The sequence below is a fragment of the Roseateles sp. genome (genome assembly GCF_039595595.1).
In the GTDB taxonomy this organism is placed as follows: Bacteria; Pseudomonadota; Gammaproteobacteria; order Burkholderiales; family Burkholderiaceae_C; genus Roseateles.
Genome location: NZ_JBCNLG010000020.1, coordinates 1 through 96,529, shown reverse-complemented (window position 1 = coordinate 96,529; position 96,529 = coordinate 1). Strand labels below are relative to the sequence as shown.

The following is a 96,529-nucleotide window of genomic DNA, read 5'->3' as shown; positions in this document are numbered from 1 at the left end:
CCCGACCGCGACAGACGCTCGGATGGAACACGCCGCTTCAGGCCTTTGCGCTCACCTTGGCAAATGCGCATCAGGCTCCAGTATCAATTCAATGACAGGTGTTGCGGTTCAAACTTGAGACCGCCCTCTCTCACGGACTGGAAATGCGCTCCGCTTTCCCTGTCGAGTTCCCATCGAATCTTGATATTCGCTCACGATCGCCTCCAATCGCGTCCTTGGGATGTAGAGCACGCGCTTTCCGGTTGAAGCAGCGCTCTTAGGCAAGATGCCATCAATCGTGAGCCACCGACAGCAGTACATCTCCCAAGGGGACACGCCCGTCTGTGCGCGAGGACGCTCAGGCAACTCCGCTAAGCGGACCGGACACCACATAGGCGAATCTTCTGGCGCAATCCTCTCGACCGGACGCGAGGACAAGGCAGGCTGGCCTGCTCCGGCGGAATATCCAGCAACGCCCTCAAGCTGCAGACTCGCTCCGCCGCTTGTACAGCGCCAGCAGCGTGTCGACGAAGTCCCGTCCCAGCAGGCCCGCCACCGGCACCGCGTAGGCGTTGATGCCGGAGGTCACGCGATAGTGGGCCTGGACCTCGAGCCTCGTGTGCCCCGCATCGATCGGCGTCAGCGTGAACCGGGTCTCCCCGAGGTCGAAGTAGCGCCCACCCACGACGACGTGCTCGTCCATCGTTCCGGGCGGGAAGGAATCGGGCTTGAACTCGTAGCGCCACGCGATCGTCCGCCCTTCCTCGCGCTGCGTGACATGGCCGCGGAAGTGGACGCCGCGCTCCCAGCGCGAATTGCGGACCTCGCCTTCCGGCGTCATGTGGTTGATCCCTTCGACGGGACGCGGCACGCCGATGAGGTGGATCAGGGTCGCGGGCAGCTCCTCGCGCCGGATGTCGCGCGCATCGACGATCTCGGACCAGATGCGCTCGGGCGGCGCGTCGATGACCGTCGAGCGGTCGATGCGCTGCCATTGCTCGCTCGTCATCGGCCCCGCCAGGACGGTGAACAGCAGCGGCATCGTCGCCAGCGCGCCGACGCGGACGGTGCCGATGCGGGTCGTCTCCAGCGCCGCCTTCATCAGCAGGCCACCCAGCGACGCGAGGCCCACGAAGGCCGGTGCCATCAGGATGACGCAGATCGAGCCCTCCAGCAGCGTCACCATGCTGCCCAGCATCATCAGCAGGATGGAACGCCAGGGCATGAAGATCGCCTGCTCCCAGGTCGGCCGGATGCCGCGCATCACGTAGACGGTGAGCGCGCCCACCACCACCGGCGTCATCAGCACGAAGCCGGTGCTCATGACGTCGCCGGTGTCCCTGGACAGCCCCAGCCAGCGCGTCAGCTCGGTCAGATGACCAAAGACCAGGCGCATCACGAGCCCGTACAGAGCGCCGGAAGCCGCCGCGATCCATTTGATCCGCCGCCACGCGGGCAGGTCCTTGGGCTGCAGCGCCACGGGCGCTGCAGGCATGTTGTCGCTGTTACCGCTCACACGTCCTCCCTCTGCCTTGTCATCCGAGATCCCTCCACCGCGTCGCTCGCGCAGTGCGGCGGATGCTACCCGCGCGCGATGTACCGCGCGCCCTCCTCGCGCGCCTGGCACTCTTCGAAAAGCCCCGCCGGCAACTCCGGGAAATCAATTCGCTTGCCATTCATTCGCATGCAAATTAAATTTCACCCCATGGCACGCACCACCTCCTCCAGGCAGTCCAAGTCGCAGAAGCCGGCCGCCGCCCAGGCCTGCGTCCCGCTGGAGATCGACCAGCAGCTCTGCTTCGCGATCTACTCGACGATGCTCGGCTTGAACAAGGTCTACCGCGAGCTGCTCAAGGACCTGGACCTGACCTATCCCCAGTACCTCGTCATGCTGGTGCTGTGGGAGCGCGACGGCCTCACCGTCGGCGAGATCGGCGCGCGGGTGTTCCTGGATTCGCCCACCGTCACGCCGCTGCTCAAGCGGCTCGAGGCGGCGGGCTTCGTCAGCCGCGACCGCTCGCCGCAGGACGAGCGGCAGGTCCTGATCACGCTGACTGACGCCGGCCGCGCACTGCGCAAGCGCTCGACCCATCTGCCACAGTGCATCGTCGACGCCTCGGACACCGAGCTCGCCGAAATCATCGAGCTACGGGACCGCCTCCTCGCGCTGCGCGAACGCATGGCCCGCAAGGCCGGCTGACAACCTTCCGTCATTCATCGAACGCCCGCTCCAGCTCCTTCCGCATTTTTTTCCACCAATTAATTCGCATCCTAATTATTAGTAAACACATCAGTATCCGTTTTCCCCTGCAGTTCCCACCCACCACCCCTTGCAACCTGAAAAGGACATCGCCATGACCGCTTTCACCACCCTCGCCCGTCAGTCCCGCCGCCGCCTCCTGGCGATGTCGACGCTCGCCGTCGCCGCCGCGGCTTCGCTGGCCGCGCCCGCTCAAGCGGCCGGCTCCCGCCCTTCGGCCGGTGCAGCCGCTTCGGCCGCTGACGCCCGTCCCTCCGGCGCCTACATCACGACCCGCGACGGCGTTCAGCTCTATTACAAGGATTGGGGCCCCCGCAACGGCCAGCCGATCGTGTTCAGCCACGGCTGGCCGCTCAACTCGGACAGCTGGGAGTCGCAGATGATCTTCCTGGCCGATCAGGGCTACCGCGTGATCGCGCACGACCGCCGCGGTCACGGCCGTTCCAGCCAGCCCTGGGACGGCAATGACATGGACCACTACGCCGACGACCTGGCCACCGTGATCGAGACGCTGAACCTGAAGAACGCGGTGCTGGTCGGCTTCTCCACCGGCGGCGGCGAAGTCGCCCGCTACATCGGCCGTCATGGCACCTCGCGCGTGGCCAAGGCGGTGCTGGTTTCGGCCGTGCCGCCGATCATGGTCAAGTCCGACAAGAATCCGAACGGCGTGCCCAAGGAGGTGTTCGACGGCATCCGCGCCGCGCAGCTCGCCAACCGCTCGCAGCTCTACAAGGACATCCCCGCCGGCCCGTTCTACGGCTTCAACCGTCCGGGCGCGAAGGTCTCGCAGGGCCTGATCGACAACTGGTGGTTCCAGGGCATGCAGGGCGGCCACAAGAACACCTATGACTCGATCAAGGCCTTCTCCGAGACCGACTTCACCGAGGACCTGAAGAAGATCGACAAGCCGGCGCTGGTGATCCACGGCGACGACGACCAGATCGTCCCCATCGACATCTCCGGCCGCGCCTCGGCCCGGCTGATCCCCGGCGCGCGCCTGATCGTCTACCCCGGCGCGCCGCACGGCCTGACCGACACCCACAAGGAGCGCCTCAACGCCGACCTGCTGGCCTTCATCCGGCAGTAAGGCCTGCCAGTGCCCCCGCTTGGCGGGGGCCTTCCCCCACCTTCGGGGGAAGGGACACGCGGGGTTCCCCCCCGCGATTCGTTTGGTACGCTCGGGTGATCTTTCCGAAGGCCGGCGCCTGGGCGCGCCGGCTCCTGGACCTCCGATGCCGATGCCCCTGCCGTCCACCGCCACCCTGCCGCATGTCCGCGTGCTCGAACTCCAGGAAGGCGACGAGGCCCTGCTCCAGCGGTTCTATGAGCGCAACCCGCTCTATTTCGAGGAAGTCAACGGCGAACCGCCCCGCCCGGACGAGGCCCGCGAGGAGATCCGGGACCTCCCCCCCGAAGGCTGGAGCTTCACCGCCAAGCGGCTGCTGGGCTACGCCGACGAGAGCGGCGAGCTGGTCGCCATGGCCTCGCTGGTGTCGGACCTGATGGCGCCGCGGGTCTGGCTGGTGGGTCTGTTCATCGTCGCGACCTCGCTGCACGGCTCACCGGCCGCGCGCGAGATCTACGCCGAGCTCGAGCACTGGATGCAGCGCCGCGGCGCCGCCTGGGTGCGGCTGGGCGTGGTCGTGGGCAATCAGCGCGCGGAGCGCTTCTGGGAGCGTCAGGGATTCGCCGAGGTGCGGCGCCGCGACGGCATCACGATGGGCCAGCGGCTCAACGCGCTGCGCGTGATGGTCAAGCCGCTGGACGGCGGCCGCATCGCCGACTATCTCGAGCTCGTTCCGCGCGATCGCCCCGGGCAGGCCTGATCACCACGTCATCGCCAGTCATCGCCAGTCATCGCCACTTGAGCGCCGCTTGAGCGCCGCTTGAGCGCCGTTCGATCGCGGCGTCACCCCGCCCTCACCCGCCCTTACGCCGGGATCAGCCCCCGCCCCTTGAGCATTGGCTCGACGCGCGCGTCGCGGCCGCGGAAGGCGCGGTAGGTCGCGCCCGGCTCGCGGCTGTTGCCCACGGCCAGGATGTTCTCCAGCACCGATCGCGCCACCGCCGGGTCGAAGGGATCGCCGGCCTCGACGAAGGCCTCGAAGGCATCGCAGTCCAGCACCTCCGCCCACAGGTAGACGTAGTAGCCGGCCGCATACGAGTTGCCGGAGAACAGATGCTGGAAGTGCGTCAGCCGGTGATTCATGCCGATCGCCGGCGGCAGGCCCAGCCGCGCGAGCGTCTCGCGCTCGAAGGCCACCGGGTCCGGCGCCTGCTCCTGTTCGAGCGCGTGGATCGCCAGGTCCACCAGCGCCGACGCGCAGTAGCGCACCGTCTCGTAGCCCTGGTTGAAGGTCGCGGCCGCCTTCAGGCGCTCGAGCAGCGCATCGGGCAGCGGTTCGCCGGTCTTGTAATGACGCGCATGCCGCTTGAGCACGGCCGGCTCGGCCATCCAGTGCTCCATCAACTGCGACGGCAGCTCGACGAAGTCGCGCAGCACCTGGGTGCCGGACAGGCGCTCGAACTCCACGTCCGACAGCAGCCCGTGCAGGCCGTGGCCGAATTCGTGGAAGAGCGTGCGCACGTCGTCGAAGGACAGCAGCGTCGGCTCGCCGGGCGCGCCCTTGGCGAAGTTGTTGTTGTTCAGGATGATGGGCAGCGCGTCGATGCCGTTGCGCGCCTGCCAGCGCAGCGCGTTCATCCACGCGCCGCTGCGCTTGGTCGGGCGCGCGAAGTTGTCCTGGATGAACACGCCGCGCACCGTGCCGTCGGCGCGCTGGACCTCGTGGACCTTCACGTCCGGGTGATAGCCGGCGACCTGCGGCCGCGCGACGAAGCGCAGGCCGTAGAGCCGCTCGGCGCAGTCGAACATCGCCTGCACCATCGCGTCGAGCGGGAAGTAGGGCTTGACCTCGGCCTCGTCGAGCTGGAAGCGCTGCTGGCGGACCTTCTCGGCATACCAGCGCCAGTCCCAGTCCTCGATCGTCAGATCATGGCCGAGCTGCGCGCGCACCTCGTCGAGCATGGCCCGCTCGCGCGCCGCGGCGGCCTTGGCCGGCTCCCAGACCCGATCCAGCAGGCCCTGCACCGCCGACTGACGGCCCGCCATCGTGTCGGCCAGCGCGTAGTCGGCGTAGCTGCGCTCGCCATGCAGCGCGGCCTGCTCGCGGCGCAGCGTCAGCAGCTCGCGCACGATCTCGCGGTTGTCGGTGTCGCCGGTGGCGTCGCCGCGGCCGACCCAGGCGCGCCAGGCCTGCTCGCGCAGGTCGCGCCGGTCGCTGAAGGTCAGGAAGGGCACGATCAGCGAGCGCGACAGCGTCACCACATGCGCGCCCTCGCCGGTGAGTCCGCGATCCAGCGCCGCCTGGCGGGCTGCCGCGCGGACGAAACCGGGCAGCCCGGCCAGCTCGGCCTCGCCGCGCAGCACCAGCTGATAGCTGCTCTCGTCGGCCAGCACGTTCTGCGCGAAGCGGGTGTTGAGCTCGGCCTGACGCTCCATGTTCGCGGCGTAGCGCTCGCGCGCCTGGCCCTGCAGCCGCGCGCCGGCGCGCACGAAGTCCAGGTGCACGCGCTCCAGCAGGCGCAGCGCCTCGGGCGTCAGGCCCAGTGCTCCACGCTGCTCGTGCAGTTGCTCGACGCGCGCGAACAGCGCCGCGTTCAGGTAGATCGCGTTGGCATGCGCCGCCAGCGGCGCGGCCATGCGGCGCTGCACCGCCTGCAACTCGGGCGAGCTGGCCGACGCGCTCAGCGTCGAGAACAGGTGCTCCAGCGCGGTCAGCGCACGGCCGGAGCGATCCAGCGCGGCGATCGTGTTCTCGAAGGTCGGGGCCTGCGGCTGCGCGGCGATCGCATCGAGCTCGGCGCGATGCGCGGCGAGCGCGGCCTCGAAGGCGGGTTCGAAATGCCCAGCGCGGATCGCGTCGAACGGGGGCAGGCCGTAGGGGCCGGTCCAGGCGGACAGCAAGGGATTGGCGGCGCTCATCGTGTCTCCGAGGCCAGGTCTGTCGTGGCCATCGGCGCCGATTGTAGAAACGGCGCCGGCCCGCTCAGGGTGCCGGCGCCGTTCCCGACGCGACGACAGGGACGCTCCGCGCCCCCGCGCCATCGCTTACTTCTTGCCCTGTTCCTTCTTGATGGCGATCTCGTCGGCCTCGTCGTACGAGCGGTTGCCGCACTTGAGCTTCCACTCGTTGCGCTTCTCGTTCAGTTCCTCGACGGCTTCGTTGAAGTCGTCGGCCACCTTCTGGTGCGCCTCGACGCGGGCGTTGAAGGACTTGTTCAGTTCGACGCGGTCGTTGCGCGCCTTGTTGAAGGCGTCGATCTTGGGCTGCAGCGCGTTGGCGCGGGCCTGGTACTCCTCCTGCTTGGCCTTCAGGTCGGCCTTCTCCATCTTGGCGGCACCCGCCTCGATCTCGGCGCCGAAGGCCTTCACCGATTCGATCTCGGCCTTCAGGGCCGTGCCCTGGGCCTGCAGGTCGGACTCGGCCTTGTCGGACTCGGCCTTGGCGGCCTTGAGTTCGTCGCGCTCCTTCAGCACCGTGGCCTTCCTCTTGTCGAGTTCGGCGGAGGTGGCGTCGTTCTGATCGTTGGAGGCCATGCAGGCGCGCAGCTCGTCGCGCGTCATCAGCTTGCCCTTGCCACCCTTGGCCGGCGCGGCGGTCTGCGCCGCCGGCTTCGCGGCGGGCTTGGCGTTGCCGGTGTTGGTCTGGGCGACGGCCAGGCCGCAGGCCAGCAGCGTGGCGACGGCGAGGGAGGTGCGAAGAGTGTTCATGTCGTCTCTCAGTTCATTGCGCCGGGTGGGCGCTGTCTCGTCGGTGCGGCCCGGGCCGGGCCGCCGTGCGGGTCGGGATGATGCCACGACCGGGATAATGCGCCGCTTCAGATCGTTTCCGGCCCGGGTGCAGCCCGCACGCGGGCCGTCCACTCCGCACCGACCGCCCTCCGGCGGCACACCGACCTATGGCGCTCAAGGCCACCATCCACAAAGCCCAGCTGCAACTCTCCGACATGGACCGCCATGTCTACGGCGATCACGCCCTCACCGTGGCCCGCCATCCGTCCGAGACCGACGAACGCATGATGCTGCGCATCCTGGCCTTCGCGCTGAACGTGCCGGCCGACGACCTGCGCGGCCGTCTCGAATTCAGCAAGGGGCTGTCCGACGTCGACGAGCCGCCGCTGTGGCAACTGGACCTGACCGGCGAGGTCGTGCACTGGATCGAGCTGGGCCAGCCCGACGAGCGCCGGCTGCGCCAGGCCCATGGCCGGGCCGAGCGCGTCACCGTGATCAGCTACGCGTCCAGCACGCCGGTGTGGTGGAGCGGCATCCAGAACAAACTGCAACGCACGCCCAAGCTGTCGGTGTGGCAGATTCCGGCGGAGCAGTCCCAGGCGCTGGCCGCGCTGGCCGAACGCGGCATGCAGTGGCAGGTCAGCATCCAGGACGGAACGGCGTACGTCAGCACCGAGAAGGGCGCTGTGGAGATCACGCCGCTGTTGCTGAAGGAACGCGAGGCCTGACCCGTGCGGTAAGGTGGGCGTCCTTGATCAGGAGAGACCGCCGTGCCGCAATCCGTGTCACCCGCTTCCCCCGCGTCCAGCGCCGCCGCGGACGATCCGTTCCTGTGGCTGGAGGCGCTGGACGGCGCCGAGGGCGAACGTGCGCTGCAATGGGTGCGCGAGCGCAATGGCGAGACCCTGGCCGAACTGCAGGCCGAGCCCGAGTTCGAGCCGCTGCGCGAGGAACTGCTGCAGATCCTCAACGCGCGTGATCGCATCCCGCATGTCGCGCGGCGCGGGGACTGGTTCTACAACCTCTGGCAGGACGAGGCCCATCCGCGCGGCCTGTGGCGGCGCTGCACGCTGGAGGAATACCAGCTCGCCGAGCCGCCCTGGCGCCTGGTGCTGGATCTGGACGCGCTGGGCCGCGACGAGGGCCGCAGCTGGGTCTTCCATGGCGCGATCTCGCTGGCGCCCGAGTACCGTCGCTGCCTGGTCTCGCTGTCCGACGGCGGCGCCGACGCGCACGAGCTGCGCGAGTTCGACCTCGAGACGCTGCGCTTCATCGCGCCGGCCGACGGCGGCTTCTTCGTGCCCGAGGCCAAGAGCGACGTCGAGTGGCTGGACGCCGACACGCTGCTGGTGGGCAGCGACTTCGGACCGGACTCGCTGACCGAGTCCGGCTATCCGCGCCAGATCCGCCGCTGGGCGCGCGGCACGCCGCTCGAGGCGGCGCCGGTGATCTTCGAGGGCGAGCGCGAGGACGTCTCGGTGCAGGTGTCGGTGGACCGCACGCCGGGCCACGAGCGCGTCGTGTTCAGCCGCGAGCTGGACTTCTACAACCAGCGCCGCTTCCTGTGGAAGAACGGCGAGTTCGTCCTCATCGACCTGCCCTCGGACATGAGCGTGTACCTGCAAGGGCCGTGGATGCTGCTGCGTCCGCGCACCGACTGGCACCTCCCGCACGGGCCGACCTATCCGTCGGGCTCGCTGCTGCTGATCGAGGAGGCGGCGTTCTGGAAGGACGAGCGCCACGACAAGCACCTGCGCGTGATGTTCTCGCCGACGGCGGGCCGCTCGCTCGAGGACTACACGCTGACCCGCCACCACCTGCTGCTCAACGTCAGCGAGCATGTGGCCAGCCGGCTCGAGGAATGGGACCTGTCGCATCGCACGCCGGTGCTGCGCCAGGTCAAGGCGCCCTTCCCCGGCACGCTCAGCGTGCAGAGCCTGCACGACCCGGAGCTGCCCGGCGATGCGCTGGGCGACCACTACCTGCTGCACTACTGCGATTTCCTGACGCCGGACATCGTGTGCCTGGCGCGCGCGGGCACCGACGCGCGCGAGACGCTCAAGCAGCGCGGCGCGCAGTTCGACGCGCATGGCATGACGGTGGAGCAGCGCTTCGCCACCAGCGCGGACGGCGAGAGCATCCCCTACTTCGTCATCGGCAAGGCCGGCCGCGGCGCGGACACGCCGACGCTGCTCTACGGGTATGGCGGCTTCGAGATCTCGCTGCAGCCGTGGTACTCGGGCGGCAACGGCCGGGCGTGGCTGGCGCGCGGCGGACGGCTGGTCGTGGCCAACATCCGGGGCGGCGGCGAGTACGGCCCGCGCTGGCACCAGGCGGCGACGCTGGCGCACAAGCAGCGCAGCTTCGACGACTTCATCGCGGTGGCCGAGGACCTGATCGCGCACGGCCTGACCCGGCCCGAGCGCCTGGGCATCATGGGGGGCAGCAATGGCGGACTGCTGGTGGGCGCCTGCATGGTGCAGCGGCCGGAGCTGTTCGGCGCGGTGGTGTGCCAGGTTCCGCTGCTGGACATGAAGCGCTATCACCTGCTGCTGGCCGGCGCCTCCTGGGTGGCCGAATACGGCGACCCCGACGACGCGGACGACTGGGCCAGCATTGCCGCCTACAGTCCGTACCAGCGGCTGCAGGCGGGCGTGAACTATCCGAGGGCGCTCTTCGCCACGTCGACGCGCGATGACCGCGTGCATCCGGGCCACGCGAGGAAAATGGCGGCCCGCATGCTTGCGTTGGGGCAGGCGTGCTTCTACTTCGAAAACATCGAGGGCGGCCATGGCGGCGCGGCGGACAACCGGCAGCGCGCGCTGTTGCAAGCCCTGGAGTTCAGCTACTTGTGGCGACAACTCGGCAGGGAGGCCAAGCGTGGAGACACAGTGTGAACATCGTCATCCAGCATCATCCCGACGCGAGATGCTTTCTTGCCCAGCCGCAGCCGGGGCTGCAGTGCCGGCTGGACTATGAGCGTCACGGCGAACAGCTGATCATCACCCACACCGGCGTGCCGGCGCAGTTGCGCGGGCAAGGCCTGGCGGCCGCGCTGGTGGAGACGGCGGCGCGCTGGCTGGCGGAGTTTCCGTTGCAGCTGGTGCCGGGCTGCAGCTACGTGCGCCACTGGCTGCAGCGGCATCCGCGCTGGCAGCGGCTGCAGACGCCGGCGGCGGCGCAGCGCGTGCTCAATGAGTGGTTCGGTCTGCCGGGCGGTCCGCAGGACGGGCAGGTGCAGACGAAGTGGTTCAAGAAGGACGAGGCCTTCGATGCCGCGCTGCGCGAGCGCTTCGGCGCGGTGGTGGCGCAGGCGCTGCGCGGCGAGTTGCGCGAGTGGGACTCGACGAGCTGGGGCGCGCTGGCGCGCATCGTGGTGCTGGACCAGTTCACGCGCAACATCCATCGCGACACGCCGCAGGCCTTTGCCGGCGATGCGCTGGCGCTGGAAGCGGCGCTCGCGCTGCTGCCGCGCGCGCAGGATCTGGGCGTGCTGGAGCGCTGGTTCGCGGCGATGCCGCTGGAGCATGCGGAGGACCTGACGATGCAGGATCGCAGCGTGGCGGTCTTCGAGACGCTGGCGGCGGAGGACTCGCGCTTGGCGGACGCGCTCGACTATGCGCGGCGGCATCGCGACGTCATCGTGCGTTTCGGCCGTTTCCCGCACCGCAACGAGATTCTGAAGCGCGCGAGCACGCCCGAGGAGTTGGAGTTCCTGAAGCAGCCGGGATCGCGCTTCTAAGAACTCCCTCGCTCCGCTTTGCGGGGAGAGGGTGGGGGAGAGGGGTCTGCGCATCGCGGCAACGTCCGGACACTGCGAAGCGCCCCCTCTCCCCTGCCCTCTCCCCCTGCGGGGGCGAGGGAGTTGACTGCGCTGCGTGATGGGCCTGACGTCAGCTCGTTTCCTGTTCCTGCAGCAGCCGCCACATGACCTTCCCCGACCCGGACTTGGGCAGGCTGTCGACGAACTGAATGATTCGTGGCGCCTTGTACGCGGCCATGTGTTCATGGGCCCAGTCGATGATGTCCTTGTCGGTAGTTTTGCCCTTGGCCTCGGCGCGCAGCACGATGATGGCCTTGACGGTCTCCCCGCGATAGGCGTCCTTGGCGGCGATGATGCAGGCTTCCTGCACGGCCGGATGCCGGTACAGCAGCATCTCGACCTCTGACGGCCAGACCTTGTAGCCGCTGGCGTTGATCATGCGCTTGAGCCGGTCGGTGATGAAGAAGTAGCCTTCCTCGTCCATGCGTCCGAGGTCGCCGGTGCGGAAGAAGCGCTTGCCGTCGAGCTCGACGAAGGCGGCGTCGGTGGCTTCCGGCTGCCGCCAATAGCCCTGGAACACCATGGGCCCGTGGGTGATGATTTCGCCGACTTCGCCGACGGGCAGTTCCTCGAGCGTGGTCGGATCGACGATGCGCGCGTCCACGCCGAAGATCGGGATACCCAGGCATTGGAGTTTGGCGCGCTCGGGTGGATTGCCGTGGCTGGGCGCGGCGGTTTCGGTCAGGCCATAGCCTTCGGCGAAGGTCAGGCCGAATTCCTCCTGCAGGCGCTCGGCCACTGCCTTGGGCATGGCTGCGCCGCCGCCGCTCAGATAGCGCAGGCTGCGCAGGTCGAAGCTGCGGTAATTGGGGCTGGCGAACAGGTCGATGATCATCGTGGGGATGCAGGTCCAGTGCGTGACCTGATGACGGGAGATCAGGCGCCCGCAGAGCTCGCGATCCCAGCGCGGCATGATGACCAGCGTCATGCCGATGAACACGGGGCCGAGCACCCCGTAGAGCGTGCCGGTGATGTGGAACATCGGCACCACCGCGAGCCCGACCGCTTCCGCGCTCGCATAGCCCCACTGGCAACCGCCGCAGCTGTTGGCCATCAGCGTCGCGTTGGTGTGCATGCAGCCCTTGGGCAGGCCGGTCGTGCCGGAGGTGTAGGGCAGCATCGCCAGGTCGTCCGGTCCGGCCGTGTGCGGGCCGGGTGCGTGGCCGGCGGCGATCGCCTCGCGCCAGTCGGTCGCGCCGGGCGGCAGCTCGTGCACGGCGGTCAGCCAGGCGCGCATCGTGTCGGGCGCATCGCAGGCCGGGTCGGGGCCGGCGGGCGGCAGCATCTGCCAGTACTGGGTCACCAGCAGCGCGCCCGGCCGCTGCCCTTCGGGGAGCCTGGCCGCGGCCTTCGCGACGATGCCGGCCAGCTCGCCGCTGCAGATCACGGCCTTGGTCTCGGGGTCGGTCAGGTAATGGCCGAACTCGTCTTCGCGATTCATCGGGTTGACGGGCACCACCACCGCGTCGGCGCGGTTGATCGCATAAAAGGCGATCAGGTACTGGGGGCAGTTCTGCATGAACAGCGCCACGCGGTCGCCCTTGCCCACGCCGTGCGCCCGCAGCCAGCCGGCCAGCGCCTCGGCCTGGCGGCGCATCTCGCGGTAGGTCAGCGTGGCGCCGAGGAACTGCGTCGCCGCCTTGTCCGGATAGCGCGCGGCCGAGACCTCCAGGTTGAACCACAGCGAGGTGCGCGGAATCGCCAATTGCCGCGGCAGCCGTGCCGGCCAATGGCTGTACTGCACGCCGGCGTTCTCGGGACGGGGGGTGACCACGCGCGTCATCGGTGCTGTCTCCTGTCGCTGTTATGCGATCGATCTTCTGTCCACCCGGCCGGGCCGCCTGTCTCCACCGGGACAAGCCCCGCGCGCGCCGCGCCGGCGCGCTGTGGCGCAAACCAGACTCGTCCCCGCCATTGGGGTGGTTCCGGACATGCTGGCCCTCCCCCTCGCGCGTAGCATGCGGGCTTTCACCAATGCCCCGCCGCGGGGCCCGCGCCCTTGCAGGGGCGCGGCGCGCGGCCGGGCCGTGCCCTGCCCTTCATGTTGACCGTGCGCCGTACCGCCCTTCGGGGGCTGCTGACCTGTCTTCTGCCGATTGGACCGGCCCTGGCCATCCCCGCCTGGGCGATGCCCGCCGAGGCCGCGCTGGACGCGCCGGCCGGCCCCGTGGTGCTGACCCTGGGCGGCGCGCTGCGCAACGCCAACCGCGACGGCCGCGCCGCCTTCGACATGGCGATGCTCGAGAAGCTCCCCCAGGTCAGCTTCAGCACGCAGACGCCCTGGTACCCCGGCCCGCGCAAGTTCACCGGCCCGCTGCTGCGCGACGTGCTCGCCGCAGCCGGCGCGCAGGGCCACAGCATCGAGGCCCGCGCGCTCAACGACTACCGCGTCCTGCTGCCGGTCGAGGACAGCCGGCGCTACGACGTGATCGTGGCGCGGCTGCTCGACGACAAGCCCATGGCGGTGCGCGACAAGGGCCCGCTGTTCCTGATCTACCCGTTCGACCGGGCGCCCGAGCTGCGCAACAGCGTCTACTACGGCCGCTCCGCGTGGCAGCTGACCCATCTGGAGCTGCGTTGACCATGACGCGCGACTCGGACCGTCTCGTCGCCGCCCGGCAGCGCCGCTGGCGTGTGGCGGTGACCGCCATGGGCCTGCTGCTGGTGGTCGCGCTCGGAGGGGTCGCCTGGCTGCAGGCGCGCCAGTACGAAGCCCTCAATGGGACGCGCCGCTATCAGGACGACTACCTCGTCTGGAGCCTGTTCCAGTTCGAGACCGAATACCTGAAGCTGCGCCTGGCGCTCGAGCAGGCTGCGGGGCCGAGCGTCGCGGTCGATCCGGACCAGGTCGCGCAGCGCTACGAGATCTTCGTCAGCCGGCTCAACCTGGTCGAGAGCGAGCACGCGGCGCAGGTGCTCGCGCACCATCCGGATTACCAGCGCACGGTGGCGCGCGCGCAGGAGTTCGTGCGCTGGGCCGACGCGCTCCCGCTCAATGGGGCGCTGATTCGCGAGCATCCCGAGCGGGTGCGTCAGGTCGTCGAGCGGCTCGAGCCGCTGGCCGACCCGATCCGCGAGTTGTCGCTGACCTCCACGCACCATGTCGCCGCGGACGTCACCCAGCGCAACGAGATCATCCGGCGCCAGAGCCGCGTGAGCCTGGGCCTGACGGCGGCGCTGTCGGCGATGACGCTGCTGTTCGCGGCGGTCATCTACCGGCAGTTCCGCGGGCTCGAGCGCTATGGCGACAAGCAGAAGGCGCTGGCCGCGCGGCTCAACGACGCGCAGCGCGAGGCGGACGCGGCCAACCGCGCCAAGACGGTGTTCCTCGCCAACATGAGCCACGAGCTGCGCACGCCGCTGCAGGGCTTGCTCGGCATGCTGGGGCTCATCAGGGAGGCGCCGCTGACCACCGCGCAGCAGGAGCAGCTCAAGGCCGCCAACGACTGCGCGCGGCACCTGCTGGCGGTGCTGGGCGACATCCTGGATGTGACGCGGATGGAGGCTGGCGGTCTCTCGATCGCGCCGGAACCGCTGCAGCTGGGCGCGTTGATGAAGGAGCTCGAGGCGCTGAACCGCCCGCAGGCCTCGGCGAAACGGCTGACGCTGCAGTTCGGCATCGAGGACGACGTGCCCGGCTGGGTGATGGCCGATCCGACGCGGCTGCGCCAGATCCTGCTGAACCTGCTCAGCAACGCGCTGAAGTTCTGCGACCGCGGCCAGGTCGGCTGCCAGCTGCGGCGCGGCATCGGCGCGCTGGGCGAGGACCTGCTGCTCTTCGAGGTCAGCGACACCGGCCCCGGCATCGACGCCCAGACGCAGGCGCGGCTGTTCCAGCGCTTCAGCCAGGGCGACGCGAGCACCTCGCGGCGTCACGGCGGCGCGGGGCTGGGGTTGGAGATCTCGCGCCGGCTCGCGCGGGCGATGGGCGGCGACATCCATGTGCAGAGCGCGCCCGGACAGGGTGCCCGCTTCACGCTGGCGCTGCCGCTGCGTGCCAGCGCGGACCTGCCGGCGAGCCCGATCGGCCTGCGCGCCGGCCCGGCGCCGCATGCCGAGCCGGCGAACGCGCCGGCCGCCGGTCCGGGTCTGCGCGTGCTGGTCAGCGAGGACAACCCCACCAACCGCATCGTCATCGAGGCGATGCTGCAGCGGCTCGGGCACGAGCCGACGCTGTGCGAGAACGGCCTGCAGGCGCTGCACGCGCTGCGGCAGCAGCCCTTCGACGCCGTGCTGATGGACCTGCACACGCCGCAGATGGACGGCTTCGAGGCGACGCGGCTGATGCGCGAACTGCCGCCGCCACGCGGCCGGCTGCCGATCATCGCGCTGTCGGCGGACGCCTTCGAGGAGTCGCGCCAGAAGGCCGATGAGGCCGGCATCAGCGCCTTCCTGTCCAAGCCGGTGGAGCTGGAGACGCTGCGCCACACCTTGCAGACGCTGGCGCCCTCGCGCGCGCGGCCCGAGGCGGCCTGATCTGCGCTTAAAGTCGCTCTCCGCAACGGAGTGCCCTGCCCCATGTACCTGTCCCGCATCGCGCTGACCAACGTGCGCTCGATGGCGTCGCTGGCGATCGACTTCGGCGGCGGGCCGGACGCGCCCGCGGGCACGAACCGGCGCTGGACGCTGCTGCTGGGCGAGAACGGCTGCGGCAAGAGCACGGTGCTGCGCGCGATCGGGCTGCTGCTGGCCGGCAGCGATGCGCTGCCAAAGCTGCTGGGCGACGTCGACGCCTGGATTCGCAATGGCACTCGCCAGTGCCGCATTGCGGGCACCCTCGTCACCGCCAAGGGCGAACCGCGGCAGATCGCGCTCGAGCTGCATCGCGGCGATGGCCTGCGCGAAATCTTCGAGCGCAATGCGCAGTCGCTGGACGCACTGGACGCGGCGATCCGGCATGCAGACCGCAACTACTTCGTGGTGGGCTACGGCGTGTCGCGCCGCCCGCCCGAGAGCGGCAAGCGCCTGAGCGGACCGCTCGACGATTCGGCGCGCTTGCCGCGGGCGCGCGCGTTGGCGTCGCTGTTCTCGCCGGACGCCTCGCTGGTGTCGCTGCAGCGCTGGGCCATGGACCTGGACTACCGCCGCGGCGAGGCGGCGCTCGCGCCGATCCGGGTCGCGCTCAACCAGTTGATGCGCGGCATGAATTTCTCGCGCATCGACAAGGAGTCGGGCCAACTGATGTTCCGCACCGTCGATGGCGAGGTGCCGCTGAACCAGTTGTCCGACGGTTATCAGAACATGGCGGCCTGGTGCGGCGACCTGCTCTACCGCATCACCGAAGCCTTCCCCGATCGCAAGGATCCACTGGCCACGCGCGGCGTGCTGCTGATCGACGAACTCGACCTGCATCTGCATCCGGTGTGGCGGCGGCAACTGGTGGACTTCCTGTCCGCGCTGCTGCCGAACTTCCAGTTCATCGCGACGACCCATTCGGCGCTGACCGCCCAGCAGAGCGGCGAAGGCGAGCTCTTCGTCATCCGGCGCGAGGGCGCGAAGCAGCGGCCGGTGCTCGTGCCCTTCGTCGGCGAGCCGCGGCTGATGCAACTGCACCAGTTGCTCATGAGTCCGATGTTCGGACTGGAGTCGATGGACTCGGTCGCGGTGGAGAAGGCGCGCGACACGGCGCGCAAGCTGCACACGAGGACCGCCGCGCGAGGCAAGGCGCTGACGCCGCGCGAGCGCATGCAGCTCGAGCGCAGCACCGAAGTCCTGAGCGCCGCACCCGAGTGGGACGCAGTGCCCGATTACGCGCGTCAGCAGAACGCGCTGCTGAAGGAGCTCAAGGCGACGATCGCGAAGCAGGCGGCGGCGGGCAGCGCCGCGGGCAAGGCTGCGCCGGCCGCGGCCTCCGCGAAGAAAACGGCGGCGCGAAAGGGCGTCGCCAAGGACACGCCCGCACTGTCGCCCACCAAGCTGAGGGCCGCGGTCAAGCGCGTGGAGAAGGCCAAGTGATCCGCCTGCGCCGGCGACGCGACGCCGCGAGCCTGGGCGCCTTCACGGGCGCGAAGCTGCAGCAGAAGCTGCTCAGGCTCGAAGGCTACTTCTACGACGGCGGCCGCGAGGTCGACTTCCGGCCGAAGGCGCGCCAGGTCTGGCGCGCCGCCAAGCTGTCGCTCCGGCGGGAGACGGCCGGCAAGTGCGCGTACTGCGAGGCCGACACGGCCGTCGTGGCGCATGGCGACGTCGAACATTTCCGTCCCAAGGTGCCGTACTGGTGGCTGGCCTACTGCGTCGACAACTTCACGTTCAGCTGCCAGGTCTGCAATCAGATCCACAAGGGCAACCGCTTCCCGGTCACTGGAGCGCGCCTGAAGGCGCCGCGCATGCCGGCCGCGCAGCCGGCCGATGCGGAGAAGGCGGCGGCGCTCGCGGAGCGCTTCTGCCCCGATCCCGCGTCCGCGACGGACTCCTCGCTCAAGCGCTTCTTCGCCAGCGAGAGCGCGCATCTACCCGATCCCTACCTCGACGATCCGGAGAAGCTGTTCTCGTGGCAGGCGATCGACGCGACGCGTGAGGTCTGGCTGATCGCGCGCGGCCGCTCCGCGAAGGCCAAGGCGGCGGTCCAGGCCGCCGAGGAGGTGCTCGGCCTGAATCGCTCGGAACTGCTGCGGCTGCGCTACCAGCGCTACGAGTTCCTCTATACCGCGGCGCTGGCGTTCCAGGAGATGGATCACGATTCGCCGAACGCGCCGAAGGTGCTCGCGCGGCTGCGCCGCCAAGCCGAGGACCACCAGCCGTTCGCGGCGATGTCGCGGCACTTCCTTCGGACGTGGGGGTTGCTGGAAAGATAGACGCCGCCCCTCGAAAGGGCGACTCGTCCGACCGACTCAGACAACGACCGGCTCCGGCTCCAGCCGGATGCCGAAGCGGCCGTAGACGCTTTCCTGGATCGCCCGGGCGAGCGTGACGACCTCGGCGCCGCGGGCCTCGCCGCGGTTCACCAGCACCAGCGCCTGTTTCTCGTAGACCGCCGCGCCGCCCACGCTCTTGCCCTTCCATCCGCAGGCGTCGATCAGCCACCCCGCCGCCAGCTTGAAGCTGCCATCGGGCATCGGGTAATGCACGATGTGCGGATCACGCGTGATGATGTCGCGGCACTGCTCCGCGCTCACCACCGGATTCTTGAAGAAGCTGCCCGCATTGCCGATGCGCGCCGGGTCCGGCAGCTTGGCGCGCCGGATCTCGCAGATCCAGTCGAAAACCTGCCGCGCGTCAGGCGCGTGGAGGCCGGTCTCGGTCATCTTGCGTTCGATGTCCAGATAGCCGAGCTGCGGCTGCCACGGCTTCGGGCAGCGCAGGCGCACCTTCGTGATCACGCTCTTGCCAGCCAGGCCGCCGTAGCCGGTCTGCTTGAACACGCTGTCGCGGTAGCCGAATCGGCACACCGCCGCCGGCAGCGTCACGCGCCGGCCCGTCGTCAGGTCGACGACGTCGACGCTCTCCAGCCGGTCCTTCAGCTCCACGCCGTAGGCGCCGATGTTCTGCACCGGCGCGGCGCCCACGGTGCCGGGGATCAGCGCCAGGTTCTCCAGCCCGGGCACGCCCTGCTCCAGCGACCCGGCCACCGCCTCGTGCCAAGGCACGCCGGCGCCGGCTTCCACGATCCAGCAGTCGTCCCGCTCCTCGACGCGCAGGCCGGGGATCTCCATCTTCAGCACCACCGCGTCCACGTCCTTCGTCAGGACCAGATTCGAACCGCCGCCGAGCACGAACTTGGGCGCGCGGCCCAGCTCCGGGTGGTCGACGACGCGGCGCACGTCAAGCTCCTCGCGGATGCGCACCAGGCGGCGCGCCGTCGCGGGCAGGCCGAAGGTGTTGTAGGCCTTGAGGTTGACGTCGGTCTCGATGACGACGCCCTCGCGGCGCTCGGTCGAGGGGGGAGTGGAGGGAGACTGCATGGCTAGAATTCTCGCCCATATCCCCTGTCGATATTCCCCGCCGATATCCCCGCGATATCCCCCGCCGATATTCCCCGAAGGCCGATCCCGGCCCTCGCCCCATCGAAAGAGTTCCCCCATGCCCAGTTTTGACACCGTCCTCGAACCCGACATGGTGAAGGTCCGCAACAGCGTGGACGCCAGCGCCAAGGAAATCACCACCCGCTTCGACTTCAAGGGCACCAGCGCCTCCATCGAGTGGAAGGACAAGGAAAAGGAGATTCACGCCACCGGCGACGCCGAGTTCCAGCTCGAGCAGATCGAGGGCGTGCTCTACGCCAAGCTGACCAAGCAGGGCGTCGTGCTGGGCTTCGTCGACAAGCAGGACAAGATCGAGAAGCTCGGCGGCGACCGCGTCAAGCAGGTCTACAAGATCAAGAACGGCCTGGAGGCCGCCGAGGCCAAGAAGGTCGTGGCCGCGATCAAGGACAGCAAGCTCAAGGTGCAGGCGCAGATCGAGGGCGACACCGTGCGCATCACCGGCAAGTCGCTGGATGACCTGCAGGCCGCCCAGGCCGTGCTGCGCAAGGAGCTGTCCGACCTGCCGCTGAGCTTCGACAACTACCGCAAGTGAGCGCCGCGCGATGAGCTCACTGGGCCGGCCGGGCTGGCGCGCCTGCGCGGCCGCGGCGCTGCTGACGCTGTGCGCGTCGGCGGCGCACGCGGACAGCGCCAAGGCGGCGCGCTTCTACGAGGACGCGCTGCAGCGCTTCGAACGCCAGGACATCGATGGCGCCGTCATCCAGCTGAAGAACGCGCTGCAGCAGGACAAGCGCCTGCTGGCCGTGCATGTGCTGCTGGGCAAGGCGCTGCTGATGCGCAGCGAGGCCGCGGCCTCCGAGATCGAGTTCACCGAGGCGCTCTCGCAAGGCATCAACCGCGCCGAGGTGGCCGTGCCGCTGGCGCAGGCGCTGGTCGCGCAGGGCAAGCAGGCCGAGGTCTTCAAGCTGCCGGCGCTGGTGCCGGACGGGCTGCCCGACAACATCCGCAAGCCGCTGCTGCTGGTGCGGGCCGCCGCCTCGTCGGACCTGGGCGATCCGGTCCGCGCGCAGCAGCAGATCGAGCTGGCGCGCGCGATTCCTCCCGACAACGCCGACACCTACCTGGCCGAAGTCCCGCTGCGGCTGCGCGCGCGGCAGTTCGACCAGGCCGGCGCCGCCGCCGACAAGGCCCTGCTGCTGGCGCCAAACAACGGCGAGGCGCTCTATCAGCGGGCCACGGTGCCCCATGTGCAGGGGCGCCTCGATGAGGCGCTGAAAGGCTACGAACGCGCCATCGCCGCCGATCCCCGGCATCTCGAGGCACAACTCGCACGCGGCGGCCTGCTGATCGACCTGAACCGCGATGCCGACGCGCTGGCGCAGGTCCAGTCGCTGCTCAAGCTGGCGCCGAGCGAGCCGCGCGTGCTCTACCTGAGCGCCGTGCTGGCGGAGCGTCGCGGCGATGCCGCCACGGCCAAGGCCGCGCTCAAGGCGATCAGCGCCGAGCTCGACCCGGTGCCCATCGAGTTCATCCGCTATCGCCCGCAGGCGCTGATGCTCAACGGCCTGGCGCACTTCGGGCTGGGCGAGATGGAAAAGGCCAAGCCCTACCTGGAGTACGCGCAGCGCCAGACGCCGGGCAGCCCGCTGTCCAAGCTGCTCGCGCAGGTCTATGTCGCCGAGCCGAATCTGGATCGCGCCTCCGACGTGCTCGAGTCCTACCTCAAGGCCTATCCGGGCGACGGACAGGCGCTGGTGATGATGGCCTCGCTGCAGATGGCACAGGGCCGCCATGCGCGCGCCGCCACGCTGATGCAGGAGGCGCTCAAGGCCAAGGACGCGCCCGAGTTCCGCACCACGCTGGGCCTGTCGCTGCTGCGCAGCGGCCAGGCAGGCGACGCGACGGGCGAGCTGGAGAAGGCCTTCCAGCGCGACCCGCGCCAGACCTACGCGGGCATGGCGCTGGTCACGCTCTACCTGCGTGGCGGTCAGCCGGCCAAGGCGGTCGGCGTCGCGGAGAAACTGGTCAAGCAGGAGCCGGCCAATCCCTCGACGTGGATGCAGCTCGGCATCGCGCAGCGCAGCGCCGGCAACCTCGCCGGCGCGCGCGAGGCCTATCAGAAGGCCAGCCAGCTCGATCCCGGACTGAGTGAAGCCCAGCTCGGCCTGGCGCGGCTCGACATCTCGCAGCGCCAGTTCGACGCCGCGCAGGCGCGGCTCGCCGCGATGCTCAAGGCCGACGAGAAGAACCCCGACGCGCTGTATGAGATGGCGCTGCTCAGCGAGGCGCGCGGCCAGTCCGCCGACGTGCTGCGCTGGCTCTCCAAGGCGGCCGACGTCAGCACCGCGCGCAACACGCGCGCCGATCAGGCGCTGGTGGTCTGGCTGCTGCGGCAGGAACAGCCCGCCCCCGCGCTCGAAGCGGCCAAGCGGCTGCTCGGCAAGGCGCCGGACGATCCCCAGACGCTGATCACCCTGGCCCGCGCGCAGCTCGGGAATCGCGACCTCAATGGCGCCAAGGCCACGCTGACCAACGCGGCGCGGCGCTCCGGCTTCGGTGCCGATCCGCTCACGCAGATCGCCGGGCTGCAGCTGGACGCGCGCGACTTCGCCGGCGCCGCCTACAGCCTGGACAAGGCGCTGCAGACGGCGCCCCAGCACGTGGGCGCGCTGGCGCTGTCATCGACGGTCGCGCTCCAGCAAGGCAATACGGCGCTGGCCGAGAAGCAGGCACGCCAGGTCGTCCAGCTGCGCCCTCAGGCGGCGCTGGGCTACACGCTGCTGGCGGACGTCGCGCAGGCCCGCAAGCAGCCGGCGCAGGCGGTCGAGGCGCTGCGCAAGGCGCATGAGGTGCAGCCCACCAGCGGCAGCCTGCTGGCGCTGGTGCGGGCGCTGGGACGGCAGGATCCGACCGGGCGTTCGGCGCAGGAGCTGGCCGACCGCTGGCTCAAGGCCCATCCGCAGGACGTCGCGGCCTGGAAGGCGCTGGCCGATGCCCAGGCGCGTGCAGGCAACTTCGCCGCGGCCCGGCGCAGCTATGAAGCCGCGCTCAAGCTGCGGCCCAAGGACGCGGAGGCGCTCAACAACCTCGCCAACGCGATGATCCGGCAGGGCGATGCGGCCGCGGCCGCCACGACGGCGGAGCAGGCCCTGGGGCTGGATCCGCGCAGCGCCGCCATCATCGACACGGCCGGTTGGGCCCATCACCTCGCCGGCAATGCCGAGCGCGCGCTGCAACTGCTGCGCGACGCCCGGCTGCGCGAGCCGGGCAACCCCGACATCCGCTATCACCTGGCAGCGGCGCTGGCCAAGGCCGGCCGCAAGGGCGAGGCGCGCGAGGAGCTCGACGCGGCGCTGCGCAGCAGCGGCTTCGACAGCCACAAGGAGGCGCTGGCCCTGAGCCAGAGCTTGCGCTGAGGCCTGCCGGAGCCCCTTCGGTGAGGGGTTTCCGGGCCTGTCGGAAGAACTTACAGTCCGGCCCCAAACCACACGCGCTTTTTACGCCAAGTGCTTGAGCCGTAAGGGAATCGTGACGCTGGCCCGGTGCTTGCGAGACGAAGCCGCAATGAATCAGAGACCCGACCGCGTCGGGGGAGCGAGGGGAACACCATGCGACAAGTTGAAAACCGCCTGATGGGACTGGCCGCCGTGGCGCTGGCAGCGATGCTGCCGATCAGCGCGCAGGCCGTCTCGACCTGGACCGCCAGCAGCTGCGTCAGCAACTGCACCGAGACGGGGGACGCGGCGCCCAACGTCAGCTACTCCGCCTACTCGGCCTCCGTCAACACCACCAGCGGCGGCGCTTACAGCAGCACCAACGGCTTCGCGCAGAGCACGCTGCAGTACTACAGCGGCAATGGCTTCGGCGTCAGCGCGCCGGTCAACGACACGGGTTCGCCGCAGCATTCACTGGACAACTACGGCTATCAGGACCTGATCCTGCTGAAGTTCGACGACCTGGTGAACCTCACCCAGATCAAGCTCGGCTGGTGGTATGGAGACGCCGACATCACCCTGCTGGCCTACACCGGCCCCACCGCCGGCGTGAACGTGGCCAACACCATCGCCGGCAAGACCGCGGCCTCGCTGAAGTCGGCCAGCGGCTGGTCGCTGGTCAGCAGCTATGCCGACCTGCAGAGCAAGAACGGCGTGGCCAACGTCAGCACGAGCATCAACTCGAGCTGGTGGATCGTCACCGCCTACAACTCGCAGCTGGGCGGCAATCCGACGGGCGGCGACGGCTCCACCACCGGACTGACCCGCGGCATTGGCACCGACTACACCGGCTACGACTTCATCAAGCTGTTCTCCGTCTCCGGCAACAAGGCCGGCGGCGGTGGCAGCAGCGGCGGCAACGTGCCGGAACCCGCCTCGCTGGCGCTGGCTTCCCTCGCGCTGCTCGGCGCGATCGGCGTCCGCCGCCGCAAGCAATCCCAACGCTGAGCCTCCCTGCTCCGCAACAAGGCGACCCTCACGGGTCGCCTTTCTTTTCCCCGCAGAGAAACGAAAAACGCCCGATGCAAGCATCAGGCGTTTCATCTCCCCAGCACACCTCGGTCGCAAAACCGTGGCAGTACGACGGTGGTTGGGGACGGTGATGCGTGGGGTTCCGGCGCTTGCCGCCGGGGCCCCATGCATCGGCGGCCAACGCCCGGACCTCCGCAGCCCAGGCGCCTGCGCCCCGCGCGATCAGCTGCGCGCCGCGCGCTTGCGGTCGTTCTCGGACAGATGGCGCTTGCGCAGGCGCACCGACTTCGGCGTGATCTCGACCAGTTCGTCGTCCTCGATGAACTCGACGCCGTATTCCAGCGTCAGCTCGATCGGGGGCGTGATCTTGATCGCGTCTTCCTTGCCGCTGACGCGGAAGTTGGTCAGCTGCTTGGTGCGCGTCGCGTTGACGACCAGATCGTTGTCGCGGCTGTGGATGCCGACGATCATGCCTTCGTAGACCGGATCGTTCGGCTTGACGAACATGCGGCCGCGATCATCCAGCTTGCCCAGCGCGTAGGTGAAGATCTCGCCCGCGTCCATCGAGATCAGCACGCCGTTCTTGCGGCCGGCGATCTCGCCCTTGTGCGGCTCGTAGCCGTCGAAGATGTTGGAGATCAGGCCCGAGCCCCGGGTCAGGTTCAGGAACTCGTTCGAGAAACCGATCAGGCCGCGGGCCGGGATGCGGTACTCGAGGCGGACGCGGCCGCGGCCGTCCGGCTCCATGTTGACCAGTTCGCCCTTGCGCTCGCCCAGGGCCTGCATCACGCCGCCCTGGTGGGCTTCTTCCACGTCGGCGGTGACCAGCTCGATCGGCTCGCACTTCTCGCCGTTGATCTCCTGGAAGACCACGCGCGGCTTGGACACGGCCAGCTCATAGCCTTCGCGGCGCATGTTCTCCAGCAGGATGGTCAGGTGCAGTTCGCCGCGGCCCGACACCTCGAAGATGCCGTCCTCGTCGGTCTCCTTCACGCGCAGCGCGACGTTGTGCTGCAGTTCCTTCTGCAGGCGGTCCCAGATCTGGCGGCTGGTGACGAACTTGCCTTCACGGCCGGCCAGCGGCGAGGTGTTGACGCAGAAGTTCATCGTCAGCGTCGGCTCGTCGACCTTGAGCATCGGCAGCGGCGCCGGATTGGTCGGGCTGGTGACGGTCACGCCGATGCCGATTTCCTCGATGCCGTTGATCAGCACGATGTCGCCGGGGCCGGCTTCGTTCGTCTGCACGCGGTCCAGGCCCTGGAAGGTCAGCACCTGGTTGACGCGGCCCTTGGTGACCTTGCCGTCCGGGCCTTCCATCACGACCACGTCCATGGCCGGCTTGAGCGTGCCCTGGCTGATGCGGCCCACGCCGATGCGGCCCACGAAGGTCGAGAAGTCCAGCGCCGAGATCTGCAGCTGCAGCGGCGCGGCCGGGTCGCCGCTCTGCGGCGGCACATGCTTGAGGATGGTGTCGAACAGCGCGGACATGTCCTCGCCCCACTTGCCGCCGGGCTCGCCCTCTTCCAGCGAGGACCAGCCGTTGATGCCCGAGGCGTACACGACCGGGAAGTCCAGCTGCTCATCGGTGGCGCCGAGCTTGTCGAACAGGTCGAAAGCGGCGTTGATGACGGCGTCCGGCTTGGCGCCCGGCTTGTCAACCTTGTTGACGACGACGATGGGCTTGAGGCCCAGCGCCAGCGCCTTCTTGGTCACGAAGCGGGTCTGCGGCATCGGGCCTTCCTGGGCGTCGATCAGCAGCACCACGCCGTCGACCATCGACAGCGCGCGTTCCACTTCACCGCCGAAGTCCGCGTGCCCCGGGGTGTCCACGATGTTGATGTGGGTGCCCTTCCAGCTCACCGCGCAGTTCTTGGCCAGGATGGTGATGCCGCGCTCGCGTTCGATGGCGTTGTTGTCCATCACCGTGTCGACGACCTTCTCGTGCTCGGCGAAGGTGCCGCTCTGGCGAAGGAGCTGGTCCACCATGGTGGTCTTGCCATGGTCGACGTGGGCGATGATGGCGATATTGCGGATTTGCTTGCTCATGGGGACGCTTTCGCTAAGAGGGCTTTCTAGGCTTTCTCGGGGATTCGGGAAATCGGGGGACTCGGTGTCTCTGGAACTCGTGGGGGGCGCGGCGCTCAGGCCGCCTGGATCAGCATGGAGGCGATCTCGGCCGGGCTCAGCAGCCGGTCGGCGATCAGCTCGCCGCCGGTCACGTGCCCGCTGCCGAGGAAGGCGCGCGGCATCTGCCCGTACACGCGCACCTGCGGCAGATCAGCCAGCGCCACCCGGCGGCGCATGCCGCTCAGGAAGCGACCGGCCTCGTCGTTGCTCAGCTCGACCTCGGGCCATTCGCCCAGCAGGCTGTCGGGCGCGGTCAGCAGCGCGAGGCGGCCGGCATCGTCCAGGGCCTCGATCTGCTCCAGCGTGACGGCCTGCTCGACCGACACCGGCCCGCTGGCCGTGCGGCGCAGGCCGGCCAGGTGGGCGCCACATCCCAGCTTCGCGCCGATGTCCTCGGCCAGCGTGCGGATGTAGGTGCCCTTGGAGCAGCGCACGTCGATGACCAGCAGCAGTTCGTCAGCCTGCCAGTCGACGATGTCCAGCGCGTGAATCGTGACCTCGCGCGGCGCGCGCTCGACGGTGACGCCCTCGCGGGCCAGCTCGTACAGCGCGCGGCCCTGGTGCTTGAGCGCCGAGTACATCGGCGGCAGCTGCGAGATCGGGCCCCGGAAGGCCTCGCACGCGGCGCGGATCGTGTCCAGGTCCAGGGGCCGGGCCACCTCGTCGCGCCGCTCGAGGACCTCGCCCTCGCCATCGCCGGTGGTCGTCGTGATGCCCAGGCGCAGCGTCGCGCGGTAGCCCTTGTCGGCCTCCAGGCTGACCTGGCTGAACTTGGTCGCCGCGCCGAAGGTCAGCGGCAGCAGGCCGGTGGCCAGCGGATCCAGCGTGCCGGTGTGGCCGGCCTTCTCCGCGCGCAGCAGGCGCTTGACCTTCTGCAAGGCGTCATTGCTGGTCAGGCCCAGCGGCTTGTCCAGCATCAGCACGCCGTGCACGGCGCGCTTCACGATTTTCGGGCGGGGGGCAACTGCACTCATCACGGGGCGGCGGCCCTCTCGGGCCGGCGTCTCTTTCAGTCTCGGAGGAGGGTCAGTCCTCGGTGGTCTCGTCGTCCTTGGCGCGGGACGAATTCGCCTTCGCGATCAGCGCGCTCATCTCGGCCGCCCGCTCGGTGGTGCGGTCGAAATGGAAATGCAGGCTGGGCACGGTGTGGATCTGCAAGCGCTTGAACAGGCCGTTGCGCAGGAATCCCGCCGCCTCGTTCAGCGCCTCGCCGGTGGCCTTCTCGTCGCCGACCAGCAGCGAATAGAACACCTTGGCGTGCGCGTAGTCGGGCGTGACCTCGACCGCGCTGATCGTCACCATGCCGATGCGCGGGTCCTTCAACTCGCGGATCAGTTCGGCCAGGTCGCGCTGGATCTGGTCCGCCACGCGCAGACCGCGGTTGGGGATCGATCGCTTGTGACGCATGGCTCTTTCCTCACTCTCTCAAACAACAAAGCCCGGCGGGGCGACCCGCCGGGCATGAAGCGTCGGCTCGCCGGGTTACAGCGTGCGCGCCACTTCCTTGATTTCGAAGACTTCCAGTTGGTCGCCTTCCTTGATGTCGCTGTAGTTCTTCAGCTTGATACCGCACTCGAAGCCTTCGCGGACTTCCTTGACGTCGTCCTTCATGCGCTTGAGCGACTCGATCTCGCCGGTGTAGACCACCACGTTGTCGCGCAGCAGGCGGAAGCGCGCGTTGCGGGTCACGTGACCGCTGGTGATCATCGAACCGGCGATCGTGCCGATCTTGGTCGCCACGAACACGGTGCGGATCTCGGCGGTGCCGATGACTTCCTCGCGCTGCTCCGGGGCCAGCATGCCGGCCATCGCCGCCTTCACTTCATCCACGGCGTCGTAGATGATGTTGTAGTAGCGCAGGTCGACGTCGTTGTGCTCGGCCACCTTGCGCGCGCCGGCATCGGCACGCACGTTGAAACCGATCACGACGGCCTTGGAGGCGATCGCCAGGTTGATGTCGGATTCGCTGATCGCGCCGACCGCCGCGTGGACGATCTGCACCTTGACCTCGTCGGTCGACAGCTTGAGCAGCGAGGACGCCAGCGCTTCCTGCGAACCCTGCACATCGGCCTTGATGATCAGCGGCAGCGTCTGCACGTCGCCGGCGGTCATGTCGGCGAACATGTTCTCCAGCTTCGCGGCCTGCTGGCGCGCCAGCTTGACGTCGCGGTACTTGCCGGCGCGGAAGGTGGCGATTTCACGGGCGCGGCGTTCGTCGCTCAGCACCATGAACTCGTCGCCCGCCTGCGGGACTTCCGTCAGGCCCTGGATCTCGACCGGGATCGACGGACCGGCTTCGGTCGCCGGCTTGCCGTCCTCGTCCAGCATGGCGCGCACGCGGCCGTAGGTCGAGCCGGCCAGCACCACGTCGCCGCGCTTGAGCGTGCCGGACTGCACCAGCACCGTCGCGACCGGGCCGCGGCCCTTGTCCAGCTTGGCTTCGATGACCAGGCCCTTGGCCAGCGAGTCCTTCGCGGCCTTGAGCTCCAGCACCTCGGCCTGCAGCAGCACCTGCTCGAGCAGCTCGTCGATGCCCTGGCCGGTCTTGGCCGACACCGGCACGAACGGGGAATCGCCGCCGAAGTCTTCCGGCACGACTTCCTCGGCCACCAGCTCGCTCTTGACGCGCTCCGGGTTGGCATCGGGCTTGTCGATCTTGTTCATCGCGACCACGATCGGCACGCCAGCGGCCTTCGCGTGGTGGATCGCTTCCTTGGTCTGCGGCATGACGCCGTCATCGGCGGCCACGACCAGGATGACGATGTCCGTCGCCTTGGCGCCGCGGGCACGCATGGCCGTGAAGGCCTCGTGACCCGGGGTGTCCAGGAAGGTGACCATGCCGCGCGGCGTGTCGACGTGATAGGCGCCGATGTGCTGCGTGATGCCGCCGGCTTCGCCAGCCGCCACGCGGGCGCGGCGGATGCTGTCCAGCAGCGAGGTCTTGCCGTGGTCGACGTGACCCATGACGGTGACGACCGGCGCGCGGGGCAGCAGCTCGTGCTGACCCTCGGCGGCGCCCTCTTCCTCGAGGAAGGCGTCCGGATCGTCCAGCTTGGCGGCGAACGCCTTGTGGCCCATTTCCTCGACCACGATCATGGCCGTTTCCTGGTCCAGCTGCTGGTTGATGGTGACCATCTGACCCAGCTTCATCAGCTGCTTGATGACCTCGGAGGCCTTCACCGACATCTTGTGCGCCAGATCGGCGACCGAGATGGTCTCGGGGATATGGACCTCCTGCACCACCGGTTCCGTCGGCGCCTGGAAGTTGGACGACATGCCGCCGCGATCGTCGCGGCCGCCACGGCGGCCCGCGGGGCCTCGGCCTGGCGCGCGCCAGCCGGCGGCGCCGCCGCCCGGACGGGCACCCGCGCCCGCGTCGCGGCCGCCCGGCTTGCCGGCGGCGCCACGCTTCTTGGCGTCATCGGCCCAGCTGGACGACAGCTTCTCGGACTTGACGGACTTCTTGTCGCCCGGCTTCGCGCCGGCGCCCGCCGCGGCGGTCGTGCCGGGGGCGCCTGCGACGCCGCCCGGCTTCTTGTGGATCGTGCCCTTGATGCCGGCGGCAGCCGCCTCGGGCTTGGGCTCTTCCTTCTTCGCGACCAGCACCTTCTTGGGCGCATTCATCATCGCGCGGATGGCGGCGGCCTCGGCCTCGGCGGCCTTGCGGCGGCGCTCCAGCTCGACCTGGCGGGCCTTCTCGTCGGCGGCCACGTCGGCGGCCTTGACCACGCGCAGCACCGGCTTGGCCGGTTCGGCCGGCGCGGCAACAGCCGGAGCGGGCGCGGCAGCCGGGGCGGCGGCCTTCTCGGCCTTCTCCGCCTTTTCGGCCTTCTCCGCGGGCTTGTCCGCCTTCTCCGCCGTCTTTTCCGCAGCCTTCTCGGCCTTGGTCTTGGCGGCCTCGGCGGCCTTGCGCGCTTCCTCTTCGGCAGCTGCCTTCGCGGCCGCCGCGGCGGCGGCCTGCTCGGCGGCCTCGCGGGCGGCGCGCTCTTCCTCGCGGCGCTTCTCTTCGGCTTCGCGCGCGGCGCGCTCGGCTTCCTCGCGCTCACGCATCTTGCGGGCGAGTTCCTCTTCCTGCTGACGCAGCGCCTCGGCCTGAGCCTGGGCCTCTTCCTCGCGGCGCTTCAGGTCGGCTTCCTCCGCGGCGGCGGCGGAAGCTTCATCGACGCCATCCTCGCGCTTGACGAAGACGCGCTTCTTGCGCACCTCCACCTGGATGGTGCGCGCCTTGCCCGAGGCATCGGCCTGCTTGATCTCGCTGGTCGACTTGCGGGTCAGGGTGATCTTCTTGCGCTCGGCGCCGCTGGTGCCATGCGCGGTGCGCAGATGGTCCAGCAGGCGTTCCTTGTCGCTTTCGTTCAGGGTGTCCTCGGCGGACGCCTTCTTGACGCCCGCAGCCTGGAGCTGCTCCAGCAAAGTGGTCGCAGGCCTGTTCAGCTCTGCGGCCAGCTGGGCGACGGTGGTCACGGCCATTGTTGAAATCCTTAAATCTTGTGTGGGGCGGAGCGGTCTGGTTTCGCTTGAAATCGCTTCAGAGCGTGTCTGCTCGGCGTGTTATGCGTTGAACCAGTGCTCGCGCGCCTTCATGATCAAAGCGCGTGCCGCTGCCTCGTCCAGGGACGAAATCTCGACCAACTCGTCGACGGCCAGATCGGCCAGGTCGTCACGGGTGTGAATGTCGCCGCCCGCCAGCTTGGCGATCAGCTCCGGGGTCATGCCTTCCAGGTCGCGCAGGTCCTGGGAGACCTCCTCGACCTTCTCCTCGCGGGCGATCTCCATCGTGAGCAGCGCATCCTTGGCGCGGGTGCGCAGCTCGTTGACGGTCTCTTCGTCGAAGGCCTCGATCTCGAGCATCTCCTGCATCGGGACGTAGGCGACTTCCTCCAGCGAGGCGAAGCCTTCGGCGATCAGGATGTCGGCGACTTCCTCGTCCACGTCCAGCTTCTCGACGAACAGCTTGCGCACCACGTCGGATTCCTCGGCCTGCTTGGCGGCGGATTCCTCGGCGGTCATGATGTTGATCTTCCAGCCGGTCAGCTCGGAGGCCAGACGCACGTTCTGACCGCCGCGGCCGATCGCGATCGCGAGGTTCTCCTCGTCGACGACCACGTCCATCGCATGGCGTTCCTCATCGACGACGATGGATTGCACGTTGGCCGGCGCCAGCGCGCCGATCACGAACTGCGCGGGATCCTCGGACCAGAGCACGATGTCCACTCGCTCGCCGGCCAGCTCGTTGGTCACGCCATTGACGCGCGAGCCGCGCACGCCGACGCAGGTGCCGATCGGATCGACGCGCTTGTCGTGCGAAACCACGGCGATCTTGGCGCGGCTGCCGGCGTCGCGGGCGCAGCTCTTGATCTCGAGCAGGCCCTGTTCGATCTCGGGCACTTCCTGCGCGAAGAGCTCCTTCATGAACTCGCCCGAGGAGCGCGACAGCATGATCTGCGGGCCGCGCTGCGTCGGGTCGACGCCCAGGATCACCGCGCGGACACGGTCGCCGGTGCGCAGGTTCTCCTTGGGGATCATTTCATTGCGCTTGAGGCGGCCTTCGACGCGGCCCGACTCGGCGATGATGTCGCCCTTGTCCAGGCGCTTGACGGTGCCGACGAAGATCTTCTCGCCGCGCGACATGAAGTCGTTGAGCAGTTGCTCGCGCTCGGCGTCGCGGATCTTCTGCAGGATGACCTGCTTGGCGGCCTGGGCGCCGATGCGGCCGATCGGCACGGACTCGACGCCCTCCTCGATGTGGTCGTCGACCTCGATGTCGGCGATCTGTTCCTGCGCCTCGAACAGCAGGATCTCCGAATCGGGGTTCTGCAGACCGGCCTCGCTCGGCACGACGTGCCAGCGGCGGAAGGTCTCGTATTCGCCGGTATCGCGGTCGATGGCCACACGGATGTCGACCTCGCCGCCATACAACTTCTTGGTGGCCGAGGCCAGCGCCGCCTCAACGGCGCCGAACACCACATCGCGCTCCACGCTCTTCTCGCGCGAGATGGCGTCCACCAGCATCAACAGTTCGCGGTTCATTGATCGAGACCTCCGTCAACCTTGTCATCCGTCTGCCGGGACTTGGCATTGCTCTTCTTCTTCGACGCCTTGGGCTTCGCAGCCGTCGTTCCGTCAGCAGATTCCGATCCCTTGGGCGCCAAGCCCGTGTTCTTTTTCGCCGCGGCCTGCTGGCCGGCGGCAGCGCCGCCCGCCGTGCCCGGCGTGCGACCCTTGAAACTGATCTCCGGCACCAGCTTGGCCGAGCGCACTTCGTCCAGCGCGAAATCCAGCGCCTGCTCGGTCTTGCCGTCGGAGAAGATCACGCGCCAGTTGGCGCTCGCGGCCAGCGCGTCGCCGGCGACGCCCTCGGGCGCCGCCAGGACGCCCTTGTATTTCTTGCGGCCCTGGAAAGCCTCGCGCAGCGTGATTTCCACTTCATGACCGCTGAAGCGGGCGTAGTCGCCGGCGTGGTTCAGCGGGCGGTCCAGGCCGGGCGTCGAGACTTCCAGGCGCTGGTAGTCGATCTCCTCGACTTCCATCACGTAGCGGAGCTGGCGCGTCACGCGCTCGCAGTCCTCGACGTTGACCGGCTGCTCCGGCTCCTGGCCGTTCACGAGCGGCTTGTCGATGTACACGCGCAGCAAGCCTCCGGCGCTGCGTTCGCAGCCCACCACCTCGTAACCCAATCCGGTCACGGTCTTTTCAACAACGGCTTGCCAGCTCAAATTCATCGACGACGGTATCTATCCTGTGCGGACATGTAGGGACAGCCAAAAAAAATGGGCTGGATGAATCCGCCCACCGTTCACTTTTTCAGCGAAGCTCGAAGTGTACTATGCAAACAGCATGCCGACAAGGCTGTGGTATCGGTCACGGGCTGGCGTGCGAGAATCCCGCCCTCCCTCGAATCAATGAATACCAGGAGCAGACATGGGATTTCTCGCCGGCAAGCGGCTGCTGATCACGGGCGTGCTGTCCAACCGTTCGATCGCCTACGGCATCGCCAAGGCCTGCCACCGCGAAGGCGCTGAACTGGCCTTCAGCTACGTGGGCGAGCGATTCAAGGATCGCATCACCGAATTCGCGGCGGAATTCGATTCCAAGCTGGTGTTCGATTGCGACGTGGGCGATGACGCCCAGATCGAGCGTCTGTTCGAGGACCTGGGCCAGCACTGGCCGGAATTCGACGGGTTTGTCCACTCGATCGGTTTCGCGCCGCGCGAGGCGATTGCTGGCGAATTCCTGGATGGCATGACGCGCGAGAACTTCCGTATCGCGCACGATATCTCGGCCTACAGCTTCCCGGCGATGGCCAAGGCGGCGCAGGGCCGGCTGCGTCCGGGTGCGGCGCTGCTGACGCTGTCCTATCTGGGCGCGGAGCGTTTCGTGCCGAACTACAACACCATGGGCCTGGCCAAGGCCTCGCTGGAAGCCAGCGTGCGTTATCTGGCGTACGGCCTGGGCGCCAAGGGCATCCGGGTGAACGGCATCTCGGCGGGCCCGATCAAGACGCTGGCCGCTTCCGGCATCAAGGATTTCGGCAAGCTGCTGAAGCAGTTCGCCGACAGCGCCGCGATCAAGCGCAACGTCACCATCGAGGACGTCGGCAACACGGCGGCCTTCCTGCTGTCGGACCTTGCTGCCGGCGTCAGCTCCGAGATCATCTACGTCGATGGCGGCTTCAGCCACGGCGCGATGGCCGGCACGGAGTAACGCCTCTCACGCCCCCCCGGTCCCCACCCGCCGATCACCTCGGTGGATCAGGGACGGTGGTGCTTGGGGTTCTGGCGCTTGCCGCCAGGGCCCCATGCTCCAGCGGCCAAGCGCGCCGAACGTGAAAGTAAAAACGGGACCCGAGGGTCCCGTTCTTCATTTCGCATCAACCACGCAATCGACGTAATACCGAGTCACGCCGTCGTTGCCCTTCTCCGCGACCAGCCCGTGGACATCGGTCGCGAAGCCCGGGAACTTCGCATTGAAGTCTCTGGTGAACTTCAAATAGTCCACGATCCGCTTGTTGAAGCGCTCACCCGGGATCAGCAGCGGGATGCCGGGGGGATACGGCGTCAGCAGCGCGGTGGTGACGCGGCCTTCCAGCTTGTCGATCTCGACGCGTTCCGTCTTGCGATGCGCGATGTGCGCATACGCGTCGGACGGCTTCATCGCCGGCTCCAGGTCGGACAGATAGACCTCGGTGGTCAGGCGCGCGATGTCGCCGGACGCGTAGGCCTCGTGCACGCTCTGGCACAGGTCGCGCAAGCCCATGCGCTCATAACGCGGGAAGGCGGCGACGAAGTCCGGCAGGATGCGCCAGATCGGCGCGTTCTTGTCGTAGTCGTCCTTGAACTGCTGCAGCGCGGTCAGCAGCGTGTTCCAGCGGCCCTTGGTGATGCCGATGGTGAACATGATGAAGAACGAATAGAGCCCCGTCTTCTCGACCACGACGCCATGCTCGGCCAGGAACTTGGTGACGATGCTGGCCGGGATGCCGGTCTTGGCGAACTTGCCGCTCATGTCCAGACCGGGCGTGATGACCGTGGACTTGATCGGGTCCAGCATGTTGAAGCCGGCCTCGATCGGACCGAAGCCGTGCCACTTCTCGTTGGCCTTGAGCATCCAGTCCGCGGCCTTGCCGATGCCGTCGGCGGCGAGCTTGTCCGGTCCCCAGACCTTGAACCACCAGTCCTTGCCGTAGTCCTTCTCGACCTTGCGCATCGCACGGCGGAAGTCCAGCGCCTCGAGGATGGACTCTTCCACCAGCGCCGTGCCGCCCGGGGGCTCCATCATCGCGGCGGCGACGTCGCAGCTGGCGATGATCGAGTACTGCGGGCTGGTCGAGGTGTGCATCAGATAAGCCTCGTTGAACAGATGCTTGTCCAGCTTCACGTTCTGCGAGTCCTGCACCAGCACCTGCGACGCCTGCGAGATGCCGGCCAGCAGCTTGTGGGTCGACTGCGTGGCGTAGACCATCGCGGTCTTCGGGCGCGGGCGATGCTTGCCCATCGCGTGGTACGAGCCGTAGAAGTTGTGGAACGCCGCGTGCGGCAGCCACGCCTCGTCGAAGTGCAGCGTGTCGATCCAGCCGTCCAGCTTGGCCTTGATGGTCTCGGTGTTGTAGAGCACGCCGTCGTAGGTGCTCTGCGTCAACGTCATGATGCGCGGCTTGACCTTCTTCGGATCCACGCCCTTGAGCAGCGGATTTTTCGCGATCTTCTTGCGGATGGTGTCGGGCGAGAACTCGCTCTCCGGGATCGGACCGATGATGCCGTAGTGGTTGCGCGTGGGCGTCATGAAGACCGGCACCGCGCCGGTCATGATGATGCTGTGCAGGATGGACTTGTGGCAGTTGCGGTCGACCACCACGATGTCGCCCGGCGCCACCGTGTGGTGCCAGACCATCTTGTTGGAGGTCGAGGTGCCGTTGGTGACGAAGAAGCAGTGGTCCGCGTTGAAGATGCGGGCGGCGTTCTTCTCGCTCTCGGCGACCGGGCCGGTGTGGTCCAGCAGTTGGCCGAGTTCCTCGACCGCGTTGCAGACGTCGGCACGCAGCATGTTCTCGCCGAAGAACTGGTGGAACATCTGGCCGACCGGGCTCTTCAGGAAGGCCACGCCGCCGGAGTGCCCCGGGCAGTGCCAGGAGTAGGAGCCGTCCTGCGCGTAATCCATCAGCGCCTTGAAGAACGGGGGCGCCAGGCCGTCGAGGTAGCTCTTGGCCTCGCGGATGATGTGACGCGCCACGAACTCGGGCGTGTCCTCGAACATGTGAATGAAGCCGTGCAGCTCGCGCAGCACATCGTTGGGCAGGTGCTGCGAAGTCCGGGTCTCGCCGTAGACGTAGATGGGGATGTCCGCATTCTTGAAGCGGATCTCCTGGATGAACTTGCGCAGGTTCAACACCGCCGGATCGAGCTCCGCGCCATCGCCGTTGCCGGAGAACTCCTCGTCGTCGATCGACAGGATGAAGGCGCTGGCCCGGCTCTGCTGCTGGGCGAACTGGCTCAGGTCGCCGTAGCTGGTCGCGCCCAGCACCTCGAAGCCCTCTTTCTGGATGGCTTCCGCCAGGGCGCGAATGCCCAAACCCGAGGTGTTCTCGGAGCGATAGTCCTCGTCGATGATGACGATGGGAAAGCGGAAACGCGGCGTCATGAAGCCTCCAGATCGGGGCGGGGTCAAACAAGAAAGGCGCGAAGTGTAGGGCGTCAGCCGTGTCACGCAAGTGTTGATCGGGGGGTGTCGCGGAAACAGAACGGCGTCGTCGTCCATGGCCCGGAAATGCGGGCGCCGCGACCCGTTTGGGCCTCGCTCGGCGGCCTCGATCCGGGGCGTACACTGGTCCGATTCGACAGGACCGGGCGAATCACGGATCGCCCGGCCGCTAGGAGGATCTGATGGACTGGACCCTGCCCACCTGGTGGTGGGTCATCTGCGGCGGACTGGTGGCGGCGGAGCTCGCCAGCGGGACGACCTTCTACCTGCTGATGCTGGCACTGGGCGCCGCGGCGGCGGCGCTGGCGGCGCACCTGGGCGGCCCGTTCTGGGCCCAGGTGACGGTCGCGGCGGCGGTGGGCGGCGGCGCGGTGGCCTGGTGGCACGGCCGTCAGCGCCGGCACCCGCGCACGCCAGCCAGCGAGAACCCCAACGTCAATCTCGACATCGGCCAGAGCCTGGACGTCCTCCAATGGCGCGCCGACGGCACCGCCGAGGTCCGCTACCGCGGCGCGGCCTGGCGGGCGCGCTTCGTCGGCCATGGCGCCCCGCACAGCGGCAGACATGTGATCCGCGCGGTCGAGGGCAGTTGCCTGCTGGTCGAGGCGGCCTGAACGCGCCGCCCTGCCCCATCGCGCTTCCCGCATCCGTTTCGCTTACCCGTTCATTCCTGGAGGAGGAGTCCCGCTCATGGAAATCGTCGCCCTGGTCCTGCTGGTGGTCGCCATCGTCTTCGTCGTGCAGGCCGTCAAGGTGGTCCCGCAGCAGCACGCGTGGGTGGTGGAGCGTCTTGGCAAATATCACGCCACGCTCACGCCCGGCCTGAACATCCTGGTGCCCTTCGTCGACCGCCTGGCCTACAAGCATTCGCTCAAGGAGATCCCGCTGGATGTTCCGAGCCAGGTCTGCATCACCAAGGACAACACCCAGCTCACGGTGGACGGCATCCTGTACTTCCAGGTGACCGACCCGATGCGCGCGAGCTACGGCTCGAGCAACTACATCATCGCCATCACGCAGCTGGCGCAGACCACGCTGCGCTCGGTGATCGGGCGCATGGAGCTGGACCGCACCTTCGAGGAGCGCGACGCCATCAATGCCGCCGTCGTGCAGGCGCTGGACGAGGCGGCGCTCAACTGGGGCGTGAAGGTGCTGCGCTACGAGATCAAGGACCTGACGCCGCCGGCGGAGATCCTGCGCTCGATGCAGGCGCAGATCACGGCCGAGCGCGAGAAGCGCGCGCTGATCGCGGCGTCGGAGGGCCGGCGCCAGGAGCAGATCAACATCGCCACCGGCGAGCGCGAGGCCGCGATCGCGCGCTCCGAGGGCGAGAAGCAGGCCGAGATCAACAAGGCGCAGGGCGAGGCCGCGGCCATCACGGCGGTCGCCGAGGCCAGCGCGGACGCGATCCGCAAGATCGCCGCGGCGATCCAGCAGCCGGGCGGCGGGGACGCGGTGCAATTGAAGGTCGCGGAGAAGGCGGTCGAGGCCTTCTCGCAGCTCGCGCAGAAGAACAACACGATGATCGTGCCGGCCAACATGAGCGAGGTCTCAGGGCTGATCGGCACGGCGATGGCGCTGATCAAGAGCGACAAGGTGATCCAGCCCGGACGCTGAGCGCCCTGCCCGCCTGCGGACGGTCGCGTGTGCGTCGCACCGCGGCGATCCGACAACTTTCCTTGCGAGCCTGAAAACTGCGCTATGATGGCGGGCTTCGGAGAGATGGATGAGTGGTTTAAGTCGCACGCCTGGAAAGCGTGTGTAGGTTAATAGCCTACCGAGGGTTCGAATCCCTCTCTCTCCGCCAAAGACCACAATGAAACGGGCCCTGAGTGATCAGGGCCCGTTTTCATTTCAGCGGCTGCCCGGCAGCCAGAGCGTGCGCACGGTCAGCGCCGAGTCGCCACCCAGCAGCAGCAGGCGATCGCCGACCGGCACCAGCATCCGCAGCGCATTGAATTCGCTCGCCTCCACGCCCACGCGCAAGGTCTTGACGGTCGCGCCGCTGAGCGGTCCGGCGCCAGCGTCCCACCAGCTCACGAGCGTGAGCGTCCGGTTCACCGGGTAGGCCGGCACATCCGGCCACAGCGGCCCCGTGCGGTCGACGAGCCCCAGCATCCGCTGCCCCTGTCCCTGGAAGGCTGGCGAGCCGGAATCGGTGCGCGCGCCCGGCATGCCCCGGACGGTCTCGTCATCCAGCGTGGCACCGCCGCGCACCGGATTGAACTGGGCATCCAGACGCAGACCGGCGGACTCGGGAAGCGGGTCGCCGGTACGCAGGTCGCGCGCCCACATCAGCGCCGCGCCCTCGTCGAGCGGCACCACGGTGGGCGCGAGCCGATAGGTCGCTTGCGAGGCGCCGCTCAACAGCACGGTCTGCCGGAGGTCGCCGCTGTCGGGCGCCCAGGCGGCCACCTGGATGTCCAGGGCCCCGATGGACGTCGCGCGGCCCGACCAGGCCGCCACCAGGCGCCCGCCGGAGAACGCGAACGAGGTCCGGTCCACGCTCCCGCCAGTGAACACCACCGCTTGCGCGCCGACCGGCGTGCCGTCCAGCGCGAAGCGGCCCATCACCAGTTCGGTGGCGCTGCCATCGGCTGTGCCGCGGCTCCAGAGCAGCGCCAGGTTGCCGCCCTGCGCGGCGGCGCCGAGCACGCTCGCGTCGCCCTGCCGCCCGGGCCGCGACAGCGGCAGCGCCGCCACCGTGCCCAGCAGATTCCCCGAGGCATCGAAGCGGGTCACCAGCGGGCCGAACCCATTCACTGCGACCGCCTCGCTGCCCACGCGCAGATAGAACCCGCTGCGCGGCTGATTGTTCAATCCCAGATGGTGCTGGACGCCCGAGATGCCGCCACTTGCATTCATGCGGTACACGGTGAGCCCGTCGGCAGACCGATTGGCAAACAGCAGCGCCTGGTCGCCCATCGGCACCGCGGCGACGATGCTCGACCCCGACACGGTCTGGCCGGGGAAGACGGCGCTGGTCAGCGGCACGGTCGCGACGCTGGCGGGGCTTGCGCCATAGCCGGAGGCGGGTCCCTCGAAGGACACCAGCGTTTCCACGTTGCGGGTCACGCCGCTGAGGTCGGCCGTGGGCAGTTCGGTCTGCAGTTGCACCAGTCCCAGGCCTTGGGCGTACCAGGCGCGCGCCTCGATCCGGATGACCGGCGACCACTGACCGGTCGTGGAAATCCTGATGCGCGTCATCAGCGTGGTGTCGACCCGGATCGCCTGGATGCTGGGCAAGGTGGGCAGCGCCACGGTCTCGATTCCGACGACGCGCGCGTAGGCCGCGATGTCCGCGGCGTCATTGCGCTTGTCGCCATCGACGTCGGTGCCCATGTCCTCGATGCGCCGGTCGATCAGGTTGTACTGTTCGCCGGCACGCACGGGCGACTTCAGCTCGATGCGTGGAACCGGCACACGCACGCCGGGCGCCAGGTCCAGGTGGTCGTTGGCGGTGATGGTTCCGGCGTCGAGGACGAGCGTGGTCTGGTCATTGCCGCTGTTGCCGGCATTGGAGGTCGTTTCGATCACCTGCGAGGCCACGCTGGTCGCGAGCTGCTGCGTCACGGTGTCGTAGACCACGGGCTGGGCGACGTTCGGTTGGGTCTGGACGCCCCGATAGCGCCAGGTGCCGCCTGCGGCGAACGGGCGATAGACCGAGGCGTCCGCGGCCAGGGTCTCGCCCGGCGTGGACGCCGGCGGCATCAGCGACGTCGTCGCCGGCGTGCCCGGCGGCGTGCCGCCGGTACCGGCGTCGGTGCCGCCGCCTCCACCGCCTCCGCCACCCCCACAAGCGCTCAGCACGCAGGCCAGCGCGACGAACAGCGCCCGCGGACGCCACTGGAATCCAAACATGAGTTCCTCCCTCTTGAGGCCGTCGCGCGGTCTTCCGAGGCTGGTTGCCCGGAGACCCGCCTTGATCCCTGGAAAGGGTGGCAGCGGCGACTGGCTATTGAAATGCGCGCGTGATGATAGTTGCAGGGCGAGCGCCTATCATCCCGGCCCATGCTGACCTTCGAACAACTCTTCAGCTTCCTGCTGGCCGCCATGCTGATCACGGCGTCCCCCGGCCCGGACAACCTGATGGTGCTGGGCATGGGCATCTCGAAGGGGCGGCGGCACGGCATGGCCTTCGGCCTGGGCTGCGCGCTCGGTTGCCTGAGCCACACGGTGCTCGCGGCGATCGGTGTCAGCGCGCTGATCGCGGCCTCGCCGGCGGCCTTCACCGCGCTGAAGGTCTGCGGCGGGCTCTATCTGATCTGGCTGGGCATCAAGGCCCTGCGCAGCCGCGGCGGCGCGCATGTCGGCGACGTCTCGCAGGCCGAGGACTCGCTCTGGCGCCTCTTCTTCAAGGGCGTCTTCGCCAACGCGATCAACCCCAAGGTCGTCCTCTTCTTCCTGTCCTTCCTGCCGCAGTTCGTCGTCGCCTCGCACGGCAACGTGGCCGCGCAGACGGCGCTGCTGGGCGCGACCTTCACGCTGCAGGCGGCGGTGCTGTTCGGCCTGCTCGGCTACTTCGCCGGCGCGATCGGCCAGTGGCTGCAGCGCAGACCGCGCGCGGGACTGTGGCTGGATCGCCTCGCCGGCGCGGTGTTCGTCGCGCTGGGGCTTCGGTTGATCGTGAGCCGTTGAAGACCGCACTCCCTGTCCCCCCTCTTCCAAGGAGACCCGCATGACCTTTCGCCCACTGCTCGCCGCCGCCCTCGCGGCCTGTCTGCCGATGACTGCCGCCTTGGCCGCGGACACCACCGCCACCGTGACCCTGAAGGTCGCCACGCCGCAGGGCGATGGCGGCCCCGTCGGCACGGTGACGATGGAGGAGACGAAGTACGGCCTGGTCTTCACGCCCAAGCTGACGGGCCTGCCGCCTGGCCTGCATGGCTTCCACGTCCACGCCAACCCGTCGTGCGCGGCTGGCGAGAAGGATGGCAAGCCCGTCGCGGCCGATGGCGCCGGCGGGCACTTCGATCCGAAGAAGTCCGGCAAGCATGGCGAGCCGTGGGGCGATGGCCACCTGGGCGACCTGCCGCCGCTGTTCGTCAACGCGGAGGGCGAGGCCGTGCAGCCGGTGCTCGCGCCGCGCCTGACGCTGGCCGACGTCAAGGGCCACGCGCTGATGGTCCACGCCGGCGGCGACAACCACTCGGATCACCCGGCCGCGCTCGGCGGCGGCGGCGCCCGCATCGCCTGCGGCGTGATCCAGTGATCCGCTAATCCCCCCCACTGAACTCCCCTCCCCCTCGCCAGGAGGGGAATGACGGTCAGCCACCCCTCGGCGCGCAGGGCAAACGTCCTTCCATGCGCAGGCATGGGATTTGCCGAGTTGAAACGTCCGGTTTCATCCGGGTTCAACTACTTTCAGAGGGGAATGCCATGACCAGCCCAGCCGGCCCGCACGCCAACGATCAGGCCAAGGCGCTGCAACGCCACCTGGTCCAGTGCGCCAAGGCGCGCGGGCGATGGTTCGGCGTCGCCCTGTTCGCCGAGCGCATTCACGACGCCGTCCTGCCCCGGCTGGCCACCACGGTGGCCTTGAGCGCCGTGACCCTGGGTCTGTTCGCCCACTGGCTATGAGCGCCGCGCCGCCCGCGGACGATCCCGCCCGAAAGGCGGACCCCAGCCCGGAGCCACCCCCTGAAATTGCGGAAGAACTTGCGCTGCTGAATCCGGCGCTCGGTCCGATCGAGCCGCCCGTGCGCGCGGTGCTGTTCGGCCTGGCGCGCTTCGAGCAGCATGGGCGCAGCCTCGCCCAGGCCCAGGCGGTCCAGGGCACCGCTGGCGCGGGGCAGTTCTTCCCGCGGCTCGACGACAACGTCGCGATGCTGCAACAGACGCGCCGGCTGATCGAGAAGCGCCATCGCGACTTCCGCCACCTCGGCGCCGCCGGCAAATGGCTGCTGGACAACGCCGCCCTGATCGACGAGCAGACCCACCAGGTCCGCCGCGGGCTGCCGCGCGGCTTCTTCCGGCTGCTGCCGCGCCTGCGCGACGAGCCGCTCGCCGGTCTGCCCCGCATCTACGGCATCGCCTGGGCCTGGGTGGCGCACACCGATGGCAACTTCGACGCCGGCCTGCTCGGTCCCTACCTGCGCGCCTACCAGGAGGAACGCCCTCTCTCGCTGGCCGAACTCTGGGCGCTGCCGACGACGCTGCGCGTCGTGCTGGTCGAGAACCTGCGCCGGCTGGCCGAGCGCTTCGCGACGCTGCAGGCCGCGCGCGACGTGGTGCACCACTGGTATGACGGCCACCCCGCCGAGACCGGCCTGGACGCGATCACCGCGCTCGAGCCGCGGATGAAGGAGCGCGGCGTGGCCGAGGCCTTCTGGCTGCAGTTGGACCACCGGCTCGAGGAGCTCCCGCAGCCGATGATGGGGGAGCTCGCCGCCTGGCTGAGCACCCGTCTGCCGGCGCCGGCCCAGACGCTGGCACGGCAGCAGGACGAGTCGATCAAGGACTTGCAGAGCATCCGCAACGCGATCACCGCGCTGCGGCGCATCGACCAGACCGATTGGCGCCGCCTGATCCAGTCGGTGAGCCCGGTGATGCAGACGCTGGGCGAATCGCCGGTCTTCGCCGCCGAGGCGCCGGACACGCAGGACCTGACGCTGCATGAGATCGAGCGCCTGGCGCGCAAGTGCGCGCGGACGGAACTCGAGATCGCGCGCGAGTTGCTGGCGCTGACGCAGCGCGCCGGCCCGCCCGAGGACGGCGAGCCCGACCGCCGCGCCGCGCCGATCTATTGGTGGCGCGGCGCCGGCCGCCCCACGCTGCTCGCGGCGCTGGGCCTGCGCGAGCGGCGCTGGCCGCCGCTCGACACCGCGCCGGGTCAGCGCTGGGCGGCGGTCGCCTACCTCGGCGGACTGGGGCTGCTCGGCCTCGTGGGGCTGTACTGGCTGATGAGCGAGGCACGCGCCGGCGTGCCGGGCTGGCTGTGGTGGCTCACCGCGATCCTGGCCGCCGGTCCCATCGCCGAGGCCGTCGTCGCGCTCACCAACCGCTGGATCAGCGAACTCGCCCGCCCTTCCCGGCTCCCGCGCCTGGACTTCTCCGCCGGCATCCCCGATGCCGAGCGCACCCTCGTCGTGATGCCGGTGCTGCTGCCGCGCGAGGAAGCCGTCGCGCCGCTGGTGGCGCAGCTGGAGCAGCACCACCTCGCCAACCCCGAGCGGCTCGTGCAGTTCGCGCTGTTGAGCGATCTCGCCGATGCCTACGAGGAACACCAGCCCGGCGACACGATGATCGTCGTCACCGCCGCCGACGCGATCGCCGCGCTCAACGAGCGTCACGGTCCGCTGGCCGACGGCAGCCCGCGCTTCCTGCTGCTGCACCGGCCGCGCGAGTGGTCCCCGACGGAGCGCCGCTGGATCGGCTGGGAGCGCAAGCGCGGCAAGCTCGAATTGCTGCTGAGGCAGTTGGCGTCGCCGGCCTTCGCGTCACCGTTCTCCGACTTCGGCGCGATGTCGCGCCCGGCCGCCGGCGTGCGCCACCTGATCACGCTGGACGCCGACACCGACATGCCGCCGGGCCGTCTGCGCGCGCTGGTCGGCACCGCCGCGCATCCGATGAACCGGCCGCGCGTGGACGCGGCCCGCCGCCGCGTCGTCGAGGGTTACGCCATCCTGCAGCCGCGAGTGCTCGCGCCGATGCCCGACGACCAGGCGAGCACGCCCTATCACCGCCTGTTCGTGGGCCAGTTCGGCATCGATCCCTACAGCGCCGTCAGCTCCGAGATCTTCCAGGACCTGTTCGGCGAAGGCAGCTTCACCGGCAAGGGCCTGCTCGACGTGGGCGCCTGCCATGCGGTGCTCGACGCGCGGCTGCCCGAGGGCCAGGTGCTCAGCCATGACCTGCTCGAAGGCAGTCTGGCGCGCTGCGCCGGCGTCTCCGACATCACGCTGGTCGAGGACTCGCCGATGCATGCGGACGTCGCGCATGCGCGGCTGCATCGCTGGACGCGCGGCGACTGGCAGCTGCTGCCCTTCATCGCGCGCGCGGGCCGCTACGGCCTCGCGCCGATCAATCGCTGGAAGCTGATCGACAACCTGCGCCGCTCGCTGGTCGCGCCGATGGCGCTGGGCTTGATGCTGCTGGCGCTGGGCACCGGCGTGCTGCCCTTCGGCCTGACGCTGACGGTGCTCGCGGGCGCCTTCGCGATCGGGCCGCTGGTGGGCGCGCTGGCCGGGCTGGTGCCCAGCCGCGACGGCCTGGCGCGGCGCCACTTCTATCGCGAGACCGGCCACGACCTGCGCCGCGCGCTCGGCCTGGCGGCCTGGCATGTCGCGCTGCTGCTGCATCTGTCGCTGCTCTACCTCGATGCCATCGGCCGCGCGCTGTGGCGCCAGTGGGTGTCGCGCCGCCATCTGCTCGAATGGACCACCGCCGCGGCGGCGCAGGCCGCGGCGCGGCGTGAGCTGCCGGCGCTCGCCGCGCAGCATCTGCGGGTGCCGATCGCGGCGGCGGTGCTCGGCGGCCTGCTCGCGATGGCGGCGCTGTCGGGCGCGCCGGTCGACGGCGCCGCGGCGGTCGTCATGCTGGCCATCTGGGCGCTGTCGCCGCTGTGGATCTGGTGGGCCAGCGCCCCGCGCGCGCCGCTGCTCCATCGCGAGGCCGCCCTGGACCCGCAGGGCCGCGACTACCTGTGGGGACTGGCCCGCGACACCTGGCGCTTCTACGACACGCATGTCGGCCCGGCCGACCACCACCTGCCGCCCGACAACGTCCAGCTGACGCCGCACCTGCTGGTGGCGCACCGCACCTCGCCGACCAACATCGGCCTGTACCTGCTGACGCTGGCCTGCGCGCGCGAGCTCGGCTTCATCGGCCTGGTCACGATGACGGAGCGGCTCGCGGCGACGCTGGACACGCTGGAGCGCCTGCCGCGCTGGCAGGGCCACTTCTACAACTGGTACGACACCGAATCGCTGGTGGTGCTGGCGCCGGGCTATGTATCGGCGGTTGACAGCGGCAATTGCTCGGCGCATCTGCTGACCGTCGCGCGTGCCTGCGAACTGGCGGCCGAGATGACGCCCGAGCAGCTTGAACAGGCGCCGCGCCAAGCGCTTGCCAAGGCGCTGCAGCGGCTGCGCGTGCTGCAGCCGCCGCTGGCCGGCGACGAACGCCTGCCGGCCGGCGCCGCGCTGGTGGCCGCGCTGCTCGCCCCCGAGAACGCGCAGGCGGGCGCCGAGGAACTGCAGGCCGTGCTGCGGGCGCGGGTCGACGCGGCGAAGGCGGAACTCGACGCCCTGGCCGCCGCGCAGGACCAGCAGGCGCCGCCCGCGCACTGGCTCCTGCGCGACCTCATCGCGCAACTCGAATCCTGGTGGCGTGATCACGGCGCGCCCTTCTCCGAGTCGCGGCAGCAACTGCGGCAGCTCGCGCGCCGCGCGCGCCGGCTGGGTCTGGAGGCGGACTACCGCCCGCTCTTCGATGCCGAGCGGCAACTGCTGCGCATCGGCTGGCGTGGCGACGCGCAGCAGCTCGACGACAACCACTACGACCTGCTCGCCAGCGAGGCGCGGCTGACCAGCCTGATCGCGATCGCCAAGGGCGACCTGCCGCCCGATCACTGGCGCGCGCTGGGCCGCCCGTTCTTCGCGCGCGATGGCGCGGGCGACTCGCTGGGATTGAAGTCGTGGTCGGGCTCGATGTTCGAGTACCTGATGCCCTCGCTGGTGCTGCGCGAGCCCGCGGCCAGCGCGCTGGGGCGGGCGATCCGCACGGCGGTCGCGGAGCAGCGGCTGGAAGCGCGCGGCCGCGGCACGCCCTGGGGCATCTCCGAATCGGCGATCGCCGGCCAGGATCACACCCTCGCCTACCAGTACGGCCCGCAGGGCGTGCAGTCGCTGGCGCTGGCGCGGCTGGCCGTGGACGAGCGCGTGCTCGCGCCGTATGCGGCGGTGATGGCGGCGATCGTGGCGCCGGTGCGGGTGGTGTCCAACCTGCTGGCCTTCGAGCGGCTGGGCGCGCGCGGGGACTTCGGCTTCATCGAGGCGGTCGACTACACGCCGCAGCGCCAGACCGCTGGTGCGGGCTACACGCTGGTGCAGACCTACATGGCGCACCACCAGGCGATGGGCTTCGCGGCGCTGACGCACGTGCTGGCCGACGAGGCGCCGCGGCGCTGGCTGATGAGCGATCCGCACATGAAGGCGGTCGCGACGCTGCTGCACGAGCGCGCGCCGCGCGAAGTGGCGCCGCTGTCGGACGCCTCGGCGGAGGTCCTGCCGCGCAAGCGGCCGGTCCGCAAGACGCGCATGGTGCGCGAGAGCGAACCGCTGACCGAAACGCTGCCGCTGACGCACATGCTGACCAACGGGCGCTACTCGGTGGTGCTGCGCAGCCACGGCGGCGGCTACAGCAACTGGGATGGCATCGCGGTCACGCGCTGGCGCGACGACCTGCTGCGCGACCAGCACGGCAGCTTCACGCTGATCCGCCGCGCCGGCGAGGAGGACTGGGCCAGCACCACCGCCCGCCCGGCGCCGGATCCGCGCGCCCGCTACACCGCGCGGATGCAGGCCGAGCGGGTGCTGTTCGAGGCCAGTTGGCCCGACCTGCACAGCTGCACCACGGTCTGGGTCAGCCCCGAGGACGATTGCGAGCTGCGCCAGGTCGAGCTCACCAACCGCGGCGACCGGCCGCTGGCGCTGGATCTGGTGTCCTGTTTCGAGGCCACGCTGGCGCCGCAGCGCAGCGACGAAGCGCACCCGGCCTTCTCCAACCTCTTCATCCAGGCCCGCTGGGACGAGTCCGGTCACGCGCTGCACCTGCGGCGCCAGCCGCGCCTGTTCGACGAAGCCGCGATGCGGGCGGTGTTCTTCCTCGCCGGCATCGACGGCGGCGCGGCCTGCGGCAAGGCGCCGCGGCGCGACGGCGAGGCGGACTGCCAGCCCGAGGGCCACGTGGTGCGCGAGGTGCTGCCGATCGCTGATCGCGCGCGCTGGCTGGGCCGCTACGGCAGCTCGACGCGTCCGGTCGGCGACGCGCGGCCGGCCTTCGTCGATGAGGAGGCCGACATGAGCGCCGCCGGCGAAGCGGGCCGGCTGCTCGACACCGGCCTCGATCCGGTGGCGGGACTGCGCGTGGGGCTGGACCTGGCGCCGGGCGCCACGGTGCGCCTGACCTTCTGCACCGCCGCGTCGCGCGACGCCGACCTGCTCGCCGCGCTGGTCGACAAGTACCGCCAGCCGGCGCACGTGGAACGTTCGGCGGCGATGTCGCACACGATGGGCGGCATCCGGTTGCGCGAACTGCAGTTCGACACCGCCACCTGGGGCGCGCTGCTGCAGCTCAACACGCTGGTGACGGGCCAGGCGGTGCGCGACCCGGCGCCGGCGCGCGATCCGCGCGGGCGTTGCGACCGGCGGGCGCTGTGGCGCTTCGGCATCTCGGGCGACCGGCCGCTGCTGGTGGTCACCGTCAGCGGGGAAGAAGGCATCGACCTGATCCGCGCGCTGAAGAAGGCGCTGCGGATGTGGACCACGCATGCGGTGGGCGTCGACCTGGTCGTGCTGAACGAGGAGCCCGCGTCCTATCAGGCGCCGGTGCAGCAGGCGCTGCAGGCCTTGCAGGCGCGGCTGCAAGGGCAGGCGCAGGGGCGGCCGGGGCACCTGTGCTCCGCGCTGCACGTGCTGCGCGATGCCGATCTGCAACCCGACGAACGCTTCACGCTGCAGACGCTGACCCGCATCCGGCTGCAGGCGGACGGACGGGCGTTGTCGCAGCAGCTCGAGCGCTGGATCGAGGACACCGCACCCGCGAGCGACGCGCCGCGGCTGCCGGTCGCGCACGCGCTGGTCGAGCGCCCCTTGCCGGAGGCGGTGCCCCGCCCGCCCGAAGGCCGCTTCGATCCCACGCATGGCGGCTTTTCGTTCGAGGTCTCGCCGGAGCGGCATCCGTCGCGGCCCTGGGTCAACGTGCTCGCGAACCGCGACTTCGGCTGCCAGGTCACCGAGATCGGCGCCGGCTACACCTGGGCCGGCAACAGCCGCATGCACCAGGTGACGCCCTGGTCCAACGATCCGCTGCTCGATCCTCCAGGCGAATGGCTGCTGCTGCATGACCTGGACCACGACCGGGTCTGGCCGCTGGGCCGGCAGCTGCGGCGCGACGCGCCGCTCACCATCGAGCATGGCATCGGCTACTCGCGCAGCCGCCAGCGCATCGACGACCTGACCGTCGAGCTGTGCTGGTGCGTCGACCGTGACGCGGCGCTGAAGCAGGTGCAGGTGTCGATCGCCACCGACGACGGCGGCGGACGCCGGCGCCTGCGCCTGGTCGCGCTGGCGGAGTGGCAGCTGGGCAGCGCGCGCAGCGAGCGCCTGTCGGTCGCCACGCGCAGCGACTGGCTGACGGTCGGCGAGCTGGGCGCCGGGCTGCCGCAGCCCGAGCGCGCCTTGACGCTGCAGGCGACGCAGCTCGATCACCTGGGCGGCTTCGGCGACGCGACGGCGGCCCTGTGCATCCGGCCGCGCCAGCCGAGCGACGCGCCGCTCGCCGCCGCGGGCCGCACTGCCGAGCGGGCCGGCGCGGGCGCGGCGCGCGTGCGGCTCGACCAGCAGGACTGGACCTGCGACCGGCGCGAGTTCTTCGACGGCGCCGGCCGCATGGTGCTGCCCCAGGCGCTGAGCCGCCGCTGCGGCGGCGGGCTGGACGCGTGCGCGGCGCTGGCGGCGCGCATCGAGCTCGAGGGCGCGCAGCCCGCGACGCTGACGGTGCTGCTGGGCCATGGTCCTTCGCCGGAGGCGACGCATGCGCTGATGGAAGCTGCCTGGGCGATCGACCCGGCGGCGCGGCTCGATCGCCAGCGCCGCCAGTGGCCGGAGCTGCTCGGCGGCCTGCAGGTCGCGACGCCGGATCCGCGTTTCGACGCGCTGACGAATCACTGGCTGCCCTATCAGACGCTGGTCTGCCGCATGTGGGCGCGAGCCGGCTTCTACCAGGCGGGCGGCGCGTTCGGTTATCGCGACCAGTTGCAGGACGCGATGGCGCTGACCGATGTCGCGCCGCAACTGCTGGCCGATCAGATCCGGCGCAATGCCGCGCGGCAGTTCCCGGAGGGCGACGTGCAGCACTGGTGGCACGAGCCCGGCGGGGCCGGCGTGCGCACGCATTTCGCGGACGACCGGCTGTGGCTGCCGTACGCGCTGGCGCATTACCTGACGCGCACCGGCGACCTGACGCTGCTCGACGACACGGTGCCTTTCCTCGATGGCCAGCAGGTGCCCGAAGGCGCCGAGGACATCTACGAGAGCCCGCGCACCGACGGCCCGATGGCGACGGTCTACGAGCACGCGGCGCGCGCGATCGACCGCAGCCTGGGCAGCGGCCCGCACGGGCTGCCGCTGTTCGGCACCGGCGACTGGAACGACGGGATGAATCGCGTCGGCCACGAGGGCCAGGGCGAGTCGATCTGGATGGCGTGGTTCCTCGCGCAGGTGATCGAGGACTTCGCGCCGGTGGCCACCGCGCGCGGCGAGCACGAGCGCGTGCAGCGCTGGAAGGCGGCGCGCGACGGCTGGGTGGCGGCGCTCGACGGGCCCGGCTGGGATGGCCAGTGGTACCGGCGCGGCTTCTTCGACGATGGTTCGCCGCTGGGCTCGGCCCGCAACGCGGAGTGCCGCATCGACCTGATCGCGCAGAGCTGGGCGGTGCTGACCGGCGCCGCCGATCCGGCGCATGCACGCCAAGCAATGGCGAGCGCCTGCGCGCAGTTGCTCGATCCGGTGGCGAAGCTGGCGCGGCTGCTGCATCCGCCGCTGGCGGTGTCGCAGCCGAGCGCGGGCTACATCCAGTCGTATGCGCCGGGCGTGCGCGAGAACGGCGGCCAGTACAACCACGCGGCGGTCTGGGCGCTGATGGCGCTGGCGCGGCTGGGGCAGCGGGACGCGATGTGGCGGGTCTACACCGGGCTAAGCCCCGCGCATCGCTGGGCCGATCCGCGGCTGGGGCCGGTGTACGCGATCGAGCCCTACGTGATGGCGGGCGACATCTACTCGCACGCGCCGTGGGTGGGCCGGGGCGGATGGAGTTGGTACAGCGGTTCGGCGGGCTGGTTGCTGCGGGCCTCGCTGGAGTGCATCTGCGGCGTGGTCATCGAGCAGGGCCGGCTGCGCGTGCGCGCCTGCCTGCCGGCGCACTGGGACCAGGCGGAGGTGCGGATCCGGCGCGGCGGGCAGTGGCTGCGCGTGATCGTCTGCGCCAACGAAACCGCCTGCCGCGCGGCGCTGGCGCGCGAGCCGGGCTCGCGGCGCGAGAACGCGGATGAGCCGATTGAACTGGCGTCGCTGTCGCCGGATCAGGCGCTGGTGGTGGTGAGCGTGCCGGAGGTGGTGGCGTTGCCGGAAGCCACCGGGGCGGCGAGCGACTTGCGCGCCGGCTCGTGAGCGGCGCGCCGCTCTGGAATTCCACGTCCGGAAACGGCGAGACGCGGGTGGCCTCGTTCCCTATCGTGAGGTCCATCACTCACCACGACGGCCCCCGCGCCGCGCTCACATGGACTTCCGCATCCTGGGTCTCGACCCCACTCCGTTCCGTCCCCTCTTCGGGCTGTCCGACGACGCCCTGCGCGAGCGCGGCGTGCTGCGCGTGCGCATCGACAGCCCGCGCTCCGCGCCCGACCGCATCACGCTCGACGACGCCGAGCCGGGCGAGACGGTGCTGCTGCTCAACTACGTCTACCTCGACGTCGCGACGCCGTATCGCGGCACGCACGCGATCTATCTGCGCGAACAGGACGGTGAGCGCTTCGACCGCGTCAACGAGATCCCGAAGTCGCTGCGCGGCCGGCTGCTGTCGGTACGCGCCTTCGACGCGGCCGGCATGATGGTTGAGGCCGATGTCATCGAAGGTGATCGCGTCGAGCCGCTGATCCAGAAGCTGTTCGCGCATCCCGAGGTGTCCTTCCTGCAGGTGCATTACGCCAAGCGCGGATGCTTCGCGGCGCGGGTGGAGCGATGCGACAAAGGGGCGTCGTCCGCCCCCACCGCCTGAAACCCTGCTCGCCTATCGGCGTCCGCCGTCACCTTGACTTCGCAAGTATCGAATTCCATACTTTCATCCTTCAGAGTATCGAATACGATACATCCATGGCAGATTTCGAGACGGGGTTGCTTCATCTGGCCCAATCGCTGAAGGCGATGCGCCAGGAGCGGGGATACAGCCAATCCACATTGGCGGAACTGGCTGGCGTGCCTCGCTTGAAGGTTGTGCAGATCGAGGCCGGCAAACCGGGCGTCGCCGTGGCCGCCTATGCGCGCGTCGCAGCAGCGATGGGGGGCGAGATGCGCGTCGTGCCGCAACAGCGGCCCACTTTGGACGAAATCAGGGAGCTGCTTCGTGACGACCTCGCCTGATGCCGCCTCCAAGCCTCCGCGCCACCTCTCCGTCTTCGCCCCAGAGGGGCTCTGCGGCCGGCTTCAGCGTGACACCGACTACCTGTTCACCTTCGGCCCCGACGCGACCGCCGATCACGCCCCCGCGTTGACCATGCCCTTGCGCGCCAAACCCTACGAACAGTCGACGCTTCACCCCATCTTCCACATGAACCTGCCCGAAGGATTCGTCCTCGAGCAACTGCGCAACCGACTGGCGAAAACGAGCGGTCTCGATCCCTTGCTGCTCCTGAGCGTCATCGGCTCACAGGCGCCCATCGGGCGGCTCCGCTACGTGCTCGACGGGCAGGAAGATCTACCGCCCCGGCGGGCCGGCGATGGAGAACGGCTTGCGGATCTTCTCGCCGCGCGCGGCACCCGCGAGCTGTTCGCGCGTCTCGTCGACGACTATGTGATGCGCAGCGGCGTGAGCGGCGTTCAGCCCAAAGTCCTGGTTCCCGAACGCAGCAGCATGGAGCCCGAGTACAAGGCGGCGATTCCCACCTCCGATCTCATCGTCAAGTCCGGCCTCAACGAGTTTCCCGGCTTGTCGATCAACGAATTCGTGTGCATGACCGCGGTCAAGCGTGCTGGGGTTCCGGTGCCCGAGTTCTTCCTCTCGGACGACGGAGAGCTCTTCATCATGCGCCGTTTCGATCGCCCACCAGGCGGCCAGGTCCTGGGTTTCGAGGACATCCTCTCGCTGACAGGCTCACTCCCCGACCAGAAGTACCGAGGATCCTATGAATTGATCCGGCGCGTGCTCCACCTCTTCTGCTCGCCGCATCGGGCCAAGGAGGCCACGAAGCAGCTGTTCGACATGGTCGTGCTCTCCTGCATCCTCGGAAACGGCGATGCGCATCTCAAGAACTTCGGCGTCCTGTACGACCGCATCTCGGGTGAAGTCGGCATGGCGCCGGCCTACGACATCGTCTGCACGCGCGTCTACATCCGCGAGGACAACCTGGCGCTGAACCTGGACGGCAACAAGAGCTTCTTCGCGTCCCGGCTTGGCCTGCTCGAGTTCGGGCGCTCTTGTGACATGACGCGCGCGCAGATCGACGCGCGGATCATCGAGCTCGCCAAGATCGTGCTCAAGACGTTGGACGACCTCGCGCCATGGGTCGCCAAGGTCGAAGGCCTGCGGGAGATCGTCGAGATCGAAGCCCGCCGTTTCCTCGAGACCTTCGAGCGCTGAGCACGGCCTGATCGCGCATCAATTGAAGTGGGGGGTCCCGCGCCTGGCCGCGGTCGCGGCATAGGCCAGGAACTGCCGGGCGTCCTCCAGCACCTCCTCGTTCGTCAGCACGTCCTGCGCGGCCGCCGCGCTGGCGGGGGCCATGTCCGCGCCTGGCCGAGCGTGCGGAAAGCGGCAGCTCATGCGCTGGAAGTCGTCGGCCGCTTGCTGGTAGATGTCGCGGGCGGCATCCGTGCAGAGGAAGGCGGTGATCTCCGGCTCGCGCGCGATACGTTGAGGGTCGGTGGTCGACCGCCAGAAATAGCCGCCCTCGGCCAGCTCCCGCTGGAAATGCGCATAGGCCGCCTTGAGTTGATCGAAGGCCGGAAATCCGAACGCCGACGCCGGCACATGCTGCGCCGCCGGCGCATCCGACAGCCGGTGCATCAACTGCGCGACGAGGTACTGACTGGGGTCCGGCTGGAGATAGAAGACCTTCGGCAGGCAGGACAGTGCCATGATGCCGGAGCACTGCGCGCACGATTCGAGCGAGGTGAAGATCGTGACGCCGTCCAGCCGCGTGCGGGCGACATGGACGTCCTCGTCCCGCGGACGGCGGGACTGGTCGAGCGCGTCGATGTCGAAGAGGCGGCGGATCAGCCGGGCTTCGGCATGTTGAACGGTGCTGGCGTAGATCGTGTTGTGGTTGAAGTCCACATCGCGCACCCGGCCCGTTCGATCGACGGCGAGCGCCGCGATGTTGTGGCCCAGGTACCGGTCGCCCAGGCGGTCACCGAGGTAGGTCCCGTCGGCGCGCCGCTGGTGGACGCGGGAGGGATAGTCCGAGTCGCGGCTGCCCCGCAGATTCCCGTTCCACCAGGCGGCGACGATGGCCATCAGCAGGCCGGCATGGATCGCGTGGCGCTCCGCCTCGACGGGCTCGATGGCGGGCGCCGGCGGCGCGGCGAAGTCGCACAGCGGCTGTTGCCAGTGCCGGGCGAGCAGGCTGTCCGGGGCGAAGTAATCGGGGAGGTCGGCCATGATGGGGCGCCCGCGTTGCGCGGGCCTGAAACAGGGAAGCTGCGGGAGTCGCCCGCTGCCGCGCCGTGGTTCCTCGCAGCGGCGCCGCGCCAGCAGTACGAACCCGCGACGCGATGAAGCGCCGACAGCTCCCACAAGCGGACTGATCACCCGCGCGCGAGCCGGCTCATTGCACCGCTCCCGACGCCGCCGAGGCCGCCGCCTGCGGCCGCGCCGGACGCGCGGGCAGATCGTCGAACGCGAATCCGGCCTTCCTGACGCCGTCGTCGATCGCCGGCACCAGCTTGCGCGCGGCGTCGAAATCGATGCGCGCCTTCTCCGCCTCGCCGAGTCTCGTCAGCGCCAGCCCGCGCCCATACAACGCCCAGGCCTGCGGCTTCTGTTCGATCGCCTGATCGAAGGCCTTCCTCGCTCTGGCCGCATCGCCCTGCCGCAGCCACGCCCAGCCCAGGAACCAGCGATACGCCGGTTCCCCATCGTCCAGGTCCACCGCCTCCTTGCAGTCGTCCACGGCCCGCGCCGGCTCCAGGTTCATCCGCGCGCGCAGCCAGCAGCGCTCCCCATGCATGGACGCCAGCCGCTGATCCCGCGGATGGCTCGCGATCCAGAGTTCAAATTGCCGCAGCGCCTGCGGCGCCTCGTCGCGCCGCGCATGAATGGCCGCCATCTGGGCGCGCAGGTTGGAGCCCGGCGGCAGTGACTCGTCCAGCGCGGCCAGGTCCGCGCCCGCGCCGTCCCGGTCGCCCGCCGCCATGCGCAGCGACACCCGGCGCAGCCGCGCCTCCGCCATCGACGGATCCAGCCTCAGCGCCTCGTCCAGGTCGGCCAGCGCCGCCTTGGGTTGCTTCAGCGCCTGCTGCACCCGCGAGCGCGACTCGAAGTAGCCCGCCACCGCCGGCGACAGCTGGATCGCCCGGTCCAGGTCCTCCAGCGCGCCGGCCGCGTTGCCCGCCACCAGCGCCGCGTTGCCGCGCCGCGCGAAGCCGTCCGCGTCGTCCGCGGCGATCTGCTCCGCCTTCGCGGCATAGCGCAGGTCCTCGGCCTGGGCCCCAGGGGCCCCCTTGGCGAAGACCGGCCCGCCATTCCAGGTCGCGTAGACCTTCCCCTGCAGCCGCGACACGTACACCCGGTGCGCCAGGAAGTAGTCCAGGCCCAGCAACATGCCATCGTCCAGGCCCCGCATGTTGCTGACCCGCATCCGGTTCCGGGAGACCTTCTCCCCGCCGATCTCGAAGGTCTCCACGTTGGCCATCCATTGCTGCGTCAGGTCGGAACCCGCGCCGCCCGTGCGGCCCGCCGCGGTCATGTCCGCCTCGGCGATGCCGGCCTTGCGCGCCGAGCTCAGCGCCAGCGAGGAAGTCGGTGCGCCGGTGTCCATGACGGCCGTCGTCTTCTGGCCATTGATGCGCACCTCGACCCGCACCGTGCGGTCGTTGCCGCCATAGCCGATCAGCGGCGTCTCGATCACCGGCGCATCGCCCGCCCAGTAGGCCAGCGAGGTGCGCTCGCAATCGCCCTTGGGCAGGACCAACCGCACCATGCCGTGCGCCAGGTCGTACTCGGTGTCCGCGATCGACAGGAAGTTGCGGCCCAGCACGCCCATGATCCCGGCGTTGATCTCGTTGCCGCCCACCAGGAACTCAATGCCCGGCACCTCCGCCTTCTCCAGCACCACGCTCTTGACCGTGGTCACCTTCAGCGCCTCGACCGCGCCGGTGATGCCGTACACGCGCATGTTGGACGGCGCTGGCCGCAGACGCAGGCCAAGCTGCTTCGCGCTCGCCTCGCTGAGAAAACTGTAGAAGGCCCCACTGTCCACCAGCATCGGCACCGGCACGCCGTTGAGCTTGACCGTGGCCACCGGCCGCTGCTCGACGAGCCGCACCGGAATGTCCATGGCCTCGATGCGGCAGCGGTTCGGATCGGGTTCGGCCGCCCGGGCCGGCTGGCCTTGGCCGGCCAGGGTCAGCGCCAGCACCGGTGCCAGCAGGGGCGCCAGAAGCACGGCATGCGGTCGGGCCTGCGGCCCTGCGTTCAGACGTGGATGCAATCGTCCCTCCCTCGGGATGTGTCGCGCGGGCGTTCGGCCGCCCAGCGCGACCCAGGACGATACGCCGTTCGACCCCGGGAATATCCCCCTTCAAAGGGGGAAACGGTGTCAAGGCGCCGTGAGGAACAACGCCTCGAAGCCTGCCTTGCGGATGACCTCGCCGCGCTGGTTCGTCAGCGATGTTCCTCGTCATCCACCTCTGCTGTACTTGTCCCCAGGGTCAGTCCTTGCCGTCCGCCGCCGGCTTCAGGATCTCCGCCCACAAGGCCGCGGCGCGCACCGTGCCGTCGACGTTGAAATGGCAGCCATTGCGCAGCGGCGCGCCGAGCACGTCTGTATCCGGCCCCGCGCGAAAGCCGCTGCCCGGAATCGCGATCAGCTCCCGCACCGCCTCGCGGATCTGGCCGCCGTCATGCGGCGGGCACCAGGTCGACCGCGCGATCCACCACGGCGCATCGACGCCGCGCGCCGCCATGCCGGCCTTCAGCGCGGCCAGCGCGTCGCGGTAGTCGGCCATCGCGGTGCGGTCACGGGCATCGGCCTCGCCCTGCTGCCAGAGCACCGCCGCCACCGGCCAGCGCGTGCCCTTGATGCGGTCGAGCTGCGTCTGCCAGTAGCCGCGCAGCGCGCCCTCCGGCGCGGTCCATTCGGCGATCGAGCTGCCCTCCACCGCGATCACCGACCAGACGATCGGATGCCCGCGCCAGCGCCCGCCCAGCGCCTGGTTCACCGCCGGCCAGAGGCTGCCGCCGGTGCCCGTGGCACCCGGCACCGGCGCCCCCGCCAGGCCGCAGCCGCCCAGGTGCAGCACCGGCATCAGCGGCACCGGCGCGGCCGAGGGCGGCACCGGATCGGCATGATTCGCCGCGTTCGACTGGCCCAGCACCAGCACCACCACCGGCTGCTCGCGGCCGAACACGGCGCCGCAATCGGGCGCCGTGACCGGCATGTCGTGGATCGCCGCCAGGCGCCGCGCCAGATCGTCGGCGGGCGTCGCGCCACGCGACTGCCGCAGCATCGCCACGCCGGCCGCGATCATGCCGCCGCAGGTCAGCAGCGCCACCGCGCCGATCGCCAGCGGGATCAGGGAGTTCTTCCGTTCTTCGGTCATGGGGCGCGCCGGATCAGCGGCGGAGTCCAGGGAGCGCGCATTGTCCTCGCGCCCGGCCGCTCTCGCTCAAAGCTCTCGCTCAAAGCCCCCGCCCAGGGCGACGGAGCGCTGCGCCCTGCCCCGCTCAGCCGCGAGCCGCCGCCGCTTCGGAACGCGGTCCGCGCGCCCGGTAGCGATCGCGGATCCAGCGCATCGCCGGCTGCTCGACCCACCGGGTGAGGCCATGCGCCAGCGCCGCCGAGAGCGCCATCGTCAGCGCGATCGCGACGTGGACCTCCACGCCCGCCGCTTCCAGCCGCCGCAGCACCGCCCAGCCGATGTTCTCGTGCAGCAGGTAGAGCGTGTAGGAGATCGTGCCCAGCCACAGCAGCGCCCGGTGCTCGAGCCAGGTCCAGCGCCCCCGGGCCGCGCCATGCAGCACCACGAAGAACACCGCCGCCAGCGCCGCCCAATGCCAGCCATCGGCCACGCCCAGCACGGCGATGGCCGACAGCGCCAGCGCGCGATCACGGACCGAGCCCGCGTCCTCGCGGCTCAGCCGGTAGATCGCCACGCCGAGCGCGAACCACGCGATGTGCGGCAGCAGCAGCCAGCGCTGGCCCAGCCACGGCAGCTCCACGCCGGCCCAGGCATGCGCCGCGGCATAGACCAGCCGCAACGCGAGCGCCCCGAACAGGAAATTCCTCAGCCCCGCCGCGCCGCCAAGCCGGAAGCTCAGCAGCGCCCAACCGTAGAACAGCAGCTCGATCTCCAGCGTCCAGTACACGCCGTCCACGTGCGGCACGCCGAAGAAGCCCTGCAGCATCGTCGTGTTGACCAGCAAGGCCTCCCAGCCCACGGTCTTGCCGGGCAGGCCGATCGCATGCGTCAGCGCGAAGGTCAGCAGGATCGCGCCCCAATACGCCGGGTAGAGCCGGCTGAAGCGCGAAACGACGAAGTCCATCGGCCGCGCGGTGCGCTCCAGCGTCATGAAGATGACGAAGCCGCTGATCATGAAGAACAGGTTCACGCCCACGTACCCGCGCGGGAACGACAGCCACGGTGCCTGGACATGGCCGAAGAGCTGGTCGTAGCGCGTCGTGTAATGGAACAGCACCACCGCCAGCGCCGCGATGCCGCGCAGCGCATCGAGCTGCGCCAGGCGCGGCGTGGCGCTCACACCAGGACCTCGGCGGCGGCCGGATGGCTCAGGAAGCCCTGCGGGCTCGCCGTGATGCCGTAGGCGCCGGACTGGAACACGACCACCAGATCGCCGGGCTCGGCGCGCGCCAGGCTCATGCGCTCGCCCAGCAGGTCCAGCGGCGTGCACAGCGGCCCCACCACGGAGACACCGGACTCGATCTCGACGCCCTCGCCCATGCGGTTGCCGATCACCACCGGATAGTTCTTGCGGATGACTTGGCCGAAGTTGCCCGAGGCCGCGAGGTGGTGGTGCAGCCCGCCATCGGTGACCAGGTAGACCTGTCCGCGCGAGACCTTGCGGTCGACCACGCGGCAGACGTAGAGGCCGGCCTCGCCGACCAGATAGCGGCCCAGCTCGACCACCAGTTTCGCCCGCGGCAGTTCGATCGCGGCGCGCTCGACCAGCGCGGCCAGGTTGGCGCCGATTGGCGCCAGGTCGAGCCGCTGTTCGCCGGGGAAATACGGGATGCCGAAGCCGCCGCCCAGGTTCAGCACCCTCACCGGGGCCGGCGCGTCCTTGGCCAGCCGCAGGGCGAGTTCATAGCTCTTGAGCTGCGCCTCGACGATGGCCTGCGGCTTCAGGTTCTGCGAGCCGGCGAAGAGATGGAAGCCCTCGAAGCCCAGGCCGGCCTCGCCGATGCGGGCCAGCAGCGCCGGCACCTGCTCCGCGTCGACGCCGAACTGCTTGGGCCCGCCGCCCATCTTCATGCCCGAGGACTTCAGCTCGAAGTCCGGATTGACGCGCACGGCCACCCGCGCCGCGTAGCCGGTCTCGGCGCACAGCGCGCGCAGCAGCTCGACCTCGCGGAAGGACTCCAGGTTGATCAGGATGCCGGCGGCCAGCGCCTGCTTGAGTTCCAGCGCGCTCTTGCCGGGACCGGCGAAGCTGATCTCGCGCGGATCCGCGCCGGCGTCCAGCGCCACCTGCAGCTCGCCCGCCGAGGCGACATCGATGCCGTCCACCAGCCGCGCCATGTGCGCCACCAGCGCCGGCATCGGGTTGGCCTTCATCGCGAAATGCAGCTCGAGCCCGGCCGGCATCGCGGCGCGCAGCTCCTCGACCCGGCGCGTCAGCAGCGCGCGGTCGCAGGCGTAGAACGGCGTGCGGCCGACCCGGTCCGCGAGTTGCGTCAGCGGCTGGCCGCCGATCTGGAGCACGCCATCGCGCGCACTGAACTGGTCCATCGGCGCGTGCTGCGGCGCGGCCTTGGCGGGAGCGGCGGAAAGGGGCGTGTCGTCGGTGCTCACGGGTCGGGGTCCTGGGCCGGTCAGCGGATCTCCTGCCGTGTCACCCAGTCGGTGCTCAGCAGCTTGCGGTCGATCTTGCCGTTGGGGTTGCGGGGCAGCGGGCCGGTCTGCGCCTCGATGCCCGATGGAATCATGTAGGCCGGCATGCGCGCCTTGCAGGCGGCCAGCAGCGCGGCGGTGTCGAGCGCCTGGGCGCCCGACGGCGGCGTGGCGATCACCTGGATGGCCTGCCCCAGCGTCGCGTGATCGACGCCAAAGGCGACGCACTCGCCCACCAGCTGCGTCGCGTACAGGATCTCCTCGACCTCCGTCGGGCTCACGCGGTAGCCCGAGGTCTTGATCATCTCGTCGCGCCGGCCGATGAAATACAGGAAGCCCTCGGCATCCCTTCGAACGGTGTCGCCGGAGAAGACCGCGTACTCGGGCAGCTGCAGGCCGGCTTCCCGGCCTGCCACGCCGGGCGGCAGCAGCTTGTAGCGCTCGGCGGTCTTCTCGGCGTCGTTCCAGTAGCCCAGGCCCACCAGCGCGCCGCGGTGCACCAGCTCGCCGGGCTCGTCGGGCGCGCAGGGCGTGCCGTCCTCGCGCAGCACCAGGATCTCGGCATTCGGGATCGCCTTGCCGATCGAGTCGGGCCGGCGGTCGACCTCTTCCGGCGGCAGGTAGGTCGAGCGGAACGCCTCGGTCAGGCCGTACATCAGGAAGGGCTGCGCCGACGGCACGCGCTGGCGCAGCAGGTTCAGCGTCTCGCGCGGCATGCGGCCGCCGGTGTTGGCGAAGTAGCGCAGCTCGGCGTCGATCGCGGCCGGCCACTCCAGCTGCGCCAGCTGGATGTAGAGCGGCGGCACGGCCGTCAGGCCGGTGATGCGGTCGCGCTCCAGCGCCTTGAGCACGTCGCGCGGCATCAGGTAGTTCAGCAGCGTCACCGACGCGCCGGCGTGGAAGGCCGTCGTCAGCTGGCTGAAGCCGGCATCGAAGGACAGCGGCAGCGCCGCCAGCAGCCGGTCCGACGGGCGGTTGCCGAGGTAGCTGGCCACGCTCTTCGCGCCGGCCACCATGTTGCGGTGCGACAGCACGACGCCCTTGGGCCGGCCGGTCGAGCCCGAGGTGTAGAGGATCGCCACCATGTCCGTGTCGATGACGCGGTGGGCCGCATGGGCCGGGGCGTCGAGCAGGTCGCTGTAGCGGACCCAGCCGGCGGGCGCGGTGTCCGGCGCGGCGTCGACCAGCACCACGTGCCGCACTGACGGGCATTGCGCCAGCACCGGCTGCAGCGACGCGAAGCGGTCGCGCGAGGTGATCAGGATGCGGACCTCGCAGTCGCGCACGATGAAGCCGACCTGCTCCGGCTTGAGGATCGGATTGACCGGCACGAACACGCCGCCCGCGGCTGGCGCCGCGAAGCTGGCGACGACGGTCTCCAGCCGCTTGTCGAGGTAGATGCCCACGCGTCCGGCGCGCTCCAGCCCCAGCGACAGCAGGCCGCTGGCCAGCGCCTGGACCTGGCTGGCGAGCTCGCCATAGCTGAGCGCGCGGGCGCCGTCGCGCAGGGCCGGCGCGTCCGGATCGCGTTCGGCGCTGAGCCGGATCAGGTGCGGGAGCAGGTGGCTGTCGGTGGCGGTGGCGGTCACGGTGGCGTCACTGTACGAGGGCGAAAAAAGTATCTCACGCACACCCGCGGCAATCCCGCACGATCGGGTCGCGATCCCCTTGGGATGGGGGGGCGCCCCGGGGGTTGCTCCAGAGGGCCACAGTTAAGATCCGCCCCGATCATGAACACCCAACAACACCTGCTCGCCATCCTCGACGACGTCCTCAGCCTGGAAGGCCGTGCCAAGGACTTCAGCGTCGACACCGCGCTGCTGGGCGCGATCCCGGAACTCGATTCCATGGCGGTCGTCAGCCTGATCACCGCGCTCGAGGAACAGTTCGGCTTCGTCGTCGACGACGACGAGATCGACGGCGCCACCTTCGCCACGGTGGGCGCCCTGCTGGACTTCGTGAACGGCAAGCTCGCCGCCTGACCGGCGCGACCGCCGCGCCACCGTCCCCATGGCCGCCGCCTCCACGCCCTTCTTCCTGGATGCCGGCGCGCGTGGCCAGCGGCTGTGCGTGCACTACCCCGCGCAGCGCGAGGGCGCGCGCGGCCAGATCCTGCTCCTGCCGCCGTTCGCGGAGGAGATGAACAAATCCCGCCGCATGACCGCCCTGACCGCGCGCGCCTTCGCCGCCGCGGGCTTCGAGACGCTGACACTGGACCTGCTGGGCTGCGGCGACAGCAGCGGCGATTTCGGCGATGCCACCTGGCAGGACTGGCTCGACGACGCGCGCCTGGGCGCGGACTGGCTCACCCGGCGCGCCGCGCCTGGCGCGGACGGCCAGCGGCCGCCGCTGTGGCTGTGGGGCCTGCGCGCCGGCGCGCTGCTGGCACCGGCCGTCATCCAGGCCGTGACCGATCGTCCCGTCCATCTGCTGCTGTGGCAGCCCGTGACCAGCGGGAAGCTGCAGCTGCAGCAGTTCATGCGGCTGCGCGTGGCGGCCGACCTGATCGGCGGCCAGGCCAAGGGCGCCGTGCAGGCGATGCGCGATGAACTGGCCCGCGGCGAGCTGGTCGAGATCGCCGGCTACCTGCTCGCACCCGCGCTGGCGCATGGCCTGGAAGCCGCCCAGTTCAAGCCGATGGCCGGCGTCGGCCGCGTCGCGTGGCTGGAGCTCTCGCCGCGCGAGGACGCCACGCTGACGCCGGCCGCGGCGATGGCCGTCGAGGCCTGGACCGCGCAGGGCGCCGAAGTGCGCGCCGCCGTCTGCCAGGGCCCGTCCTTCTGGGCCGCCACCGAGATCGAGGAAGCGCCCCGCCTGATCGAAGCCAGCCTCGCCGCGCTCGCGGCGGGCGTGGATTTCGCGCATCGTCCGGCCGAGGCCGTCTCCGCATGAACGCGCCGCACGCCCTGCCCTACCGCGACCGGCTGCTGCCCATCGAGTGCGCGGGCGAGGCGCTGGTCGGGCTGCTGAGCGAGCCCGCCGCTGAAACTCCCACCGAAGCGGCCGCCGGCACCGGCGTGCTGCTGATCGTCGGCGGCCCGCAGTACCGCGTCGGCAGTCACCGCCAGTTCACCTTGCTGGGCCGAGCGCTGGCCGGCGCCGGCGTGCCCTGCCTGCGCCTGGACTACCGCGGCATGGGCGATGCCGGCGGCGAACAGCGGCCCTTCGACCAGGTCGACGCCGACATCGCCGCTGCCATCGATGCCTGGCAGCGCGCGCATCCGTCGCTGCGCCGCGTCGTGCTCTGGGGCCTGTGCGACGCGGCCTCGGCCGCGCTGCTCTACGTCCACCGCCGCCGCGACGCGCGCGTCGCCGGCCTTTGCCTGGCCAACCCCTGGGTCCGCACCGAGGCCAGCCTCGCCCGCACGCAGGTCAAGCACTACTACCTGGACCGGCTGCGCCAGCCGGCCTTCTGGCGCAAGCTGCTGAGCGGCCGCGTGGGGCTGTCCGCCGTGAAGGAGCTGCTGGCCAAGGTCGCGCAGAGCCGCGCCGCGCCGCCTTCCGCCGCGAAGAACGCGAAGCATGCGCAGACCGGCGCGCCGGTCGCCGACACCCGCCACTACACCGAGCAGATGGCCGATGGCCTGCGGGCCTTCGGCGGCCCGGTGCTGCTGATCCTGTCCGGCGATGACTACGTCGCCAAGGAATTCCTGGACCGCTGCCGCGATGGCGGCCCGGCCTGGCGCGGTCTGCTGAGCCGCCCGGGCCTGCGCCGCGAGGACCTGCCGGACGCGGATCACACCTTCTCGACCGCCGCCTGGCGCGCGCACGTCGAGCGGCTCACCGCCGCCTTCGTCCGCGACGCGCTGCCGGCCTGACGGAGCCCCGCATGACGACGACCCGCCGATGCCCCCTTCCGCTGCGCCAGCGCCTGCTGCGCGCGGCCCGCGCCGCGCTGCTGGGCGCGGGCGCCCTGGCCGCCACGCTGGCCGCGACCCTGGCGATCGCGCAGACCGCCGGCGGCTGCGGCCCGCTGGAGAACAACTTCGGTCCCTACGATTACCGCGAGTACAAGGACGCGCCCGAGAAGGATCCCAAGACCGGCGCCAGCTCCAACCTCTTCCTGGTCGAGAGCGCGCACTTCCTGGAAACCTGCGAGGCGATGGTCTATTGCGCCGCCGGCACGCCGGGCCGCGAGTTCGACTACACGCTGCGCGCCTTCCCCAACCATCACCGCGCGCTGGTCGCGATGGTCAAGCTGGCCGCGCGCACCAACACCGACAAGGCCGTCGACGCCCGCTACACGGTGTCGTGCTACTTCAACCGCGCGATCCGCTTCAAGCCCGACGACATCGTCGTGCGCCTGCTCTTCGCCGTGTACCTGAAGGACAGCAAGCGCCTGGACGCCGCGCGCGAGCAGCTGCGCGAGGCCAAGGCGCTGGCACCCACCAACCCGTTCAGCCAGTACAACCTGGCCATGGTGGCCGTCGACCTGGAGGACTACGCCACCGCCGTCGAGTACGCCCGCAAGGCCTACTCGGCCGGCATGACGCAGCCGGTGCTCAAGCAGCGGCTGATCGGCGCCAAGCGCTGGACCGAGGCCGACGAGGCCGCCTCTCAGCCCGGCGCCGCCGAGGCGGCCGAGGCCGCGGCCTCAGCTGCATCGGCCGCGGCCAGCGCCGCCTCCGCCCCCTCGACCGCCGGCGCCGCCGCGTCCGCGCCCGGCCGGCCGTGAGCGCGTCCCGCCTGCCCGCGCCGCGGCTCCCCGTCGTCGGCTGGAACACCTTCTCCGGCCCGCAGGAGGCCGCGGTGCCGACGCTGCTGGCGCATCCGCGCCATGAGCTGACCACCAGCGGCCGCGCCGCGATCCTGCTCGCGCTCGAGTGCCTGGCCGTCGGACCGGACGACGTCGTGCTGCTGCCCACGTACCACTGCCCGACCATGGTCTCGCCGGTGAAGACGCTGGGCGCCGACGCGGTCTTCTATCCGATCGACGAGCGCGGCGCGCCGCGGCTGGACTGGCTCTCGGCCCATGTGCCGGCGCGGACCAAGGCGTTGCTGGTGCCGCACTACTTCGGCCTGCCCCAGCCGATGGACGAGGCGCGCGCCTGGTGCGACGCGCGCGGCATCGCGCTGATCGAGGACTGCGCCCATGCGATGTTCGGCCGTGCCGGCGCGCGCGCGATCGGCTCCTGGGGCGACGTGGCCATCGCCAGCCTGACCAAGTTCTTCCCGACGCCCGAGGGCGGCATCCTGGCGCTCAATCGCGCCGGGCTGACGCTGCCGGCGCTGGCGCCGGCCTCCGCGATCGAGCAGCTCAAGGCCGCTTCCGACATCCTGCACATGGGCGCCAGCCACGACCGGCTCACCGGTCTGAACGGGCTGATCCGCGGCGCGTTCGCGCTCAAGAGCGGGCTGCGCGCGATGCTGCGCGGCCCGGCCGGCAAGCCCGCCGCCCCGAGCCGCTACGGCGAACTCGACGAGGCCGACGAGATCGACGCCAACATGGCGCTGATCGACCGCTCCCAATCGCACCGCGCGCTGACGCGCGCCAGCGGCTGGATCTCCACGCGGGTGCCGCGCCGGCGCATCGTCGAGGCGCGGCGCCGCAACTACGCATTCTTCGTCGAGGCCTTCGCCGGCCGCGACGGCGTGCACGCGCTGCTGCCCGCGCTGCCGGCCGACTGCGCGCCCTATGTGTTCCCGCTGTGGGTGCGCACGCCCGATCCGGGCTACCTGGAGATGCGCAAGCTCGGCGTGCCGGTCTCGCGCTGGGACCGCCTGTGGCCTGGCGTGCCGGGGCTGCCCGGCGATGCCGGCAAGTCCTGGTCGCACCACGTGCTGCAGCTGGCCTGCCATCAGGACCTGAGCGACGCCGACCTGCGGCGCATCGTCGAGCAGGTCGAGCGCCTGTACATCGCGCCCGCGCGCTGAAAGTCCGGCGATGCGGCGCGTGCTCATGGTCTCCTTCCAGTTCCCGCCGATGGCGGGCACCAGCGGCGTGCAGCGCGCGCTGCGCTTCGCGCAGCAGTTGCCGGCGCTGGGCTGGTCGCCGAGCATCCTGACCGCCGATCCGCGCGTGCACGCCCAGACGGGCGAGGACCTGGTCGGCGAGATTCCGCCCGCGCTGCCGGTGCGCCGCGCCTTCGCGCTGGACGCCGCGCGGCATCTGTCGATCGGCGGCCGCTATCCCGGCTTCCTGGCGCGCCCCGACCGCTGGCACAGCTGGCTGCTCGGCGCCGTGCCGGCCGGACTGCAACTGATCCGCCAGACCCGCCCCGACGCGATCTGGAGCACCTATCCGATCCCGACCGCGCACCTGATCGGCTACTGGCTGTCGCGGCTCAGCGGCCTGCCCTGGGTCGCGGACTTCCGCGATCCGATGGCGCATGACGGCTATCCGGCCGACCCGGTGCTGTGGCGCAGCTTCGCCGCGGTCGAACGCAAGGTGTTCTCGCGCGCGACACGCCTGACCTTCACGACGCCCGGCGCCGCGCGGCTCTACGCGGCCCGCTTCCCGGCCGCGGCCGAGCGGCTGCGCGTGATCGAGAACGGCTACAGCGAGGAGGCGTTCCAGCAGGCCGAGCGCGCCCTGGGTGCCGGGCCTGCGGCGCCAGCCGGCGGACCGCGCGTGCTGCTGCACAGCGGCGTGATCTATCCCGACTGGCGCAGCCCGGCGCGGCTGTTCGAGGCGCTGGCCGCCGCGAAGGCCGACGGCCGCGTCGATGCCACGCGGCTGCGGCTGCGGCTGCGCGCGACCGCGCATGACGGTTTCGTCGGCGAGCTGGCCGCGCGCCACGGCATCACGGACCTGGTCGAGATCGCGCCCACCTTGCCCTACGCCGACGCGCTGGCCGAGATGCTGCAGGCCGACGGCCTGCTGCTGCTGCAGTCCCGCGACTGCAACGACCAGATCCCCGCCAAGGCCTACGAGTACCTGCGCGCGCGCCGGCCCGTGCTGACGCTGGCCGATCCGGCCGGCGACACCGCGCAGCTGATGCGCCGCGCCGGACTGCCGCATGCCGCGGCGCTCGAGGACGGCCCCGGCGTCGCGGCCGCCTTCGACCGCTTCCTGGGCGACCTGCTCCACGGCCGCGCCGCGGCGCCGTCGCCGCGCGTCGTCGCTCAAGCCTCTCGCGAGGCCCGCACGAGCGAGCTCGCGCGCGTGCTCGACGAAGCCTGCGCCCCCCACATGCCCACCGCCGAGGCCCGTCCATGACCCCGCCGCCCCTGAATTCCCTGTCCTGGACGCTGTTCCCGCTGCACGGCGCGGCCGCGTTCGCGCCGCATGCGGCGGCCTGGGACGCGCTGCAATCGCGGGTCGCGGGCCTGCCCTTCCTGGAGAGCGCGTTCCTCACGCCGCTGCTGTCGGTGTTCGGCAGCGGCCGCGAGCGGCTGGCGCTGCTGGGCGATCCGAAGGCGCCCCGCGCGGCGGCCATCGTCGCGCCGGCCGGCAACGGCCAATGGACCACCTTCCAGCCCTCGCAGCTGCCGCTGGGCGCCTGGCTCAGCCCCGCCGGCGAGCCGCTCGAGCCGCTCGCCGCGGGCCTGCTGCGGGCGCTGCCCTTCCCCGCGCTGGCGCTGGGGCTGACGCAGCTGGACAGCCTCTTCCACCCGCGCGCCGCCGACGGCCCGCGCTGGCGCGGCCAGGACTACATCGACACGGCCTGGGTCGACCTCGCCGGCGACTTCGACAGCTACTGGGAAGCGCGCGGCAAGAACCTGCGCCAGAACCTGCGCAAGCAGCAGAAGAAGCTGGACAGCGCGGGCACCGTCACCCGCATCGAATGCCTCATTCATCCCGAGGACGTCGCCCAGGCGCTGACGGACTACGGCCGCCTGGAGGCCAGCGGCTGGAAGGGTCAGGAAGGCACGGCGATCGCGCCGGGCCATCCGCAGTACGAGTTCTACCGCGCGATGCTGGAAGCCTTCGCGCGCGACGGCCGTGCCCGCCTCTACCAGTACTGGTTCGACGACGCCGTCGTCGCGATGGACCTGTGTATCGAGTCGGGCGGCAAGATCGTGATCCTCAAGACCGCCTACGACGAAGCCCACAAGGCTGTGTCGCCGTCGACCTTGATGCGTCAGGTGCAGTTCCAGCAGCTCTTCGACGCCGCGGCGGCGGGCGGCCCGCTGCGCCGCATCGAGTTCTACGGCAAGGTCATGGAGTGGCACACGCGCTGGACCGCTGACGCCCGCCCGATCTATCACGCGACGCTGTACCGCTGGGGCTGGGTCCCCGCGCTGAAGCGCCTGCTGCGTGGCGGCGACGCCGCCGCCTCGCCTTCCGCGTCGCCTGCCGCAGCACCGTCCACCACGCTTTCCACCACGCCTTCCGCCGGTGATCCGGCGCCGCCGGACACGCCCGCCGCCCCCGCGCGGGCCGATGTCCAGGGAGCCCCCCAATGAGCGCCACCGCCCCGCTGATCGCCGTCGTCATCCCGCATTTCCAGCGCCAGCCCGGGCTGCTGCCCAAGGCGCTGGCCTCGGCCTTCGCGCAGACGATCGCCGACCGGCTGCACGTCATCGTCGTCGACGACGAATCGCCGGTGCCCGCGCAGGCCGAGATCGACGCCCATCCCGAGTTCCCGCGCGAGCAGCTGACCGTGCACCGCAAGCCCAACGGCGGCGCCGGCTCCGCGCGCAACAAGGCGCTGGACCTGGTGCCGCCGGGCACGGCCTATGTCGCCTTCCTCGACTCCGACGACGAGTGGCGCCCCAACCACCTCGCCAACGCGCTGGCCGTGATGGGCGAGCGCTTCGACGGCTACTTCGCCGACTGGTGGTCGTTCAACTATCCGGAGCAGACCAACTTCCAGCGCATCGGCACGCTGGACAAGCCGCATGCGTCCGTCTGCGCCCGGCCGCGGGGCTTCGACCTCGGTGTCTCGCCGCTGGAGCACATCCTGAGCGACGGCGGCGGGCTGATCCAGACCTCGACGGTGGTCTACCGCTTCGACCGCTTCCCCGCGCTGCGCTTCCGCGAGGAGTTCTTCAACGGCCAGGACTTCTTCTTCTGGATGGACCTGGGGGCCGGCGGCGCGACCTTCTGCTTCTCCACCGAGGTCGACTGCAACAACGGCGAAGGCATCAACATCTACCAGAGCGCTGGCTGGGGCACCGAGCGCTCGCTGCACCGGCTGCGCAACGAGCTCTTCGTCTGGACCTCGGTGCCGCGCTTCTACCGGCTGACCGACGGCCAGCATCGCAACAACCAGCGCACCATCCGCAAGCTCCAACAGGACGTCGTACGCGACCTGCTGCACCGCGTGCGGCATGGCAAGGCGGTCAACCTCAAGCTGGTGCGCGACATCGTGCGCTTCGACCCGACCTTCCTGCTCTACGCCGCCGCCGTGCCCTTCCGCGTGCTCGGCGAGAAGCTGACGCGGCGATCGGGGAGCGCGACGGCATGAACGGGAAAGTGCGAGGGGCTTTGGTCTGGTCCTTCGCGGAGCGCTACGCGAGCCTCATCGTCAACATCGCCTCGACGATGGCGCTGGCGCGCCTGCTGACGCCGGCCCAGATCGGCGTCTACTCCGTGTGCGCGGCCTTCGTGACCGTGGCCACGGTGCTGCGCGACTTCGGCATCAGCGAGTACCTGATCCAGGAGAAGGAACTCACCGACGACAAGCTGCGCGCCGCCTACGCGGGCGCGATCGCGATCGGCTGGTCGGTGGGACTGCTCGCGCTGCTCGCCCGTCATCCATTGGCCCAGGCGCTGCGCGAGCCCGGCGTCGTCGACGTGATCGGCATCCTGGCGCTGAACTTCGCGATCCTGCCGTTCGCCTCGCCCGCCTTCGCGCTGCTGAACCGGCACATGGAGTTCCGCAAGATCTTCATCATCCAGTTCTCGTCGTCGATGGTGCATGCCTGCACCGGCGTGCTGCTGGCGATGAACGGCTTCGGTTTCCGCAGCCTGGCCTGGGCCAGCGTGGCCAACACCGGTTTCCAGGCGCTGCTGCTGCTGGCGATGCGGCCACCCGGCACGCTGCTGCTGCCCGGCGTGAAGGGCATGAAGCAGGTCTTCGGCTACGGCTCCTACTTCGTCACCAGCCGCCTGATCGAGACCTTCACCCGCAACGCCCATGAATTCATCATCGCGCGCGTGTTCGGGCTGACCTCGGTGGGGCTGTTCAGCCGCGCGCTGGGGCTGCTGGAGATGTTCTACACGAACGTCACCTCGGCGGTGCTGCGCGTGGCCACGCCCGCCTTCGCCGACCAGCACCGCCAGGGCGGCGACCTGCCCGCGCTCTACGCGCAGGGCACGGCGATGATGACGGCGATCGCCTGGCCCTTCTTCGGCTTCGTCGCGCTGATGTCGCGCGACATCATGCGGCTGCTGTTCGGAGCTCAATGGGATGCGGCCGCGCCGATCTGCACGCTGCTGGCGCTGGCCATCATGCCCACCTACCTCTACAGCCTGGGGCCCAATCTGCTCAACGCGACGGGCCATGTCGCCAAGCGGCTGCGCATCAACCTGATCTACAGCCCGGTCCATCTGATCGTGCTGCTGATCGCGTCGCGCTTCAGCCTGGAGGCGCTGGCCGGCTCGTGGATCGTGAGCCATCTGGTGGCGCTCTCGCTCTACGTCCACTACATGCGCTCGCTGCTGGGCGCGACGGCGCGCACCCTGCTCGGCCCCAGCCTCAAGAGCGCGATGGTCGCGGCCGGTTCGATCGCGGCGCAGGCGCTGGCCGCCGAGCTCTCGCATCGCGCGCAGTTGCCGCTGCTGATCGGCCTGATGCTGACCGGCGGCGCCGGCATCGCCGGGCTGCTGATCGCGGCCCAGGCGTTGCGGCACCCGCTCGCGCAGGAAGTGATGCGCGCCTTCCACCACCTGCGCAAGCGAGCCACGCCATGAGCGCCCTGTCCCGGCCCGACGTGGCCTGCGTCATCGTCAGCTTCAACGGCGCGCCGTGGATGGCGGACTGCCTGCGCGCGCTGCGCGAAAGCACCGTGCCGCTGCGGGTGATCGTCGTGGACAACGCGTCCTCGGACGACACGCGCGCGATCGCCGGCCAGTTCCCCGAGGTCACGCTGCTGCCGCAAGCGCAGAACCTGGGCTTCGGCCGCGCCAACAACATCGGCATCGCGCGCGCGCTGGCCGATGGCGCGCGTCAGGTCTTCCTCCTGAACCAGGACACCGTGCTGGCGCCGGATGCCATCGCGCATCTGCTGCGCGAGGCCGCCGCCGATCCCTCGCTGGGCATCCTGTGCCCGCTACAGCTCGATGGCGAGGGCCGTTCGATGGATCCCACGTTCCTGCGCTACTACGTCGCGCCGCACGCGACGGCCTACCTGACCGACGCGGTGATGGGGCATCCGATCGCGCCGCACTACCGCGCGCATGCGCTGCCGGCCGCGGCCTGGCTGCTGACGCGCGAGTTCCTGGAGCAGGTCGGCGGTTTCGACCCGCTGTTCTTCCTCTATTGCGAAGACGACGACCTGTGCGCCCGCGCGCGGCATCACGGCTTCGGCATCGCGCTGGTGCCGGCGGCGAGCTTCCGCCACCTGCGCGGCTTCCATGCGCCGGCGTCATCGATCCCGGCCGCGCAGCGGCTGCGCAAGCGCGCCTCGCGGCTGCGCTCGATCGTGGTCAACGACATCAAGAAGCCGCAAGGCCGCTTCGGCCGCAACCTCTGGTACGCGCTCGCCTCGCAGACCGTGCAGGGCGCGCTGCAGCTGTTCGTCTATTTCAACTGGGTGGAGGCGCTGGCCGGCTGGGGGGCCGTCCTGCGCGTCATTCCGGAAGTGCCGCGCATCCGCCGGCACCGCCAGGCCTGCCTGACGCGCGGGCCGCACTGGTTGCCACCCGTTCCTTCGACCCGGCCCTCAGAAGACCGCGCACCATGACCCGCACCGCCACCTTCCTGTCCACCGGGCATCCGAGCCTGCCCGGCCTGGGCATCGACGCCCTCGAGTCCCAGCGCGACGACGCCTGGCGCACGCTGCTGGCGGCGGCCGATCCGGCGCCCGGCCTGTCCCAGGTCGGCGGACGCTTCTCGGTGGCCTGGGCGCAGCCCGGCGGGCGCACGGTGCTGGCGACGGACCGTTTCGGCATCGAGCCGCTGTGCTACCGCATCGTCGGCCATGAGTTGCGCTTCGCCACGCGGGCGGACGAGCTCGCCGGCGACGATGCCGACCTCGATCCGCAGGCGCTGTTCGACTACCTCTACTTCCATGTGATCCCCTCGCCGCGGACGGTGTTCCGCAACATCTTCCGGCTGCCGCCGGGGCATGTGGCGATCTTCGAGCGCGGCGAGCTGCGCGTGCTGCCCTACTGGACGCCCGGGTTCCGCGCCGATCCGGCGCCGCGGCTCGATGAACTCAAGGCCGAGTTCCAGCAGATGCTGGAGCGCGCGGTGGCGCGCCAGATGCAGGCGCCGGACGCGGCCTGCTTCCTGAGCGGCGGCACCGACAGCTCGACCGTGGCGGGCATGCTGAGCCGCGTCGCGGGCCGCGGCGCGGACACCTACTCGATCGGCTTCGAGGCCGAGGGCTACGACGAGATGGCCTTCGCGCGCATCGCCGCCAAGCACTTCGGCTGCCGTCATCACGAGTACTACGTGACGCCCAAGGACCTGGTCGACGGCATCGCCAAGGTCGCGACGCACTACGACCAGCCCTTTGGCAACAGCTCGGCGCTGCCGGCCTACTACTGCGCGCGCCGCGCCCACGACAACGGCGTGCGCCACCTGCTGGCCGGCGACGGCGGCGACGAGCTGTTCGGCGGCAACACGCGCTACGCGAAGCAGACGGTGTTCTCCTGGTACGGCAAGGTGCCGGGACCGCTACGGGACCTGGTGCTGCAGCCGGTGCTGGGCTCGCCGATCGGCCGGCTGCCGCTGCTGAAGAAGGGCGCGAGCTACATCGATCAGGCGCGCGTGCCGATGCCGGACCGGCTGCAGAGCTACAACCTGCTGACGCGGCTGGGCATGGCGGACGTGCTGGAGACGGACTTCCTGCGCCGCGTCGATCCGATGGGGCCGCAGAAGCAGCAGCGCCAGGTCTGGAACGCGGTGAAGAGCGGCACGCTGGTGGACCGGATGCTGGCCTTCGACTGGCGCTACACGCTGGCCGACACCGACCTGCCCAAGGTCGTGGGCACGACGCAGTTGGCGGGCACCTCGGTCGGCTTCCCGATGCTGGACGACGAGCTGCTGGCCTTCTCCCAGAGGCTGCCGGCGGATTACAAGCTCAAGGGGCTGAAGCTGCGCTGGTTCTTCAAGGAGGCGCTGCGCGGCTTCCTGCCCGAGGAGATCATCGTCAAGAAGAAGCAGGGCTTCGGCCTGCCCTTCGGCGTCTGGGCCACGCGCGACGACGGCCTGCGCGCGCTGGCGGCGGATTCGCTGGGCAGCCTGTCCACGCGCGGCATCGTGCGGCCCGAGTTCATCCAGAGCCTGCTCAAGCAGCGCCTGCCCGAACACCCCGGCTACTACGGCGAGATGGTGTGGATCCTGATGATGATGGAGCAGTGGCTCCGCGGACGGCGGCCCAACTACCGGGTCTGAGTTCGCGCGTTCACGGAGCCGGATCGGGCACCTGATCGGGCACCTGATCCGGCGCCCGCTCCGCGCGGCATGCCGGCGCCTGCGCCGCCTCCGACAGGTCCATGAACACGCGCACCATGCCGATGTCGCGCCGCTCGGCCAGGCACACCAGGTGCGCGCAGGTCCGCACGCGGGCATCGCTGATGGACACCGCGTGCAGGCCGCGGCCAGGCACGAACTCCACCGCCGAGACGGCCGCCACGCCGGCGCCCAGCATCACGGCCTCGCGGATGATCTCGCGGCTGGCGATCTCCATCACGACGTCCGGCGCCACGCCGGCCGCCTGCAGCGCGGTCTCCAGCGCCAGGCGCGTCGTCGATCCCTGCTCCCGCATCAGCAGCTTCTCGTGGCGCAGCTCGGCGATGCCGATGGATCGCCGGCGCGCGAAACGATGCGCGCCATTGCAGCAGATCAGCACCGGATGCTCGCTGTAGGGCACGGCCGCGAAGCGCCGGTCCCGTGACGCCTGCGCCAGCACGCCGACATCGGCCTCGTAGGCCAGCAGCCGGTCCAGCACGTCCTGCGAGTTGCCCGTGCTGACCGACACGCTCACGCCCGGATGCCGCTGATGGAAGGCCATCAGCATGCGGGTGACGTGGTGCGGCCCCACTGCCGCCACGCGCAGATGGCCGGAGCGCAGCTCGCCTTCATCGCGCAGCAGCTGCACCGCCTCGGCCTCCATGCCGAAGATCTGGCGCGACAGCTGCAGCAGCCGCTCGCCCAGCCCCGTCAGCCGCACCTGCCGGCCGCCGCGGTGGAACAGCTCCACGCGGTAGAGCGCCTCCAGCTGCGCGACCTGCGTCGTCACGGTGGGTTGGCTGACATGCAGCCGCTCGGCGGCGCGGGTGAAGCTGCCCGTGGCGGCCACGGCATGGAAGGAGCGGAGCTGGGTGAGACGCATGGGCGACCCCTCGTCGGCCGGGAGGGGTCGGCCTGGCGGCGGATGCCCGTCCTCTGCTGGTTTTCCCTGGCGATGCATAGAGGCAGTGAATGCAGCGGGCCGAAAACTTGAATTGGTCCAATGCCTGCGCTGGCCGCACAGTAGCAGCACGCGATCGATCCGGACACCTCGCAGACCCGGGGAATCGCGACAACAAAAGCCACTGGAGACCGCCATGCCGATCACTCGGAGACATCTGCTCGCGACCGCCCCGGCCCTGATGGCGCCGGCCCTGCTCAGCCATGCGGGAGGCGCGCGCGCCGCCGACGGCGCGCTGACCGTCGGCCTGATCCCCTCCGAGGACTCGCGCGCCATGATCGCCAACAGCCAGGCGATGATGGACATGCTGTCGCGCTCGCTGGGCATGCCCGTCAAGCCCTTCGTGGCGGCCGACTACAACGGCGTCATCGAGGCGCTGCGCTCGCGCCGCCTGGATGTGGCCTACCTCGGCCCCTTCTCCTACGTGCTGGGCGCGAGCGTCGCCAACATCGAGGCCTTCGCCGTCGCGGAGACCAAGAAGGCCGGACGCACGAACTACCACTCGCTGATCGTGGCCCACAAGGACAGCGGCATCCGCACGCTGGCCGACCTGAAGGGACGCAGCTTCGCCTTCGTCGATCCGACCTCGACCTCGGGCCACCTGTTCCCCAAGGCGGGCCTGCTGAAGGCGGGCTTCGATCCGGACAAGGCGTTCGGGCGCGTGATCTTCTCGGGCTCGCATGACTCGAACGCGGTGGCGGTGCAGAACCGCAAGATCGACGCGGTCGCGATCGCCGACCGCATCCTGGACAGCGCGATCGCCAAGGGCCAGGCCCGGCGCGAGGACCTGGTGGTGGTGTGGAAGTCCGACCCCATTCCCGAATCGCCGACGGTATGGCGCAAGGACCTGGATCCGCAGCTCAAGAAGCGCGTGCAGGCGGCCTTCCTCGAGGTCAAGGACATCCCATGGTCGGACCAGGGACTGCTCAACGGCTTCCATCCGACCAACGACGCCGCCTATGACGTCATCCGCGAGACGGCGCGCGTCCTGAAGCTCGACCTGAGGGGCATGAAGTGATCAAGATCCGAGGTCTGACCAAGCGCTATGGCGATGTCGAGGCCCTTCGCGGCATCGACCTGGACGTGGCGCCCGGCGAATTCCTGGTCGTGCTGGGCCCCTCGGGCGCCGGCAAGTCCACCCTGCTGCGCTGCATCAACCGGCTGTGCGCGCCCACCGAGGGCGAGATCCACGTCGACGGCTCGCGCGTGGACGCGGGCGGCGCCAGCCTGCGGCGCGTGCGGCGCAAAGTGGCGATGATCTTCCAGCACTACAACGTGGTGCCGCGGCTGTCGGTGCGCAAGAACGTGCTCACCGGCCGCCTGGGCACGATGCCGGCGCCGCTGTCGTGGCTGCAGATCTTCCCGCGCCAGGACATCGAGATCGCCATGGAGTGCCTGCGCCGCGTGGAGCTGGACGGCAAGGCGGACCTGCGCACCGACACGCTCTCGGGCGGCCAGAAGCAGCGCGTGGGCATCGCCCGCGCGCTGGCGCAGCAGCCGCGCGTCATCCTGGCCGACGAGCCGGTGGCCAGCCTCGATCCGAAAACCTCGCGCACGGTGCTGACCTACCTGAAGCAGGCCAGCCGCGAACTGGGCATCTCGGTGGTGTGCAACCTGCACCAGATCGACTACGCGCGCGAATTCGGCGAACGCATCGTGGGCGTCGCCGGCGGCCGCATCGTCTTCGACGGCGGCCCGGACGGCCTGAGCGCCGACGTGCTGCGCCGTATCTATCCCGGCTTGGAGGACGACGCCGCCTGTGGCGGCGCCCCGCGCGCCCGGCCGGCCACGCCCCCGCACAGCCTGACGCTGGAGGAAGCATGAGACTCGGTGCCTACACGCTGCTGCTGGGCCGGCCCTCGGGCCGGCACGGCTGGTGGCCGCGACTGCTGGCCGGCGCGGCCTTCCTGGCGCTGCTGCAATGGGCCGCGCGCGGTGCGCAGGTCAGCTTCGGCGAGCTGATCAAGGGGCTGCCGTGGATCGGCGACTTCCTCGCGCGCATGGTCCCGCCCCATTGGGGCTTCCTCGAGAAGCTGGTCCAGCCCGCGCTGGAGACGATCCAGATCGCGATCTGGGGCACGCTGTTCGCCGTGCTGCTGGCGGTGCCGGTGTGCTTCCTGGCGGCGCGCAACCTGGCGCCCAGCACGCTGGTCTTCCATGCGATGCGGCAGGTGTTCAACGTCACGCGCGGCATCAACGAGATCATCCTGGCGCTGATTTTCGTGGCCGCCGTCGGCCTGGGGCCCTTCCCCGGCGTGCTGGCCCTGGCGGTGCACGGCGCCGGCATGCTGGGCAAGTTCTTCGCCGAATCGATCGAGGAGATCGACCAGGGCCCGATCGAGGCGCTGCGCGCGACCGGCGCCGGGCCCATCCAGACCATCATCTTCGGCGTGCTGCCGCAGGTCGTCACGGCCTGGATCGCGGTGGTGCTCTACCGCTTCGAGACCAACCTGCGCCAGGCCACGGTGCTGGGCATGGTCGGCGCCGGCGGCATCGGCTTCGAACTGGTGGGCAGCATGAAGCTGTTCCAGTACCAGGACACCGCCACTTGCATCGTCGTGATCATCGTGATGGTCATGGCCGCCGACCAGATGTCCACCCGGCTGCGCGCCTGGATCCAGCAAGGAGCCCATTGATGAACACGATCGACGAGGCGGTTCAGGTCAATGGCCGCCGCTATGCGCGGCCCCGCGCGCCCACCGTGGTGGTGTGCGTGGACGGCTGCGAGCCGGATTACCTGACCCATGCGATCCAGGCCGGCGTGGCGCCCTGGCTGGCGCGCCTGCATGAACGGGGCACCTCGCTGATCGGCGAGTGCGTGGTGCCCAGTTTCACCAACCCGAACAACCTGTCGATCGTCACCGGCGTGCCGCCGTCCGTGCACGGGATCTGCGGCAACTACTTCCTCGACGCCGCGCGCGGCGAGGAAGTCATGATGAACGACCCGGCCTATCTGCGCGCCCCGACGCTGCTGGCGCGCTTCGCCGCCAGCGGCGCCCGCGTCGCCGTGGTCACCGCCAAGGACAAGCTGCGCGCGCTGCTGGGCCACGGGCTGGACGGCATCTGCTTCTCCGCCGAGAAGGCCGCGGAGGCGACGCTGGACAGCGCCGGCATCGACCGCGTGCCCGAGCTGGTGGGGCTGCCGGTTCCCCCGGTCTACAGCGTCGCGCTCAGCGCGTTCGTCTTCGCCGCCGGCGTGCGGCTGATGGAGACGCATCGTCCCGACCTCACCTACCTCTCCACCACCGACTACATCCAGCACAAGTGCGCGCCCGGCGCGCCGGAAGCCAACGCCTTCTACGCGATGATGGACCGCCACCTGGCGCGGCTGGACGCGATGGGCGCGGTGATCGCGCTGACCGCGGACCACGGCATGAGCGCCAAGACCGACGCCGCCGGCCGGCCGCGGGTGCTGTTCCTGCAGCAGATGCTGGACGACACGCTGGGCGTGGGCCTCGCGCGGGTGATCCTGCCCATCACCGATCCCTACGTCGTGCATCACGGCGCGCTGGGCTCCTTCGCCACGGTTTACGCGCCGCCGGCCGCGCTGGCCCGCGCGAGCGAGCGGCTGAGGAGCCTGCCCGGCGTCGAGTGCGTGCTGGACCGCGAGACGGCCGCCGAGCGCTTCGAGCTGCCACCGGACCGGATCGGCGACCTGGTCGTCATCGCGGACCACCTGACGGTCCTCGGCACGCGCGCCGACCGCCACGACCTGAGCGGACTGACAGTGCCGCTGCGCTCGCACGGCGGGCTCTCCGAGCAGCTCGTGCCGCTGCTGTTCAACCGCCGCCTGAGCGGGCTGGACCCGGACCGCCGGCTGCGCAACTTCGACGTGTTCGATCTGGCGCTCAACCACGCCCAACCCGCCTAGAGGCCTTCCATGATCCACGAGTACTTCAACCCCGTGCGCAGCGTCTACGGGGAGGGGGCCCTGTTGTCCCTGCCCGCGCTGCTGGGCCGGCGCCGCGCCGTGCTGGTGACCTTCCCGGAGGCGGCCTCGCTGGGGCTGGTCAGCCAGGTGCGCGAGCTGCTGGGCGACCGGCTGGCCGGCGTCATCGACGACGTGCGCCCCAATCCCGACGTGGCCGAGCTGCGCGGCCAGCACGAGCGCTTCTGGCGCGAGCACCGCGACACAGCCGCGATTGTGGCGCTGGGCGGCGGGAGCGCCATCGACACCGCCAAGGCGCTGATGGTGGGCACGGCCAGCGGCCGCTTCGACGAACTGATCGCGCTGCTGCAACGCGGCGAGCCGTTCGAGCCGCATGCGGCCAAGGCGCTGATCGCCGTGCCGACGACGTCCGGCACCGGCAGCGAGGTCACGCCCTGGGCGACGATCTGGGACCGCGAGCAGCAGCGCAAGCACTCGCTGCATTTGCGCGCGACCTGGCCCGAGATCGCGCTGATCGATCCGCTGCTGATGCAATCGCTGCCGCCGTCGGTGACGCTGCAGAGCGGACTGGACGCGCTGTCCCATGCGCTGGAGGCGATCTGGAACCGCAACGCCAACCCGCTGTCGGACACCTACGCGGTGTCGGCCGCCCGGGAGATCCTCTCGACGCTGCCCGCGCTGATGCGCCGTCCCGTCAGTCGCGAACTGCGCGCGCGCATGGCGCTGGCGGCGCTGAAGGCCGGCATGGCCTTCTCCAACACGCGGACCGCGCTGGCGCACGCCATCTCCTATGAGATGACGCTGCGGCTGGGCCTGCCGCACGGCATCGCCTGCGCCTTCCCGCTGCCGCTGGTGCTGCGCATGGCGCTGGGCCGCTCGGCCGAGCGCGATGCGGTGCTGGGGCGGGCGCTGGGCCAGCCGCTGGCGGATGCGCCTCAGCGGCTGGCCGCTTTCCTGGAAGGCCTGGGCGTGCCGACGCGCTTCGCCTCCTACGGGCTGGACGACCGGGAGGCGCAGGACCTGATCGCCCGCGCGCTGACCGGCGCGCGCGGGCTCAACTTCATCGGCGCCAGTGCCGACACCGCGGAGGAGATCGCATGAGCACGACCAAGCACCTGCGGTCCTGGACGGCGCCGCCCATGATCGACGAAGGCCTGCGCCTGGGCGACGAGATCCTGCACACCGACCGCCACCTGGCCGTGCGCAGTCCCTACACCGGGCAGCAGGTGGGCCAGGTCGCGATGGCCACCGTCGACCACGTGCGCCGCGCGATGACGATCGCGCACGGCTACCGGCCTACGCTGTCGCGGCATGCGCGGGCGCAGATCCTCAACGGCGCCGCTGCGTTGCTGCGCGCGCGCGCCGAGACCGCCTCCGACCTGATCACGATGGAGTCGGGGCTGTCCAAACGCGACAGCCGCTACGAGATCGGCCGCGTCATCGACGTGCTGGGCTTCGGCGCCACCGAGGCGCTGCGCGACGACGGACAGGTGTTCTCCTGCGACCTCACGCCGCATGGCAAGCGCCGCAAGGTGATCACGCTGCGCGAGCCGCTGCAGGGCGTGATCACCGCGATCACGCCGTTCAACCATCCGATGAACCAGGTGGCGCACAAGGTGGTGCCCAGCATCGCGACCAACAACCGCATGGTGCTCAAGCCGTCGGAAAAGGTGCCGCTGTCGGCCTACTTCTTCGCCGAGCTGCTCTACGAGGCCGGCCTGCCACGAGAGATGCTGCAGGTGCTGACCGGCGATCCGCGGGAGATCGCCAATGAGCTGGTGATGAACCCGCATGTCGATCTCATCACCTTCACCGGCGGCGTGTCGATCGGCAAGGCCATCGCGAGCAAGGCCGGCTACCGGCGCACGGTGCTGGAGCTGGGCGGCAACGATCCGCTGATCGTCATGGACGACGCCGACCTGGAGCGTGCCAGTGAGCTCGCGGTGCAGGGCTCCTATAAGAATTCGGGACAGCGCTGCACGGCGGTCAAGCGGATGCTGGTGCACGAGGCGGTGAAGGAGCGCTTCACGCAGCTGGTGGTCGAAAAGACGCTGGCCTGGCGCCACGGCGATCCGATGGATGAGCGCAACCAGATGGGCACGGTGATCGACGAGGCGGCGGCGATGCAGCTCGAGCGGGTCGTGGCCGAGGCCGTGTCGCAGGGCGCGCGCGTGCTGGCGGGGCATCGGCGCGAGGGCGCGCTCTATGCGCCGACGGTGCTGGAAAACGTGCGGCCGGAGATGACCGTCGTGCGCTCGGAGACCTTCGGGCCGGTGTCGCCGATCCTGGGCTTCAAGACCATCGACGAGGCGATCGCGCTGTCCAACGGGACGGCCTTCGGCCTGTCCTCGGGCGTGTGCACGAACCGGATGGACGACGCGATCCGCTTCGCGCAGGAGCTGCAGGTCGGCACCGTCAATGTGTGGGAGGTGCCGGGCTATCGCATCGAACTGACGCCGTTCGGCGGCATCAAGGACTCGGGCCTGGGTCACAAGGAGGGGGTCCAGGAGGCGATGAAGTCCTTCAGCAACACCAAGACGTTCACGATGCCCTGGTGATCGGGGCCGGCGCGGGCCGCGCAGGAGAGCAGCCGTCCAGATGATCGGGCGCGGACGGGTCGGGACCGAGCTCTTTCAGCCACGCGGCCGACAGGCTTTCCTCCAAGACGTGCGGCCCATCGCCGCACCACACGAGGTTGGCCTCGCGCAGCCGGCCCAGCGCGGCGCGAATAGCGGCGGGCGATGTGTCGCGCGTCGGCGCTCCGTGCATGTCAGCCATCAACTGAACCAATCGCCGCTCCGTCTCCGGCATGTAGGGCGCAAAGCGTGTCCCCGTGCCCGCAAGTTGCCGCAGCACGACCTGGTCCAGCGCATCGAGCTCCATCACCCGCGTCAGGAACTCGTGTTTCTCGATCTCGATGAGCTCCCGTGCAGCCTGGCTCAGCGCGCTCTCCTGCTCCTGAGGATCACGAAGCGCTTGTGACGCGGCCCGGCAACAAGCGATGTGGAACACCTCGGGACGTTGGAAGCAAACCTCGAAAGCATGACTCATCGCCGCCAGCGACGGACGAAAGGCAGGGCCATGCACCGCCCGTTCCCAGGCGAGGTAGTCCGCTTCCCCCAGCGTGGGCATGACCTTGAGCGACGCGCAATAGAACGCCTCGTGCTTGTAGCGGATCATTCGCTCGATCTTCGCGTGGTGCGAACCGGTCATCACCAGCCGGAACATCAGTCGCTCACAGATGCTCAGATGGTCGCGGGCGGACTTCAGCATGAACAGGACGTCTCGCCCGAACTGCGTGGTCTGCGCATGCTGAGCCTCATCGACGATCAGCACCACGGTGCGGCGCGTCAGGTCGGACAAGCGCTCCAGGTTCTCTCGCAGCGACGGCAGCCGCGAGGCGTCGGCCTTCGCGAGCTCGACCTCGACGCCCGGCGCCTTCAGGCGCGACAGGCTCAAGCGGCGCAGCGGCGAGAGCGAGGTCCACCCTTCCTCCCTATTCAGGGCGTCCTCGACGAGTCCGACAATGACTGCACCGGGATCCTCGGCGCGACGCTCCCAGAGGTCGGCGTACAGCACGAGCGCCTTGCGCTCGCGTTCGAGGGTGGGAATCAGGTCGTAGCGGAGGAAGGTCGTCTTCCCGGTGCGCCGCGGCGCGGTCAGGAACATGCCGGACGCATGGCTGCGGGACATCAGGTCCGCGGCCATCTCCCTGGCGAGCGCCGGCCTGTGAAAGATCTTCTCGTCGCTGTGGACGATCTCGCGGCTCTCAGGACGGGCAGCGCCGCGAATGCGGTCAAGCAGATGACGAATGACTTGCAGCATGGGACACCTTGTCTTTTCAGGCCGCAGCCTCATCGCATCCGGCACCTGAAAGGGCGTCGTGCTGCGCATCCTGTGAAGCAGACCGCGTCACCTCGACAGGCGGCCGCTCGAGCAGCCACCTCGCGAACTGGCTCTCTTCCAACGCATACGATCCATCGCCGCACCACACGAGTTTCGCCTCGCAGAGCCGATCCAGCGCCTCCAGGATGGTGTCGTCCGTCAGCTGTGGCCGCTGGTCGTCCGGCAGGACCGACAACATGGCTTTCAGGCGGCGCCTCGCGTCGGGGAACATCGGCGTGAAATCAACGCCGTCCTCCGCGAGCAGGCGCAGCACGGCCTGCTCCAGGGGCCTGAGCCGCTGAAGGCGGACAAACAGCATGCGCTTCTCCAGATCGATCTGCCCGCGCGCCAGACACAAGAGCATCTGCTCCTGCATCTCGCCACTCTGCGGTCCCATCGCGGCCACGCCGCGGCATGCCTTGTGGAAGGCCTCGGGACGCCGCAGACAGATCTCGAAGGCCCGGGCCATCACCGTCAATACCGGCTCGAATGGCGGGCCGTGGTTGCGGCGCGCCCAGGACAGATAGTCGTCGTCGCCGAGCGTTGGCAGCACCTCCAGCGGTGCCAGATAGAACGCCTGATGCTTGTCGCTGACCAGGCATTCGATCTTCTCGTTGTGAGAGCCTGTGGCCAGGAAACGGAACATCACGTGATCGCGGCCATTGAGCGAAAGATCCGGCCAGCGGATTGGCACCGCTGCTCGGAGACGGGGCCGGATCGGCCCATGAAGCGGGCGACAACGCGTTGGACAAGCTGCAGCATGAATACCCTCCAGCGACCGGCCTCACGCCGCCTTCACGGCGCGTCGATCGGTGGCGAACAAGGTCGACAGTTCCATCTCCAGCAGCCAGTCGACGTGGCGGGCGTCCTCGATCACGTAGATCCGGCAATGCCACAGCAGCTCGAGCTGCTCGAGCCGGGCCAGCGTCGCCTCCACGCCCTGCATGCTGAAGTCGGGCTGCATCGCCGTCTCGCCCATCAGCGACAGCAGCTGCATCACCCGTTCGTGGGAGCCCGAGAAATGGGGAGCGAATTGAGGGCCCCGCTCGGCCTTGAGATGGAGAAAGGCCGTGGCCAGCGGACCGGCCGCGATGAGCTTCTCGGCGAAGACCTTCTTCTCGTTCGCCAGCCACCGGTCCACCTGCTCGACCAGCATCCGCTCCGCCTCCCCCGCGTCGATCGCCGCGATCGCGCGCACGCTGTTGCAGACCTCGATGAAGTCCTCCACGCGGTGGAACAGCCGATCGAACGACGCGCCCATCACCGCCAGGCTCGGGCGCTCGCCGTGCTCCCAGAGCCCGCGTTGCCAGTGGAGGAAGTCCTCCCCCATCACCGGCAGGGACCGCGTCCTTGCGCAGAGGAAGGGCTCGCGCTTCTCGCGCACCATGTGCTCGAGCTTGTGCGCGTGCGAGCCCGTGGCCAGGAAGCGGAAGCCGGGACCGGGCGTCAGCAGCAAGGCATCGCGCGCTGCCTTCAGGCCATGCAGCGCCACCCGCCCGAGTTCCGTCGTCTGACAGCGATGCGCCTCGTCCAGCAGCAGCACGACGCGCTTGCCGGTCACCCGGGTCAAGTTCTGCAGCGAGGTCGTGAGCGACTCCACCTGCCCCGCGTTGATCCGCTCCAGGCTGATCTCGACGCCGCAGAGCCGGAATCCCTTCAGGCCGATGCGGCGGGCCAGACGGACACCCCAGCCGTCGAAGGCGTCGAGCGCCATCCCCACTGCGCGATAGATCGCGACGCCGGGATCCAGCTTCTGGTCATCCCACAGATCCACGTAGAGGACGAAGGCGCCGTGCTCGTCCCTCAGCGCGGCGGCCAGTTCCCCGCGAACGAAGGTCGTCTTGCCGGTACGGCGCGGTCCCGTCAGGAACAGCCCTGACTTGAAGCTCTCGGACATCAGCTGAGCGGCCATCGACGACGCGAGCGCGGGGCGATGGAACAGGTGCGCAGCCCCGCTCGGCGAGCGCTGCGAAAACTCTTGAACTTGCGGCATGGAACACCTCCAGGCCACAGATTCTTCGCCCGCTGGACGACTCCAAAAACGAACGACCGTGCTGAAACGGGGTCAGTCGTTGCGCGTTGCCGACGAAATGGCGAACTATCTTTTGGGGGATGACTTGCCGTCAGACAACCGCTGCCGGCCCACCCATGCGCGCGTTGCGCATCATCCTGGCCGCGAACATCGTCACCGACGCCCCCCACGGCGTGTAGCGCGGCAGCTGGAACGGGTCGGTGCCCGGACGCGCCACGCCAGCGGCCGTGCTGACCGCCGCCTCGAAACCCAGTTCGCGCAACATCGCCGCATGGCCCGCGTCGTAGTCGCGCACCGGCCGTCCGTTCGGATAGGCGAAGCTGCGCACCGGCCGGCCCAGCAGCGCCTGCAACCGGTCCCTGCCCTGCGCCACCTGCGCGCGCGCGCCCTCCGGCGTCAGCGTCGTCAGCACGGTGTGGTCGACGGTGTGGCCGCCGATCTCGTGACCCGCGTCGGCCAGCTGCCGCAGCTGCGCATCGGTGAGCATCAGGTCATCCGGCATCGCGCCGACCGGCTGCGCCGCCAGCATGCGCCGCAGCTGCGCCTCGCGTTCGTCCGGCCCCAAATACTTCAGCTGCACCTGCAGCGCGGTCACCGCCTTCAAGCGCTCCTCCACCGTTCCGGCCGGATGCACGCCCATGCCCGCCGCCGAGAGATCCAGCACCGGCCCCGGCGCCAGCCGCACGAACTCGATCACCGTGTCGCTGAACATGCGGCCGCCGTTCAGGTAGCCCGTCGCGACGAATACCGTCGCGCGCGCGCCGTGCCGCGCCAGGATCGGATGCGCCACCGTCCAGTTGTCCGCGTAGCCATCGTCGAAGGTGATGCAGGCCGCGCGCCGCGGCAGCCGGCGCTCGCGCAGCGCGGCCGCGGCGTCGCTCACCGTCATCAGCTCGAAGTGCTTCGTGAGGAACGCGACCTGCGCCTCGAACAGCGCGGCGTCGATCTCGCCCGGACGCAGCGGGTCGGGCGACGGCAGCACGCGGTGGTAGATCAGGATGCTCAGCGCGGGCTCCCCGCGCGGCCAGCCCAGCAGGCTCAGCGAAGCCAGCATCACGCGCCCTCCCAGTACGGCGAGTGCACGTCGCGCGGCGCCTGGCCCGAGGCGATCGCGGCCTGCTGGCGCTCCGCCATCGCCGCGGCGACGACGCGGTTCAGCACCACCACGATCAGCACCAGGTAGTACGGCAGGTCGAAATACACCAGACTCAGGAAGGCCCCGCCGGTCGCATAGCCGATCAGCCCCACCTGGCACATCGCCGACAGGTCGCGCGCCCATTGCAGGTCCGCCGCGCCCTTGCTGGCCTTGATCGTGGCGCTGGCCAATCGCCAGGTCATCGCGAAGATGCCCACGAACAGGAACAGCCCCATGAAGCCGTGCTCGCCCAGCGCCTGGAAGTAGATGCTGTGCGCGGTCAGCGGGATCGACGGATCGGGCGCGTACTTGGCGAAGGCCGCCGGCCCCGCCACCGTGAAGCCGCCGCCGAACGGGAACAGGTCCAGCGCCATCCGCCACGCCGTCTGCCACGCATTGATGCGGCCCAGCGCCGACGCGTCCTGGTCGTAGGTCTTGATCGTGTTCATGCGCTCGGTCCAGCTGTCCGGCATGAACACGAAGATCAGCGGCAGCGCCACCAGCACCACCAGCGCCAGCGGCAGCTTGTTGCGGCTCTTCATCCACATGAAAAAGGACATCGCCACGATCGCCAGGAAGGCGCCGCGCGACTGCGAGCCCACCGCCGAGGCCATGCACAGCACCATCGCCACCACCGCCAGGTAGCGCTGCCAGCGCTTGTCCGCCTGCAACTGCAGGTAGCGGATCAGCGGCACCGTCATGATGGTGGCCAGCGCCAGCGAGTTGTTGTCCTCGATGAACGAGCCCTCCGGCCCCCAGACCCGCGCGCTGCCGCCCGACAGCACGGTGAACACGCCGCCCTTGATCCCGTAATAGCCGATCGAGATCACCAGCACCAGCACCAGCAGGTCCAGGTCGCGCCGACGCTGCACCACCAGCAGGGAGACCAGCACCATCAGCAGCACCTTGAAGGCGCGCGAGTAGTAGTGCATCTCCTTGTCGGGATAGAACGAGAACAGCAAGGGCGACACGCCGATCCACAGGATCCAGATGGCCAGCAGCACGGTCACCGCGTTGACCGGGAACCGCACCAGCTTGTCCCGGTGCAGCAGCAGGCTCATGAACAGCGCCAGCGCGATCACCATCGACCACGGCGCGTCATGCGCGAAGCCATAGGCCAGCCGGTGCGGGTTCATCACCCCCATCCAGACCCAGCCCAGCACGCCCCACATCGGGTCCTTGAAGGTCTTGTAGATCAGGGCCAGGAACAGGCCCAGGATGAGGAGGTCACGCATGACGCAGCTCCGGCGACCGCCGCGCGGCCAGGATGCGGTGGAAGAGCGCGAGCTGGCCCTGCGTGGTCGCGTCCCAACTGAACTGCTCGGCATAGCGGCGCGTCGCGGCGCGGTCGCGCGGCGCCGCGCGCAGCCGGCGCACCGCCTCGGCCACGCCGGCCGCGCTGCGCTCGGGCATCAGCTCGCCGGCCTCCGGGCGCGCGACGACTTCCGGCGTGCCCCAGACGTTTGAGGCCGCCACCGGCGTGCCGCAGGCCATCGCCTCCAGCAGCACGTTGGCCCAGCCCTCGCGGCTCGAGGCCAGGACCAGCGCATCCACGCCGGCATAGACCTCGCGCAGGCGCGCCTGCGCCAGCGCGCCGAGGAAGCGCACCCGCCCCGTCACGCCCAGCGACTCCGCCAGCCGGCGCAGCGCGCCCTCCTCCGGGCCGGCACCGGCGATCAGCAGGTCGACATCGGGCAGCTCGGCCAGCGCGCCGATGACCAGCTCATGGCCCTTGCGCTCGATCAGGTGCCCCACCGAGGCGAGCGTGAAGCGGCCCGGCGCGAGTTGCAGCGCGGCGCGCGCCTCGTCGCGGCCCGCGGGATGGAAGAGCGTCAGGTCCACGCCATTGCGCAGCGCGGTCACCTTCGCGGCATCGGCGCCCAGCCCGACCAGCTCATCCTTGAGCGCCTCGCAGACGGTGATCATCGCGTCGGCCTGATCGGCCGCGCGCAGGATCAGCTTGCGCGGAAAGGCGTACGCCGGGATCAGGTTGATGTCGGTGCCGCGCGCGGTGATCACCAGCGGCTTGCCCAGCGCCTTGGCCACGAAGGCCGCGGCCACGCCATCCGGATAGAAGTAGTGTGCGTCGATCAGGTCGAAGTCATAGCCCTGCGCCTGCAGCCGCTTCGCCGCTCGCAAGAAGGTCCAGGCCAGCGTGTAGGGCGCGCTGCTCATGCCGACCTTGGGCAGTCGGATGAAGCGCGGATGCTCGACCTCCAGGCCGTTGCGCGACTCGCGCGGCGGCGTGGCGGCGAACTGGCCGTACTCGCCGAATCGCTCGCCCTTGAGCGGGAACCAGGGCACCGGCGCGATCACGCGCGATTCGGCCTGGCCCGACGCCACCAGGTGGCGCAGGCGCGTCTCCACGAAGATGCCGTGGCTGGGCATCACCGCGCTCGGATACAGCGTCGAGAAAGTCAGCAGCTTCAGCACGCTCAGACCCTCGCGTCGTTGGGCTTGGCGCCGCCGCTCACGCCGCGCCCGGCGCGCAGCGACTGGCCCAGCGCGACCACGCGCTCGGCATTGCCGTGCCAGGTCAGATGCAGCCGGCCGATGGTGGCGCGGGCGCCCTGCCCCAATCGATCGCGCAGCGCGGCGTCCGACGCCAGACGCGCCAGACGCGCTTCCAGCGCGCCCGCCTCGGCGGGATCGAAGAGCAGCGCGTTCACGCCGTCGTCCAGCACTTCCTCGATGTTGGGCGTGCTCGGCGCGACGATGGCCTTGCCCAGCGCCAGGTACTCGAAGAGCTTGAGCGGCGACGCGTAGGCCACCACCGCGGGCTGCAGCGCGATGTCGAAGGCGGCCACATGGGCGGGCACCTCGTCGCGCGAGACCACGCCGGTGAAACGCACCCGCTCGCCAAGCGCGAGCCCGGCGGCCAACTGCTCCAGGTTGGCGCGCTCGGGGCCGTCGCCGACGATCAGCAGCCGCGCGTTCGCCGGCGCCGCGCCGGTGGCCATCCAGCGGATCACCTTGTCCATGCCGTGCCAGTCGCGCACGAAGCCGGTGAAGCCCAGCACCAGCGCGCCATCCCAGCCCAGCGCGCGCTTGGCCGCGCCGGGCGAGGGGGCGGCGTCGAAGTGCGCCTCGTTGATGCCATTGGGGATCACGGCCATGCGCTCCAGCGGCACGCCGCGCGCGGCGATCATCGATCCCAGCACCCGGGTCACCGGCAGCACCGCATCGGCACCGCGCCAGACCGTGTCCTCGGCCCAGCGCGCGACGCGCGGCAACGCCAGACCGCCAAACCTGGCGCGCTCGTCCACCAGCGGCGCGTTCACCTCCAGCAGCAGCGGCAGACCGAGCCGCTTCTTCAGCATCAGCCCGCTGAGCAGGTAGAGGTTGTAGCGCTCATAGATCAGATCGGGCTGGAACTCGCGCGCCGCGGCGGCTAGACGGCGATAAGCCACCAGCGAGTAGGCCAGCTCCAGCAGCTCGTAGACGAACTTGGGCAGCCTGGCGCGCAGGCGATGCACCCAGCCGGCGTCGTCGCCCATCCTGGACTTCTCTTCCGGCGCCGATTCGCCGCCCGGCGCGACGACGCGCACCTCGTGACCGAGCGCGCGCAGCGAGCCGATCATTTCCTCGATATGGACCGCCTGGCCGTCCTTGGATGCGGTGCGATGGTGATAGAGGATCTTCATCCGATGCTCGGGGAACGTCAGGCGGCTTCGCGCAGCGAGGCGGCGCCCATCACGTTGCGCAGGAAGGCGTCATACATCAGCAGCGTCCACAGCGGCGTGCTGTGGTCGCGCGATCCGTTCTCGTGCTGCTCGACCATCGCGCCCACAGCCTTGAGGTCGAACATGCCGGAGTCCGCCAGCGGTCCGCCCAGCAGCGCGCCCCGCACGCGCTGGCGCAGCGGCCCGCGGAACCAGCGCGCCAGCGGCACGGCGAAGCCCATCTTGGGCCGGTAGAGCACGTCGTTCGGGAGATGCGGCTCGAGCGTCTTCTTGAACAGGTACTTGCCCTCGCCGCCGCGCAGCTTCAGGTGGGACGGCAGCGTGGCGAGCCACTCGACCAGCGGATGGTCCATCAGCGGCTCACGCACCTCCAGCGAGTGCGCCATCGACGCGCGGTCCACTTTGGTGTTGATGTCGCCGACCAGGTAGGTCTGCAGGTCGATGTACTGGATCAGCGCCAGCGGATCGTCGGTGCCGGCGCGCTCGGCATGCTGCAGGAACAGCTCGCGCGCGTTGTAGCCGCCAAGCTCCGACTTGAAGCGCGCGCTGTACAGCGGCAGGCGCTCGTTGTCGCGGATCACGGACATGGTGTGGAAGTAGGCCTCCACCGAATTGCGCGCCAGCGCCTGGAAGGTCGTCTTGGCGCGGAACACACGCGGCGCCCAGTCCGCCTTCGGATAGAGCCGGCCCAGCGTGCCGAACAGCGGCTTGCGCAGCCCCAGCGGCAGGCTGGCGCGCATGCGCTCCTCCATCATGTGCAGCTTGTAGCGGCGGTAGCCGCCAAAGCTCTCGTCGCCGCCGTCGCCTGACAACGCCACCGTCACATGCTTGCGCGCGAGCTGGCAGACGCGGTAGGTCGGGATCGCGGAGCTGTCGGCATAGGGCTCGTCGTAGAGCCGCGCCAGCGTGTCGATCAAGTCGAAGTCGTCGCTCTGGACCATCTCCACGTGGTGATCGGTCTGGTAGCGGTCGGCGACCATCTGCGCGAACTCGGACTCGTTGTACTGCGGATCGTCGAAGGACATCGAGCAGGTCTTGACCGGGCCATTGGTTTCGCCGGCCATCATCGCGACCACCGCGCTGGAGTCCACGCCGCCCGACAGGAAGGCGCCCAGCGGCACCTCGGAGATCAGGCGCAGCTTGACCGCCTCGCGCAGGCGGCGCGTCAGTTCCTCCTGCGCCTGGACCTCGTCGATCCTGTTGTCCGTGGTGAAGCGAACGTCCCAGTAGCGGCGCGGCTGGCCCAGCCCCTCGCCGCGCCGGATCACCAGGGTGTGCGCCGGCGGCAACTTCAGCGCCTGGCGGAAGATGGTGCGCGGCTCGGCGACGTAGCCCAGCGCGAAATACTCCTCGACCGCCTGCGGCACGATGTCGCGCTTCATCGCCGGATGCGCGAGCAGCGCCTTGAGCTCCGAACCGAAGACCAGTGTGCCGTCGTCCAGCAGCGCGTAGAACATCGGCTTCACGCCGAGCCGGTCACGCGCCATGAAGAGCTGGTCGCGCGCCCGGTCCCACAGCACGAAGGCGAACATGCCGCGCAGCTTGTGCACGCAGTCCTCGCCCCAGGCCGACCAGGCGTGGACGATGGCCTCGGTGTCGCTCTTGGTCTGGAACACGTAGCCCAGCGCGGTCAGCTCGTCGGTGAGCTGCTGGTAGTTGTAGATCTCGCCGTTGAAGACGATGCCCACCGAATGGTCCGCGTTGAACAGCGGCTGCTGGCCGGTGGCGATGTCGATGATCGACAGCCGGCGGTGGCCGAAGGCCAGCCCGGGCTGCAGATGGATCGAGCCCTCGTCGGGGCCGCGGTGGTGCAGCGAGTCGTTGATGCGATGCATCAGCGCGCCATCGAAGTCGCGCCGCCCCCGGGTGTCGAAGAGTCCGCTGATTCCGCACATGCTCGTTCCCCTGCCTATCCCTCAGTCGTTCTTGCCGGCGCCGGCACGGTGGCCGCGCAGCGTGTCATACAGCCCCTGGTAGCGGGCGACCATGGCGCGCATGCTGAAGTCGCGTTCGACGCGCGCGCGGCCGGCCTCGCCCATCGCCGCTGCCCGCGCCGGATCGCGCGCCAGCGCCAGCAGCGCCGCGGCCATCGCCTCGGGCGCGGCGGGCGGCACCAGCAGGCCGCTCTCATCGCGTGTGACCAGGTCCGCGTTGCCGCCGACCTCGGTCGCGACCACCGGCAGCCCGCTGGCCATCGCCTCCAGGATGGTGTTGGAGATGCCCTCCGCCAGCGACGGCAGCGCGAAGACATGCAGGCCGCGCATCACGGCCGGCACATCGGTGCGCTCGCCCGGCAGCCAGGCCAGCGCGCTCAGGCCCGCCTCGTCGATCAGCGCCTGGCACTGCGCCCGCAACGGGCCGTCGCCGATCAGCACGAGGCGCGCGCGCTCGCGCAGCTCCGGGGCCGCGCCGATCATTGCGATGAAGGCGCGCGTCAGCATCAGCTGGTCCTTGACCGGCGCCATGCGGCCCACGGTGCCGATCAGCCAGTGCACGGCCGGATCGAAGGGGCAGCCGGGAATGGGCTCGGCTCGCTGACGCTGGAAGCGCTGCGTGTCGACGCCATTGACGAACTGGCTCACGCGCGCCGGCGGCACGCCGACCGGGCCGGTGAGGTACTCGCCCAGGTCGCGCGACAGCGCGATGTAGTGCGAGACGAAGGGCTTGTAGAAGCGGCGCACGCGCTGGTAGGCGCGGTTGCGGCCGTCCAGGTCGCCGACGTCGCGGCCATGCTCGCCGTGGATGCGCACCGGCACGCGCGCGGCCCAGGCCGGCAGTTGCACCTCCAGCGCCGCCAGATTGCGGCTGTGCACGATCGCGGGCTTGAGCGTGCGGAACAAGCGGTACAGCTTCGGGTAGAGCCAGAAGCCCTGCCCCGGCGGCTTGTTCAGCGCATAGCACGCGACGTCGTCGCGCTGCAGCCGCTTGCGGAAGTCGGTGACCTCGGTCAGCGCGACGATCGCATGCCGGTAGTCCTTCGCCGGCATGTGGTTGATCAGGTTCACCACGCCGTTCTCGAGACCGCCGGTGTCGAAGCGGTACATCACGTGCAGCACCAGCGGCCGCTCGTCCGCCGCGGCCATCGCGCGCTCGACGCTCATGCCGGCGCTCATCGCGAGCCTCCCGCGGACGCGCCGCGCTGGCCGGCATCGCGCACGTGACGCAGTTCGGCGTCGATCGCGGCCCAGTGCTGGCGCAGGAAGGCATCGAGCCGGCGCGGCGCCTGCTCGTCGGCATCGGTGTAGACCAGCACCAGCGCGGCGTCGTCGCCCTGCCCGCGCAGCCGCTCCAGCGCGCTCCAGACGCGCGCGCGCCAGGCGCTGGTCATCGGCCGGCCGTTGATCCAGTAGACATGCCACATCAGCATGCGGGGCGCGCTCACCACGTCCAGCGAGGACGCGCGCACCTGCGTGGTCAGCACCGGGATCGGCGCGGCGGCGCGGCCGTCGGGGCCCGCCGGCACGACGTCCGCCATGCCGCGTCCGGTCACGGCCCACTGCTTGTCTTCCGGCGACACGACCGCGTTGCTGGAACTCACCAGCTTGCGCTCGTAGTCCTGGCCGCGGAAGTACTGCAGGTGCAGGCCCACACGCGGCTGGCCGGCCGGCCCGGTGAACTGCTGATGGCGCGCGGCATTGGCGCCTTCGAAGTCGGGCGTCCAGGCGTCCGACGGCACGACCTGGTCCTGCCAGCCCGGCGCCGCGGCCACCGCGGGCAGCGTGTCGATCGGGGCCGAGTGGCCCTGGCGCAGCCAGGCGCCGGCCACCACGGGCAGCGCCACGGCCAGCAGCACGGCGACGGTGGCGCCCCAGCCCGTCGTGCCGACGGCGGACGCGGCGGTCTCGCGGGCCGGCGGCACCAGCGGCTGCTCCGGCTGGGCCCAGCGCGCGCCGATCAGGAACATCGCCATCATCACGAGGCCGAAGAACAGCCAGCCGTAGATCAGGTGGTCCACGCCCACCGCCAGCGTGTTGCCGGACAGATGGCCGATCATCACGATCAGGTAGGCGCGAGCCCAGTTCGCCACCAGCGGCAACGCCAGCGCGAAGGCGATGAAACCGAGCCGGCGGCGCATCGAGTGGTAGCTGAGGTAGGCGTAGAGCGTGCCCACCATCGCCGACGCGATCAGGTAGCGTACGCCGGAGCAGGCTTCGACGACCGACCACTGGCCGCTCGGGATGATGAACTGCAGCCCTTCCTGATAGACAGGCAGGCCGCTCAGACGCAGCGCGACGACGGTGAACCGGGCGGTCCAGTCCATCAGCTGCGGGAGCATGAATTCGCCGACCGGCACGCAGAAGAACAGGAAGCCCAGCGGGAAGGCCATCTCGCGCGCGATGCGCCAGCCCAGCACCGCCGGCACCAGCAGCACCAGCATGGCCACCAGCGTCAGCTGCGTGGCGGCGTTGATCGCGGCGAAGTCGGCGAACAGCCAGACCGCGCCCAGCGCGACGAGGGGCAGCGCCAGCCAGGCGACCGGGCGCGGCACCAGCGGCGCCACCAGCGCGCGGCGGCGCCACGCGAGCCACAGCGCGATCGGCGGCACCAGGAAGGCATGCGTGAAGGTGCCGGAGCGCCACCAGATGGTGACCATGCCGATCGCTGTCTGGCGATACAGCAGCAACAGCGCGATCGTCAGCAGGACCAGCACCGCGAGTGGGCGACGCCATGTGGCAGGAATGCCTCGCTCACGCAGCGCCGACGGGGTGGTTGCGCTCATATGAGCCCCTCGCCCGCGGCCAGCCGCGGCCGGTCCCCCAGGGGGACGCGAGCTTGCTTGGGGCGGCCCTGCGCTGCGCTCATGCCGCCCGCCCCTGCGGCGTCTCGCGCGGCAGGTAGCCGTCGAGCTTGGACAGATGCGCCTGCCAGCTGAACTGGCGCAGCACGCGCTCGCGGGCCTGCTGGCCGATCGCCTGGGCGCGGGCCGGCGCGCTGAGCAGCGCGTGGACGAGTTCGAGGTAGTCCGCGGCGCTGTCGGCCGAGAGCAGGTCCTGGCCGGCGAGCACGCCATCGGCGCCCAGCGCCTCGACGCAGGAGCGCGCCGCCACCACCGGGCGGCCCACCGCCATCGCCTCCAGGATCTTGTTCTGCACGCCGCGCGCGAGCCGCAGCGGGGCGACCACCGCGGCCGCGTGTTGCAGGTAGGGCCGCACGTCCGGCACGGTGCCGGTCACGCGCACGCCCTCGCCCGCCAGCGCCAGCACCGACGGCGCCGGCGCGCGGCCCACGATGGTGAAGCGCAGCGTCGGCCAGCGCTGGCGCAGCTGCGGCAACACCTCGGCGGCGAACCATTGCACCGCGTCCACGTTGGGCCAGTAGTCCATCGCGCCAGTGAACACCAGCGGCAGCTCGTCGGCCTCGAAGGGGCTGGCCTGCTGCGGCAGCGGCGCGAAGTAGCCGCTGTCAACGCCATTGCCCAGCGCCTCGACGCGCGCGCCGGTGGCGGACAAGCGCTGGAACAGCGCCTTCTCGCCCTCGGTCACGAAGAAGGAGCAGCGCGCCTGCTCGGCGACGCGGCGCTCATAGGCCAGCAGCTCGCGGCCCTCGCGGCGATACAGCCAGGACATCGGCCAGCGATGCGCCTTGGCGTAGTCGGTCCACTTGGCCGAGTCCACGTCGACGAAGTCGATCAGCATCGGCACCGGACCGGCGATCGCGCGCAGCTGCTCGGCGTACTGCGCCATCGTCGACGAGAACACCACGATCGCGTCGAAGCGCTGCTCGCGCGCGATCCGGTCGATCCACTCGCGCATCGCGCGCTGGCGGTAGTACGGCAGGCTCAGCGCCTCGCCGGTGGCCAGGCCGCGCAGGCTCGCCACGCGCGCCAGCAGCGGGTTCAGGTCGGCGGCGAAGAGCTCCTCGCACTGCGCGCGCAGCGCCGGCACATGGGGCCAGTCCTCGGCATCGTCGACGAAGGTGCCGAGCCAGACCTTGTGATGCGCGCTCAGGTGCTTGAGCAGGTGGTACGAGCGCAGCTTGTCGCCCTTGTTGGGCGGATACGGCAGGCGGTGGACGAGGTAGAGGATGTTGGCCATGGCCGTCCCTCAGCCCAGGCTGCGCACGATGTGCGGGCCCAGCCAGTTGGCCACCGAGATCGGCAGCCGGCGCCAGGTCTTGATCATCAGCTGGTACTTGGCGTTGCTCGGGTTGTTCTGCGGCACGGCCTCGCGCTTGTAGAGGCAGTACTCGTAGTGCAGCGGCGTGGGCTCGAAGCCCCAGTTCTTCTTGAACGCGTAGCTGCCGGTGCCCTGCTTGCTGCGGCCGTAGTCGAAGACCTTGAGCCCGCGACCGCAAGCGCGGCGCATCAGCTCCCAGTACTTGAAGTCGTTGGCCGCCAGGTCGCGCGCGGCGACCGCGTCGCCGGCGTAGTACGGCAGCACATCGTCGCGGAAGTAGAAGCTCAGCACGCCGGACAGCGGCTCGCCCTGCTCGCTGCAGACGATCAGCACCTCGGCGGCGTCGCCGAACTCGTCCAGCAGCGCCTGGAAGTAGCGGCGCGGCATCGCCGGCGTGCCGTGACGATGGACGTTGTCGGCGTACAGCGCGAAGAAGCGGCCCGCGTCGCGGTCGATCTCCGCCTTCAGGTTGTGCTTGATGCCCTTGCGCACCATCGCGCGCTGCTTGCGCGGGATGGCCAGCATGTTGGCCTCCTCGTCCGGGAGGATCTCCTTGCGGAAGGTGACGTACAGGTCCTGATGCGGCCAGTCCTGATGGCGGCGCTGGGTGTTGCGCAGCTCCAGGTGCTCGACGCCGAGCCGGCGCGCCAGCGCCTGCGCCTCGTCCTCCAGCGCGCGCGCGGCTTCGTCCGAGACCGCCGCCACGCCCCCATAGACCGCGAAGGGCAGGCTCACCAGCGCGTGGCCGAAGAGCCGGCTCTTGTTTTCCGCCAGCGGCAGCACGCCCTCGAGGACGCCATCGCGCTCGGCATAGAGGAAGTAGCCTTCGTGACCGAACTGCTTGCGGATGATCCGCTGCCAGGCGGCGAGATGGAAGAAGGTCGCCGACGGGCAGGCGCGCACGAACGCGTCCCAGCGCGCCGCGCCCTCGGCGTCCTTCAGCGCCAGGCGCTTGACCTGGACCGCGGGCGTCGCGGACGCGCTCATGCCGCCAGCCGCTCCGCGCCGCCGGGCGCCAGGAAGATCTCGTCCATCCGCCCCCAGGCGAAATCGCCCAGCAGCTGGTCGATGCGCGACTCGGTGCGGCCGATGTTCACGTAGTGCCGGAAGCGCGTCTTGGCATCGATGCCGGGAATGCGCGGCTGCTCCGGATCGATCTCCCAGGGATGGAAGTAGAAGACCGCGCTGCGGCCTTCGATGCGGTTGAAGCGCTCGATCATCCAGCGCGTCATGCCGTAGGGCAGCAGCCGGAACCAGCCGCCGCCGCTGCTCGGATAGTTCCTGCCGCGCCAGCGCAGCGTCGTCACCGGCACCTCGATCAGGCCCGGCCGCACCTCGTAGGCGAAACGCGGCGAATCCGGCATGCCGTAGTGGTCGTGCTGGATCGGATAGACGCTGGAGCTGTAGCGGTAGCCGCATTCGCGCAGCACGTCGAAGGCCCAGAGGTTGTCCTTGCCGATCGAGAAGCTCGGCGCGCGATAGCCCTTGACCGCGACGCCGCCCAGGTCCTCGAGCAGCGCCTTCGCGTCGCCCACATCCTTCAGGAACGCGGCGCGATCCAGGTCGCTGGCGCGCTCGTGGCCGAAGCCGTGGCTGGCCAGTTCATGGCCGCGCGCGACGATTTCGCGCACGATCGCCGGATAGCGCTGCGCGATCCAGCCCAGCGTGAAGAAGGTCGCCTTCACGCCGCGCGCGTCCAGCAGATCGAGGATGCGCGCCACGTTGCGCTCGACGCGGCATTCGCGCCGGTCCCAGTCGCCGCGCGCGATGTAGGGCGCGAAGGCGGAGACCTGGAAGTAGTCCTCGACGTCGATGCTCATCGCATTGCGGATCACCGCGCGGCTCGGGTTCATCGCATCGCTCCCACGAGTTTCTGCAGCAGCGCCAGCGTCTGCTGGTTGATCCGTTCCAGGCGCATCAGGCTGTCCTCGATGCGCTGCAGCCGCGCGTCCTGGCCGTCCAGGTTCATGCCGGCGAGCTCCTGCGCCAGCGCGCCCAGCTCACCATCCTGGCCCACGCGCGCGCGCAGCCGCGTCAGGTCCAGGTCGAGCTCGCCATCGCCGGCGTGGCCGTTCATGGGGCCGCTGGCATGCGCGTGGCCGTTGATCTCCGACCCGTGCACCGCCGGCGGCGGCGCCGAGGCCGATTCGCGCGACAGGTCCTGCACCACTTCCTCCACGTCGGCGGCGGTCAGGTGCGGGTTCTCATGCATGAAACCGAGCAGCAGCAGCCGGTCGCACAGCGTGTTGATGCGGCGCGGGATGCCGTGGCTGGCGCGGTGCAGCGCGGTGAAGGCGTCGGCGTCGAAGCTGGGCTTGCCGCTCGCCCCGGCGCACTTCAGGCGGTGCTCGATGTAGCGCTGCGTGTCCTCCTCGTCGAGCGGGCCGATGTGGCAGCTCGCCGCGATGCGCTGGCGGAACTGCTCCATCTCGGGCCGCTGCAGGATGGCGCGGAACTCCGGCTGCCCGACCAGGAAGGTCTGCACCAGCGACTGGTTGCCGAACTGGAAGTTGGACAGCATGCGCA

The 96,529-nt window shown here is 70.0% G+C and carries 73 protein-coding genes, 1 tRNA gene and 1 pseudogene; 41 read left to right on the top strand and 34 right to left on the bottom strand.

Annotation, left to right across the window (positions count from 1 at the left end; all coding sequences use genetic code 11):
* Positions 1–457: 457 nt before the first annotated feature.
* Entirely contained in the window at positions 458–1,474 is a 1,017-nt protein-coding gene (locus tag ABDW61_RS20230; RefSeq protein ID WP_343641252.1) for a hypothetical protein, read from the bottom strand.
* Between the two features lie 210 nt (positions 1,475–1,684).
* On the opposite strand from ABDW61_RS20230, the gene ABDW61_RS20225 reads away from it, so the two are divergent.
* The 3 genes from ABDW61_RS20225 (at position 1,685) to ABDW61_RS20215 (ending at position 4,065) form a co-directional block, all read left to right on the top strand.
* On the top strand, positions 1,685–2,179 hold the full coding sequence (locus ABDW61_RS20225; protein WP_343641251.1) for a MarR family transcriptional regulator: 495 nt from the start codon (positions 1,685–1,687) through the stop codon (positions 2,177–2,179).
* 205 nt (positions 2,180–2,384) lie between these two features.
* Positions 2,385–3,326 (top strand): alpha/beta hydrolase, encoded by a 942-nt coding sequence (locus ABDW61_RS20220; RefSeq protein ID WP_343641258.1) that lies wholly within the window; start codon positions 2,385–2,387, stop codon positions 3,324–3,326.
* A 145-nt stretch (positions 3,327–3,471) separates the two neighbouring features.
* Positions 3,472–4,065 carry a GNAT family N-acetyltransferase gene (locus ABDW61_RS20215; protein ID WP_343641250.1) on the top strand — a complete coding sequence of 198 codons (594 nt, stop codon included), beginning with the start codon at positions 3,472–3,474 and terminating at the stop codon, positions 4,063–4,065.
* A 104-nt stretch (positions 4,066–4,169) separates the two neighbouring features.
* Here ABDW61_RS20215 and ABDW61_RS20210 read toward each other — a convergent pair whose 3' ends face one another.
* On the bottom strand, positions 4,170–6,224 hold the full coding sequence (locus tag ABDW61_RS20210; protein WP_343641249.1) for a M3 family metallopeptidase: 2,055 nt from the start codon (positions 6,222–6,224) through the stop codon (positions 4,170–4,172).
* A gap of 126 nt (positions 6,225–6,350) precedes the next feature.
* Entirely contained in the window at positions 6,351–7,013 is a 663-nt protein-coding gene (locus ABDW61_RS20205; protein ID WP_343641247.1) for a hypothetical protein, read from the bottom strand.
* Between the two features lie 188 nt (positions 7,014–7,201).
* Between ABDW61_RS20205 and ABDW61_RS20200 the strand changes: the two genes are divergently transcribed.
* The 3 genes from ABDW61_RS20200 to ABDW61_RS20190 are packed head-to-tail and all read left to right on the top strand — an operon-like array spanning position 7,202 to position 10,776.
* Positions 7,202–7,762 (top strand): YaeQ family protein, encoded by a 561-nt coding sequence (locus ABDW61_RS20200; RefSeq protein WP_343641245.1) that lies wholly within the window; start codon positions 7,202–7,204, stop codon positions 7,760–7,762.
* Positions 7,763–7,804: 42 nt separating this feature from the next.
* Positions 7,805–9,931, top strand: a complete 2,127-nt coding sequence (locus ABDW61_RS20195) for a prolyl oligopeptidase family serine peptidase (protein WP_343641244.1) — start codon at positions 7,805–7,807, stop codon at positions 9,929–9,931.
* Complete coding sequence (locus ABDW61_RS20190) at positions 9,928–10,776, top strand: DUF924 family protein (protein ID WP_343641243.1); 849 nt, start codon at positions 9,928–9,930, stop codon at positions 10,774–10,776. The genes ABDW61_RS20195 and ABDW61_RS20190 overlap by 4 nt, the downstream gene beginning before the upstream one ends.
* A 151-nt stretch (positions 10,777–10,927) precedes the next feature.
* Here ABDW61_RS20190 and ABDW61_RS20185 read toward each other — a convergent pair whose 3' ends face one another.
* On the bottom strand, positions 10,928–12,640 hold the full coding sequence (locus ABDW61_RS20185) for a long-chain fatty acid--CoA ligase (protein ID WP_343641241.1): 1,713 nt from the start codon (positions 12,638–12,640) through the stop codon (positions 10,928–10,930).
* A gap of 258 nt (positions 12,641–12,898) precedes the next feature.
* Here ABDW61_RS20185 and ABDW61_RS20180 point away from each other — a divergent pair, with 258 nt between their 5' ends.
* Genes ABDW61_RS20180 through ABDW61_RS20165 form a run of 4 tightly spaced genes read left to right on the top strand, consistent with a single transcriptional unit; the run spans position 12,899 to position 17,651 of the window.
* Positions 12,899–13,438 carry a hypothetical protein gene (locus tag ABDW61_RS20180; RefSeq protein ID WP_343641239.1) on the top strand — a complete coding sequence of 180 codons (540 nt, stop codon included), beginning with the start codon at positions 12,899–12,901 and terminating at the stop codon, positions 13,436–13,438.
* Positions 13,439–13,440: 2 nt separating this feature from the next.
* Positions 13,441–15,333 (top strand): ATP-binding protein, encoded by a 1,893-nt coding sequence (locus tag ABDW61_RS20175; RefSeq protein WP_343641237.1) that lies wholly within the window; start codon positions 13,441–13,443, stop codon positions 15,331–15,333.
* 42 nt (positions 15,334–15,375) lie between these two features.
* Entirely contained in the window at positions 15,376–16,812 is a 1,437-nt protein-coding gene (locus ABDW61_RS20170; protein ID WP_343641236.1) for an AAA family ATPase, read from the top strand.
* Positions 16,809–17,651: a hypothetical protein gene (locus ABDW61_RS20165; protein WP_343641234.1), complete on the top strand. Its 843-nt coding sequence runs from the start codon at positions 16,809–16,811 to the stop codon at positions 17,649–17,651. The genes ABDW61_RS20170 and ABDW61_RS20165 overlap by 4 nt, the downstream gene beginning before the upstream one ends.
* Before the next feature lie 36 nt (positions 17,652–17,687).
* Here the strand turns inward: ABDW61_RS20165 and murB are convergent, their stop codons facing one another.
* Entirely contained in the window at positions 17,688–18,758 is a 1,071-nt protein-coding gene (murB, locus tag ABDW61_RS20160; RefSeq protein WP_343641233.1) for a UDP-N-acetylmuramate dehydrogenase, read from the bottom strand.
* 118 nt (positions 18,759–18,876) lie between these two features.
* Here murB and ABDW61_RS20155 point away from each other — a divergent pair, with 118 nt between their 5' ends.
* The 3 genes from ABDW61_RS20155 (at position 18,877) to xdp1 (ending at position 23,221) form a co-directional block, all read left to right on the top strand.
* Positions 18,877–19,371 carry a YajQ family cyclic di-GMP-binding protein gene (locus tag ABDW61_RS20155; RefSeq protein ID WP_343641232.1) on the top strand — a complete coding sequence of 165 codons (495 nt, stop codon included), beginning with the start codon at positions 18,877–18,879 and terminating at the stop codon, positions 19,369–19,371.
* 10 nt (positions 19,372–19,381) lie between these two features.
* A complete protein-coding gene (prsT, locus tag ABDW61_RS20150; protein ID WP_343641231.1) occupies positions 19,382–22,195 on the top strand; it encodes an XrtA/PEP-CTERM system TPR-repeat protein PrsT in 2,814 nt (937 codons plus the stop codon).
* 192 nt (positions 22,196–22,387) lie between these two features.
* On the top strand, positions 22,388–23,221 hold the full coding sequence (gene xdp1 / locus ABDW61_RS20145) for an exosortase-dependent surface protein XDP1 (RefSeq protein ID WP_343641230.1): 834 nt from the start codon (positions 22,388–22,390) through the stop codon (positions 23,219–23,221).
* Positions 23,222–23,467: 246 nt separating this feature from the next.
* Here the strand turns inward: xdp1 and typA are convergent, their stop codons facing one another.
* The 6 genes from typA to rimP form a co-directional block, all read right to left on the bottom strand.
* Positions 23,468–25,291, bottom strand: a complete 1,824-nt coding sequence (gene typA / locus ABDW61_RS20140; RefSeq protein WP_343641228.1) for a translational GTPase TypA — start codon at positions 25,289–25,291, stop codon at positions 23,468–23,470.
* A 95-nt stretch (positions 25,292–25,386) separates the two neighbouring features.
* Positions 25,387–26,346 carry a tRNA pseudouridine(55) synthase TruB gene (gene truB / locus ABDW61_RS20135; protein ID WP_343641227.1) on the bottom strand — a complete coding sequence of 320 codons (960 nt, stop codon included), beginning with the start codon at positions 26,344–26,346 and terminating at the stop codon, positions 25,387–25,389.
* A gap of 52 nt (positions 26,347–26,398) precedes the next feature.
* Entirely contained in the window at positions 26,399–26,779 is a 381-nt protein-coding gene (gene rbfA / locus ABDW61_RS20130; RefSeq protein ID WP_343641226.1) for a 30S ribosome-binding factor RbfA, read from the bottom strand.
* Positions 26,780–26,854: 75 nt separating this feature from the next.
* Positions 26,855–29,842, bottom strand: coding sequence for a translation initiation factor IF-2 (gene infB / locus ABDW61_RS20125; RefSeq protein WP_343641225.1), 2,988 nt, complete (start codon positions 29,840–29,842; stop codon positions 26,855–26,857).
* 81 nt (positions 29,843–29,923) lie between these two features.
* Entirely contained in the window at positions 29,924–31,402 is a 1,479-nt protein-coding gene (gene nusA, locus ABDW61_RS20120) for a transcription termination factor NusA (RefSeq protein WP_343641223.1), read from the bottom strand.
* Complete coding sequence (gene rimP / locus ABDW61_RS20115; protein WP_343641222.1) at positions 31,399–32,094, bottom strand: ribosome maturation factor RimP; 696 nt, start codon at positions 32,092–32,094, stop codon at positions 31,399–31,401. Before rimP ends, nusA begins: the two co-directional genes overlap by 4 nt.
* A 199-nt stretch (positions 32,095–32,293) precedes the next feature.
* Here rimP and fabI point away from each other — a divergent pair, with 199 nt between their 5' ends.
* Positions 32,294–33,076 carry an enoyl-ACP reductase FabI gene (gene fabI, locus ABDW61_RS20110; protein ID WP_343641221.1) on the top strand — a complete coding sequence of 261 codons (783 nt, stop codon included), beginning with the start codon at positions 32,294–32,296 and terminating at the stop codon, positions 33,074–33,076.
* A gap of 156 nt (positions 33,077–33,232) precedes the next feature.
* Here fabI and ABDW61_RS20105 read toward each other — a convergent pair whose 3' ends face one another.
* Complete coding sequence (locus tag ABDW61_RS20105; RefSeq protein WP_343641220.1) at positions 33,233–35,509, bottom strand: arginine/lysine/ornithine decarboxylase; 2,277 nt, start codon at positions 35,507–35,509, stop codon at positions 33,233–33,235.
* A 242-nt stretch (positions 35,510–35,751) separates the two neighbouring features.
* Here ABDW61_RS20105 and ABDW61_RS20100 point away from each other — a divergent pair, with 242 nt between their 5' ends.
* From ABDW61_RS20100 to ABDW61_RS20090, 3 genes are all read left to right on the top strand, one after another.
* Positions 35,752–36,183 (top strand): NfeD family protein, encoded by a 432-nt coding sequence (locus tag ABDW61_RS20100; protein ID WP_343641219.1) that lies wholly within the window; start codon positions 35,752–35,754, stop codon positions 36,181–36,183.
* A 76-nt stretch (positions 36,184–36,259) separates the two neighbouring features.
* Positions 36,260–37,186 (top strand): stomatin-like protein, encoded by a 927-nt coding sequence (locus ABDW61_RS20095; protein ID WP_343641218.1) that lies wholly within the window; start codon positions 36,260–36,262, stop codon positions 37,184–37,186.
* Between the two features lie 99 nt (positions 37,187–37,285).
* Positions 37,286–37,376 (top strand) — tRNA-Ser (locus ABDW61_RS20090).
* Positions 37,377–37,423: 47 nt separating this feature from the next.
* Here the strand turns inward: ABDW61_RS20090 and ABDW61_RS20085 are convergent.
* Positions 37,424–39,430: a hypothetical protein gene (locus ABDW61_RS20085; RefSeq protein WP_343641217.1), complete on the bottom strand. Its 2,007-nt coding sequence runs from the start codon at positions 39,428–39,430 to the stop codon at positions 37,424–37,426.
* A gap of 150 nt (positions 39,431–39,580) precedes the next feature.
* On the opposite strand from ABDW61_RS20085, the gene ABDW61_RS20080 reads away from it, so the two are divergent.
* The 7 genes from ABDW61_RS20080 to ABDW61_RS20050 all read left to right on the top strand — a co-directional run bounded on the left by ABDW61_RS20080 (position 39,581) and on the right by ABDW61_RS20050 (position 52,144).
* Positions 39,581–40,207, top strand: coding sequence for a LysE family translocator (locus ABDW61_RS20080; protein WP_343641215.1), 627 nt, complete (start codon positions 39,581–39,583; stop codon positions 40,205–40,207).
* Between the two features lie 40 nt (positions 40,208–40,247).
* Positions 40,248–40,781 carry a superoxide dismutase [Cu-Zn] SodC gene (gene sodC, locus ABDW61_RS20075; protein WP_343641213.1) on the top strand — a complete coding sequence of 178 codons (534 nt, stop codon included), beginning with the start codon at positions 40,248–40,250 and terminating at the stop codon, positions 40,779–40,781.
* 167 nt (positions 40,782–40,948) lie between these two features.
* Positions 40,949–41,149, top strand: coding sequence for a hypothetical protein (locus ABDW61_RS20070; RefSeq protein ID WP_343641211.1), 201 nt, complete (start codon positions 40,949–40,951; stop codon positions 41,147–41,149).
* A gap of 119 nt (positions 41,150–41,268) precedes the next feature.
* Positions 41,269–49,959: a glucoamylase family protein gene (locus tag ABDW61_RS20065; RefSeq protein WP_343641209.1), complete on the top strand. Its 8,691-nt coding sequence runs from the start codon at positions 41,269–41,271 to the stop codon at positions 49,957–49,959.
* 109 nt (positions 49,960–50,068) lie between these two features.
* The gene (locus ABDW61_RS20060) at positions 50,069–50,566 is read left to right on the top strand and encodes a DUF1203 domain-containing protein (protein WP_343641207.1); all 498 of its coding nucleotides are present in this window, start codon (positions 50,069–50,071) and stop codon (positions 50,564–50,566) included.
* Positions 50,567–50,661: 95 nt separating this feature from the next.
* Positions 50,662–50,928, top strand: a complete 267-nt coding sequence (locus ABDW61_RS20055; RefSeq protein ID WP_343641206.1) for a helix-turn-helix domain-containing protein — start codon at positions 50,662–50,664, stop codon at positions 50,926–50,928.
* Entirely contained in the window at positions 50,912–52,144 is a 1,233-nt protein-coding gene (locus ABDW61_RS20050) for a type II toxin-antitoxin system HipA family toxin (RefSeq protein WP_343641204.1), read from the top strand. The genes ABDW61_RS20055 and ABDW61_RS20050 overlap by 17 nt, the downstream gene beginning before the upstream one ends.
* 18 nt (positions 52,145–52,162) lie before the next feature.
* On the opposite strand, the gene ABDW61_RS20045 is transcribed toward ABDW61_RS20050, so the two are convergent.
* The 6 genes from ABDW61_RS20045 to ABDW61_RS20020 form a co-directional block, all read right to left on the bottom strand.
* Positions 52,163–53,164: a hypothetical protein gene (locus ABDW61_RS20045; RefSeq protein WP_343641203.1), complete on the bottom strand. Its 1,002-nt coding sequence runs from the start codon at positions 53,162–53,164 to the stop codon at positions 52,163–52,165.
* Between the two features lie 166 nt (positions 53,165–53,330).
* Positions 53,331–55,169, bottom strand: coding sequence for a retroviral-like aspartic protease family protein (locus ABDW61_RS20040; protein WP_343641201.1), 1,839 nt, complete (start codon positions 55,167–55,169; stop codon positions 53,331–53,333).
* 265 nt (positions 55,170–55,434) lie between these two features.
* Entirely contained in the window at positions 55,435–56,325 is an 891-nt protein-coding gene (locus ABDW61_RS20035) for a sialate O-acetylesterase (RefSeq protein ID WP_343641200.1), read from the bottom strand.
* A gap of 124 nt (positions 56,326–56,449) precedes the next feature.
* On the bottom strand, positions 56,450–57,484 hold the full coding sequence (locus ABDW61_RS20030; RefSeq protein WP_343641199.1) for an acyltransferase: 1,035 nt from the start codon (positions 57,482–57,484) through the stop codon (positions 56,450–56,452).
* Positions 57,481–58,692, bottom strand: a complete 1,212-nt coding sequence (locus ABDW61_RS20025) for a pyridoxal-dependent decarboxylase, exosortase A system-associated (protein ID WP_343641256.1) — start codon at positions 58,690–58,692, stop codon at positions 57,481–57,483. The genes ABDW61_RS20030 and ABDW61_RS20025 overlap by 4 nt, the downstream gene beginning before the upstream one ends.
* An 83-nt stretch (positions 58,693–58,775) precedes the next feature.
* Positions 58,776–60,383, bottom strand: coding sequence for an acyl-CoA ligase (AMP-forming), exosortase A system-associated (locus tag ABDW61_RS20020; protein ID WP_343641197.1), 1,608 nt, complete (start codon positions 60,381–60,383; stop codon positions 58,776–58,778).
* Between the two features lie 141 nt (positions 60,384–60,524).
* On the opposite strand from ABDW61_RS20020, the gene ABDW61_RS20015 reads away from it, so the two are divergent.
* Genes ABDW61_RS20015 through ABDW61_RS19965 form a run of 11 tightly spaced genes read left to right on the top strand, consistent with a single transcriptional unit; the run spans position 60,525 to position 72,245 of the window.
* Positions 60,525–60,776: a phosphopantetheine-binding protein gene (locus ABDW61_RS20015; protein WP_343641195.1), complete on the top strand. Its 252-nt coding sequence runs from the start codon at positions 60,525–60,527 to the stop codon at positions 60,774–60,776.
* A 28-nt stretch (positions 60,777–60,804) separates the two neighbouring features.
* Positions 60,805–61,686: a hydrolase 2, exosortase A system-associated gene (locus tag ABDW61_RS20010; RefSeq protein ID WP_343641193.1), complete on the top strand. Its 882-nt coding sequence runs from the start codon at positions 60,805–60,807 to the stop codon at positions 61,684–61,686.
* Entirely contained in the window at positions 61,683–62,612 is a 930-nt protein-coding gene (locus tag ABDW61_RS20005; RefSeq protein ID WP_343641192.1) for a hydrolase 1, exosortase A system-associated, read from the top strand. The genes ABDW61_RS20010 and ABDW61_RS20005 overlap by 4 nt, the downstream gene beginning before the upstream one ends.
* Positions 62,613–62,623: 11 nt before the next feature.
* Positions 62,624–63,469 carry an ABC transporter permease gene (locus ABDW61_RS20000; RefSeq protein ID WP_343641191.1) on the top strand — a complete coding sequence of 282 codons (846 nt, stop codon included), beginning with the start codon at positions 62,624–62,626 and terminating at the stop codon, positions 63,467–63,469.
* Positions 63,466–64,668 carry a DegT/DnrJ/EryC1/StrS family aminotransferase gene (locus tag ABDW61_RS19995; RefSeq protein WP_343641190.1) on the top strand — a complete coding sequence of 401 codons (1,203 nt, stop codon included), beginning with the start codon at positions 63,466–63,468 and terminating at the stop codon, positions 64,666–64,668. Before ABDW61_RS20000 ends, ABDW61_RS19995 begins: the two co-directional genes overlap by 4 nt.
* Positions 64,669–64,693: 25 nt before the next feature.
* Positions 64,694–65,953 (top strand): glycosyltransferase, encoded by a 1,260-nt coding sequence (locus tag ABDW61_RS19990; RefSeq protein ID WP_343641255.1) that lies wholly within the window; start codon positions 64,694–64,696, stop codon positions 65,951–65,953.
* On the top strand, positions 65,950–67,143 hold the full coding sequence (locus ABDW61_RS19985; RefSeq protein ID WP_343641189.1) for a GNAT family N-acetyltransferase: 1,194 nt from the start codon (positions 65,950–65,952) through the stop codon (positions 67,141–67,143). Before ABDW61_RS19990 ends, ABDW61_RS19985 begins: the two co-directional genes overlap by 4 nt.
* Positions 67,140–68,147, top strand: coding sequence for a glycosyltransferase family A protein (locus ABDW61_RS19980; RefSeq protein WP_343641188.1), 1,008 nt, complete (start codon positions 67,140–67,142; stop codon positions 68,145–68,147). Before ABDW61_RS19985 ends, ABDW61_RS19980 begins: the two co-directional genes overlap by 4 nt.
* The gene (locus ABDW61_RS19975; RefSeq protein ID WP_343641186.1) at positions 68,144–69,595 is read left to right on the top strand and encodes a lipopolysaccharide biosynthesis protein; all 1,452 of its coding nucleotides are present in this window, start codon (positions 68,144–68,146) and stop codon (positions 69,593–69,595) included. The genes ABDW61_RS19980 and ABDW61_RS19975 overlap by 4 nt, the downstream gene beginning before the upstream one ends.
* Positions 69,592–70,587, top strand: a complete 996-nt coding sequence (locus ABDW61_RS19970) for a glycosyltransferase family 2 protein (RefSeq protein WP_343641184.1) — start codon at positions 69,592–69,594, stop codon at positions 70,585–70,587. Before ABDW61_RS19975 ends, ABDW61_RS19970 begins: the two co-directional genes overlap by 4 nt.
* Entirely contained in the window at positions 70,584–72,245 is a 1,662-nt protein-coding gene (locus tag ABDW61_RS19965; RefSeq protein ID WP_343641182.1) for an asparagine synthase-related protein, read from the top strand. The genes ABDW61_RS19970 and ABDW61_RS19965 overlap by 4 nt, the downstream gene beginning before the upstream one ends.
* Positions 72,246–72,255: 10 nt before the next feature.
* Here ABDW61_RS19965 and ABDW61_RS19960 read toward each other — a convergent pair whose 3' ends face one another.
* Positions 72,256–73,185 (bottom strand): LysR substrate-binding domain-containing protein, encoded by a 930-nt coding sequence (locus ABDW61_RS19960; RefSeq protein WP_343641180.1) that lies wholly within the window; start codon positions 73,183–73,185, stop codon positions 72,256–72,258.
* A 214-nt stretch (positions 73,186–73,399) separates the two neighbouring features.
* On the opposite strand from ABDW61_RS19960, the gene phnD reads away from it, so the two are divergent.
* Genes phnD through phnY form a run of 6 tightly spaced genes read left to right on the top strand, consistent with a single transcriptional unit; the run spans position 73,400 to position 79,710 of the window.
* Positions 73,400–74,281 carry a phosphonate ABC transporter substrate-binding protein gene (gene phnD, locus ABDW61_RS19955; protein WP_343641179.1) on the top strand — a complete coding sequence of 294 codons (882 nt, stop codon included), beginning with the start codon at positions 73,400–73,402 and terminating at the stop codon, positions 74,279–74,281.
* On the top strand, positions 74,278–75,087 hold the full coding sequence (gene phnC / locus ABDW61_RS19950; RefSeq protein ID WP_343641178.1) for a phosphonate ABC transporter ATP-binding protein: 810 nt from the start codon (positions 74,278–74,280) through the stop codon (positions 75,085–75,087). The genes phnD and phnC overlap by 4 nt, the downstream gene beginning before the upstream one ends.
* A complete protein-coding gene (phnE, locus tag ABDW61_RS19945; protein WP_343641176.1) occupies positions 75,084–75,899 on the top strand; it encodes a phosphonate ABC transporter, permease protein PhnE in 816 nt (271 codons plus the stop codon). Before phnC ends, phnE begins: the two co-directional genes overlap by 4 nt.
* A complete protein-coding gene (phnA, locus tag ABDW61_RS19940; RefSeq protein WP_343641174.1) occupies positions 75,899–77,134 on the top strand; it encodes a phosphonoacetate hydrolase in 1,236 nt (411 codons plus the stop codon). Before phnE ends, phnA begins: the two co-directional genes overlap by 1 nt.
* A gap of 9 nt (positions 77,135–77,143) precedes the next feature.
* Positions 77,144–78,253 (top strand): iron-containing alcohol dehydrogenase PsrA, encoded by a 1,110-nt coding sequence (gene psrA, locus ABDW61_RS19935; protein ID WP_343641173.1) that lies wholly within the window; start codon positions 77,144–77,146, stop codon positions 78,251–78,253.
* A 38-nt stretch (positions 78,254–78,291) separates the two neighbouring features.
* Positions 78,292–79,710 (top strand): phosphonoacetaldehyde dehydrogenase, encoded by a 1,419-nt coding sequence (phnY, locus tag ABDW61_RS19930; protein ID WP_343641254.1) that lies wholly within the window; start codon positions 78,292–78,294, stop codon positions 79,708–79,710.
* Here phnY and ABDW61_RS19925 read toward each other — a convergent pair.
* From ABDW61_RS19925 to ABDW61_RS19860, 14 genes and pseudogenes are all read right to left on the bottom strand, one after another.
* Positions 79,694–80,977 carry a hypothetical protein gene (locus ABDW61_RS19925; protein ID WP_343641172.1) on the bottom strand — a complete coding sequence of 428 codons (1,284 nt, stop codon included), beginning with the start codon at positions 80,975–80,977 and terminating at the stop codon, positions 79,694–79,696. The genes phnY and ABDW61_RS19925 overlap by 17 nt on opposite strands.
* Positions 80,978–80,993: 16 nt before the next feature.
* Complete coding sequence (locus ABDW61_RS19920; RefSeq protein WP_343641171.1) at positions 80,994–81,731, bottom strand: hypothetical protein; 738 nt, start codon at positions 81,729–81,731, stop codon at positions 80,994–80,996.
* A 90-nt stretch (positions 81,732–81,821) separates the two neighbouring features.
* Complete coding sequence (locus tag ABDW61_RS19915) at positions 81,822–83,030, bottom strand: hypothetical protein (RefSeq protein WP_343641170.1); 1,209 nt, start codon at positions 83,028–83,030, stop codon at positions 81,822–81,824.
* Positions 83,031–83,160: 130 nt separating this feature from the next.
* Entirely contained in the window at positions 83,161–84,123 is a 963-nt protein-coding gene (locus tag ABDW61_RS19910; RefSeq protein WP_343641169.1) for a polysaccharide deacetylase family protein, read from the bottom strand.
* Positions 84,123–85,439, bottom strand: coding sequence for a putative O-glycosylation ligase, exosortase A system-associated (locus ABDW61_RS19905; protein WP_343641168.1), 1,317 nt, complete (start codon positions 85,437–85,439; stop codon positions 84,123–84,125). The genes ABDW61_RS19910 and ABDW61_RS19905 overlap by 1 nt, the downstream gene beginning before the upstream one ends.
* Positions 85,432–86,634: a glycosyltransferase family 4 protein gene (locus ABDW61_RS19900; RefSeq protein ID WP_343641253.1), complete on the bottom strand. Its 1,203-nt coding sequence runs from the start codon at positions 86,632–86,634 to the stop codon at positions 85,432–85,434. Before ABDW61_RS19900 ends, ABDW61_RS19905 begins: the two co-directional genes overlap by 8 nt.
* Positions 86,635–86,639: 5 nt before the next feature.
* A complete protein-coding gene (locus ABDW61_RS19895; protein ID WP_343641167.1) occupies positions 86,640–87,848 on the bottom strand; it encodes a glycosyltransferase family 4 protein in 1,209 nt (402 codons plus the stop codon).
* Between the two features lie 17 nt (positions 87,849–87,865).
* Positions 87,866–89,782 (bottom strand): XrtA/PEP-CTERM system amidotransferase, encoded by a 1,917-nt coding sequence (locus ABDW61_RS19890; protein WP_343641166.1) that lies wholly within the window; start codon positions 89,780–89,782, stop codon positions 87,866–87,868.
* A 21-nt stretch (positions 89,783–89,803) separates the two neighbouring features.
* Positions 89,804–91,000, bottom strand: a complete 1,197-nt coding sequence (locus ABDW61_RS19885; RefSeq protein WP_343641165.1) for a TIGR03088 family PEP-CTERM/XrtA system glycosyltransferase — start codon at positions 90,998–91,000, stop codon at positions 89,804–89,806.
* Complete coding sequence (xrtA, locus tag ABDW61_RS19880) at positions 90,997–92,607, bottom strand: exosortase A (protein WP_343641164.1); 1,611 nt, start codon at positions 92,605–92,607, stop codon at positions 90,997–90,999. The genes ABDW61_RS19885 and xrtA overlap by 4 nt, the downstream gene beginning before the upstream one ends.
* Before the next feature lie 79 nt (positions 92,608–92,686).
* Positions 92,687–93,922, bottom strand: coding sequence for a TIGR03087 family PEP-CTERM/XrtA system glycosyltransferase (locus ABDW61_RS19875; protein WP_343641162.1), 1,236 nt, complete (start codon positions 93,920–93,922; stop codon positions 92,687–92,689).
* A gap of 9 nt (positions 93,923–93,931) precedes the next feature.
* The gene (locus ABDW61_RS19870) at positions 93,932–94,990 is read right to left on the bottom strand and encodes a FemAB family XrtA/PEP-CTERM system-associated protein (RefSeq protein WP_343641160.1); all 1,059 of its coding nucleotides are present in this window, start codon (positions 94,988–94,990) and stop codon (positions 93,932–93,934) included.
* Positions 94,987–95,856, bottom strand: coding sequence for an XrtA system polysaccharide deacetylase (locus ABDW61_RS19865; protein WP_343641158.1), 870 nt, complete (start codon positions 95,854–95,856; stop codon positions 94,987–94,989). The genes ABDW61_RS19870 and ABDW61_RS19865 overlap by 4 nt, the downstream gene beginning before the upstream one ends.
* Positions 95,853–96,529, bottom strand: a pseudogene (locus tag ABDW61_RS19860) (ATPase); the annotation flags it as partial. The pseudogene ABDW61_RS19860 and the gene ABDW61_RS19865, both read right to left, overlap by 4 nt.

Bases quoted from the DNA above. Each gene is read 5' to 3' on its own strand.
- ABDW61_RS20180 (WP_343641239.1), top strand. From the start codon at position 12,899: ATGTTGACCGTGCGCCGTACCGCCCTTCGGGGGCTGCTGACCTGTCTT.
- ABDW61_RS19865 (WP_343641158.1), bottom strand. From the start codon at position 95,856: ATGAACCCGAGCCGCGCGGTGATCCGCAATGCGATGAGCATCGACGTC.
- phnD (WP_343641179.1), top strand. From the start codon at position 73,400: ATGCCGATCACTCGGAGACATCTGCTCGCGACCGCCCCGGCCCTGATG.
- ABDW61_RS19975 (WP_343641186.1), top strand. From the start codon at position 68,144: ATGAACGGGAAAGTGCGAGGGGCTTTGGTCTGGTCCTTCGCGGAGCGC.
- ABDW61_RS20000 (WP_343641191.1), top strand. From the start codon at position 62,624: ATGACGACGACCCGCCGATGCCCCCTTCCGCTGCGCCAGCGCCTGCTG.
- ABDW61_RS19910 (WP_343641169.1), bottom strand. From the start codon at position 84,123: ATGCTGGCTTCGCTGAGCCTGCTGGGCTGGCCGCGCGGGGAGCCCGCG.
- xrtA (WP_343641164.1), bottom strand. From the start codon at position 92,607: ATGAGCGCAACCACCCCGTCGGCGCTGCGTGAGCGAGGCATTCCTGCC.
- ABDW61_RS20170 (WP_343641236.1), top strand. From the start codon at position 15,376: ATGTACCTGTCCCGCATCGCGCTGACCAACGTGCGCTCGATGGCGTCG.
- xdp1 (WP_343641230.1), top strand. From the start codon at position 22,388: ATGCGACAAGTTGAAAACCGCCTGATGGGACTGGCCGCCGTGGCGCTG.
- ABDW61_RS20025 (WP_343641256.1), bottom strand. From the start codon at position 58,692: ATGGACCAGTTCAGTGCGCGCGATGGCGTGCTCCAGATCGGCGGCCAG.
- ABDW61_RS20095 (WP_343641218.1), top strand. From the start codon at position 36,260: ATGGAAATCGTCGCCCTGGTCCTGCTGGTGGTCGCCATCGTCTTCGTC.
- ABDW61_RS20185 (WP_343641241.1), bottom strand. From the start codon at position 12,640: ATGACGCGCGTGGTCACCCCCCGTCCCGAGAACGCCGGCGTGCAGTAC.
- ABDW61_RS20045 (WP_343641203.1), bottom strand. From the start codon at position 53,164: ATGGCCGACCTCCCCGATTACTTCGCCCCGGACAGCCTGCTCGCCCGG.
- truB (WP_343641227.1), bottom strand. From the start codon at position 26,346: ATGAGTGCAGTTGCCCCCCGCCCGAAAATCGTGAAGCGCGCCGTGCAC.
- phnE (WP_343641176.1), top strand. From the start codon at position 75,084: ATGAGACTCGGTGCCTACACGCTGCTGCTGGGCCGGCCCTCGGGCCGG.
- ABDW61_RS20035 (WP_343641200.1), bottom strand. From the start codon at position 56,325: ATGACCGAAGAACGGAAGAACTCCCTGATCCCGCTGGCGATCGGCGCG.
- ABDW61_RS20225 (WP_343641251.1), top strand. From the start codon at position 1,685: ATGGCACGCACCACCTCCTCCAGGCAGTCCAAGTCGCAGAAGCCGGCC.
- rimP (WP_343641222.1), bottom strand. From the start codon at position 32,094: ATGAATTTGAGCTGGCAAGCCGTTGTTGAAAAGACCGTGACCGGATTG.
- ABDW61_RS20015 (WP_343641195.1), top strand. From the start codon at position 60,525: ATGAACACCCAACAACACCTGCTCGCCATCCTCGACGACGTCCTCAGC.
- ABDW61_RS19980 (WP_343641188.1), top strand. From the start codon at position 67,140: ATGAGCGCCACCGCCCCGCTGATCGCCGTCGTCATCCCGCATTTCCAG.
- ABDW61_RS20005 (WP_343641192.1), top strand. From the start codon at position 61,683: ATGAACGCGCCGCACGCCCTGCCCTACCGCGACCGGCTGCTGCCCATC.
- nusA (WP_343641223.1), bottom strand. From the start codon at position 31,402: ATGAACCGCGAACTGTTGATGCTGGTGGACGCCATCTCGCGCGAGAAG.
- ABDW61_RS19985 (WP_343641189.1), top strand. From the start codon at position 65,950: ATGACCCCGCCGCCCCTGAATTCCCTGTCCTGGACGCTGTTCCCGCTG.
- psrA (WP_343641173.1), top strand. From the start codon at position 77,144: ATGATCCACGAGTACTTCAACCCCGTGCGCAGCGTCTACGGGGAGGGG.
- ABDW61_RS20085 (WP_343641217.1), bottom strand. From the start codon at position 39,430: ATGTTTGGATTCCAGTGGCGTCCGCGGGCGCTGTTCGTCGCGCTGGCC.
- ABDW61_RS20080 (WP_343641215.1), top strand. From the start codon at position 39,581: ATGCTGACCTTCGAACAACTCTTCAGCTTCCTGCTGGCCGCCATGCTG.
- ABDW61_RS20155 (WP_343641232.1), top strand. From the start codon at position 18,877: ATGCCCAGTTTTGACACCGTCCTCGAACCCGACATGGTGAAGGTCCGC.
- ABDW61_RS19965 (WP_343641182.1), top strand. From the start codon at position 70,584: ATGACCCGCACCGCCACCTTCCTGTCCACCGGGCATCCGAGCCTGCCC.
- ABDW61_RS20100 (WP_343641219.1), top strand. From the start codon at position 35,752: ATGGACTGGACCCTGCCCACCTGGTGGTGGGTCATCTGCGGCGGACTG.
- ABDW61_RS20010 (WP_343641193.1), top strand. From the start codon at position 60,805: ATGGCCGCCGCCTCCACGCCCTTCTTCCTGGATGCCGGCGCGCGTGGC.
- ABDW61_RS19905 (WP_343641168.1), bottom strand. From the start codon at position 85,439: ATGCGTGACCTCCTCATCCTGGGCCTGTTCCTGGCCCTGATCTACAAG.
- ABDW61_RS20230 (WP_343641252.1), bottom strand. From the start codon at position 1,474: ATGCCTGCAGCGCCCGTGGCGCTGCAGCCCAAGGACCTGCCCGCGTGG.
- ABDW61_RS19915 (WP_343641170.1), bottom strand. From the start codon at position 83,030: ATGCCGCAAGTTCAAGAGTTTTCGCAGCGCTCGCCGAGCGGGGCTGCG.
- phnY (WP_343641254.1), top strand. From the start codon at position 78,292: ATGATCGACGAAGGCCTGCGCCTGGGCGACGAGATCCTGCACACCGAC.
- ABDW61_RS19885 (WP_343641165.1), bottom strand. From the start codon at position 91,000: ATGAGCGCCGGCATGAGCGTCGAGCGCGCGATGGCCGCGGCGGACGAG.
- sodC (WP_343641213.1), top strand. From the start codon at position 40,248: ATGACCTTTCGCCCACTGCTCGCCGCCGCCCTCGCGGCCTGTCTGCCG.
- ABDW61_RS20105 (WP_343641220.1), bottom strand. From the start codon at position 35,509: ATGACGCCGCGTTTCCGCTTTCCCATCGTCATCATCGACGAGGACTAT.
- ABDW61_RS20175 (WP_343641237.1), top strand. From the start codon at position 13,441: ATGACGCGCGACTCGGACCGTCTCGTCGCCGCCCGGCAGCGCCGCTGG.
- ABDW61_RS20215 (WP_343641250.1), top strand. From the start codon at position 3,472: ATGCCGATGCCCCTGCCGTCCACCGCCACCCTGCCGCATGTCCGCGTG.
- ABDW61_RS19990 (WP_343641255.1), top strand. From the start codon at position 64,694: ATGGTCTCCTTCCAGTTCCCGCCGATGGCGGGCACCAGCGGCGTGCAG.
- phnA (WP_343641174.1), top strand. From the start codon at position 75,899: ATGAACACGATCGACGAGGCGGTTCAGGTCAATGGCCGCCGCTATGCG.
- prsT (WP_343641231.1), top strand. From the start codon at position 19,382: ATGAGCTCACTGGGCCGGCCGGGCTGGCGCGCCTGCGCGGCCGCGGCG.
- ABDW61_RS19925 (WP_343641172.1), bottom strand. From the start codon at position 80,977: ATGCTGCAAGTCATTCGTCATCTGCTTGACCGCATTCGCGGCGCTGCC.
- ABDW61_RS20205 (WP_343641247.1), bottom strand. From the start codon at position 7,013: ATGAACACTCTTCGCACCTCCCTCGCCGTCGCCACGCTGCTGGCCTGC.
- ABDW61_RS20200 (WP_343641245.1), top strand. From the start codon at position 7,202: ATGGCGCTCAAGGCCACCATCCACAAAGCCCAGCTGCAACTCTCCGAC.
- ABDW61_RS19970 (WP_343641184.1), top strand. From the start codon at position 69,592: ATGAGCGCCCTGTCCCGGCCCGACGTGGCCTGCGTCATCGTCAGCTTC.
- ABDW61_RS19895 (WP_343641167.1), bottom strand. From the start codon at position 87,848: ATGAAGATCCTCTATCACCATCGCACCGCATCCAAGGACGGCCAGGCG.
- typA (WP_343641228.1), bottom strand. From the start codon at position 25,291: ATGAGCAAGCAAATCCGCAATATCGCCATCATCGCCCACGTCGACCAT.
- fabI (WP_343641221.1), top strand. From the start codon at position 32,294: ATGGGATTTCTCGCCGGCAAGCGGCTGCTGATCACGGGCGTGCTGTCC.
- rbfA (WP_343641226.1), bottom strand. From the start codon at position 26,779: ATGCGTCACAAGCGATCGATCCCCAACCGCGGTCTGCGCGTGGCGGAC.
- ABDW61_RS20055 (WP_343641206.1), top strand. From the start codon at position 50,662: ATGGCAGATTTCGAGACGGGGTTGCTTCATCTGGCCCAATCGCTGAAG.
- ABDW61_RS19960 (WP_343641180.1), bottom strand. From the start codon at position 73,185: ATGCGTCTCACCCAGCTCCGCTCCTTCCATGCCGTGGCCGCCACGGGC.
- ABDW61_RS19870 (WP_343641160.1), bottom strand. From the start codon at position 94,990: ATGAGCGCGTCCGCGACGCCCGCGGTCCAGGTCAAGCGCCTGGCGCTG.
- ABDW61_RS19890 (WP_343641166.1), bottom strand. From the start codon at position 89,782: ATGTGCGGAATCAGCGGACTCTTCGACACCCGGGGGCGGCGCGACTTC.
- infB (WP_343641225.1), bottom strand. From the start codon at position 29,842: ATGGCCGTGACCACCGTCGCCCAGCTGGCCGCAGAGCTGAACAGGCCT.
- ABDW61_RS19875 (WP_343641162.1), bottom strand. From the start codon at position 93,922: ATGGCCAACATCCTCTACCTCGTCCACCGCCTGCCGTATCCGCCCAAC.
- ABDW61_RS20060 (WP_343641207.1), top strand. From the start codon at position 50,069: ATGGACTTCCGCATCCTGGGTCTCGACCCCACTCCGTTCCGTCCCCTC.
- ABDW61_RS20220 (WP_343641258.1), top strand. From the start codon at position 2,385: ATGTCGACGCTCGCCGTCGCCGCCGCGGCTTCGCTGGCCGCGCCCGCT.
- murB (WP_343641233.1), bottom strand. From the start codon at position 18,758: ATGCAGTCTCCCTCCACTCCCCCCTCGACCGAGCGCCGCGAGGGCGTC.
- ABDW61_RS20070 (WP_343641211.1), top strand. From the start codon at position 40,949: ATGACCAGCCCAGCCGGCCCGCACGCCAACGATCAGGCCAAGGCGCTG.
- ABDW61_RS20210 (WP_343641249.1), bottom strand. From the start codon at position 6,224: ATGAGCGCCGCCAATCCCTTGCTGTCCGCCTGGACCGGCCCCTACGGC.